96 protein-coding genes, 2 pseudogenes and 1 riboswitch (2 of these 99 cut by a window edge) are annotated in these 114399 nt (G+C 74.4%); of the genes and pseudogenes, 51 read left to right on the top strand and 47 right to left on the bottom strand.

Features of this window, described 5'->3' with window-relative positions:
• The 6 genes from BLU95_RS06430 to BLU95_RS06405 all read left to right on the top strand — a co-directional run.
• Positions 1-478, top strand: partial view of an amino acid permease gene (locus tag BLU95_RS06430; protein ID WP_093859119.1) — the 3' portion only. 914 nt of this gene lie to the left of the window's left edge; the window shows 478 of its 1392 coding nt (coding positions 915-1392); its start codon lies off the left edge, out of view; it ends in the stop codon at positions 476-478.
• A gap of 86 nt (positions 479-564) precedes the next feature.
• Positions 565-1266, top strand: a complete 702-nt coding sequence (locus BLU95_RS06425; RefSeq protein WP_231978348.1) for a Crp/Fnr family transcriptional regulator — start codon at positions 565-567, stop codon at positions 1264-1266.
• Positions 1267-1392: 126 nt separating this feature from the next.
• Entirely contained in the window at positions 1393-2397 is a 1005-nt protein-coding gene (locus BLU95_RS06420) for a hypothetical protein (RefSeq protein ID WP_093859118.1), read from the top strand.
• Positions 2394-4538 carry a hypothetical protein gene (locus BLU95_RS06415; protein ID WP_093859117.1) on the top strand — a complete coding sequence of 715 codons (2145 nt, stop codon included), beginning with the start codon at positions 2394-2396 and terminating at the stop codon, positions 4536-4538. The genes BLU95_RS06420 and BLU95_RS06415 overlap by 4 nt, the downstream gene beginning before the upstream one ends.
• On the top strand, positions 4535-5485 hold the full coding sequence (locus BLU95_RS06410; RefSeq protein WP_197698723.1) for a hypothetical protein: 951 nt from the start codon (positions 4535-4537) through the stop codon (positions 5483-5485). Before BLU95_RS06415 ends, BLU95_RS06410 begins: the two co-directional genes overlap by 4 nt.
• A 101-nt stretch (positions 5486-5586) precedes the next feature.
• Entirely contained in the window at positions 5587-6111 is a 525-nt protein-coding gene (locus BLU95_RS06405) for a Pycsar system effector family protein (protein ID WP_159424804.1), read from the top strand.
• A gap of 54 nt (positions 6112-6165) precedes the next feature.
• Here the strand turns inward: BLU95_RS06405 and BLU95_RS06400 are convergent, their stop codons facing one another.
• On the bottom strand, positions 6166-6813 hold the full coding sequence (locus tag BLU95_RS06400; RefSeq protein WP_173862010.1) for a cysteine hydrolase family protein: 648 nt from the start codon (positions 6811-6813) through the stop codon (positions 6166-6168).
• Between the two features lie 105 nt (positions 6814-6918).
• Positions 6919-7911, bottom strand: a complete 993-nt coding sequence (locus BLU95_RS06395; RefSeq protein ID WP_093859114.1) for a GlxA family transcriptional regulator — start codon at positions 7909-7911, stop codon at positions 6919-6921.
• Between the two features lie 251 nt (positions 7912-8162).
• Between BLU95_RS06395 and BLU95_RS06390 the strand changes: the two genes are divergently transcribed.
• Positions 8163-9437, top strand: coding sequence for a M23 family metallopeptidase (locus BLU95_RS06390; protein WP_093859113.1), 1275 nt, complete (start codon positions 8163-8165; stop codon positions 9435-9437).
• Positions 9438-9547: 110 nt separating this feature from the next.
• On the opposite strand, the gene BLU95_RS06385 is transcribed toward BLU95_RS06390, so the two are convergent.
• Genes BLU95_RS06385 through BLU95_RS06375 form a run of 3 tightly spaced genes read right to left on the bottom strand, consistent with a single transcriptional unit; the run spans position 9548 to position 11293 of the window.
• Positions 9548-10216, bottom strand: a complete 669-nt coding sequence (locus BLU95_RS06385; protein WP_093859112.1) for a rhomboid-like protein — start codon at positions 10214-10216, stop codon at positions 9548-9550.
• A gap of 26 nt (positions 10217-10242) precedes the next feature.
• The gene (locus BLU95_RS06380) at positions 10243-10611 is read right to left on the bottom strand and encodes a hypothetical protein (RefSeq protein WP_093859111.1); all 369 of its coding nucleotides are present in this window, start codon (positions 10609-10611) and stop codon (positions 10243-10245) included.
• A gap of 58 nt (positions 10612-10669) precedes the next feature.
• Positions 10670-11293 (bottom strand): DUF4291 domain-containing protein, encoded by a 624-nt coding sequence (locus BLU95_RS06375; RefSeq protein WP_093859110.1) that lies wholly within the window; start codon positions 11291-11293, stop codon positions 10670-10672.
• Between the two features lie 192 nt (positions 11294-11485).
• Here BLU95_RS06375 and BLU95_RS06370 point away from each other — a divergent pair, with 192 nt between their 5' ends.
• The gene (locus BLU95_RS06370) at positions 11486-12016 is read left to right on the top strand and encodes a universal stress protein (RefSeq protein WP_093859109.1); all 531 of its coding nucleotides are present in this window, start codon (positions 11486-11488) and stop codon (positions 12014-12016) included.
• Between the two features lie 115 nt (positions 12017-12131).
• Here the strand turns inward: BLU95_RS06370 and BLU95_RS06365 are convergent, their stop codons facing one another.
• On the bottom strand, positions 12132-12752 hold the full coding sequence (locus BLU95_RS06365; protein WP_093859108.1) for an L-threonylcarbamoyladenylate synthase: 621 nt from the start codon (positions 12750-12752) through the stop codon (positions 12132-12134).
• A 188-nt stretch (positions 12753-12940) separates the two neighbouring features.
• Between BLU95_RS06365 and BLU95_RS06360 the strand changes: the two genes are divergently transcribed.
• Entirely contained in the window at positions 12941-14239 is a 1299-nt protein-coding gene (locus BLU95_RS06360; protein WP_093859107.1) for a cytochrome P450, read from the top strand.
• A 226-nt stretch (positions 14240-14465) separates the two neighbouring features.
• A complete protein-coding gene (locus BLU95_RS06355) occupies positions 14466-15419 on the top strand; it encodes an agmatine deiminase family protein (protein WP_231978346.1) in 954 nt (317 codons plus the stop codon).
• Between the two features lie 22 nt (positions 15420-15441).
• Here the strand turns inward: BLU95_RS06355 and tatA are convergent, their stop codons facing one another.
• A complete protein-coding gene (tatA, locus tag BLU95_RS06350) occupies positions 15442-15753 on the bottom strand; it encodes a Sec-independent protein translocase subunit TatA (protein ID WP_093859105.1) in 312 nt (103 codons plus the stop codon).
• 431 nt (positions 15754-16184) lie between these two features.
• On the opposite strand from tatA, the gene BLU95_RS06345 reads away from it, so the two are divergent.
• On the top strand, positions 16185-17456 hold the full coding sequence (locus BLU95_RS06345) for an ATP-binding protein (RefSeq protein WP_093859104.1): 1272 nt from the start codon (positions 16185-16187) through the stop codon (positions 17454-17456).
• 64 nt (positions 17457-17520) lie between these two features.
• On the opposite strand, the gene BLU95_RS06340 is transcribed toward BLU95_RS06345, so the two are convergent.
• The 4 genes from BLU95_RS06340 to BLU95_RS06325 all read right to left on the bottom strand — a co-directional run bounded on the left by BLU95_RS06340 (position 17521) and on the right by BLU95_RS06325 (position 23189).
• The gene (locus BLU95_RS06340; protein WP_093859103.1) at positions 17521-18138 is read right to left on the bottom strand and encodes a DUF6058 family natural product biosynthesis protein; all 618 of its coding nucleotides are present in this window, start codon (positions 18136-18138) and stop codon (positions 17521-17523) included.
• Positions 18135-19469 (bottom strand): MFS transporter, encoded by a 1335-nt coding sequence (locus tag BLU95_RS06335; protein WP_159424803.1) that lies wholly within the window; start codon positions 19467-19469, stop codon positions 18135-18137. The genes BLU95_RS06340 and BLU95_RS06335 overlap by 4 nt, the downstream gene beginning before the upstream one ends.
• 146 nt (positions 19470-19615) lie before the next feature.
• Positions 19616-20776, bottom strand: a complete 1161-nt coding sequence (locus BLU95_RS06330) for a HesA/MoeB/ThiF family protein (protein ID WP_093859101.1) — start codon at positions 20774-20776, stop codon at positions 19616-19618.
• Positions 20777-21047: 271 nt separating this feature from the next.
• Positions 21048-23189 (bottom strand): prolyl oligopeptidase family serine peptidase, encoded by a 2142-nt coding sequence (locus BLU95_RS06325; RefSeq protein WP_093859100.1) that lies wholly within the window; start codon positions 23187-23189, stop codon positions 21048-21050.
• Between the two features lie 408 nt (positions 23190-23597).
• Here BLU95_RS06325 and BLU95_RS06320 point away from each other — a divergent pair, with 408 nt between their 5' ends.
• On the top strand, positions 23598-24299 hold the full coding sequence (locus BLU95_RS06320; RefSeq protein WP_093859099.1) for a VC0807 family protein: 702 nt from the start codon (positions 23598-23600) through the stop codon (positions 24297-24299).
• Positions 24300-24437: 138 nt separating this feature from the next.
• Here BLU95_RS06320 and BLU95_RS06315 read toward each other — a convergent pair whose 3' ends face one another.
• Together BLU95_RS06315 and BLU95_RS06310 are read right to left on the bottom strand one after the other, a co-directional pair.
• A complete protein-coding gene (locus BLU95_RS06315) occupies positions 24438-25289 on the bottom strand; it encodes a CbtA family protein (protein ID WP_093864684.1) in 852 nt (283 codons plus the stop codon).
• A 37-nt stretch (positions 25290-25326) separates the two neighbouring features.
• A complete protein-coding gene (locus BLU95_RS06310; protein ID WP_030394041.1) occupies positions 25327-25551 on the bottom strand; it encodes a CbtB domain-containing protein in 225 nt (74 codons plus the stop codon).
• A gap of 324 nt (positions 25552-25875) precedes the next feature.
• Here BLU95_RS06310 and BLU95_RS06305 point away from each other — a divergent pair, with 324 nt between their 5' ends.
• The gene (locus BLU95_RS06305; protein WP_093859098.1) at positions 25876-26487 is read left to right on the top strand and encodes a histidine phosphatase family protein; all 612 of its coding nucleotides are present in this window, start codon (positions 25876-25878) and stop codon (positions 26485-26487) included.
• A gap of 7 nt (positions 26488-26494) precedes the next feature.
• Here BLU95_RS06305 and BLU95_RS06300 read toward each other — a convergent pair whose 3' ends face one another.
• On the bottom strand, positions 26495-27013 hold the full coding sequence (locus BLU95_RS06300; protein ID WP_093859097.1) for a GNAT family N-acetyltransferase: 519 nt from the start codon (positions 27011-27013) through the stop codon (positions 26495-26497).
• 94 nt (positions 27014-27107) lie between these two features.
• Complete coding sequence (locus tag BLU95_RS06295; protein ID WP_093859096.1) at positions 27108-28346, bottom strand: cytochrome P450 family protein; 1239 nt, start codon at positions 28344-28346, stop codon at positions 27108-27110.
• Between the two features lie 324 nt (positions 28347-28670).
• On the opposite strand from BLU95_RS06295, the gene BLU95_RS06290 reads away from it, so the two are divergent.
• The 7 genes from BLU95_RS06290 (at position 28671) to BLU95_RS06260 (ending at position 37675) form a co-directional block, all read left to right on the top strand.
• A complete protein-coding gene (locus tag BLU95_RS06290; RefSeq protein ID WP_093859095.1) occupies positions 28671-30089 on the top strand; it encodes an APC family permease in 1419 nt (472 codons plus the stop codon).
• 61 nt (positions 30090-30150) lie between these two features.
• Positions 30151-31788 carry an amidohydrolase gene (locus BLU95_RS06285; protein WP_093859094.1) on the top strand — a complete coding sequence of 546 codons (1638 nt, stop codon included), beginning with the start codon at positions 30151-30153 and terminating at the stop codon, positions 31786-31788.
• 108 nt (positions 31789-31896) lie between these two features.
• Positions 31897-32087: riboswitch (cobalamin riboswitch) on the top strand.
• 204 nt (positions 32088-32291) lie between these two features.
• Entirely contained in the window at positions 32292-33806 is a 1515-nt protein-coding gene (locus tag BLU95_RS06280) for a CoA-acylating methylmalonate-semialdehyde dehydrogenase (protein ID WP_093859093.1), read from the top strand.
• Positions 33803-34951, top strand: a complete 1149-nt coding sequence (locus BLU95_RS06275; RefSeq protein ID WP_093859092.1) for an acyl-CoA dehydrogenase family protein — start codon at positions 33803-33805, stop codon at positions 34949-34951. Before BLU95_RS06280 ends, BLU95_RS06275 begins: the two co-directional genes overlap by 4 nt.
• Positions 34951-36024, top strand: coding sequence for an enoyl-CoA hydratase/isomerase family protein (locus tag BLU95_RS06270; protein WP_093859091.1), 1074 nt, complete (start codon positions 34951-34953; stop codon positions 36022-36024). Before BLU95_RS06275 ends, BLU95_RS06270 begins: the two co-directional genes overlap by 1 nt.
• The gene (gene mmsB, locus BLU95_RS06265; protein WP_093859090.1) at positions 36021-36905 is read left to right on the top strand and encodes a 3-hydroxyisobutyrate dehydrogenase; all 885 of its coding nucleotides are present in this window, start codon (positions 36021-36023) and stop codon (positions 36903-36905) included. The genes BLU95_RS06270 and mmsB overlap by 4 nt, the downstream gene beginning before the upstream one ends.
• Positions 36902-37675 carry an enoyl-CoA hydratase gene (locus BLU95_RS06260; RefSeq protein ID WP_093859089.1) on the top strand — a complete coding sequence of 258 codons (774 nt, stop codon included), beginning with the start codon at positions 36902-36904 and terminating at the stop codon, positions 37673-37675. The genes mmsB and BLU95_RS06260 overlap by 4 nt, the downstream gene beginning before the upstream one ends.
• Positions 37676-37806: 131 nt before the next feature.
• Here the strand turns inward: BLU95_RS06260 and BLU95_RS06255 are convergent, their stop codons facing one another.
• Positions 37807-38487: a TetR/AcrR family transcriptional regulator gene (locus BLU95_RS06255; RefSeq protein WP_093859088.1), complete on the bottom strand. Its 681-nt coding sequence runs from the start codon at positions 38485-38487 to the stop codon at positions 37807-37809.
• Positions 38488-38580: 93 nt separating this feature from the next.
• Here BLU95_RS06255 and BLU95_RS06250 point away from each other — a divergent pair, with 93 nt between their 5' ends.
• On the top strand, positions 38581-39690 hold the full coding sequence (locus tag BLU95_RS06250) for an FAD-dependent oxidoreductase (RefSeq protein ID WP_093859087.1): 1110 nt from the start codon (positions 38581-38583) through the stop codon (positions 39688-39690).
• Between the two features lie 109 nt (positions 39691-39799).
• Here the strand turns inward: BLU95_RS06250 and cobF are convergent, their stop codons facing one another.
• The 4 genes from cobF to aceA form a co-directional block, all read right to left on the bottom strand.
• Entirely contained in the window at positions 39800-40561 is a 762-nt protein-coding gene (gene cobF / locus BLU95_RS06245) for a precorrin-6A synthase (deacetylating) (protein WP_093859086.1), read from the bottom strand.
• 272 nt (positions 40562-40833) lie between these two features.
• Entirely contained in the window at positions 40834-41700 is an 867-nt protein-coding gene (locus tag BLU95_RS06240; protein ID WP_093859085.1) for a 3-hydroxybutyryl-CoA dehydrogenase, read from the bottom strand.
• Positions 41701-41742: 42 nt separating this feature from the next.
• Positions 41743-43365, bottom strand: coding sequence for a malate synthase A (gene aceB / locus BLU95_RS06235; protein WP_093859084.1), 1623 nt, complete (start codon positions 43363-43365; stop codon positions 41743-41745).
• 210 nt (positions 43366-43575) lie between these two features.
• The gene (aceA, locus tag BLU95_RS06230) at positions 43576-44871 is read right to left on the bottom strand and encodes an isocitrate lyase (RefSeq protein WP_093859083.1); all 1296 of its coding nucleotides are present in this window, start codon (positions 44869-44871) and stop codon (positions 43576-43578) included.
• A 441-nt stretch (positions 44872-45312) separates the two neighbouring features.
• Here aceA and BLU95_RS06225 point away from each other — a divergent pair, with 441 nt between their 5' ends.
• Positions 45313-46737 (top strand): short-chain fatty acyl-CoA regulator family protein, encoded by a 1425-nt coding sequence (locus tag BLU95_RS06225; RefSeq protein ID WP_093859082.1) that lies wholly within the window; start codon positions 45313-45315, stop codon positions 46735-46737.
• Positions 46738-46790: 53 nt separating this feature from the next.
• Positions 46791-47393 (top strand): hypothetical protein, encoded by a 603-nt coding sequence (locus tag BLU95_RS06220; protein WP_093859081.1) that lies wholly within the window; start codon positions 46791-46793, stop codon positions 47391-47393.
• 6 nt (positions 47394-47399) lie between these two features.
• Here BLU95_RS06220 and BLU95_RS06215 read toward each other — a convergent pair whose 3' ends face one another.
• The 10 genes and pseudogenes from BLU95_RS06215 to BLU95_RS06175 form a co-directional block, all read right to left on the bottom strand.
• A complete protein-coding gene (locus tag BLU95_RS06215) occupies positions 47400-49028 on the bottom strand; it encodes an amidohydrolase (protein ID WP_093859080.1) in 1629 nt (542 codons plus the stop codon).
• Positions 49028-49933, bottom strand: coding sequence for a PaaX family transcriptional regulator (locus BLU95_RS06210; protein ID WP_093864683.1), 906 nt, complete (start codon positions 49931-49933; stop codon positions 49028-49030). Before BLU95_RS06210 ends, BLU95_RS06215 begins: the two co-directional genes overlap by 1 nt.
• An 85-nt stretch (positions 49934-50018) precedes the next feature.
• On the bottom strand, positions 50019-50780 hold the full coding sequence (locus BLU95_RS06205) for a maleate cis-trans isomerase family protein (protein ID WP_093859079.1): 762 nt from the start codon (positions 50778-50780) through the stop codon (positions 50019-50021).
• Between the two features lie 34 nt (positions 50781-50814).
• Positions 50815-51714: a fumarylacetoacetate hydrolase family protein gene (locus BLU95_RS06200; RefSeq protein ID WP_093859078.1), complete on the bottom strand. Its 900-nt coding sequence runs from the start codon at positions 51712-51714 to the stop codon at positions 50815-50817.
• Positions 51715-51730: 16 nt separating this feature from the next.
• A complete protein-coding gene (locus tag BLU95_RS06195; RefSeq protein ID WP_093859077.1) occupies positions 51731-52846 on the bottom strand; it encodes a cupin domain-containing protein in 1116 nt (371 codons plus the stop codon).
• Complete coding sequence (locus tag BLU95_RS06190; RefSeq protein WP_093859076.1) at positions 52843-53847, bottom strand: carbon-nitrogen hydrolase family protein; 1005 nt, start codon at positions 53845-53847, stop codon at positions 52843-52845. Before BLU95_RS06190 ends, BLU95_RS06195 begins: the two co-directional genes overlap by 4 nt.
• Positions 53844-56336: an oxidoreductase gene (locus BLU95_RS06185; RefSeq protein ID WP_173862009.1), complete on the bottom strand. Its 2493-nt coding sequence runs from the start codon at positions 56334-56336 to the stop codon at positions 53844-53846. The genes BLU95_RS06190 and BLU95_RS06185 overlap by 4 nt, the downstream gene beginning before the upstream one ends.
• Positions 56333-56677 (bottom strand): annotated as a pseudogene (locus BLU95_RS43805) (acyl-CoA thioesterase); the annotation flags it as partial. The gene BLU95_RS06185 and the pseudogene BLU95_RS43805, both read right to left, overlap by 4 nt.
• 96 nt (positions 56678-56773) lie before the next feature.
• Positions 56774-58384, bottom strand: a pseudogene (locus BLU95_RS06180) (AMP-binding protein); the annotation flags it as partial.
• Positions 58385-58523: 139 nt separating this feature from the next.
• Positions 58524-59177: an MBL fold metallo-hydrolase gene (locus BLU95_RS06175; RefSeq protein ID WP_093859075.1), complete on the bottom strand. Its 654-nt coding sequence runs from the start codon at positions 59175-59177 to the stop codon at positions 58524-58526.
• Positions 59178-59281: 104 nt separating this feature from the next.
• Here BLU95_RS06175 and BLU95_RS06170 point away from each other — a divergent pair, with 104 nt between their 5' ends.
• A complete protein-coding gene (locus BLU95_RS06170) occupies positions 59282-60259 on the top strand; it encodes a GlxA family transcriptional regulator (protein ID WP_173862008.1) in 978 nt (325 codons plus the stop codon).
• A 173-nt stretch (positions 60260-60432) separates the two neighbouring features.
• On the opposite strand, the gene BLU95_RS44975 is transcribed toward BLU95_RS06170, so the two are convergent.
• The 3 genes from BLU95_RS44975 to BLU95_RS42165 form a co-directional block, all read right to left on the bottom strand.
• Entirely contained in the window at positions 60433-63786 is a 3354-nt protein-coding gene (locus BLU95_RS44975; protein WP_093859074.1) for a carbohydrate-binding protein, read from the bottom strand.
• A 195-nt stretch (positions 63787-63981) separates the two neighbouring features.
• On the bottom strand, positions 63982-64686 hold the full coding sequence (locus BLU95_RS06160) for a GntR family transcriptional regulator (protein ID WP_093859073.1): 705 nt from the start codon (positions 64684-64686) through the stop codon (positions 63982-63984).
• 93 nt (positions 64687-64779) lie between these two features.
• Positions 64780-65460 (bottom strand): GntR family transcriptional regulator, encoded by a 681-nt coding sequence (locus BLU95_RS42165; RefSeq protein WP_159424801.1) that lies wholly within the window; start codon positions 65458-65460, stop codon positions 64780-64782.
• A gap of 66 nt (positions 65461-65526) precedes the next feature.
• On the opposite strand from BLU95_RS42165, the gene BLU95_RS06145 reads away from it, so the two are divergent.
• From BLU95_RS06145 to BLU95_RS06110, 8 genes are all read left to right on the top strand, one after another.
• A complete protein-coding gene (locus BLU95_RS06145; RefSeq protein ID WP_093859072.1) occupies positions 65527-66909 on the top strand; it encodes an ABC transporter substrate-binding protein in 1383 nt (460 codons plus the stop codon).
• Positions 66896-67885 carry a carbohydrate ABC transporter permease gene (locus tag BLU95_RS06140; RefSeq protein ID WP_093859071.1) on the top strand — a complete coding sequence of 330 codons (990 nt, stop codon included), beginning with the start codon at positions 66896-66898 and terminating at the stop codon, positions 67883-67885. The genes BLU95_RS06145 and BLU95_RS06140 overlap by 14 nt, the downstream gene beginning before the upstream one ends.
• Complete coding sequence (locus BLU95_RS06135; protein ID WP_093859070.1) at positions 67885-68802, top strand: carbohydrate ABC transporter permease; 918 nt, start codon at positions 67885-67887, stop codon at positions 68800-68802. The genes BLU95_RS06140 and BLU95_RS06135 overlap by 1 nt, the downstream gene beginning before the upstream one ends.
• Before the next feature lie 60 nt (positions 68803-68862).
• Positions 68863-69948 (top strand): enolase C-terminal domain-like protein, encoded by a 1086-nt coding sequence (locus BLU95_RS06130; RefSeq protein WP_093859069.1) that lies wholly within the window; start codon positions 68863-68865, stop codon positions 69946-69948.
• A gap of 53 nt (positions 69949-70001) precedes the next feature.
• On the top strand, positions 70002-71186 hold the full coding sequence (locus BLU95_RS06125; RefSeq protein ID WP_093859068.1) for a hypothetical protein: 1185 nt from the start codon (positions 70002-70004) through the stop codon (positions 71184-71186).
• A gap of 61 nt (positions 71187-71247) precedes the next feature.
• Positions 71248-71559, top strand: coding sequence for an L-rhamnose mutarotase (locus tag BLU95_RS06120; RefSeq protein ID WP_093859067.1), 312 nt, complete (start codon positions 71248-71250; stop codon positions 71557-71559).
• Positions 71556-72416, top strand: coding sequence for an amidohydrolase family protein (locus BLU95_RS06115; RefSeq protein ID WP_093859066.1), 861 nt, complete (start codon positions 71556-71558; stop codon positions 72414-72416). Before BLU95_RS06120 ends, BLU95_RS06115 begins: the two co-directional genes overlap by 4 nt.
• Before the next feature lie 194 nt (positions 72417-72610).
• A complete protein-coding gene (locus tag BLU95_RS06110; RefSeq protein ID WP_093859065.1) occupies positions 72611-75112 on the top strand; it encodes a SpoIIE family protein phosphatase in 2502 nt (833 codons plus the stop codon).
• Here BLU95_RS06110 and BLU95_RS06105 read toward each other — a convergent pair.
• Positions 75109-76143, bottom strand: a complete 1035-nt coding sequence (locus BLU95_RS06105) for a sugar ABC transporter substrate-binding protein (protein WP_231978344.1) — start codon at positions 76141-76143, stop codon at positions 75109-75111. The genes BLU95_RS06110 and BLU95_RS06105 overlap by 4 nt on opposite strands.
• Positions 76144-76238: 95 nt before the next feature.
• Between BLU95_RS06105 and BLU95_RS06100 the strand changes: the two genes are divergently transcribed.
• From BLU95_RS06100 to BLU95_RS06075, 6 genes are all read left to right on the top strand, one after another.
• On the top strand, positions 76239-76910 hold the full coding sequence (locus tag BLU95_RS06100) for a FadR/GntR family transcriptional regulator (protein ID WP_093859063.1): 672 nt from the start codon (positions 76239-76241) through the stop codon (positions 76908-76910).
• 398 nt (positions 76911-77308) lie between these two features.
• Positions 77309-78163, top strand: a complete 855-nt coding sequence (locus tag BLU95_RS06095; RefSeq protein WP_093859062.1) for a fumarylacetoacetate hydrolase family protein — start codon at positions 77309-77311, stop codon at positions 78161-78163.
• An 84-nt stretch (positions 78164-78247) separates the two neighbouring features.
• The gene (locus BLU95_RS06090) at positions 78248-79582 is read left to right on the top strand and encodes an L-fuconate dehydratase (protein ID WP_093859061.1); all 1335 of its coding nucleotides are present in this window, start codon (positions 78248-78250) and stop codon (positions 79580-79582) included.
• A complete protein-coding gene (locus BLU95_RS06085; protein ID WP_093859060.1) occupies positions 79579-80337 on the top strand; it encodes an SDR family NAD(P)-dependent oxidoreductase in 759 nt (252 codons plus the stop codon). The genes BLU95_RS06090 and BLU95_RS06085 overlap by 4 nt, the downstream gene beginning before the upstream one ends.
• Before the next feature lie 59 nt (positions 80338-80396).
• The gene (locus BLU95_RS06080; protein ID WP_093864679.1) at positions 80397-81401 is read left to right on the top strand and encodes an aldo/keto reductase; all 1005 of its coding nucleotides are present in this window, start codon (positions 80397-80399) and stop codon (positions 81399-81401) included.
• A gap of 4 nt (positions 81402-81405) precedes the next feature.
• Positions 81406-82146 carry a (Fe-S)-binding protein gene (locus BLU95_RS06075; RefSeq protein ID WP_093859059.1) on the top strand — a complete coding sequence of 247 codons (741 nt, stop codon included), beginning with the start codon at positions 81406-81408 and terminating at the stop codon, positions 82144-82146.
• 119 nt (positions 82147-82265) lie between these two features.
• On the opposite strand, the gene BLU95_RS06070 is transcribed toward BLU95_RS06075, so the two are convergent.
• Complete coding sequence (locus tag BLU95_RS06070) at positions 82266-83735, bottom strand: phytoene desaturase family protein (RefSeq protein WP_093859058.1); 1470 nt, start codon at positions 83733-83735, stop codon at positions 82266-82268.
• Between the two features lie 43 nt (positions 83736-83778).
• Positions 83779-84498 (bottom strand): DsbA family oxidoreductase, encoded by a 720-nt coding sequence (locus BLU95_RS06065; protein WP_093859057.1) that lies wholly within the window; start codon positions 84496-84498, stop codon positions 83779-83781.
• A 343-nt stretch (positions 84499-84841) separates the two neighbouring features.
• On the opposite strand from BLU95_RS06065, the gene BLU95_RS06060 reads away from it, so the two are divergent.
• Entirely contained in the window at positions 84842-85555 is a 714-nt protein-coding gene (locus BLU95_RS06060; RefSeq protein WP_093859056.1) for a TNT domain-containing protein, read from the top strand.
• Between the two features lie 49 nt (positions 85556-85604).
• On the opposite strand, the gene BLU95_RS06055 is transcribed toward BLU95_RS06060, so the two are convergent.
• From BLU95_RS06055 to BLU95_RS06030, 7 genes are all read right to left on the bottom strand, one after another.
• Positions 85605-90293 carry an ATP-binding protein gene (locus tag BLU95_RS06055; protein ID WP_093859055.1) on the bottom strand — a complete coding sequence of 1563 codons (4689 nt, stop codon included), beginning with the start codon at positions 90291-90293 and terminating at the stop codon, positions 85605-85607.
• A gap of 6 nt (positions 90294-90299) precedes the next feature.
• The gene (locus tag BLU95_RS06050) at positions 90300-91403 is read right to left on the bottom strand and encodes an AAA family ATPase (RefSeq protein ID WP_093859054.1); all 1104 of its coding nucleotides are present in this window, start codon (positions 91401-91403) and stop codon (positions 90300-90302) included.
• A gap of 41 nt (positions 91404-91444) precedes the next feature.
• On the bottom strand, positions 91445-92878 hold the full coding sequence (locus BLU95_RS06045; protein WP_093859053.1) for a VMAP-C domain-containing protein: 1434 nt from the start codon (positions 92876-92878) through the stop codon (positions 91445-91447).
• 76 nt (positions 92879-92954) lie between these two features.
• A complete protein-coding gene (locus BLU95_RS06040) occupies positions 92955-93944 on the bottom strand; it encodes a trypsin-like peptidase domain-containing protein (RefSeq protein ID WP_159424800.1) in 990 nt (329 codons plus the stop codon).
• A complete protein-coding gene (locus tag BLU95_RS42160) occupies positions 93941-94444 on the bottom strand; it encodes a CU044_2847 family protein (protein ID WP_159424799.1) in 504 nt (167 codons plus the stop codon). The genes BLU95_RS06040 and BLU95_RS42160 overlap by 4 nt, the downstream gene beginning before the upstream one ends.
• A gap of 124 nt (positions 94445-94568) precedes the next feature.
• On the bottom strand, positions 94569-95402 hold the full coding sequence (locus BLU95_RS06035) for an alpha/beta hydrolase (RefSeq protein WP_353653541.1): 834 nt from the start codon (positions 95400-95402) through the stop codon (positions 94569-94571).
• Between the two features lie 166 nt (positions 95403-95568).
• Positions 95569-95943, bottom strand: coding sequence for a DUF6401 family natural product biosynthesis protein (locus BLU95_RS06030; protein WP_231978343.1), 375 nt, complete (start codon positions 95941-95943; stop codon positions 95569-95571).
• Between the two features lie 173 nt (positions 95944-96116).
• Between BLU95_RS06030 and BLU95_RS06025 the strand changes: the two genes are divergently transcribed.
• The 5 genes from BLU95_RS06025 to BLU95_RS06005 all read left to right on the top strand — a co-directional run bounded on the left by BLU95_RS06025 (position 96117) and on the right by BLU95_RS06005 (position 101054).
• Entirely contained in the window at positions 96117-97043 is a 927-nt protein-coding gene (locus BLU95_RS06025; RefSeq protein ID WP_093864676.1) for an LLM class F420-dependent oxidoreductase, read from the top strand.
• 317 nt (positions 97044-97360) lie between these two features.
• Positions 97361-98137, top strand: coding sequence for an AAA family ATPase (locus BLU95_RS06020; RefSeq protein WP_107452481.1), 777 nt, complete (start codon positions 97361-97363; stop codon positions 98135-98137).
• 308 nt (positions 98138-98445) lie between these two features.
• A complete protein-coding gene (locus BLU95_RS06015; protein WP_093859051.1) occupies positions 98446-99459 on the top strand; it encodes a zinc metalloprotease in 1014 nt (337 codons plus the stop codon).
• A 203-nt stretch (positions 99460-99662) separates the two neighbouring features.
• The gene (locus BLU95_RS06010; RefSeq protein WP_093859050.1) at positions 99663-100133 is read left to right on the top strand and encodes a universal stress protein; all 471 of its coding nucleotides are present in this window, start codon (positions 99663-99665) and stop codon (positions 100131-100133) included.
• A 48-nt stretch (positions 100134-100181) separates the two neighbouring features.
• A complete protein-coding gene (locus BLU95_RS06005) occupies positions 100182-101054 on the top strand; it encodes a DNA-formamidopyrimidine glycosylase family protein (RefSeq protein WP_093859049.1) in 873 nt (290 codons plus the stop codon).
• A 96-nt stretch (positions 101055-101150) separates the two neighbouring features.
• Here BLU95_RS06005 and BLU95_RS06000 read toward each other — a convergent pair whose 3' ends face one another.
• The 3 genes from BLU95_RS06000 to BLU95_RS05990 all read right to left on the bottom strand — a co-directional run bounded on the left by BLU95_RS06000 (position 101151) and on the right by BLU95_RS05990 (position 103588).
• On the bottom strand, positions 101151-101786 hold the full coding sequence (locus BLU95_RS06000) for a nucleoside/nucleotide kinase family protein (protein ID WP_093859048.1): 636 nt from the start codon (positions 101784-101786) through the stop codon (positions 101151-101153).
• Positions 101787-101856: 70 nt separating this feature from the next.
• On the bottom strand, positions 101857-103149 hold the full coding sequence (locus BLU95_RS05995; protein WP_093859047.1) for an outer membrane protein assembly factor BamB family protein: 1293 nt from the start codon (positions 103147-103149) through the stop codon (positions 101857-101859).
• A gap of 64 nt (positions 103150-103213) precedes the next feature.
• The gene (locus BLU95_RS05990; protein WP_093864675.1) at positions 103214-103588 is read right to left on the bottom strand and encodes a DUF4326 domain-containing protein; all 375 of its coding nucleotides are present in this window, start codon (positions 103586-103588) and stop codon (positions 103214-103216) included.
• Positions 103589-103798: 210 nt separating this feature from the next.
• Here BLU95_RS05990 and BLU95_RS05985 point away from each other — a divergent pair, with 210 nt between their 5' ends.
• The 6 genes from BLU95_RS05985 to BLU95_RS05960 all read left to right on the top strand — a co-directional run bounded on the left by BLU95_RS05985 (position 103799) and on the right by BLU95_RS05960 (position 112310).
• Entirely contained in the window at positions 103799-106285 is a 2487-nt protein-coding gene (locus BLU95_RS05985) for a SpoIIE family protein phosphatase (protein WP_231978341.1), read from the top strand.
• A gap of 225 nt (positions 106286-106510) precedes the next feature.
• Positions 106511-108232, top strand: a complete 1722-nt coding sequence (locus BLU95_RS05980; RefSeq protein ID WP_093864674.1) for a sensor histidine kinase — start codon at positions 106511-106513, stop codon at positions 108230-108232.
• A 99-nt stretch (positions 108233-108331) separates the two neighbouring features.
• Positions 108332-109000, top strand: a complete 669-nt coding sequence (locus BLU95_RS05975) for a response regulator transcription factor (protein WP_093859045.1) — start codon at positions 108332-108334, stop codon at positions 108998-109000.
• A 673-nt stretch (positions 109001-109673) separates the two neighbouring features.
• Entirely contained in the window at positions 109674-110438 is a 765-nt protein-coding gene (locus BLU95_RS44970) for a LysM peptidoglycan-binding domain-containing protein (protein ID WP_093859044.1), read from the top strand.
• A gap of 253 nt (positions 110439-110691) precedes the next feature.
• A complete protein-coding gene (locus BLU95_RS05965; RefSeq protein ID WP_093859043.1) occupies positions 110692-111450 on the top strand; it encodes an SDR family NAD(P)-dependent oxidoreductase in 759 nt (252 codons plus the stop codon).
• Positions 111451-111710: 260 nt separating this feature from the next.
• Entirely contained in the window at positions 111711-112310 is a 600-nt protein-coding gene (locus BLU95_RS05960) for a TIGR03086 family metal-binding protein (RefSeq protein ID WP_093859042.1), read from the top strand.
• A 62-nt stretch (positions 112311-112372) separates the two neighbouring features.
• On the opposite strand, the gene BLU95_RS05955 is transcribed toward BLU95_RS05960, so the two are convergent.
• Positions 112373-113560 (bottom strand): alpha/beta hydrolase, encoded by a 1188-nt coding sequence (locus BLU95_RS05955; protein WP_093859041.1) that lies wholly within the window; start codon positions 113558-113560, stop codon positions 112373-112375.
• A gap of 184 nt (positions 113561-113744) precedes the next feature.
• On the opposite strand from BLU95_RS05955, the gene BLU95_RS05950 reads away from it, so the two are divergent.
• Positions 113745-114399, top strand: partial view of a polyprenyl synthetase family protein gene (locus tag BLU95_RS05950; RefSeq protein ID WP_093859040.1) — the 5' portion only. It continues 410 nt past the right edge of the window; only the first 655 of its 1065 coding nucleotides appear in the window; its start codon is at positions 113745-113747; its stop codon lies off the right edge, out of view.

Here is a 114399-nt window from a genome sequence, read left to right as displayed (position 1 = left end):
CGCCGTCGCCGCCCTCGTCTCGATGACCGGCGCGCTCAACGGCTGGACCCTGCTCTCCGCCCAGGCCCCCTGCGCCGCCGCCAGGGACGGCCTCTTCCCGGCCGTCTTCACCGTGGAACGCCGCGGCGTCCCGGTCGTCGGCGTCCTGGTCGGCGTCACCCTCGCCTCGCTGCTCACCGTCCTGAACTTCGCCTCCGGCGCGAAGTCGGCCTTCGACACCCTGGTGCTGGTCACCACCTTCACCGCCACCGTCCCCTACCTCCTCTCCACCGCCGCCCAGCTCCGCTGGCTGCTGCGCGGCGATCGCGCCCGCGTCGCCCCGGCGCGCCTGGCCCGCGACCTGACCCTCGCCCTCGGCGCCTTCGCCTTCTCCGCCTGGCTCGCCGTCGGCTCCGGCTGGGCCGCCGTCTGCCAGGGCACCCTCTTCCTCCTCGCCGGCGTCCTCGTCCACGTCGTCCGCACCGCCCGCCGCCGCTGACGGCGACCCGGCCGCCCGGCCGCCCGGGCCGGTGCGGGTTCTCCGGGAGGTCCGCGCACGGCCGTGGACGGTCCTATCGTCGTTGCATGGATTCCCGCGCCGGCCGAACGCCGGACCCGTCGGAGCAGACGCTGCGTCACCTCATGGGGGAGGCGCGCTGGTCGGCGATGCTGACCGGCGCGCACGTCCGCCGTCACCCGATCGGCAGCACGCTGCTGCGGCAGGGAGAACCGGGCACCCATGTCCTCGCGCTGCTCGACGGTGTGGCCAAGGTGGTCCGCCGGAAGCCGGACGGTGGCCTCACCCTGCTGGCTTTCCGGGGCCCCGGCGAGGTGCTCGGCGAAGTGGCGGTGCTGGACGGCATCGTGCGGATGGCTGACGTCGAGGCGATAGGGCAGTGCACGGTGGCCGTGGTGAGCAGCGCGGCCTTCCTGAGGTTCGTCGCGGACCAGCAGCTGTACCCGGTCATGGTCCGGTACGCCCTCGGCCGGCTTCGGGAGTCGGACGTCGCCCGTGACGGCGGGGATGTCGGGGCCCGGCTGGCGGCGGCACTGGTGTTCCTGGCCGAGCTCTCCGGTGGTGCGCCCGGTGCCGGAGGGTCGGCGGAGGTCGCTCTCGCACTGACCCGTGACGAGCTGGCCCAGTACCTCGGCGTTTCCCGGAATACGATCAGCGCGGGCCTCGCCGAGCTGGGGCCGGCGGGTGTCGAGTGCGGGCGCCGCCGCATTGTCGTGGGCGACCTGCCGGCCCTTCGGAACGCGGCCGCTCCGGCGGCGATCCGGGACTGACCGGTCATCAGTTCGTGTGGCGGCTGTCACTGGTGTTCCGCACCGAGCGGGCACACGGCGCCGTACGTCCTCGGGAAGCTGGTGTCCCGAACCCGCGCACCGAACGTCACATCCCGAGGAGTCCCCGTGTCCGACTTCGGAAACCCCCAGTCCGGCGCCGGCCGCCTGCCCGAGGCGACCGCGCAGCCCTTCAGTCGCAGCCGGCGGCTCCCCCCGTACCGGGGGATCGTCGCCGTCGACGCCAAGGGGTTCACCGGTTACCCCGCCATCGAGCACGGCGAGATCAGCCGGGCGATTCCCGAACTCCTGGAGGAGTCCTTCGTCCGGGCCGGCCTGGCGGAGGTCTGGGCCGAGCGGCGGTTTCCCGCCTCCACCGGGGACGGCTATGTCTTCGGCTGCGACCCGGAGTGGATGCCGTTCGTGATCCACCCCTGGCTGCACACCCTTCAGGAGATGCTGGAGGAGTTCAAGCTGCACGCGTCGGGGACGGTGGGCATGCGGCTGCGGGTCGGCCTCAACATCGGGCCGCTGGCGGACCGCGGCCGCGACTTCGACGGCAACGGTACGGCGCGGAACGACACCCACCGCCTGCTCGACTCGCGTCCCGTCAAGGACGCGCTCGCGAACTCCAGGGCGAGTGTCACCCATGTCGCCGCGATCCTCTCCGACCGTTGCTTCCAGGACGCCGTGGCCGGCGGCTACACGGGACGGCACCCTGATCGCTTCCTGGAGGTGTCGGCCACCGTCGAGGGCAAGCCGTTCGAGCAGCGGGCCTGGCTGTTCGTGCCTTCGCCCTCGGGGGACCTCCTCGGGAACCGTACGGCCGGGGACGAGCGGGCGGAACCGGCGTCCACCGGCGTCGCCCAGGAAACGGCCGCGGCGTCCCCGGCGCGGCCGGAGAGGCCGGAGAGGCCGATGGTCCGGGCGGACCGGAGCAACGTGAACAGCGGCACGGTACACGGCGGACAGAACGTCACCAATGTCCTGAGCGGCACGGTCTCCGGCGGCGTCGTACAGAGCGGCGGCGTACAGGGCGGATCCGTGCGGGGGATCGGCTCCGTCGGCGGCGACTACATCGAGGGCAACAAGGGCGACACGGTCCACGGTGACAAGAACGAGTACCGCCGGTGAGTACCGCCGACCCCAGTGAGGACCTGGCCGACCGGGGTGAGGACCTCGCCGACGAGGTCGGACTCGGACTGCGCGACCGGGCGATGACCGGTGTTCCGTACAGCCTCATCATCGCTCCCCAGGCGAACATCAACACCGGCTCGGTCCGCGGTGGCCAGCACGTCGCGAACAGCGGTGTCCTGGCGCACGGCCGGCCGGAGGCCCACGAAGGTCCGATCTCCGCACCGGAGGTCCAGGGGGCCTGTGCGGGCTTCGCCGAGCCGGCCTGGTTCGGTACCGCGCTCGCCGAGCTGGACGGAGGCATCCTCTTCCTCCACGGGGAAGCCGGCACGGGGCGCCGGACGGCCGCGCTGAACCTGCTGCACCGGCACAGCGGCAGCAGTACGGACCTCTGCGCGCTCGACGGCGATGTGGACCTGTCGGCCTGGCGCCCGGCGGGGACCGGGGTGCGCGGCTATCTGGTGCACGGCCTGCTCCCCCAGCACCTGCCCGGACCGGCGGGCCTGGCGAACCTCCGCCGGCTGCTCCGGGACGCGGACGCCCGGATGGTCGTCATGCTGCCGAACGAGCCGGACCGGGTCCGGGCCCTTGTCCGGGACCTGCACGTCGTTCCGGTGCGGTGCGATCCGCCGCCGCCCCCGGCGGTCTTCGAGGCCCGCCTCCGTGCCGCGGTGCCCGACCCGGACCGCCGCGGCGAACTGCTCGGACGACTGGAGCCGGGGCTCCTCGACTCGCTACTCGCCCCCGAACTCCTCCCTTTCCAGGTGGCCGAACTCGTCACCGCGACGGCCGCGTCCGGCGGCGACGGACCGGATCCCGCCGAACTGAGGGAACACCTGGACTCCCTCGCGAGGACCGACGTACCCGAGCTGCTGGACCCACTCCTCCGTGACCCCGAGGGCCTCGCGTTCCTCCTGGCGATCTGCGTCTTCGAAGGTTTCGACCACCAGGTGGTCAGGGACGAGGCGGACCGGCTGCTCGCCCTGGCCGACGGGCGACTGGGCGACGTCCTGCCGAACGGCGGGGGAGCGGAGCGGGAGGACGCGTCGGGCGGAGGGGACCGGAGGCAGCCGAACCCGGACTTCGTGTTCCGCCGGTCGCTGGACGAACTCCTGGACGCCGTCCGAGCCCGGTGCGGACCCCGGGAGATCCGCCGGCACAACCGCATCACCTATTCCGTCGAGCCGGTGCGCTTCACCCGGCACCGCCAGGCCGAGACGGTCCTTCAGCATGTCTGGCGCCAGTACGGGAAGCTGCCCGGCCTGCTGACCGAGTGGCTCAAGGCCGCTCTCCTCGGCGACGCCGGACTGGCCGGCCCGGTCGGGCAGGTGATGGGCCTGGCCGCAGGCTGGGGCGGAGGCCGCCGCGCGCTGCGCCACATCGAGGATCTGGCCCTTACGGACCACGCCTCCGGTCGGACCGCGGCCGCGTACGCTCTCGGCGTCGCGGCCCGCGACACCGTGCTGGTCGTCGAGGTCAAATCCCTGCTCCGCAAGTGGAGCGAAAGAAAGGACTGGCGGCTGCGGATCACGGCTGCCCGCGCCTGCGGCACGGAGTTCGGCCTCTCCAGGCCCGGGGTGGCGCTGACGCTGCTGCGCAGCGCCTACCGAGGAGCAAAGGGCGAGGAGGAGAAGGTCGCGAAGACGGTGAGACTCTCGCTGCGTTCCCTGTCCGCCGCGGGTAATCAGTCGACCGTTCTCCGCAGGATCGCCGAATGGGCCGAAAGTTCCGGGGACGCGGCACAGTTGGCTCTGGACGTCCTTCCCGAGGTGCTGGACGACGACCCGGAGTGGTTCCTCGCCGAGCTGAGAGCCGGCGGTGAGGACGCTGAGCTTCTCACCGCGCTCGTCCGCCGGATCCTCGACGACGACGGTTGCTTCGACGCGGCCTGCCGAGTCCTGATCGACTGGTGCCGGGTCGCCGGGTGGGGGACGGTACTGCGGTCGGCCGTCGAGACGCTGCTCACCGATCTCGCCAGGGACCTGGGGCGAGGAGCTCTGCGCCTGTTCGTCGAGATCGACAGCGACAAGGACCCGGACATCGTCGGACGGTCCATTGCCCAGCACGCCCTGACCGCCTGGCGCCGTGGTTACCAGCAGTACCACCACGCTGCCGCCCACCCGAACGGAGGGATCTCATGACCGCCGACCTCGATCCGCCCGCCTACGTCCGGGCCGCCCACGCGCCCTGGCGCGAGATCCTGGGCCACCGCTGGTCCGGACGGCGCGACCGGGCGCTCGTCCTGTGCGACCGTGACGGTCACCTCCGCCGGGCGGGGAGGACCCGGCACCGCTTCGGAGCCGAGGACGATGCCCCGGTGGAAGGCCGCGCGGGCCTGTGGGGGTACGAGAGCGCGTACCTGGTCCAGCTCGACGAACGGCCCGCCCTCCGGGCGGTGGGCTTCCCGACCCCGTACGGCACGGAGCCCTTCGACGTGCACGTGCTGTGGTGGGTCCACGATCCGGTCCAGGTGGTGCGGACCCGGACCGTGCGCGGCTGGTTCCCGGTGCGCAAGGACCTCGAACAGCGGCTGCGCCGCCTCTACGAGCAGCACGCCGCAGCCGGGCAGTCGCTCGGCGCTCCCGGGGTGATGCAGTACATGGCCGCACCCCACCTCATGGTCGACTGCGGCCTCGGATACCGCGTCACCGAGGTGTCCGCGCGGGAGAACACGGCGGAGCTGCAGTTGGGGAACGCCGGCGGGGCCGCCGGTCCGCCCCGGGGCTGGCACGAGTGGAGCCGTGAGGAGTACGAGTTCTGTCGGCGCCAGGTCCAGGACGGCCCGGTCTCCCTCGCGGCTCTTTGGCTGGCCCGCAAGCCGGAGGAGGTCCGGCAGGTACTGGACTGGACGGTCGACCACGCCGACCTGTTGCGTGGTGCGACCGACTGGCAGGACGGCGTGGCAGGTCTGCTCGGCAAGCTGACCGTCCAGGAGCAGCAGGAACTGTCCCGGTTGCTGCGCGACCGGCTGCTTGCCCTCGGCCGCCCGGTGCCCGGGCCCCAGCCTCCGCCCTCGGCGGGATACGGGACGGGGCACCGGGTGGCCGAGGGGTGGGCGAACGGTGCGACGAACGGACGGCCGGTGTGATGCGGTCGACCGGCGGTGATGCTTCGGGGCGGCGGGCGCGGCGCGTACGGCGGAGCACGGCTGGGCGGGGGTCTCGGCCGGGTGTGTACCGTCGCAGGGTCGTGCCGCCCGCCGTGCGGGCCGAGCCGACCCCGCAGGCTGTGATGGCCATGGAGCGTCTGCTGGCGGCCAACAGCGCGGAGTTGATCAGGGCCGACACCAAGGCTGCCGTCCTCCTGGGCTTCACCGGTGCGGCTCTCGGCGCCTTCGTCCCGTTGACCAGGAAGGACGGCGCCGGGATCGCGGCCCACGGCTGGGACACCCGCTTCCTCTGGTGGACCGCGGTGCTCAGTGCCCTGTTCGCGGTGGGTTGCTTCGTGTCCGCCATCGCCCCCCGTCACCGGAAGGGGCGGGGGGACGACGCACAGGGTCCCGCTTACTTCGAGCACATCGGGGCGGGGGTCGGCCGGGGGCGGCTCGGCCGGGCCTTCGAACAGGCCGGGCGCGACCCGGCCGGACCGCTGTTGGCTTCTCTCACGGCGACCAGCGCGATCCTCCGGGTCAAGTACCGGTGGATCGAGGCGGGGGCGGTCCTCCTGCTCCTGGCACTGCCCCAGTTCGCCGCAGTGCTCCGGCCCGGGGTGTGAGTCCGGGCCGGGAGCGGGTGCGGGGAGTCGGGCCTCAGGGTGCGCCCCGGGCGGTCAGGCGGGGAGGGCGGCCGGGGTGGGGGCGACGAGGCCGAAGAGGTCGGTCACGGTGGTGAGGGCGGCGGACTGGAGGGTGGCGGCGGGGACGACGGTGCCGTCGGGGGCGGTGAGCGGGCGGGTGGCGGTGGCGGAGGCGACGACGGTGGGGCGGTAGCCGAGGCGGAAGGCGCCCTGGGCGGTGAAGGTGACGCACATGTGGGTCATGAAGCCGGCCAGGACGAGGTCCTTGCCGCTGTCCGGCGCGAAGCCGAGGGCGGTGAGGGCCGCGGTGAGTTCGGTGGCGTGGAAGGCGTCGGGGAAGGTCTTGACGACGACGGGCTCGCCGGCGTCGGGCGCGACCTCGGCGCTGATCGCGCCGATCTCGGTGCGGATGTCGTACGGGGTGCCCGGGCCGCCGTCGTTGACGACGTGGATCACCGGGGTGCCCGCGGCGCGGGCGCGCCGCAGGAGGTCGGCGGCGGAGGCGAGGGCCTCCTCGGCGCCGTCCAGGGCCATCACGCCGGTGCGGTAGGTGTGCTGGAAGTCGATCAGGAGCAGAACGGAGTCGGCCAGCCGGGGAAGCCGGTCGTCCAGGCCGATCACGGTGCGCAGGGGAGCGGACGGGGTGGTGTGCGTGGTCACAAGAGTGCCTTTCCAGGACATTTTGCTTGTTTCAGGGCAGGAGGGAGGGCTTGTTTCAGGGCAGGAGGGAGGGCTTGTTCCGGGGCAGGAGGGAGGAAGGGAAGGGCCGGGCGGTGGGGCGAGGTGTCAGACGGACGGTGTGCGGAAGCGGCGGCGGTAGGCGCCGGGGGTGGTGGCGAGCCGGCGGCGGAAGGCCCGGTGGAGGGTCTCCGCCGAGCCGAGCCCGGCCGCCGCCGCGACCTGCTCGAGCGGCCGGTCGGTGGTCTCCAGCAGGCGCCGGGCCGCCTCCACCCGGGCCGCCTCGACGTACCCGGCCGGGCCGGTGCCGGTCTCCTGGGTGAAGACGCGGGCGAAGTGCCGCTCGCTGAGGCACATCCGGGCGGCCAGGGCCGGGGTGGAGAGGTCGCCGTCGAGGTGCCCGGCGATCCACCGCAGCAGCTCGTCGATGTCGCGCCGCTCGGTGGCCGGGTGGCTCAGCGGGACGGAGAACTGGCTCTGCCCGCCCTGCCGCTTGAGGTACATCACCAGCTGCCGGGCCACCGCCAGCGCGGTCCGTTCGCCCTGGTCCTCGGCCACCAGGGCGAGCGCGAGGTCCAGGCAGGCGCTGATGCCGGCCCCGGTCCACAGCCGGCCCCGGTCGGTCCGGACGAAGATCGGGTCGGGGTCGACCGTCACCTCGGGGTGCTCGGCGGCGAGCTGCGCGGCCGTCGACCAGTGGGTGGTCGCGGTCCGCCCGTCCAGCAGTCCGGCGGCCGCCAGGACGTGGGCGCCCACGCACACCGAGGCCACCCGGCGGGCGTGCGGCGCGGTCTCCCGCACCCAGTCGACGACGGTGGTGTCGACCTTGGCCACCGGCCCGTTCCCCGTCAGCTCGACCGCGCCCGGCACCAGCAGGGTGTCCACGTCCGCGCCGACCTCGGCGAAGGAGAGGTCGGCGAGCAGCCGCACCCCCGCCGAGGTCCGGACCGCCCCGCCGACCGGACCGGCGAGCCGGACCCGGTAGCCCGCCCGGCCGCCGGTCTCCCGGTTGGCCAGCGCGAACACCTCGGCGGGGCCGGTGACGTCGAGGAGGTCGACGTCGGGGAAGACCGCGACGACGACCCGGTGCGGAGTGGGCATGGGTCCATCCTCGGCCGGAGGGCCCGACGGCGGCAATGACGATTCGCTGTCACATTCGGACACGGGGCCGGCCGGGCCGGACGCCGACGGCGGACGCGCCCCGGATGCGGCTGGACGGGTGCAGTTCGCCGCCCGGCCGCGGCGGCCTCGGCCCGAAGCCGCGCGCCGCCGGGTTACATGGGCCTGCGCCTCGTCGGGCGGGGCGTACCGGTGTCCTGCGCGGCCCCGGACCCGACGAACGGAAGAGCACCATGGCAGAGCGCGATCCCCGCCACCGCACGTGCCGCAGACCCCTGGTGCGCGGGCTGGCCGCCGCCGCGCTCGCGACCGTCACGCTGCTGGCCCCGGCGGGCCCCGGGTACGCGACCGGCAGCGCCCGGCTGGCGCCCGGCACGCAGTTCACGCCGCTGACGGCGGCCGTGCTGACCGAGCCGACGCCGTTCGAGGCCACGGACGGCAGGACGCACCTCTCCTACGAACTGCTCGCCACCAGCGCGCTGTCCAGCGCCACGCCGCTGCGCCTCGACCGGGTCGAGGTCCGGGAGGCCGGCACCGAGCGGGTCGTCGGCTCGCTGAGCGGCCAGGCGCTGGCCGAGGCCGCCAATCCGGTGGGCGACCCGCTGCCGGGTGCGGACGGCTACACCCCGCCGCCCCCGGCGCCGACGCCGACCGTCGTCCAGGGTTCCCAGCAGTGGATCATCTGGATCGACCTGGTCCTCGACCCCGGCCGGCCCGCGCCGGAGGTCCTCGAGCACCACCTCGTGGGCGCCGTCCTCACTCCCTCCGGGCCCTCCGCCTTCGAGGAGACGGTGCAGACCACCCCGACCGGCCGTACCGCGCCGTTGGACCTGGCCCCGCCGGTGCGGCCCGGCGCCTGGTACGCCAGCGAGTCGTGCTGCGGCAACACCCACCACCGGCGCGGCCTCGGCCCGGTCAACGGCCGCTTCGGCGTGCCGCAGCGCTTCGCGATCGACTGGTACAAGGTCGGTGAGCAGGGGCAGACCTGGGAGGGCGACCCCGCACGGCTCACCGACTACCTGAGCTACCGGCAGCCGGTCGTGGCCGCGCTCGGCGGCCGGGTGGTGGAGGTGCAGGACGGTGTCCCGGACAACCCGCCGCCGGTCACGCCGCCGGTGCCGCCGATCGAGGACACCGTCGGCAACCACGTCACGGTGGAGGTCGCGCCGGGCCGGTACCTGCTCTACGCCCACCTGGAACCCGGCTCGTTGGCCGTCCGGGAGGGCGACTGCGTCGAACCGGGACAGACGCTCGGGCTGATCGGGAACAGCGGCAACTCCACCACGCCGCACCTGCACTTCCAGGTGATGACCACGGCCGAGTTCTTCCCGACCGACAGCCCGCCGTTCACCTTCCGGTCGTTCCGCGTCGTCGGGCAGGTCGAACCCCGGATCTGGGACGACAACCTGGGCCTGCAGCCGACCGGTGTCCTGCCGATCACGCCCTCGCCGTACGAGGGGCCGCACCGTTCGAAGTACCCGCTCGACCGCGAGGTGCTGGAGTTCTGACCTGACCCGACCTGACCGGTCCGGTCCGGAGCGGTCCGGAGCGGTCGGACGGCGGAGGGGCCGCGCGATGTCGCGCGGCCCCTCCGCCGTCCGGGTGCACTCCTACCGCGTCACGCGGGCCGCCCGGCGACCTGCGGCGCGCTCCGTCCCACCAGCGGGCGCAGGCCGAGGCGGTGCGCGGCGGCGAGGGCGAGCCCGCCGAGCAGTGAGGCCAGGTGGCCGACGGCGGCCGTCTCGCCGTCCGGGAGGCCGGCCAGCAGCGCGGGCGCCGCCACCGCCAGCATCAGCAGCCAGACCGCCCGCGACCACGCCGGGCGGGCCCGGGCCGCGGCCAGCGTCAGGGCGGTGACCACGACGTAGGAGGGGCCGGTGTCCATCGCGTGCGCGGCCTCGGCCGGCAGCGAGCCGTGCTGGATCCGCCACCACACCAGGCCCTCGGTGAGGGCGGTCGCCGCGAGGTGGACGAGGGCCACCGAGGCCACCGCCCGCCGGGCGCCGAGCGCGCCGACCACCGCGAACAGGGAGAGTGCGAACACCGGCCAGACCCAGATGGTGTCCTGCGGCACGAAGACCGAGACGGTCAGCGACTCGATCGGGTGGCCGTCCGGCCACAGGCGCAGATTGCCGAGGTCGGTGGACGCCCAGGTGCGCAGCGCGTGCACCCGCTCGGGCGGGAGCAGGTGCAGCACCGGCCACATCGCGGCCAGCACGGCCACGTACCAGAACGCCGGATTGCGCGGCAGGCGCCGTATCCACGGGCCGAGCGGGGGGAGCTCCATCGGGAGCTTCGTCGCCATGCCGGGGGCTACCGGTGGCGACGGGGGGATGCCGACCCGCCCGCGAAGGCCGCTCCCGCGACGAGCGCGACTGTGCCCGCCACCATCAGACCCCGCCGGGAGCGCCAGGACAGCACCGACCACCGCGAGTTGGCGGAGAGCAGCGAGCCGACGCTCAGCCACGAGCCGATCGAGAGCGCGGACGCCGCCGAACCGGCCGAGCCGATCGACAGGAAGCTGCCGACGGAGCCGACCGACAGCACCGAGCCGACCGAGCCGATGGACAGCACCGACCCGACCGAGCCGATGGACAGGACGGAGTCCCCGGACGGCAGCGCCCACCCGTGCGAGAACACCGTCGCCGGGGAGGGCGACGAGGAATCACTACGCTTGCTCATCCGCTGATCGTATGCCGCCGCGGGGACGCCCGGACGCCGCCCCGCTCCTTCGGGCGGCTCACCCGCCCAGGTGGGGCGGCAGGCCGCCGGCCACCGGGTAGGGCCGCTCCTCGGGCAGCAGTCGGCGGGCCGCCTCCGGTTCGCCGTCCCGCAGGTGTCCGTGGATCCGCCGCACGAGCGGGGTGAGGTCGGTGATCGACACCGTCCATTCGTCGGCGTAGCGCCGCGCGGCCTCCCCGTTCAGGCCCAGTTGCAGCGAGCGGTAAGGCAGGGGCCGCAGCTGGAGGTCGCGCTCCGGGTCCCACTGGACCCGGGCGGGCGAGTGCTTCAGCAGCCGTTGCCAGCTCGCCCGGTCCGGATGGAGGCCGCGCTCGTAATGGGCGAGGCAGGCGTGCTCCAGGGCCCATTCGAAGCCGGCCCGGTCGATCTCGACGGCGAGCACGGTCTCCTGCCCCTCCTTGGTGGCCCAGCCGCAGCGGTACATCATCCAGAGGAACGACGGTTTGATCCAGGTCGTCCGGTCGCGCTTCCAGTGCGCCGGGAACCGGCCGTCGCGGGCGGCCGGCAGGCCGATCCCGGGGGAGTAGGCCTGGTACACGGTCACGGTGGCGGCGGTGTGGACGGCGCGGATGCGGCGCTTCGGCTCGGGGGCGGTCGGTTCCGGGGTGTTCGGCGGGGGCACGTCGATCAGGGTGGCGAGGGTGGTGGGCAGGCTGCCAGCGAATTTTCGGGGGCGGGGGTTCCGCGGGGGTTCCGCATGCCTGCATGATGCAAGGCCACATTCAGTTTAAGCCTTTGATTTGCAGGCTGAGATCCCTTGTGGAACCATAATCGCCAAGCACAGGGACGATCGAACACCGGAAAGTGAAGGATCATGTCGGACGGCGCACGCGTCATCGTCGGAGTCAGTGGCTCGCTGGGGAGCCTGACCGCTCTGCACCGGGCGGTGGGCGAGGCGCGTGACCGGGGTGCGGTGCTGGTGCCGGTGCTGGCGTGGACGCCGGCGGGCGGGGAGCACAACTACCGGCTGCGGCCCTGCCCGCCGCTGCTGCGGGCCTGGGAGGACATGGCCGCCGCCCGGCTTGAGCGGGCGCTGGACGAGGCGTTCGGCGGGCTCCCGGCCGGGATCCGGGTCGAGCCGCAGGCCGTCCGCGGCCCGGCGGGCCCGGTCCTGACCGGGCTGGCCGACCGGCCGGGGGACCTGCTGGTGGTGGGCGCGGGCCGGCACGGCACCGTCCGCGGTGCGGTGCGGCGGATGCTCGGGGGCGGCTCGGTGGGCCACTACTGCCTGGCCCACGCCCGCTGCACCGTCCTCGCCGTGCCGCCGTCGGACCTCCAGGACGACCTGCGCGCACTGCGCCGAGGTGTCGACCTGCGCGAACTCGCGGCCCTCGCCGCCGCCTGATCCGCCGCTGCCTGAGCCACCGCCGCCCGATCCGCCGCTGCCTGACTCGCTGCCGCCTGACGCGCCGCCGTCCTGTTCGCCCGGGCCCGGGGCCGGAAGCCCCGGGCCCCGGGGGTCACTCGAAGCGGCTGGGGTCGCCGGCCCCCCGCCGGACGATCTCCGGCTCGCCCTCGGAGAAGTCGACCACCGTGGTGGGCACGGTGCCGCAGTCGCCGGAGTCCACCACGGCGTCCAGCACGTGGTCCAGCCGCTCCTTGATCTCCCACCCCTGGGTCATCGGCTCCTCCTCGCCGGGGAGGAGCAGGGTGCTGGAGACCAGCGGCTCGCCCAGTTCGGCGAGCAGTGCCCGGGTGACGGCGTGGTCGGGGATCCTGACGCCCACCGTCTTCTTCTTCGGGTGCATCAGGCGGCGGGGCACCTCCTTGGTGGCCGGGAGGATGAAGGTGTAGCTGCCCGGCGTCGCGGCCTTGATCGCGCGGAAGACGTTGTTGTCGAGCTGGACGAACTGCCCCAGCTGCGCGAAGTCCTCGCACATCAGGGTGAAGTGGTGGCGCTCGTCGAGCCGCCGGATCGACCGGATCCGGTCGAGGCCGTCACGGTTGTCCAGCTGGCAGCCCAGCGCGAAACAGGAGTCGGTCGGGTACGCGATCAGGGCCCCGGACCGGAGACTGGCCGCCACCGTGGTGATGGTGCGCGGTTGGGGGGACTCTGGATGCACGTCGAAGTACTTCGCCATTGGCCGACCCTACGGGATCCCGGCGACCGGCGGGCGCAGCCGCGACGGCCGGCGGTCCACTGGCGCGGCGTCCCGCGGGTGCGGCGTCCCGCCGGTGCGGCATCCCGCGGGTGCGGCATCCCGCCGGGGCCGGCCGGACCGGTCGGCGTGCTGGTCGTCGGCCGGGGTGCGGCGTACGGTCCCTCGGTATGGGCATCGATCAGGCGCGGGCGAACCGGATCTTCCTCCCGGAGACCTACGCCGAGGGCGTTCCGTACGAGCTGTTCCGCGAGCTGCGCGCCGAGGCGCCGGTCTGCTGGGTGGAGGAGCCCGCGGTGGGGCCGTGGCCGGCCGGACCCGGCTACTGGGCGGTGCTGCGGCACGCCGACGTCAAGTACGTGCTGCGCACACCGGAGTTGTTCTCCTCGCACCTCGGCGCGACCCAGATCCGCGACCCCGGCACAACGGCCGATCTGGACTTCGCCCGCACCATGATGCTCAACCAGGACCCGCCGGACCACTCCCGGCTGCGCCGCGCCGTCGCCGCCGCCTTCACCCCGCGCGCGCTGCGCGAGCTGACCGTGGACATCGAGCGGCGGGCGGCCGAACTCGTCGCCGGTATCGCCCCGTCCGGCGAGGTCGACATCGTGCCGCTCGCCGCCGATCTGCCGGTCTGGACGCTGGCGCGGATCCTGGGTGTGCCCGAGCAGGACCGGCAGCTGCTGGTCGACTGGTCGAACCGGGTGATCGGCTACCAGGACCCGGACCACGCCCGGTCCAGCACGGCGGACCCGTCCCGGCTCACCGCCATGGGGCGGGACGCGCTCGGCCACCGCCCCGCGGACCTCACCGCCCCCGACGGCCGCCCGCTCGATCCGCGCTCCCGCGCGGCCCTCGCCGACATGTTCGCCTACGCCCACGCGCTCGCCGAACAGCCGCCGCCGGGCAGCATGGTGGCCCGGATGCGGGAGGCCGGGCTGAGTGCCGCCGAGTTCGAGACGATGTTCTTCCTGTTCGCCGTGGCCGGGAACGAGACGCTGCGCAACGGACTGCCCGGCGCCCTGTACTCCCTGCTGACCCACCCCGAGCAGTACCGACTGCTGCGCCGCCGGCCGGAGTTGACCGGATCGGCGGTGGACGAGCTGCTCCGGTTCTGGCCGCCGGTGATCGAGTTCCGGCGCACCGCCACCCGGGACCTCGTCCTGGCCGGGCGGCCGATCGCGGGCGGGGACAAGGTGGTCGTCTACCACGCCTCCGCCAACCGCGACGGGACGGTCTTCCCGGACCCGGACCGCCTCGATCTCACCCGCACGCCCAACGACCACGTCAGTTTCGGTCACGGCCCGCACTTCTGCGTCGGGGCGCAGCTCGCCCGGATCCAGATGGCGGCGATGCTGCGCCGCATCGTCGCCGCCTGGCCCGAGCCGGAGCCGGCGCCGGGCCCGCCTCCGCCGCGGCTGGTCTCGAACTTCCAGAACGGGCTGAAGGAGCTGCGCGTGCGCCGGTGACGGGGATCCCGGGGTGGGGGTGCTGCCTCCGAAGCGCGATATTGACTGAATTTTCAGTCCAAGGCAGGATGTGGGCGCCCCCACCGGCCTGCCCCGGGTGCGCCGACGGGACGCGCCCATTCGCCCGTGCCTCGGTGCCCGGGGCGGTCCGCCCGCACCCACCGGAGGTACCGATGGACAAGCCCGATCTCTCCCGACGCCGGCTCCTCCGCCTCGGCGCCGCGCGGTGCAGCGGGACGTCGCCAACCTCGCCAAGGAGATCTCCCGCTTCGAGCCGGTCGTGATGGTGATCGGTCCCGAGCTGGTGGCCTCCGCCGCCCCGCTCTGCGACACCGGCGCGGTGCCCGGCTCCCGAGGCATCACCTTCCTGCCGGTCTCCAACGACGACCTGTGGATCCGGGACTTCGGCCCGACCTTCCTGGTCGGTCAGGGGACGGTCGCCGGCCTCGACACCAACTTCAACGGCTGGGGCAAGACCGGGACGAGCTACGAGCGAAACTTCGCCAGGGACGCCAGGGCCGCCGCCGCGCTGCTCGCCCACTACGGAATCGCGCGGGTCCGGGCCCCGTTCACCGGGGAGGGCGGCTCGCTGGAGACCGACGGGCAGGGCACGATGCTCGCCACCGTCAGCTCCCTGGTGAACCCCAACCGCAACCCCGGGCTGAGCCGGGCCGAGGTCGAGCGGCGGCTCAAGTCCTCGCTCGGCGCGGAGAAGGTGATCTGGCTGGCCGGCCTGGCGGGCCAGGACATCACGGACGGCCACATCGACTGCGTGGCCCGGTTCAGCGCGCCCGGACGGGTGATCCTGGGGCGTCCGGGGCCGGGCTCCGCCCCGATGTGGCTCGACGTCTGCACCGAGGCCGAGCGAGTCCTGCAGACCGCCACCGACGCCAGGGGCCGGGCGCTGACGATCGTCGAGCTGCCCGGGCCGGACCACAGCAGGATCCGGGGGACCGGGCCCGCGTTCCTGTCGAGCTGCACCAACCACTGCACCGTGAACGGTGCCGTCCTCGTACCGCAGTTCGGGCACGCGGAGGCCGACGAGGCGGCCCGGGCGATCCTCGCGGCCGAGTACCCGGGGCGCACCGTCGTACCGGTCGTCGTCGACGCCGTCGCGGCGGGCGGCGGAGGCATCCACTGCGCCACCCAGTCCCAGCCCGTCGCCCCCGCGGCGGGCTGACCCGCGGGCCCGGCCAACCGGCTCAGGCCGGTCGGCCGGGCCGCGCGCGGCCCTCGGGTCCGGCGGTCGTCGCCGTCGCCGGTGCGACCGGCGGTACGGGGGCGACCGGCGGCCCGGCGGCGCCCGGTGTCACCGGTGCGACCGGAGTGACCGGTTCGGGCGCCTGCTCGGCCGCCGGGCCGTCCTCGCGCATTGCCGCCGTCTCGGCCTTGAGGATGCGCATCGACTTCCCGAGTCCGCGTGCCATCTCGGGCAGCTTCTTCGAGCCGAACAGCAGGATCACGACCGCCAGCACCACCAGCAGGTGCCAGGGCTCCAGACCGTTGCGCAGCATGTCCACTCACCGGGCCTTTCCGTATCGCCGTCGAACCGGGTGTCCCGCCAGCGTAAATGTGACTGATTTTTCAGTCAATATGTCGGGATTCGACCCGCCGCGGGGATCCGGCGGTTCGAGCGCGGTCCCGGCCGGCGCCCCCGGGTCGGGGTCACGCCGTAACCGCCGAAGGTGATGCTCTGCGGCTCCGTGAGCCGGCCGATTCCGTCCGTCGTGCGGCGATCCTGCCGCACCGTACCGACACGCCCCGCTCCGGCCGGTCGGGCGGGTGCGCCCCGGGGCGGGAGAGGTCCGGCGGGACGCGGGGAAGTCGCTGCCGCGTACGGTTCGTCCACGCCGCTTTGGCCCGAACGGCGCGCGACGGCCCCACCGCGCCGGACCTAGGTTCACCGGAACCCGCAGGCAACCGGCGCACCCGAGGAGCGACGCACGTGAACTGGCTGATCCACGACTACCGCGAGGACGACCTCGCCGCCGTCGTCCATCTGATCGACAGCACCGCCGGGCTCGGGCAGGAGTCGGTGTTCTCGCTCGCGGAGTGCATCGGCGCCCTCACCGCCCGCCAGCCCGCCGTCGTCGCGGTGCACGACGGCCTGCCGATCGGGGCCGCCCTCGCCCAGGTGGCGGGTGCGGGCGAGCGGGCCTGGGTGATGCGGGTGGCGATCGCCCCGGCCTGGCGCGGGCGCGGTCTGGCCAGCGCGCTGCTGCGGGAGCTGGAACGGCGGCTGGTCGAGGCCCGGGTGCGCCGGATCGCCTATGTGCTGCCGGCGGAGGAACTGCTCGGTGAGGGGCTGCGCAACGCCGGCTACGAACGGCGGCCCGCCGCCGCGTACTTCGAGAAGACCGAGCCCGCCGCGGGCCCCGCCGCCGGGACCCTGGACGAACTCGGCGGGCGGGTGCTGAGCGGGGACCTGTGGGACCAGGTCGCCGGGATGACGGCCGAGAAGGAGCTGATCGAGCGGCGGGTCGTGCTGCCGCTCGCCGAACCCGAGCGCGCCGCCCGGCACGGTGTGCGGCCGCCGCGGGCGATCACCCTGTTCGGGCCGCCCGGCACCGGGAAGACGACCTTCGCCCGGGCCATCGCCTCTCGCCTGGGCTGGCCGTTCGTCGAGCTGCTGCCGTCCCGCCTCGCCGACGAGGGCAACCTCGCCGCCGCGCTGCGCGGCGCGTTCACCCGGATCGGGGAGCTGGAGCGGGTGCTGGTCTTCATCGACGAGGTGGAGGAGATCGCTCCCGTGCGGGGCGAGCCCGGCCGGACGGGAGCCACCCACGGGGTGACCAACGAGCTGCTCAAGCTGATCCCCGGTTTCCGGGAGCGGGACGGCCGGCTGCTGGTGTGCGCCACCAACTCGGTCCGCTCGCTCGACCCGGCGTTCCTGCGCACCGGCCGGTTCGACTACGTCATTCCGATCGGCACCCCCGACCCGGACGCCCGGGCCGCGATCTGGGCGCGCTACGCGCTCGGCACCGACCGGGTGGACGTGGACGTCCCCGCCCTGGTGGCCGCCAGCGAGCACTTCTCGCCCGCCGACATCGAGCACGCCGCGCGCCTCGCCGCCCAGACGGCCTTCGAGCGCGACGACGCGGTGCCGGGCGCGACCACCGCGGACCACCTCGCCGCGATCGGCGCGTGCCGTCCGACGGTGACGGCCGCGATGGTGGCGGCGTTCCGGGCCGACATCGGGGCGCACGCCCGGCTGTGACCGTGCCGCCGACCGCGACCGCCTCCCGTCGACCGCCTCCCGTCGACCGCCGGACGGCGGGGGATCAGCCGAGCGGGTGGTCGCGGCGGACGGCGTCGATACAGGTGTCCCGGGAGACCGGGCCGCCGAAGCGGAGGCGGTCGTAGGCGGTGAACTCCGGCTCCAGGGCGTCCAGTTCGTCGACCAGCGCGTGCAGGGCGGGCAGCCGGGCGGGGTTGTCGCGGGAGGGGTCGCCGAGGGCCTCGGTGATGTCCCGGACCAGTTCGCCCTTGCGGCGCATGGTGACCGGGTGGAGGCGGTGCAGGCAGACGTTCTGGCCGCTGAGGTACGACTCGTACTCCTCCTCGCCCTCCGCCGGGTCCGCCCAGTGGCCCCGGAACCAGTCCGGCAGCTTCGCCAGCCCGCCCGCCTCGTCGACCAGTTCGAGGAGGTCGGGGGCGACCATCTCGGTGCCGTCGGAACGCAGGTAACCGGGCAGCGGGAGGCGCCCGGCGAGCATGTGGCCGCGCACCTCGTCCGGGTCCGCGCCGCGGCGGGCGCAGAGCACCTCCAGGGCCGCGAACTGCCGGTCGACGTAGGCGTCGTCGGCCTCGGTCATCGGGTGCTCGCCGTTGACCTCGAGGTAGCGCCGGGCGAGCCGCTCCCTCGGTGTTCCGGTCTCCGTGCTGCCGGTCTCCGTCATGCCGGGCCCTCCTTCGGGTGTCCGCCGGCCTCGACCGCGTCGGCCTCGGCCGCCCCGTCGCCGGTGCCGGTGGCGGAATCGGAGCCGCGCGGGTCGGCCCCGGGGCCGGGATCGATGCGCACCACGGGGGAGAATGCGGTGCCGAGGAACACTACCGCCTGCACCACGGCCGCGCACACGAAGAGCGTCCGGGTGGGGGAGGCGCCGGAGACCAGTCGGCCGCCGAGCACCGCGCCGAGCGGGATGGTCGCGTAGGCGGCGGCCCGGCTGACCGACACCACCCGGCCGATCACCTCGGAGGGCACCACCTTCTGCCGGGCGGTGAACCAGCTGACGATCACCAGCGAGGTGGCGACGCCCTCCACGCCCCAGGCGATCAGCACCGCCCACCAGGTGGGCACCAGGGCGGGCAGGACCATGGTCGCCCCGGACAGTCCCATGCCGAACGCCAGCAGCGGCCCCAGCCGGTAGCGGTCCGTCAGACGTGGCGCGAGCACTCCGCCCACCACGGCGCCGAGGCCCTGGGCGCCGAGGACGAGGCCGAGCACGACCTTCGGCTTCTCCTCGACCTCCAGCACGAGGTAGAAGAGGCTGCCCTCCACCGTCCACGCGGCGAGATTGGACAGCGCCATCAGCACGGTGCCCCAGAGCACCGCCCGCATGGTTCGCAGGGCGCGCAGGCCGTCGGCGAAGTCCTTGGCGATCCGGGCGGCCGTGGTGGGCCCCGCGGCGGGCGCGCGGGTGCCGGAGATGGCGGCGATCAGCAGCGCGGAGGCCCCGAAGGAGAGTGCGTTGACCAGCGCGGAGACCGGGACGCCCAGCGCCGCGACGGCGGTGATGCCGGCCACCGGCCCGATGAAGCCGAGCGCGCTGTCGACCGTCTGGGTCCAGGAGTTCACCCGGGCGAGCCGCCGCTCCGGCACCACGTCGACCAGGAAGCCCTGGAACGCCGGGAAGTAGAACGGGCGGACGCAGGCGAGCAGGAACGCGCAGAGGTAGATCGCGGCCAGCGGCGGACGGTCGAGGGTGGCCAGCGCGGTGACGGCGAGTGCCAGCACGGCGGAGGAGAGGTCGCACAGGATCATCACCCGGCGGCGGTCGAACCGGTCCGCGATGACGCCGGCGAAGAGTCCGAGCACAATGTAAGGAATGAACTCGATCGCGTAGGCGAGAGCGGTCGAGGTGGCCGATCCGGTGATTTTCAGGACAAGGACCGGAATGGCCAGCCGGTAGATCCAGTCGCCGATTCCGGAGACCAGGAATGCGGCGCGCAGGCGGATGTCCGCCGGGCCCGGGGTCGGACGTTCCTCGATCGGCTTCGCGGTGGGCACCGGCGTTCTCCTATGCACTTTTTCGATGGTGGGTCGGTGGGAGGTGAAAACACGTCCGGAATGCTTCCGGTGGAGCGCCGGAATCCCGGCGGGCGCCGTCGGTACGGCGCTCCCGCCGGGTTCCCGGCCGTTCGCGGGCCGTGGGATCAGAAGGGGAGCTCCTCCCGGTCGACCCGGGTCAGCCACTCGGCCCCGGCCGCGGGCCGGGCGTCGCGGCAGACCGCGCAGTCGGGGTCGCGGGTCCAGGCCTCGGCCTGGCGCACCCGGGGGTTGTGGAAGGTCTGCTCCAGCAGCCGGCCCACGGCGAGCGGCGGGCAGACCCGGGAGGCCAGCCGGACCATCTCGGAGACCATGTGGGCGGCGGCGACCACCACCAGTCCGTTGAAGGCGGCGGTGTCCTCGCCGTAGGCGCTGCCCTCGCGGTCGATGTCGTCGAGGACGTCCAGCACCATCCGCGAGGTCGGGTCGTCCCGGCGGACCTGGCCGTACCAGCACTCCACGCAGCCGCTGACGCCGGGCACCATCGTGTAGTGGATGGCCCGCTGGGTGTCGACGCCGCCGCCGATCAGGGTGGTGCCGGCCCGGACGCAGCCCTCGTTGAGCCAGTGCGCGACGTGCACCTTGGGGCGGTCGACCACGGCGATCACGATGTCCCGGTCGTGCACCACCGCGTAGACGTCGTCGGCGGACATCAGCTTGGCCTCGACCGCGTCGACCCGCACCCGGCTGTTGAGCCGGCGGGCCCGCTCGGCGGCGACATGGACCTTGGTGCGCCCCACGTCCGGCTCGCCGTAGATGATCTGGCGGTTGAAGTTGGAGACCTCGATCTTGTCGAAGTCGACGATCCGGATGTCCGTGAAGCCGATCGCGACCAGGTCGATCAGGGTGTGCGAGCCGATGCCGCCGACGCCGAGCACGGCCACCCGGGCGTCCCGGATGCGGCGCTGGAACTCGTACTTGGAGGTCCCCAGGGAGGCGTAGGTCTCGAAGAAGCCCAGGTTGTTGGACCAGCGCTCACGGGCCGCGGCGTCGAAGTCCTCGCCCAGGTCGGCGGTGTCCTGCACCAGGCCGCTCGCGTCCAGGTCGTCGACGGCCTCGCGCACGTCCTCGGCGGTGAGGTCGGGGTAGTCGGCGCTGAGGTCGCGGTGGACGGCGTCCAGGTCGCGGCTGCCGTCCAGGAGCTGGAGCAGCCTCAGCACGCGGCCGTCGGTGTCCTCCAACGAGGTCAGCTCACCACCGAGGCGGAAGTGGACCGAGCCGTCGGAAACGAAGTAGGGGATGCTCGTCTTGAGCGCGGGACGTGCCACGAATACCCCTCGGGGACTGAGCGACGGAAATCATGGGAATACCGGGTCCGGGAATATGCGGAGAGTTCCGGCCGGGTGCGGCGGGGCGTCGTTTCGAAGGAAGCCCCGCCGCATTTTCAGGCTCAGCCCTTGGCGGTGCTGGCGGCGCTGCTGTAGCGCTTGGTGGACTTCTTGATCATTGGAATCACCTCCCCCCTCCGATCGGACTCCATGCTATTCACCGCGCAACTTCCCGGACAAGATGTAAGAACACCTTTTCGCGGGGGGATCTTCAGGTTCCGGCGGAACGGACGGAAAGTCCCAGGTATTCGGCCTGGAAAGCCAGGACATCGGCGAAATAGGCGAGCCGTCCGGTGCGGGCACGGGCGCCGTGCCCGACCCCGGCCTCCTGGCGGAGCAGCACCGGGCGGGTGGAGGAGGTGGCCCGCTGGAGCGCGGCGCACATCTTCCGGGAGTGCAGCGGGTCGACCCTGGCGTCGTCCTCGAACGCGGTCAGCAGCACGGCCGGGTAGGCGGTGCCCGCCGTCACGTGGTGGTACGGCGAGTAGCCGAGCAGCCAGCCGAGCTCCTCCGGGTCCTCCCGGGTGCCGAACTCGTCGGTCCAGTAGGGGCCGTAGCCGCTCAGCTCGTAGCGGGCCAGGTCGAGCGGGGCCGCGGTGGCCGCCACCGCGGCGAACAGCCCGGGGCACTGGGTCGCCGCCGCACCGACCAGGAGGCCGCCGGCGCTCTGGCCGAACGCGCCGAGCCCCTCGGGCGGACACAGGCCCCGGTCGTGCAGCGCGCGGGCGACGGCGAGGAAGTCGTCGATGCCGTTCTGCTTGTGCTCGCGCATCCCGGCGCGGTGCCAGCCCTCGCCGTGCTCGCCGCCGCCGCGCACCCGGGCCACCGCGAACTGGCCTCCCCGGGCGGCCCAGGCGAGCGCCGCGGCGTAGTAGTCGGCGACCAGGGGTTCGCCGAAGGCGCCGTAGCCCTGGAGGACGGTCGGCAGTGGGCCGGTGGGGCGGTCGGCGGGCCGGGTGAGCAGCACCGTCACCTCGGTGCCGTCCGCGGAGGCGCAGCGCAGTTCGGAGACCAGGACGGCGGGGACGTCCGGGGTGCCCGGTGCCCGCCACACCTCGGTCGTGCCGCGGAGGGCGTCGTAGTGGTGCACGGTCTCAGGGGTGGTGGGGTCCGAGTAGCCGAACCACGCCTCGTGACCTCCCTGGCGGAAGGTCAGATCGGTGAGGACGCCGGTGCCGGGCAGGGGGAGCGCGCCGAGCGGTTCGCCGGTGCGGAGGTCGTGCCGGGTGATCCGGCCGTGTCCGCCGGCCGAGCGGAGCACCAGCAGCAGCGGGACCGGCAGTGCGGGGTCGTCGAGGACGGCGAAGGACTCCAGGACCTCGTGCTCGTGCTCGGGGACGAGGGTGCGCGGCCGTTCCGGCGCGGCCGGGTCCAGGACCAGGATCCGGCCCCGGTCGGCGTCGAGGTCGGTGAGCACGTAGAGCAGGCCGTCGGCGGCCGGCCAGGGGGAGCTCCAGCCGCCGTCCAGGGCGGTCAGCGGGCGCCAGTCGGGCTTCTCCGGGGTGCCGAGGGCCAGGTCGGCGACCCGGACGCGGTTGCCGCTGGAGAGTCCGTCGGCGGTGGCGGCCACCAGCAGGCGGCCGTCCGGGCCGAGCAGGACGTCCAGTTCGGAGCCCGGGCCGTCGGCCGTGTCGGTGTCGGTGCCGAGGTCGTGGCCGGTGTCGAGGCCGTGGCCGGGTCCGTCGGCGGGCGACGCCGCGCCGGGGACTTCGGTGTCGTCGGCCGGGTGCACGCCGATCCGGTGCAGGTACAGCCGGGCGCCGCCGGTGCCGCCGCGTACGTGGTAGAAGGCCTCCGGCCCGCCCGACCAGGCGACTTCGCCGTACGGGCAGCCGGTGATCGGCTCGTCCACGGTCCGGCCGGTGGCCACGTCCAGCACCCGCAGGGTGTACTCCTCGTCGCCGCCCTCGGCGGTCTGCACGGCGACCAGCGCCCCGGTCGGGTCCGGTGTCCAACCGCCCAGCACGGTACCGCCGGTGGGGTCGTGGCGGTGCGGGTCGAACAGGATCCTGCGGGCGCCCGAGGGGTCGGTGACCGCCAGCGCGGGGTGCTCGTCCGCGGGCCCGCGGACCGTGAAGAAGGCCAGACCGCCCGCGGGTCGGGGCGAGGTCAGGTGTTCGAACGCGGTCAGCCGGGTCATCGCGGCCCGGAAGGCGTCCACCGCCGGCCAGTCGTCGCGCAGCCGGTCGAACAGCCGCCGCTGGGCGGCCGACCACTCCCGGGTCGCGGGGGCGTCGGCGTCCTCCAGGGCGCGGTACGGGTCCGGGACGTCGCGCCCGCCCAGTCGGTCCACGGTGTCGCCCGGTGCGCAGGGCGGGTACTCCGGCCGTCCGGCCGGGTCGATCGGCAGCATGGCCCCCTCCAGCCGGCGTGCGGACGGAACGGAGATCGCCACTCGGGGGCGACCTGCGGGACGGCCGCCGTCGAGAGCGCCGACATCCTAGCGACGGTTTCCGCGTACTCGTCAATGGCTCTGCGGGGAAAGGCATTTCGGTCGAAGGGCGGGCCGGGACGGGCTCCGTCGGGAGGTGCACACGCACCAAGGGTGCCGGCCTGCGGTCTTCGGCGGGCGGGCGGCGGGGCCCGGGCAGCCGGGTGCCGGATGAGAATTCGCGGCGAACGCGTGTCCGTGCTCCCGCTGTTGCCGGGGCCGGTGACAGGTCGTCGACGACCTGTCGGACGGGGTGCCGCGCGCCGTGGCGGGCCTGCCGGGGATCCGCTAGAGTCCCTCCGCCCATCGTCAAGATCATCGGGGGAAACCTTGCCGTCCGAGGCAACGAAGCAGCGCGGCGGTGCGAACGCACTCGGCTGGGCGCTCACCATCGGCCTGAACGTCGTCGCGCCGATCATCACCTACGGCCGGCTCGCCGACCACGGTTACGGTGAGTTCACCGCGCTGGTGATGGCGGCCGTCTGGCCCGCCGTCGACCTGGGGATCCACCTGGCGTGGAAGCGGCGGGTGGACGAGTTCGCGGCGGTGTCGCTGCTGTTCCTGGGGCTGACCGTCGCGGTCGCCCTGGCCGGGCCGGCCGACGCGCACTTCCTGCTGGTCAAGGACTCGGTGATCACGGGCCTGTTCGGAGTGATCTGCCTGGCCAGTCTGGCGGCGCCCCGGCCGCTGATGTTCTACTTCGGCCGCAAGTTCGCCACCGACGGCTCGGCCGGATCGCTGGAGCGCTGGGAGGGGCTCTGGGTGCTGCCCGGTTTCCGCCGGGTCCAGCGGAACCTGACCGTCGGCTGGGGCGTGGTCTACCTGCTGGAGGCCGGGGTGCGGGTCGGGCTCTCGTACGCCCTCGACACCGAGGCGATGCAAGCGCTGAACACGGTGCTGTCGTTGGCGGTGACCGCGCTGCTGATCACCTGGACGATCGCCTACGCCAAGCGGGCCCGGGCCCGGGGCGCAGCCGCCGGGGCGGAGCCGGAGCCGGAGGCGACGGTGCGGGCCGGGACGGCGACGGTCTGACCCGGCGGCCGGCGGCCCCGCCGCACCACGACTCGACCCCGCCGCGGCACCGCTCGACCCCGCCGGCGCGCCTTCGGCGGGGTCGAGTCGTGGTGCTGAGTGCTGCTGAGTGCTGCTGAGCGGTCCGGTGAGGGCCGGTCAGACCGCCGGGGCGGCGACCGGGGCACGCTCGGCGGCCGGTGCCGCCGGGGCGAGGGCCCGGTCGGCCAGGGTGCCGAAGAGCAGGGCGAACCCCGTCCACAGCACCACCTGGAGGCCGATCGAGGCGAGCCGGAAGTCCCACAGCAGCGCGGCCGGGAAGCCCTCCGGGATCGCGTCGTCGTTGGGCGGCAGGACGAAGGCCAGCACGGCCATCACCACGGCGTAGCCGAGGCCGGCCGCGACGGTGGCGTTCCAGGTGCCCAGGCGCGGGGCCAGGCGCTTGCCGAGGATCACCGCGGCGACGCCGATCAGCACGCTGAGCGCGATCATCAGGAAGAACAGCGCGGTGCGCTTCCCGATGGTGTCCGGATTGCCGACCGCCGGCGGGTTCGCCGGGTACTTGAGGAACGGCACGAAGTAGACGGTGACGAAGGCCGCGCCCGCGACCAGCGCGGCGGTGGCCCGGGGGCCGAAGCGGCCGACCCGGCCGAGGGCGAAGCAGAACGCCAGCGCGGCGATCCCGCCGACCGCGACGCCGTACACCAGCACGCCGGTGGCGAGACCGGCGGTGGACTGGAGGTCCCGGCTGACCAGTTCCTCCTCCTCGTCCCCGCCGTCGGCGGCCGCGTGCTCGTGCGCGGCCGCGTCCTCGGTGCCGCCGGCCGCGGCCGCGGAGCCGCCGCCGTGGTCGTGGTGCCCGGCCGGGGCCGAGTGGGCCTGCTCCTGTGCGATGGAGTCCGAGACGGGGCCCTCGCCGACGGTGTAGGCGAAGACGAAGGCCACCAGCCCGGCTATCAGACCGGCCAGCAGGCCGCGCAGCAGGAGTCTGCCGACGGTGCCGGACGGCATGGTTGCGGAGTTGTTCATCGGTGCGTGTTCTCCGGAATCAGTGGCAGGGGAAGCCGAGCAGGTGCCGACCGTCGTGCACCCATTCGTGCACCGTCGCACCGGAGAAGACCGAGGTGGCGCCCTGCTCGGCGCCGACGAAGTAGAGCAGGACCAGCATCAGGGTGCCGAGGAACAGCGCCCACGGCAGGATCGCGCGGATTGGCAGCGACGCGGGGGCGGAGCCGGCCGAGGGCAGGCTGGGGGACAAGACGGACTGGGCCATGGCAGGACCTCCTGGGGGAAACACGCGTCCCGTTCGGTGGAGCTCGGACGACGGCCATCGGGTCTGACTTGCCGGGCCCCGCCGTTGCGTGAGGTGGCCTGGTCCGGCATACAGTGGCGCGACCGTGCCGGATTCGCACCGGACTTCCGTCTCGCCGTCGTCTTCGGTTGTCGGGGGAGACCGTAGCGCCCGGTGCCCTCGGCGCCAAGGGCGCCCGTGGAATCGTTGTCGTGGCGCGACCTGCGGATTCACGCGCCGGGCGGGCCCGGAGCAGGGCGCTCCGGGAGCCCCCAAGGGTGACAGGTGTACGAAGGGGGAAAACGCATGACGGTACGGGTGATCTTCGTCTCCCCGGCGATCGGACCCGAACTGCGGCAAGCACGGTTCGCCGACGAAGCCTCCGCGTACGGGGGCGGTGCGGCGGACGGCGGCCCGGCGGACGACGGCGGCGTGCTGGACGAGGCCGGGGTGCGCGCGGCCCGCGCCCTCCGGCCGGACCTCCCGGCGGCCTCCCAGCGCTTCGCCTCGCCCTCCGCCCGCTGCCGCCGCACGGCCGAGGAGCTCGGCCTCGCCGACGCGTCCGTCGAGCCCGCGCTGAGCGGCTGCGCGACCGGGCGCTGGCGCGGGCGGACCCTCGACGAGGTGGCCGCCGAGGAGCCGGAGGCGGTGATGGCCTGGCTCGCCGACCCGGCCGCCGCCCCGCACGGCGGCGAGTCGGTCCGGCAGCTGTGCGCCCGGGTCGCCGGGTGGCTGGACGGCACGGCGGCCGGGCTCACCGGCCGGGTCCTGGTGGTGGCCGAGCCGGACGTCGTCCGGGCCGCGGCCGTGCACGCGCTCGGCGTGCCGGACCAGGTCTTCCGGCGCCTGGACGTGCCTCCGCTGGCGGTGGTCGAGCTGACCGGCCGCGCGGGCCGCTGGAACCTCCGGCTCGGCTGAGCGCCCGCTACAGCTCGAGGCGCCAGTCGTTGCAGCGGATCGGGTGGCCCGGCGGGTACTCGAAGTCCCGCGGCCCGAGGAGTTCGAAGCCGGCCCCCCGGCAGACCGCGTTCGACGCCGGATGGTCCACCGAGGGGAAGGCGTGCAGGTGGCGGCGCAGGCCCGCGGCCCGGGCCCGCTCCGCCACCGCGCGGGCCGCGGCGGTGGCCACGCCCCGGCCCTGGAAGGCCGGCAGGACGGCCCAGCCCGTCTCGTACACCCGCTCGCCGGCCCACTCGCGGTCCCAGAAGCCGATGCTCCCGGCCGTCTCCCCGGTCGGGGGCAGCACGATCCGGAACATCCGCCCCGCGCCGGTGCGGTCGGCGCTCAGCGCGACGTACCGGCGGTGGCGGCGGGCGAGCGCCTCCTCGGACTCGGGGCCGCCGAGGTGGGTCGTCAGCTCCGGCGCGTTGAGGGCGCGCAGCAGCCCGGCGTCGCCCTCGGACCAGGGCTCCAGGCGTACGGCGGGGGCGCGGTCGTCGTCCATGGCCGTACCGTAGCGGCCGCCTCCGACAGTCGGCGGCGGCCGGCGTCCGTGGCGGGCACCCGGCCGGGCGCCCGCCACGGACGCCGGTGCTCGGTCAGGCGGCGGGGGAGAGGCGGACCGGGAGGCTCTGCAGGGCGTTCACGACGAAGGACTCCTGGTGCCGCAGTTCCGCCGCCGGCACCGCGAGCCCGACCTCGGGGAACGTGCCGAACAGCGCGGTCAGCGCCTCCTCGGCCTCCAGCACCGCGAGCGCGGCGCCCAGGCAGTAGTGGCGTCCGAAGCCGAACGCCAGGTGCGTCCGGTCGGGCCGGGTGAGGTCGAAGACGTCGGGCCGGTCGGGGTGCAGTTCCGGGTCGCGCCCGCCCGCCCCGTAGGCGATCAGGACCGGTTCGCCGGTGCGGATCAGCACGCCCTCGCCGAGATCGATGTCCTCGGCGGCGAAGTGCAGCGGCAGGTGCATCACCGGCGCTTCGAGGCGCAGCGCCTCCTCGATGGCGTCCCGCCAGGTCGCCGAGCCGTCCCGGACCAGCGCCAGCTGCTCGGGGTGGGTGAGCAGCAGGGCCGCGGTGTGGTCGATCAGGTTGACGGTGGTCTCGGAGCCGGCGCCGATCATCAGGATCAGGGTGGACACCAGCTCCTGTTCGCTCAGCCGGGTGCCGGCGGCGTCCCGGGTCGCGATCAGCTCGCTGGTCATGTCGTCGCCGGGTGTCTCCCGTTTGGTGGCCACCAGGTGCGCCATCGCCGCGAACAGGTCGTCGAGTACGGCCTTGGCCCGTTCGGGGGCGGCCCCGGTCTCCAGGACGCCGTCGACCACCCGCCGCACCTCGGGGCGCTGCTCCTCGGGGACACCGAAGAGGTCGCAGATCAGGGTGGTCGGCAGCGGGTAGGAGAGCCGGGCGTGCAGGTCGACCGCCTCGCCGGGCGCGGTGGCGCGCAGTTCGTCCAGCAGCGCGGCGACGATCGCGCGCACCCGGGGCCGCAGGGCCTCCACCCGGCGGGGGCCGAAGGCGGGCGCGGTCAGGGTGCGCAGTCGGTGGTGGTCCTCGCCGTCGCTGGTGAACATGCTCTCCACCGCGACCCAGCTGGCCAGCGGCCAGTCCGGGCCGACCCGGCCGTCGATCCACTCGGGCCAGTGCCGGCGGGCGTTCTTGGCGAGCCGGTTCCCGGCGAGGAGCCGGCGGGCGACCTCGGCGCGGGTCACCGACCAGGCGAGGACCTCGCCGGGGAGTTCGACCCGGACCGCCGGGCCGTGGGTGCGCAGGTGTGCGGCTTCGGCGTGCAGGTCGGCGGCGTGGGGGTCGAGGACGTGGGTGAACGGGCAACGGGGTTCCACGGGCCCTCCTCGGTCGGGGAGCGGCGGGCCGGTCGACCGGCCGGTTGTGACCGTACGGCGGGGGCGGCGACCGGGGGAAGGGCGCCCGTCGGTGTTCCGGATGCCCCGGCGGCGCGCCCGCGCACGGTGCGGAGCGTCCGGTGGACCCGGTCCCGCACCCCGTCCTTATGACAACAGCATTGACGTGTCGCGGGGCCGCCGGTTTCATGGCTCGCACTTCACCCCCACCCCACCCCCCACCAGCAAGGCGGTGATCCCTTGGCATCGACGGCGAAGGCCACGGGCAGCGGTCCGAGAACGGACCGCAACGCCCCCCAGGACTCCATGCCCCGCTCCCTCGGCCTGATCGACGGGGCGGCGATCGCCGCCTCCAGTACCGCCGCGACCAGCAGCATCGGCATCGGCCTCGGCCTGATGGCCGGCGTCGTCGGCCTCCACCTGCCCGCGATCATGCTGCTCGCCTTCCTCCCCGTGCTGGCCATCGCCGGCGGCTACGGACGACTCAACCGCTCGGAGCCCGACGCCGGCAGCAGCTACCGCTGGGTCGGGCGCACCCTCAACCCCTGGCTCGGCTTCCTCACCGGCTGGGTCAACACCGTCGGCACCGTCGTCTTCATGGCCTACACCACCACCGTCACCGGCTCCTCCATCGTCCAGCTGCTCGACGAGGCACACCTGCGCAGCGTCGCCGGACTGCGGCTGGACGCCGACTCCACCGTGCAGTGCACCCTGATCGGCCTCGCCGTCCTGGTCGCCGCCGCACTGGTCGCGGTGCGCGGTCTCGGCCTGGCCGCGCGGCTGCAGAAGGCGCTGCTGGTGTTCGAGTACGCCGTCCTGCTCGGCTTCTGCGGCTACGGGCTGTTCGCCGGCGACCAGCCGTTCTCCCTCGACTGGTTCAACCCGCTGACGATCCCCTCCTTCGACGCCCTCGCCCAGGGCATGGTCCTCGCCGTGTTCTGCTACTGGGGCTTCGAGTCGGTGTTCAGCGTCGGCGAGGAGGTCCACGACCCCCGTGACGCCTCCCGCGCCGGCACCCTCGCCCTGGTCGTCATGCTGCTGATGTTCCTGCTCGCCGGCACCGCCTTCCAGCGCGTCCTGCCACTGGACGAACTCGCGGACAACGGCGCCCACGGCCTCACCTACTTCGGCGCCCGCCTCGCCGACCAGCCGCTGGCGGCACTCCCGCTGATCGCGCTGATGTTCTCCGCCGTCGCCTCCCTGCAGTCCTCGGTGATCCCCACCGCCCGCGGGCTGTTCGCGATGGGCCGCGACGGCGTGCTCGGCCCCGTCTGGACCAGGCTGCACCCCAAGCACCGCACACCCGCCCTCGGCACCCTGCTGATCACCGGGGTCGCGGTCGCGCTCGCGCTGTGCTCGATCGTCATCCCGACCGTCAACGACCTGATCTCCGCCGCCGTCAACGCGATCGGCATCATCGTCGCCCTCTACTACGCCCTCACCGCCGTCGCCGCCGCCGTCCGCTTCCGCCACCTGCTGCGCACCGACCTGCCGGAAGGGCTGCGCGCGGTGGTCGGCCCGCTGCTCGGCGCGGCCGTCCTGCTGGTGGTCGGCGGCTACCTCACCTGGACCTTCTACGACTCCACCGACCACTTCGAACTCGCCGCCGACAACGGCTGGTTCGAACTCACCGTCGTGGTACTCATGATCGTCACCGGACTCCCCGCCGCCGCCTGGGCCCGCTGGCGCCGCCGCTCGCCCTACTTCCTCGGCGACACCCGCTGACCCGTACCGGCGGGCCACGCCACCCGAACCACCCGCACCACCCGAGAACGGAGCACCACCCATGACCAAGGCCGATCTGGTCTTCACCCGCGGCCCCGTGCACACCGGCGACGCCGCCCGTACCCGGGCGACCGGACTGGCCGTCACCGGCGACCGGATCACCGCCGTCGGCCACGACGAGGTCCGGGACCTGATCGGTCCGGACACCGAGGTGGTCGACCTCACCGGCAAGCTGTTGCTGCCGGGTTTCCAGGACGCGCACATCCACGCCGTCTTCGGCGGCACCGAGCTGGCCGTCTGCGACCTCACCGGCACCGTCGGCGTGGCCGACTACCTGGAGCGGATCCGCGGCTACGCCGACACCCACCCCGACCAGGAGTGGATCACCGGCAGCGGCTGGTCGATGGAGAGCTTCGAGGGCGGCCTGCCGACCCGGCAGCTGCTCGACTCCGTCGTCCCGGACCGCCCGGTCTACCTCACCAACCGCGACCACCACGGCGCCTGGGCCAACACCCGGGCGCTGGAACTCGCCGGCGTCGACCGCGACACCCCCGACCCGGCGGACGGCCGGATCGAGCGCGAGGCCGACGGCACCCCGAGCGGAGTGCTCCAGGAGGGCGCCACCGGCCTGGTGGCCCGGCTGGTCCCGCCGATCACCGCCGCCGACCGGCTCGACGGACTGCTGCGGGCCCAGCGGCTGCTGCACTCGCTCGGCATCACCGGCTGGCAGGACGCGCTGCTCGGCGAGTTCAACGGCCAGCCGGACCCGTCCGACGCCTACCTCGCGGCCGCGCGCTCCGGCGCACTGACCGCCCGGGTGAACGGCGCGCTCTGGTGGGAGCGCGAGCGGGGCGCCGAGCAGATCGCCGGACTGGTCGAGCGCCGCGCCGCCGCCGCGCACGGCAGGTTCCGGGCCGGCTCGGTGAAGATCATGCAGGACGGCATCGCGGAGAACTTCACCGCCGCGATGACCAGCCCCTACCTGGACGGCTGCGGCTGCGCCACCGCCAACTCCGGCCTCAGCTTCGTCGACCCCACCGCCCTGCGCGAGTACGTCACCGCCCTCGACGCGCTGGACTTCCAGGTGCACTTCCACGCCCTCGGCGACCGGGCCGTGCGCGAGGCGCTGGACGCGGTCGAGGCGGCCCGCGCCGCCAACGGCCGGCGCGCCACCCGCCACCACCTCGCCCACCTCCAGGTGGTCCACCCGGACGACCTGCCCCGGTTCGCCCGGCTCGGGGCCGTCGCCAACATCCAGCCGCTGTGGGCGGCGCACGAGCCGCAGATGGACGAACTGACCATCCCCTTCCTCGGCCCGGAGCGCGCCTCCTGGCAGTACCCGTTCGGCTCGCTGCTCCGGGCCGGGGCGACCCTGGCGGCGGGCAGCGACTGGCCGGTGAGCAGCCCGGACCCGCTCGCCGGTCTGCACGTCGCGGTCAACCGGAGGGAGCCGGAGGCGGAGGACGACCGGGTGTTCCTGCCCGAGCAGCGGCTGGACCTGGCCTCCGCGATCGCCGCCTACACGGCCGGCACCGCCCATGTGAACGGGCACGACGACGCCGGGGTGCTCGCGCCCGGCATGCTGGCCGACCTGGTCGTCCTGGACCGCGACATCCTCACCGGTCCGCCCGAGGAGATCGCGTCGGCCCGGGTGCTGCGCACCTACGTCGGGGGCGAGCCGGTTCACGTCACCGACTGATCACGCGTCAACTGCCGTTCGGGCCCCGGGGGTGCTTCCCCCGGGGCCCGTCGCGTTCCGGCGGCGGGGGTTCCGACGCGCCCGGCCGGAAAGGGGCTCTGGACTTACTAGGACGTCCAACTATATGGTCGGAACAGGTCCGCGGTGTCAGGGAAGCCGGTGTGAGTCCGGCACGGTCCCGCCACTGTGACCGGGGAGTTCGTCCTCGCAGGAGTTCGGCCACTGGCAGCCAGCCGGGAAGGCCCGGGGGCGCGCGTCGATCCGGGAGTCAGGATACCGGCCGCGGATGGTCCGTGTTTTCCACGAGGATGGAGACGACACGCATGAATCCGGGCTGCTTCCGCTCCACCGCCCCCGGCTGTGCCGTGCCGACGAGCCCCGGGGCGCACCCGCGCTGACGGTTCGTCCGCCGACGCCGTCATGCGCCGCGCGCACCACCGTGCGCCCGCGCACCGGCGCGGCCTCCACTCCTCCTCTCCCCATCCTGTCGAGAGAAGGAACCGATGGTCCCTGACCTGATCGTCCCCGAACTGACCCATTTCGTCGGCGGAAAGCGCACCGCCGGGACGTCCGGCCGCTTCGGCGACGTCCACGACCCCAACACCGGGCGCGTCCAGGCCCGGGTGCCGCTGGCGAGCCGCGCCGAGGTCGAGGCCGTGATCGCCGACGCGGCGCAGGCCCAGCCCGCGTGGGCGGCCTGGAACCCGCAGCGCCGGGCCCGGGTGCTGCTGCGCTTCCTCCAGCTCGTCGAGCAGGAGCGGGACGCGCTCGCCCGGCTGCTCTCCGCCGAGCACGGCAAGACCGTCGCCGACGCCCACGGCGACCTGCAGCGCGGCCTCGAGGTGGTCGAGTTCGCGGCCGGCATCCCGCACCTGCTCAAGGGCGAGTTCACCGACAACGCCGGCACCGGCATCGACGTCTACTCGATGCGCCAGCCGCTCGGCGTGGTCGCCGGCATCACCCCCTTCAACTTCCCGGCGATGATCCCGCTCTGGAAGGCCGCGCCCGCGCTGGCCTGCGGCAACGCCTTCGTGCTCAAGCCCTCCGAGCGCGACCCCTCGGTGCCGCTGCGGCTCGCCGAGCTGTTCCTCGAGGCCGGACTGCCGCCCGGCGTGCTGAACGTGGTGAACGGCGACAAGGAGGCCGTGGACACCCTGCTGGAGGACCCCCGGGTGCAGGCGGTCGGCTTCGTCGGCTCCACCCCGATCGCCCAGTACGTCTACGCCACCGCGGCCGCCCACGGAAAGCGCGCCCAGTGCTTCGGCGGCGCCAAGAACCACATGATCGTGATGCCCGACGCCGACCTCGACCAGGCGGCGGACGCGCTGGTCGGCGCCGGCTACGGCTCGGCGGGCGAGCGCTGCATGGCGATCTCGGTGGCCGTCCCGGTCGGCGAGGAGACCGCCGACGCGCTGGTGGCCAAACTGGTCGAGCGGATCGCCGCGCTGAAGGTCGGCCGCTCGGACGACCCGGCGGCGGACTTCGGCCCGCTGGTCGGCCGGGACGCGCTGGAGCGGGTCCGCGGCTACCTGGACCTCGGGGTCGAGGAGGGCGCCGAACTCGTCGTCGACGGGCGCGACTTCCGGCTGGAGGGCCACGAGGAGGGCTTCTTCCTCGGCCCCTCGCTGTTCGACCGGGTGACGCCGGAGATGCGGATCCACCGGGAGGAGATCTTCGGGCCGGTGCTCAGCGTGGTCCGCGCCGCCGACTACGAGGAGGCCCTGCGCCTGCCCAGCGAGCACGAGTTCGGCAACGGCGTGGCCATCTTCACCCGCGACGGGGACACCGCCCGCGACTTCACCCGCCGGGTGAACACCGGCATGGTCGGCGTCAACGTGCCGATCCCGGTGCCGATCGCCTACCACACCTTCGGCGGCTGGAAGCGCTCCGGCTTCGGCGACCTCAACCAGCACGGGCCGGACTCGATCCGCTTCTACACCCGCACCCGCACGGTGACCTCGCGCTGGCCCTCCGGGGTCAAGGAGGGCGCCAGCTTCACCATGCCGACGATGGGATGAGCGCCGTGCACGATCTCACCGACGACCAGCGTGCGATCGCGGAGACCACCAGGGCCTTCGCCGACGAGCACCTCGCCCCGAACGCGGTGGAGTGGGACCTCGCCAAGCACTTCCCGGTCGACGTGCTGCGCAAGGCCGGCGAGCTCGGCCTGGCCGGCGTCTACGTCCGGGAGGAGTCCGGCGGTTCCGGCCTCACCCGCCGGGACGGCGCGGTGGCCTTCGAGGCCCTCGCCACCGGCTGCCCGTCCATCGCGGCCTACCTCTCCATCCACAACATGGTCGCCTGGATGGTCGACCGCCACGGCGACGACGCCCAGCGCGCCCGCTGGCTGCCCCGGCTCTGCACCGCCGAGCACCTGGGCGGCTACTGCCTGACCGAACCCGGCGCCGGATCCGACGCCGCCGCCCTCGCCACCCGGGCCGTCCGCGACGGCGACCACTGGGTGCTCGACGGCGTCAAGCAGTTCATCTCCGGCGCCGGCAGTGCCCAGGTCTACCTGGTCATGGCGCGCACCGGCGGCCCCGGGGCGAAGGGCGTCTCGGCCTTCCTGGTCGACCGGGACGACCCGGGCGTGTCCTTCGGCGCCAACGAGCGCAAGATGGGCTGGAACGCCCAGCCGACCCGGCAGGTGCTCCTGGACGGGGTGCGGCTGCCCGCCGACCGACTGCTCGGCGGCGAGGGCGAGGGCTTCCGGATCGCCATGCGCGGTCTGGACGGCGGCCGCCTCGGCATCGCCGCCTGCTCGCTCGGTGGCGCCCAGAGCGCGCTCGAGCGCACCGTCTCCTACCTCGCCGAACGCGAGGCCTTCGGCGCCCGGCTGCTGCACGCCCAGGCACTGCAGTTCCGGCTCGCCGACATGGCCACCGAACTGGAGGCCGCCCGGGCCCTGTTGTGGCGGGCCGCCGACGCCCTGGACCGGGGCGACGCCCGGGCCCCGCAGCTGTGCGCGATGGCCAAGCGGCACGCCACCGACACCGGCTTCGAGGTGGCCAACCAGGCGCTCCAACTGCACGGCGGCTACGGCTACCTGGCCGAGTACGGCATCGAGAAGATCGTCCGCGACCTGCGGGTGCACCAGATCCTGGAAGGGACCAACGAGATCATGCGCGTCATCGTGGCCCGCGGCCTGACCGGGGCCGCGTGATGGGCGACGGCACCACCGATGAGGTCCTGGTCCAGCGCGAGGGCCGCACCGGCCTGATCGTCCTCAACCGCCCGAAGGCCCTCAACGCCCTTACCCACACCATGGTGCGCCGGATCACCGCGGTCCTCGACGACTGGGAGCGGGACCCGCGGGTCGCGACCGTCGTCGTCACCGGGGCCGGCGACCGGGCCTTCTGCGCGGGCGGCGACATCGTCGCCATCCACCGCGCCGCGACCGGCGGCGATCCGCGCGAGGTCGAGGAGTTCTGGCGCGACGAGTACCGCCTCAACGCCAGGATCGCCCGCTACCCCAAGCCCTACGTCGCGGTGATGGACGGCATCGTGATGGGCGGCGGGGTCGGGGTCTCCGCCCACGGCAGCGTCCGGATCGTGACCGAGCGCACCAGGATCGCCATGCCCGAGGCGGGCATCGGTTTCGTGCCCGACGTCGGCGGCACCTATCTGCTCGCCCTGGCGCCCGGCGAGCTGGGCACCCACCTCGCCCTCACCGCCGGCTCGGCCGGCGCGGCGGACGCGCTGCTCTGCGGCCTCGCCGACCACTTCGTGCCGGCCGGGCGGCTGCCCGCCCTGCTCGACGACCTGGCCGAGTCGACCGTGCACGACGCCCTCGCCCGGCACGTCGGGCAACCGCCGGCCGGCCGGCTGGAGCGGCAGCGGGAGTGGATCGACACCTGCTACGCGGCCGACAGCGTCGAGGAGATCCTCGAACGGCTCGCCGCGAGCGGCGAACCGGAGGCGAAGGAGGCGGCCGACCGGATCACCGCCAACGCGCCGACGGCCGTCAAGGCGACGCTGGCCGCGCTCCGCCGGGCCCGGGAGCTGGGCCCCCTGGAGGCGGTGCTCGACCAGGAGTACCGGAGCTCCTGCGCGGCCCTGGCCACCCCGGACCTCGCCGAGGGCATCCGGGCCCAGGTGATCGACAAGGACCGCGCACCGCACTGGAGTCCGGCCACGCTGGACGCCGTCGACCCCGCCGCCGTGGCCCGCTGGTTCGCCCCGCTGGGCGAGCGGGAACTCGGCCTCGCCGACCTCACCCCCCTGGAGCGCTGGTGACCCACCGGATCGGATTCGTCGGACTCGGAAACATGGGCGGCCCGATGGCCGCGAACCTGGTCAGGGCCGGTCACACCGTCACCGGCCACGACCTGGTGCCGGAGGCCCGGGAGCGGGCGGCCGGCCAGGGCGTACGGATCGCCGCCTCGGCCGCCGACGCGGTCGCGGACGCCGAGCTGGTGCTCACCATGCTGCCGACCGGACGCCATGTGCTGGAGGTCTACCGGGAGTTGACCGCCGCGGCGACGGACGCGCTGTTCGTCGACTGCTCCACGATCGCGGTCGGGGACGCCCGGACCGCCCGGGACCTCGCCCGCTCGTCCGGCCACCGGGCCCTGGACGCCCCGGTCTCCGGCGGGGTCCCGGGCGCCGAGGCGGCGAGCCTGACCTTCATGGTCGGCGGCGCGGCGGAGGACTTCGCCGCCGCCGAACCGGTGCTGGCGGCGATGGGCCGCAAGGTGGTGCACTGCGGCGACTCCGGCACCGGGCAGGCCGCGAAGATCTGCAACAACATGATCCTCGGTGTGTCGATGATCGCGGTCGCCGAGGCCTTCGTCCTCGGCGAGAGCCTCGGTCTGAGCCACCAGGCCCTGTTCGACGTCGCCTCCACGGCCTCCGGCCAGTGCTGGGCGCTCACCAGCAACTGTCCCGTCCCCGGCCCCGTCCCGGCCAGCCCCGCCAACCGGGGCTACCCGGCGGGCTTCGCGGCCGCCCTGATGGCCAAGGACCTGGGCCTGGCCGCCGACGCCGCCGACGCCTCCGAGGTGCCCGCCGAACTCGGCCGTCGCGCAGCCGAGTTGTTCACCGCTTTCGCCCAGGGCGACGGCGCCGGGCGGGACTTCTCGGCCATCATCACCACCCTTCGGGAGGACGCCGTATGAGCTACGAGACGATCCGGGTCGAGCGCCACGACCGGGTGGGCCTGATCACCCTGGACCGGCCGAAGGCCCTGAACGCCCTCAACACCCGGCTGATGAACGAAGTCGTCGAGGCGGCACGGGAGTTCGACCGGGACCGGACGGTGGGCGCGGTGGTCGTCACCGGCTCCGACCGGGCCTTCGCCGCCGGGGCCGACATCAAGGAGATGCAGTCCCTGGAGTTCGTCGACGCCTACCTCGGCGACTGGTTCGCCGCCTGGGACGGTTTCGGCGCCCTGCGCAAGCCCGTCGTCGCCGCCGTGGCCGGCTACGCGCTCGGCGGGGGCTGCGAGCTGGCGATGCTGTGCGACGTGCTGATCGCCGCCGACACCGCGAAGTTCGGCCAGCCGGAGATCAAGCTCGGCGTGATCCCGGGCATCGGCGGCTCGCAGCGGCTGACCAGGGCGATCGGCAAGGCCAAGGCGATGGAACTGTGCCTGACCGGCCGCACGATGGACGCCGAGGAGGCCGAGCGGGCCGGTCTGGTCTCCCGGATCGTCCCCGCCGACCGGCTGCTCGACGAGGCCCTCGCCACCGCCGCGGCGATCGCCGCGATGTCCGCCCCGGCCGCGATCATGATGAAGGAGTCGGTCAACCGGGCCTTCGAGACCACCCTCGCCGAGGGTGTCCGCTTCGAACGCCGGCTCTTCCACGCCACCTTCGCCACCGCCGACCAGAAAGAGGGCATGACCGCCTTCGCCGAGAAGCGCCCCGCGGAGTTCGGGCACCGCTGACACGCTGACACCGCTGGCAGCACTGACACTGCCGACACTGCTGACACCGCGGCGCCGGTGCCCGGGGCCCTCTTCGCCGAAGGGGTCCGGGCACCGGCGCGCTCCGCCCCGCGCCCCCGCCGGGCGTCACGTCATCGGGAGATGTGCGCCTCGATGCCGTCGAGCACGAAGTCGAGGCCCGTCCGGAAGGTGCGGTCGGCGTCGAGGTGGGCGGCGTCGCGCACCACCGTGGCCAGGGCGGGGAACCGGCCGGTGGCGAACGCGCGTTCCAGGTACGGCCCGAGCGAGCGCTGCCACTGCTTCTCGTCCATTCCGGTGGCCCGCTCGGCCCGCCGCTCGGCGATCTCCCGGCGCACCGCGCCGATCACGTACGCCTTGACCGCGGCGACCACCGGCATGACGGCGTCCACGTGGATGTCACCCAGCGCGGCCACCAGGGTCTCCCCGCCGGCCAGCGCCTCCGGTCCGAGCTGGGGCCGGCCGCCCAGCAGATCGGCGAGCCATTCGTGCTCGTGGACGGCGCTCCGGGTGGCTTCGGCATGGGACCGGAGCACCTCCCGCCAGTGGTCGCCGACCGGCCGGATCCCGGCGTGCACGGCGTCCACCATCAGGTCGAGCAGCTCCTCCTTGCTCGCGATGTAGCCGTACAGCCGCATCGGACGGACGTCCAGCTCGGTCGCGACCTTGCGCAGCGACACCGCGTCCAGGCCGTCCGCGTCGGCGAGACGGATCGCCGTTCGCACGATCCGGTCCCGGCTCAGCGGGGCCGGAACGGGTCGATCCGGCGGCTCCGGCCTTTCCCACACCAACATGACGCTCACCATACAACGCATCGGGCGATACAGTGTATCGACCAGTACGGTGTATCGAGGTGCGCCGGGGGTGTACCGAAGGGGGAGGCACATATGACCATCGCCATCGTCGGAGCGGGTCTCGGCGGACTGACACTCGCCCGGGTGCTGCACATGAACGGCCTGGAGTGCGTCGTCCACGAACGCGAGTCCTCGCGCCACGCGCGCGGCCAGGGCGGCATGCTCGACATCCACTCAGGTCAGCGCGCCCTGCGCGAGGCGGGTCTGCTCGACCGGTTCTTCGCGATCGCCCGCGGCGAGGGCCAGGACATGCGGCTGCTCGAGCCGGACGGCACTCTGCTGCTCCAGGAGGACACGCCCGACGACGCCCCGCTCGCACGGCCCGAGGTCGACCGCGCCGACCTGCGCGGCCTGCTGCTGGACTCCCTGCCCGAGGGCGTGGTGCGCTGGGGGCACGCGTACGAGTCCGCCGACGGCGGCCGGCTGCGCTTCGCCGACGGCAGCAGCGCGACGTACGAGCTGCTGGTCGGCGCGGACGGCGCGAACTCCCGGGTCCGCGCGCTGCTCACCGACGCCCGCCCGGAGCACACCGGCCACAACGTGGTCGAGGTCGGCATCCCCGACATCGACCGCACCCACCCCGGCCTCGCGGCGATGGTCGGGCGCGGCACCTACTGGGTGCTCGGCGACGGACTGTCCCTGGCGGCGCAGCGCAACGGCGACGGCCGGGTCCGGATCGGCCTCGGCTTCCACGACACCGCCGCGGACTGGTTCGCCGGCAGCGGGATCCCGTTCGACGACCCGGCGGCCGCCCGCGCGCGGCTGATCGACCTGCTCCCGGGCTGGGACCCGCGCTTCACCGCGTTGATCGCGGCCTGCGACGACACGATCGTGCCGAGGTCGATCACCACGCTCCCGGTCGGCCTGACCTGGCCGTCGAAGCCGGACGTCACACTGGTCGGCGATGCCGCGCACCTGATGCCGCCGGTGGGACAGGGCGCCAACATGGCGCTGCTCGACGGCGCCCTGCTCGGCCTCGCGCTCGCCGCGCACCCGGACGACTTCCCGGCCGCCGTGGCGGAGTACGAACGCGAGATGTTCGAACGCTCCGCCGCTGCCGCCCGGATGTCCACGGAGATCCAGGCGATGCTCCGGGCGCCGGACGCCGCCCGGAAGATGCTCGCGTTCTTCCGGCCCGACTGACGGTGGCCGGGTGCGGCCGGACGGGCCCCGGTCACCCCGGTCCGGTCCCGTCCGGTCCGGTGCGCCCCGCCGAGGCCGTCGCGGGCAGTGGCGGGGCGGCGGAACGCGGTCAGTCCTCCGTGCGGCGGAGCAGATAGGTGTCCATGATCCACCCCTTGCGCTCACGGGCCTCCGCGCGCAGCCGGGCGATCTCCGGCGCCGCCTCGCCGAGCGGACCGGAGACCAGGATCTCGTCCTCGCCGCCCAGGTAGGCGCCGTAGTGGATGTGCACGCCCTCGGGGTCGATCCGGCCGAAGGCGGCCTGGCCGTCGAGCATCACCACCGTGTCCTCGGCGCCCGGCGGGAAGCCCTCGGCGGCCAGTCGGCGCGCGGTGGTGATCCGCACCGGGCGGCCGACCCGGGTCAGGGTGGTGCGGTGCTGGGCCGCGAGCACCGAGACGCTGCTGATGCCCGGCACCACCTCGTAGCCGAACGCGCCGGGGTCGGCCGCCAGCACCTCGTCCAGTACAGCGGTCACACTGTCGTACAGGCTGGGGTCGCCCCACACCAGGAGTGCGCCGGTACCGTCCGGCCCCAGCTCCTCGGCGATGAGCCGGCCGACCAGTTCGGCCCGGCGGCGGCGCCAGTCCTGGACGGCCTCGGTGTAGGCCGGTGTGGTCCGGTCGCGCTCGGCGTCCGGCACCTCGACCACCCGGTGGCCGGGGAGGGCGTGCTCCTCGATCATCCGCCGGCGCAGCCGCATGAGGTCCTGGCGCTGCTCGTTCTTGTCGAGGAGGAGGAAGACGTCGGTGCGGGCGATGGCCTTGACCGCCTGCAGGGTGAGGTGGTCCGGGTCGCCCGCACCGATGCCGATGACGTAGATGTGCCGCATGCCCACGATTCTGCCCGGTCGGGCGAAGACGGGCCCGACCGGGCCCGCCTCCGCCCGACCGTGACACCTTCGGCCGCGGCGGGCGGCGCCGCGGCCGGGGGGCGGAACGGTCTTCGGCATGCCTGCGCTCTTCGTCGGCAGGAGGCGCGGTTTGCACCCGGACTCCGGCGGCGGGCACCGCGCTGAGCGGGCAGCCGGTGACGGTCGGGGCCGTCAAGTTCGGCGAGGTCTGTCCGTAGCGCGGGCGCCGGCCCGTCGGGGGCGAGGAGTCGTCAGCCCGCCCGGTGGGTGTGGAAGCCCCGGCCGGTCTTGCGGCCGAGCAGGCCCGCTTCGACCATGCGGGTGAGCAGGGGCGGGGGTGCGTACAGAGGCTCCTTGTACTCGTCGTACATGGACCCGGCGATGGCCTGGACGGTGTCGAGGCCGATCAGGTCGGCGAGTTGGAGCAGGCCCATCGGGTGGGCACAGCCGTGGACCATGCCGGCGTCGATGTCCTCGGCACTGGCGTGCCCGGCCTCGGCCATCCGGATCGCGGACAGCAGGTAGGGGATCAGCAGGCCGTTGACGACGAAGCCGGCGCGGTCGCGGGAGCGGATGACGTGCTTGCCGAGCACCTGCTCGGCGAAGGTGTGCACCCGGTCGAGGACGGTCGGGTCGGTGTGCAGGGAGGAGACGAGCTCGACCAGCGGCATCACCGGGGCGGGGTTGAAGAAGTGCAGGCCGAGGACTTGGGACGCCCGGCCGGTGGCGATGCCGAGACGGGTGACCGGGATGGCGGAGGTGTTGGTGGCGAGGACGGCGTCGTCGGCGGCGAGCACCTTGTCCAGGGCGCCGAGCACCTCGGTCTTGACGCGCTCGTCCTCGACCACGGCCTCGACCACGAGCTGGCGGTCCGCGAGGGCCTCGAGGTCGTCGGCGAACAGCAGGTGCGCCCAGGTGTCGGTGCGCTGCTGCTCGCCGAGGCGGCCGCGGTCGACGGCGCGGTGCAGGGAGCGGTCGATGCGGGTACGGGCGGCGCGCAGGGCGGCCGAGCCGCGTTCGCAGACGACGGTGTCCAGGCCGGCCCGGGCGAAGACCTCGGCGATGCCGGCGCCCATCTGGCCGGCGCCGACGACGGCGACCCGTCGGATGTCGTTCATGGCGTCCTACCTTTCAAGGGTGGTGCCTTTCCGGGAGCGGCGTCAGGCGGCCGTGGCAGCGGTGGCGGTGGTGCGGACGAGGTGGCGTGCGTACGCCTCGGTGGTGAGGAAGGCGGGCAGCTCGGCGCCGAGGGCGGTGTCGACGAGGATCCGGGTCGCGTCGTCCAGCAGTTCCGGGTCGGTGCCCTCGGCGAGCAGGGCGGCGCGCTCCCGGTCGATCAGCCGTCGCACGAGGTCCGGGGTGGCGAGCGAGCCGCCGGTGAGCCGGGTGCAGTGGTGCTGCCACTGCCAGAGCTGGCAGCGGGCGATCTCGGCCGTGGCGACGTCCTCCATCAGGCCGAACACGGCGACCGCGCCGGTGCCGCCCAGCCAGGCGGTGAGGTAGCGCAGGGCGACCGCGACATTGGCGCGCAGCCCCTGCTCGGTGGGCAGGCCGACGGAGAGCCGGTGGACGCCGAGCAGGTCCGCGGCGGTGACCTCGACGTCCTCGCGGGAGCGGTCGAGCTGGTGCGGCCGGTCGCCGAGGACGGCGTCGAAGGCGGTGCGGCAGGTGCCGACCAGTCCCGGGTGCGCCACCCAGGAGCCGTCGAAGCCGTCCCCGGCCTCGCGCTCCTTGTCGGCGCGGACCCGGGTGAGGGCCGCTTCGTTGGCGGCGGGGTCGCGCTGCGGGATCGCCGCCGCCATGCCGCCGATGGCGTGGGCGCCGCGCCGGTGGCAGGTGCGCACCAGCAGGTCGGTGTAGGCGCGCATGAACGGCTGGGTCATGGTGAGGGAGGAGCGGTCCGGGAGGACGAACCTCGGCCCGTGCTGGGCGAAGTTCTTGATCAGGCTGAACAGGTAGTCCCAACGGCCGGCGTTGAGGCCGGCGGCGTGCTCGCGCAGCTCGTGGAGGATCTCGTCCATCTCGAACGCGGCGGTGATGGTCTCGATCAGGACGGTGGCGCGGATCGTGCCGTGCGGGATGCCCAACTCGGCCTGGGCGACGGTGAAGACGTCGTTCCACAGCCGCGCCTCGAGGTGGTTCTCCAGCTTGGGCAGGTAGAAATAGGGGCCGGAACCGGCCTCGATCTGCGGCCGTCCGCAGTGGAACAGGTAGAGGCCGAAGTCGACCAGGGCGCCGATCGCGGGGCTGCCGTCGATCAGCAGATGGTGCTCGTCGAGGTGCCAGCCGCGGGGGCGGACCACGATGGTGGCCGGGTCGTTCCCGACGAAGTACCGCTTGCCCTCGGGCGTGGTGTCGTCGATCCGGCGCTCGATCGCGTCGATCAGGTTGAGCTGGCCGGTGACGAGGTTGTGCCAGGTGGGGGAGGTGGCGTCCTCGAAGTCGGCGAGCCACACCCTGGCACCGGAGTTGAGCGCGTTGACGGCCATCCGGCGCTCCGGGGGGCCGGTGATCTCCACCCGGCGGTCGTGCAGGCCCGGCCCGGCCCCGGCCACCCGCCAGCTGTCGTCCTCCCGGACGGCGCGGGTCTCCGGCAGGAAGTCCAGGGTGCCGCCGGCGGCGAGGGCGTCGGCCCGGCGGCGCCGCTCGGCGAGCAGTGCGGTGCGGCGGGCCGCGAACGGGAGGTGCAGGCGGGCGACGAACTCGAGGGCCTCGGGTGTGAGGACCTCCTCGAAACGGTCCTCGGGGGCGCCGAGGACCTCGATACGGGTGGGCAGGCTCATCCGGTTCTCCTGGGGGCGGTCGGGGGGCCGCCCGGGGCCCCGTCCCTCAACGGGGGCTCCGGGCGGCGCGGCGGAAGGCGGCTCGTCCCCGACGAGGCCGCCGGGAGGGCTCGGTGGAACGGGACCGGCGGGGCGGTCCGGGGGCGGTCCGGTCCGGCGGGGCGGGCCGACGGAACGGGGCCGGTGGAACGGTGGGGTAACCGTCCGGCCTCAGTGGAACTGCTCGGCCTCGGTGGAGCCGGTGAGCGCCAGCGTCTCCGCGTTCGGGTTGAGCGCCGTGCTCACCTGGTCGAAGTAGCCGGTACCGACCTCGCGCTGGTGCTTGACGGCGGTGTAGCCGTCCGGCACGGCCGCGAACTCGGCCTCCTGGAGGTCGACGTAGGCGGTCATGCCGTGCTCGGCGTAGCCGCGCGCCAGCTGGAACATCGAGTGGTTGAGCGCGTGGAAGCCGGCCAGGGTGATGAACTGGAACCGGTAGCCCATCGCGCCCAGCTCCCGCTGGAACTTGGCGATCCGGTCGTCGTCCAGGGCGGCCTTCCAGTTGAAGGAGGGCGAGCAGTTGTAGGCGAGCATCTTGTCCGGGTGCTCGGCCTTGATCGCCTCGGCGAACTCCCGGGCCTGGGCGAGGTCCGGGGTGCCGGTCTCCACCCAGATCAGGTCCGCGTACGGGGCGAAGGCCAGGCCCCGGGAGATCACCGGGGCCATGCCCGGCTCGACCCGGTAGAAGCCCTCGGCGGTGCGCTCGCCGGTGCAGAAGCGGGCGTCGCGCTCGTCCACGTCGGTGGTGAGCAGGTTGGCCGCGAGCGCGTCGGTGCGGGCGACGATCAGGGTCGGCACGTCGGCGATGTCGGCCGCGAGCCGGGCGGAGTTGAGGGTGCGGATGTGCTGCGCGGTCGGGACCAGCACCTTGCCGCCCAGGTGGCCGCACTTCTTCTCGGAGGCCAGCTGGTCCTCGTAGTGGATGCCGGCCGCACCGGCCGCGATCATGCCCTTGGTCAGCTCGAAGGCGTTCAGCGGCCCGCCGAAGCCCGCCTCCGCGTCGGCGACGATCGGCACCAGCCAGTCCGGGCCGCCGTCGGTGCCCTCGACGGCGTCGATCTGGTCGGCGCGCAGCAGCGCGTTGTTGATCCGGCGCACCACCTGCGGCACCGAGTCGGCGGGGTAGAGGCTCTGGTCGGGGTAGGTCTGCCCGGCCTGGTTGGCGTCGGCCGCGACCTGCCAGCCGGACAGGTAGATCGCCCGCAGCCCGGCCTTCACCATCTGGACGGCCTGGCCGCCGGTGAGCGCGCCGAGGGCGTGGACGTAGTCCTGCTCGTGCAGCTGCTGCCACAGCCGCTCGGCGCCGCGCCGGGCGAGGGTGTGCTCCTCGCGGACCGAGCCGGCCAGGCGGACCACGTCCGCCGCCGTGTAGCTGCGCTCGATGCCCGCCCAGCGCGGGTCGGACGCCCACCGGGCGGCCAGTTCCGCCGCGCGCCGCTCCTGCTGCTGCCGTACCGACTCGGTCATGGTGATCCGCTCCCGGGCTCGTTGCCGTGTGCTGTCAGAGGTGTGCTGTGAAACGTGTGCTGTGAAGTGATGTGCTGCGAAGGATGTGATGCCCGCCACCAGGAGGGCGGGTGCGGCCGGGGTACCGGGCGGGCGGTACTGCACCGCGGGACGTGGATCCGCCGGGGACGGCCACCAACACCCGGCTCGTGGCCGGTGGTTGGTGCCGTCCGGGTTCGGGACCCGGCCGCAGAACGACTCTGGCAGGCCGGCGGGGGTGCCGTCACCGCTGGACCGGTGCCAAGTTCTGCGAAGCCGGAACGGCGAATCGGCGAAGTCTGCGAAGACCGGGGCGGGCCCGAACGGGATAGGGTCCGTGCTCGGCCCCGCCGGTGGTGCCCCACGGGCGGGGCCGGGACGGACCCCAGGGCGGGCGCCCGTCGACCAGGGAGGCCGGGACACATGGGCAGAACCTTCGCCGGGGCGCGGCTGCGCCGGCTGCGCGAGGAGCGCGGCCTCAGCCAGGCCGCACTCGCCCGGCTCCTCGACCTCTCGCCCAGCTACCTCAACCAGTTGGAGCACGACGCCCGCCCGCTGACCGTCCCGGTCCTGCTGCGGCTCACCGAGGCGTTCGGCGTGGAGGCCGGCTACTTCGCCCCGCCCGACACCGCCCGGCTCACCGCCGAACTGCGCGACTCCCTGGGCGAGGAGGTCGCCGCCGGGCGGATCACCGCCGGTGACCTCGCCGAGCTGGCGCAGCGCCTGCCCGCCGTGGCCGCCCTGCTGCTCGACGTGGACCGCCGCCGCCGCAGCGCCGCCGAGCAGCTCTCCCTGCTGGCCGAGGACCGCGGCCCGGCCGCTGGCCTCACCGAGGCCCGCACTCCGCACGAGCAGGTCCGCGAGTTCTTCTACCGGCGGGCCAACTACGTCGACGAACTCGACCGGGCGGCGGAGGAGCTGGCGACGCGCATCGGGATCCGCCGGGGCCGGGTGCGGACCGCGCTGACCGACCGGCTGGCCGAGGCGCACTCCGTCCGGGTGAGCACCGGGGCGGGCGGGAAGGACGACCGGCTGCACCACTTCGACCCGGTCGGCCGCACCCTCCACCTCTCGCCCCGGCTGCGGCCCGGCCAGCAGGCGTTCCGGCTCGCCACCCAGCTCGGCTACCTCGAGCACGACGCGCTGCTCACCGAACTCGCCGCGCAGGACGGCCCCGAGGGCACCCCGGCGCACGCGCTCACCCGGATCGGGCTGGCGAACTACTTCGCCGCCGCGCTGGTGCTGCCCTACCGGGTGTTCCACGACGAGGCGGAGACGTCCCGCTACGACCTGGAGCACCTGGCCGACCACTTCTCGGTCGGCCACGAGACGGTGTGCCACCGGCTCAGCACCCTGCAGCGGCCCGGTCTGCGCGGGGTGCCGTTCTCCTTCGTCCGGGTCGACCGGGCGGGCAACGTCTCCAAGCGGCAGTCCGCCACGGACTTCCACTTCTCCCGCACCGGCGGCACCTGCCCGCTGTGGAACGTCTACGAGACCTTCGCCGCCCCGGGCCGGGTGCACGTCCAGGTGGCCGCGATGCCGGACGGCCGCCGCTATCTGTGGACCGCCCGCGCCGTCACCCGGTCGCCGGGCGGTTGGGGTCGCCCCGGCAAGACCTTCGCCCTGGGGCTGGGCTGCGAACTGCGGCACGCCGCGCGGCTGGTGTACTCGGCCGGTCTCGATCTGACCGACGAGGCCGCGGCCACGCCGATCGGCCTCGGCTGCAAGGTCTGCGAACGGACGGCCTGCCCGCAGCGCTCGGCCCCGCCGATCGGCCGCCCGCTCGCCGTGGACGAGCACAGCAGCACCTTCGCGCCCTACCCGACCGGCGCCGGCGACACCGGCTGAGCGACGCCCCCGTCCGTCCGGCCGGGGGCGGCCCGTCCGGGTAGCCTGCCGGGGTGCACGGGTTCGGGGTGACGGAGTTCCAGTTGGTCCTGCTGCGACGGATGGCGGACTTCCGGCCGGAGCTGGTCGAGGACGCGGTCCGCCGGCTGGGGGAGACCCGGGCGGGGATGCGGGAGGCGAACAAGCGCTGGCAGGCGATGCTCAGGGCGCCTGGGTTCCCGGGCGGCGGGCGTCGGTACACCGCCGTGCTCGGGCCGCCGGAGGCGGTGGTGACGCGGCGGATCGGGGATCTCGCGTGCTCCGCCCGGCAGTGGGCGCTGCCGCTCTGGCCCGGGTTGCGGTTCGAGGTGCTGTCCGGTCCCGCCGAGGCGGGCGCGCCGGTGCTGAACGCCTGGCTGGTGCGGGCCGCGGACACCCCGCCGCCGGTGCTGCGCACGCTCGCCGACCTGGAGCCGTGGAGCTGTGTGGTGGCCGATCTGGGCGCGGCCTTCCCGCCCGCGGTGCCGCGCGAGGGCAGCGCGCCGAACCGGTTCCGGCTGGACTTCACGGCCCCGGACGCCGAGGGCCGGCCGCACGCCCGTACGGCGGACTTCACCTGGGGCCTGCTCCAGGAGGTGCGGCCGGCCGGCGACCCCGCGCGTCCGGCCGCGGACTGACCCGCCTCAGCGCCGGTGGACCGTGCGCCCGCCGACCACCGTGCGGTCGGGCAGCAGCGTCCGCAGCTCCTCGACCGGGCAGCTCAGCGGGTCCGTCGGCCACAGGGTCAGATCGGCGAGGGCACCGGGCCGCAGGGCGCCCCGGTCGGCGCTCTCCCCGGTCAGCCGGGCGGCCGCCGAGGTGTGCAGCGCGATCGCCTCGGACCGCTCGATCGCGTGCTCCGCCCCGACCACCCCGGCCACGGTGCGGCGGGTGGTCATGCCCCAGACGGACAGCATCGCGCCGTACGGCCCGACCGGGAAGTCCGAACCGGCCGCCAGCATCGCGCCCTCGTCCAGCCATTCGCGCAGCGGGAACAGCGCGCGGGTGCGCTCCTCGCCCCAGGCCCGCTGCTGGGTGGGGGCGCCGTCGTGCAGCAGCGGGTGCTGCACGGTCACCGGGATCCGGAGGGCGACGGCCCGGGCCCGCTGCTCGGCGCGGGCGAGCCCGCCGTGCTCCACCACCAGGGTGCCGGCGGGCAGGCCGGGGCGGCGCGCGAGCACCTCCTCGAAGACGTCGAGCAGGGTGCGCAGTCCCCGGTCGCCCCAGGCGTGCACGCCGACCCGCAGTCCGCGCCCGACCACCCGGTCCACGGCGTCGGCCAGCTCCTTCGGCTCCCACAGCAGCCGGCCGTGGTAGCAGGGCTGCCCCTGGTAGGGCTCCTCGAGGGCGCCCGCCTCGAAGCCGCCGTCGATGCCGAACTTGACTCCCCAGACCGAGAGCCGGTCGTCCTCGTGGCCGGCGGCCCGCCAGGCGTCGACGCGGTCGAGCAGGGCGTCCACCTCCTCGGGGGTGCGGACGGCGAAGCCCGAGACCAGCGCCCGGACCCGGACGGCGAGGGCGTTCGCGTCGCGGGCGGTGCGCAGCACGTCGAGGTCCTCGACCGGGACCAGGCAGTCGCGGACGGTGCCGATCCCGGTGGCGGCGTACGCGGCGGAGGCGGCGCGCAGTCCGTCGATCCGCTCGGTGGGGCCGGGCCGGGGCAGGACGCGTTCGGCGAGCTCGATCGCTTTGTTGATCAGGCGACCGGTGAGCCGGCCGTCGGCGTCGCGCTCGATCACGCCGCCGGGTGGTTCGGGGGTGGCGGCGGTGATGCCGGCGAGCCGCAGCGCGGCCGAGTTGAGCACCATGTTGTAGGCGCCGCGGCGGACCAGGACCGGGTGGCGGTCGGTGGCGCTGTCCAGCTCCTCGGTGGTCGGCATCCGCTGCTCGGCGAGGTTCATCTCCTGCCAGTTGACGGTGGTGGTGATCCACTCGCCGGCGGGGGTGGTGGCGGCCCGTTCGCGGACCAGGGCGAGGAACCCGGCCAGGTCGGTGGCGCGGTGGACGGGGACGCCGTGCACGCTGTGTCCGGCGAGGACCAGATGGGTGTGGGTGTCGTCGAAGGCGGGCAGCACGGTCGCGCCGGGCGCGTCGACGACCTCGGTGGCGGGGCCGATCAGCCCGTCCAGGCCGTGCGGGTCGGCGGCCAGCGCGGTGATCCGGTCACCGGTGACGGCGACGGCGCGCCGCGGCGGCTCGCCGGGGACGAGGGTGTGCACGGCGGCCGCGCGCACCAGCAGGTCGGCGGGGGGCCGGTGGGGCTGCGGGGTCATCACTGCTCCTGGCGGTGGTGGGCGGCGGTCACCAGCCCGGTGACCTCTTCGACGTGACGCAGGCTCGGCCCGGCGAGCAGGGTGTGGAGTCCGGTGAAGACGGCCCGGGCGGCGACGGCGTTCCAGTCGGGCGGCAGCAGCGGGGCGGGCAGCCCGGGGTCGAGGTAGGGCAGCCGCCGCCACTGGGTGAGCATCGGGACGTAGTCGCGGAACGCCTCGGCGGGCGCGAGGCCGGGGCCGTCGGAGCCGCGGTCGCTGCCGGAGCCGTCCGAGCCCCGGCCGGTCCCGGCTTCGCGCGCGTCGAGGACGGGCCGCCAGGTGTCGGTGAACGCGGCGTACTGGCCCTCGATGGCCGGGAAGTCCCACCAGGCGGCGACGGCGGTGCGCAGCTCGGTGAATCCGGCGTACTCGGCGGAGAGGAAGAGGTGGACGTACGCGTCCAGACCGAGGCGTTCGAGCAGGCGCCGGGCGTCGGGCAGGACCCGGGCGGGTGCCAGCCAGACGCCGGGGGCGGCGTTGCCGAACCCGAGCCAGCTGAGCCGGGAGCGCAGGGTGTGGCGGTGGGCGCGTTCGGACTCGGGGACGGAGAAGACGGCCACCACCCAGCCGTCGGCGAGTTCGGCGGGCTCCAGGCTGCGGAAGATCCGGCGGTCCCCCTCGTCGAACACCGGGCCCATCGCGGGGGAGAGACGGTAGCCGGTGCCGGACCCGCCGCCGCGCTCCTGGAGCAGGGTGCCGGCCTTCTTGAGACGGGAGATGGCCGAGCGGACGGCGGGTGCGTCGACGTCCAGCTCGGCCATCAGGGCGATCAGGTCGGCGATGGATATCCAGCCGCCGAGCCGGCGGACGAACTCGCCGTAGACGGTGTGGATCAGCGAGCTCGGCCGGGGCGTGCTCTCGGTCATCCGGATCTCCTCCCGACGGCTCGTGGTGATCATAGCGGTGGCTCCCGGCGGGGCGGGGCGGGTGCCCGCCCCGCCGCGGGCCGGTTCAGGACTCCGCGAACGCGCCGGAGAGCAGGTGGCCGGCGCCGGGGGCGAAGGCCGGCAGGCCGAGGGCGCGCAGCAGCTGGTGGGTGGTGCAGACGGCCGCCGAGACGACCGGTTTGCCGAGCCGCTGCTCGGCCTCCTCGATCGCCGACAGCGAGGGCATCTGCACACAGGCGGACAGCACCACCGCGTCGGCCCGGCTGTGCGCGAGGCCGGCCGCGATGGCGGGGAGCTTCGCCGGGTCGTGGGCGGCGACGTCGAGGTTGTCGGCGATCTCCAGGGCCGCGAAGTCCACCACCTCGATGCCCTCGTGGCCGAGGTAGTCGACCACGGTGCGGGCCAGCGGGCGCAGGTAGGGGGTGACGACGGCGACCTTCCGGGCGCCGAGCGTGTGCAGCCCGGTCACCAGCGCGCCGGCACTGGTGACCACGGGCGCGGCCGCGCCGTTCTCGGCGGTGCGCCGGTGCAGCCGCTGCTCGGCCTCCCGGTGGTAGCCGGGACCGGTGGCCATCACGGCGACCAGGCAGGCGTAGCCGAGCACGTCGACCCGGGCGTCCGCGAGTTCGGCGGCGCACCGGTCGGACTCGGCGTCCATGGCGCGCAGTTGCTCGGGGGTGACCCGGGTCATCCGCATCCGGCTGGAGTGGAAGGTGAAGCGCTCGGGCGCGACCCGCTCGCGGGCCCGCAGCAGGGCGGGGACCTCGGTCTCCATGGTGACGTTGGAGCTCGGGACGATCTGGCCTATCCGGTAGCTGGTGGTCATCGGGGCGGGCTCCTCTGCGGGGGCGGGCGGCGGGTCAGCGGGCGTCGATCACGGGGTTGGCGAGCGTGCCGATCCCCTCGACGGTGGCCTCGACCAGGTCGCCGGGCCGGAGGAACCGCGGGGGCACCATCCCGGCGCCGACGCCGGACGGCGAGCCGGTGGCGATGACGTCGCCGGGTTCCAGGGTGACGCCGGAGGAGATGTCGGAGATCAGCCGGGCGATGCCGAACAGCATGTGGCGGGTGTTGGAGTCCTGCCGCAGTTCGCCGTTGACCCGCAGGGACAGGTCGAGCCGCTGCGGGTCGGGGATCTCGTCGGCGGTGACCACGACCGGGCCGAACGGCGCGTAGCTGTCCTGGCCCTTGGAGAAGAACCACTGGCCGGAGCGGCGCTGGTCGCGGGCGCTGATGTCGTTGACGATGCTGTAGCCGAAGACGTGCCGCAGCGCGTCGGCCTCGGCCACCCGGAGGGCGGGAGTGCCGATGACGACGGCGAGTTCGCACTCCCAGTCGAGCTGCTCGGTGAGTTCGGCGTTGTGCAGGATCGGCTGGCCGGGGCCGGTGACGGCGGTCGAGGGCTTGCTGAACAGCACCGGACGGTCGGGCAGTTCGCGCTCGGTGTCGAGGGTGCGGTGCGACTCGGCGACGTGCTCGACGTAGTTGAGCCCGACCCCGACGATCTTGCCGGGCCGCAGCGGGGCGCGCAGCGCCACCTCGGCGAGCGGGCGGAGGTGGGCGGGACCGGCGCCGTCGAGCAGGTCGCGGACGGCGGCCAGGGCCGGTTCGCCGGCCGCGACCAGTCCCAGCAGGTCGGGGGGCAGCCGGACGCCTGCGGCGGCGGCCAGGGCGGACAGGTCGGCGACCCGGTCCCCGGCGAGCAGGGCGCCGGGGCGGGGGGTGTCGTCGCCGGGGAGGCAGTAGGTCAACAGCCGCATGGGTGTGCGCTCCTGGTCACGGGGTGGTGGTGGGCTGGTGCCCGTCGTGCTCCGGGTAGGGCTCCTCGCGGTACAGGCCGAGCGAGTGCATCACCGGGAAGTCGTTGAAGGAGAACAGGCAGGCGTCCTCGCCGGGGTCGAGGTTCGCGTGCTCGTGCCAGGCCCAGGACGGCACCACGAAGATGTCGCCCTGCTGCCAGGTGAAGCGGTGGCCGGCGACCACCGAGACGCCCCGTCCCTTGGCGGCGGTGTAGACCACCGAACCGGTGTGCCGGTGGGCCCGGGTGGCCTGGCCGGGGCGCAGCAGCTGGAGGTGGGCGCCCATGGTGGGCATCACCGAGCCGCCGGTGACGGGGTTGGTGTACTCCATGATCACCCCGTCCCAGGGCGAGCCCTCGGTGGCGCGGGCGAGCCGGGTGAGCGCGTGGTAGCTGGGCTCCCAGGGCCAGCCGAGCAGCGGCGAGTACGGCCGGGTCCACTTCTCGACGCCGTACGGCAGCAGGTTGCCGCCGTAGCTGAGCAGGGAGGAGTTGGCCACCGGCCCGGGCCGCTGGTACAGCTCGGGGTGCACCTCGTAGAAGTTGGCGTCGAGCATGTTGACCAGCGGGATGTCGAGGCCGTCCTGCCAGATCACCGGGGCGTCCTCGGACTCGTTGCCGTGCTCGTGCCAGGCGCCGTTGGGCGTGATCGCGAAGTCCCGCGGGCCGACCTCGAGCTTCTGGCCGTCGACGATCGTCCAGGCGCCGGTGCCCTCGTGCACGAAGCGCAGCGCGGAGGCCTGGTGGCGGTGCGCGGTCATCGCCTCGCCGGGGCCCATGATCTGCAGGCCGGTGTACAGCAGGCCGACGGCGGCGCTGAGTTCGCGGCGGCCCGGGTTGACCAGCATGACCACCCGGCGGCCGGCGTCGTCGGCCCGGACCAGCGGCAGCGCCTTGCGGACCAGCGGCCGCAGGTCGGCGTAGCGCCAGAGCACCGGCACCGACTTCGGCTGCGGGTACCAGGGCTCGATCTCGTTCGCCACGGTCCACAGCGCGCCCGCGTCGACCTTGGCCAGCTCTTCGTAGTAGGTGGCGAGTTCGGCGTTCTCGGCGACCCGGGCGCGGCCGATCCGGTCGTCGTCGTAGTCGGTCATTCCTCCTCCTTCGGGGGCGGTTCGGGAAGGGTCAGCGGCCGCAGCGGGCGGTTGTCCACGTGCAGCCGGAAGACGTCGAAGCGGTTGTAGTGGCCGACGATGTCGTGCATCTGCTTGGGCCGGACGCAGTCGCCGAGGTCGATCTCGGCGTACACGATCCCCTCCTCGTCCACCAGCGGCTCGGTCACCGCCCGTCCGTCGGGCCCGAAGATTCCGGACAACGCGCTGCGCGGGCGGGCGAGTTGTTTGCGGAGCTGCTGGTCCTCGCCGGCGACGGCGTCGACGATCTCCGGCGAGATGGTGGAACAGGACACCACGGTGAAGACCTTGCCCTCGAAGCAGTGCGCGGCGGCGCGCAGTGCGATCGCCTCCGCCATGTCGTAGTCCTCGGGGGCGACCGGGAGCGCGATGTAGCAGGCGGCGTGGACGAGTTCGCCCTGCGCGAGGAGGGTGAACCGGGCCAGTGGGTTGGTGTTCTCGCCGCAGGCCAGCGCGCCGAGCGGGCCGACGGCGGTGTCGTGGACCCGCAGCGTGCTGCCGTCGCCCGGGGTCCAGGTCAGTTTCTCGGCCCAGGTGGGGACCAGTTTGCGGTGCACGCTCAGCAGTTCGCCGTCGGCGTCGACGACCAGCACGGTGTTGTACAGCACCCCGAGACTGTGCCGCCCGCGCTCGTTGACGCCGATCACCAGCACCACGCCGGCCCGGCGGGCGGCGGCGCGCAGCGCGTCCACGTACGGGCCCGGCACGTCCACCGAGGCGCGGTAGAGGCGCTCGTACCAGGGCGAGCCCTGGACCGGGTTCATGGTCCAGTTCCAGTACGGGTAACCAGGGACGAACACCTCGGGGAAGACCACCAGGGTGGCCCCGTGCTCGGCCGCCTCGTGGATCAGCGCGACCGCCTTGGCCACGGTGGCGGCGGGGTCCAGGAAGACGGGCGAGGCCTGTACGGCGGCGGCGGTGAAGCGCGGGCGCCGCAGCGCGGCGGCGATCGGCTCGGTCATCGTTCCTCCTCGGTGCGGTCGGGGTACCGGGTCGGGTCGGCGCCGCCGGGCCGCCAGCGACGGTGCACCGGGGGCCCGGGCTCGCGCACCAGCCGCAGCCTCGGCGCCACCCGGTCGGAGCCCGGCCCGGGCGGGCGCCGGCTGCCCGCGGCCCACGGGCCGGGCCAGCGGGCGCCGGGGCCGTTGTACCCCTGCTCGGCGGCGGCATGCAGGGTCCACAGCGGGTCGTGCAGGTGGGCCCGGCCGACCGCGACCAGGTCGGCCCGACCGGCCAGCAGTACCGAGTTGGCGTCGTCGTGCCCGGAGATCGCGCCCACCGCGACGGTGGGCAGGCCGGTGGCCGCGCGCACCAGCTCGGCGAACGGCGTCTGGTAACCGCGCCCGTACGGCGGCCGCTGGTGCGCCACCACCTCGCCGGTGGAGACGTCCACCGCGTCGGCCCCGCCGTCCCCGAGGGCCCGGCAGATGGCGACGGCCTCCGGCTCGCCGGTGCCGCCCGGCGCCCAGTCGCTCGCCGAGATCCGCACCAGCAGCGGCCGCCCGGCCGGCCAGACCGCGCGGACCGCCGCCAGTACCTCCAGCGGCAGCCGCAACCGCTGGGCGAGCGGGCCGCCGTAGCGGTCGGTGCGCCGGTTGGTGAGCGGCGACAGGAAGCCGGAGAGCAGGTGGCCGTGGCCGAACTGGAGCTCCAGCACGTCGAAGCCGATCCGCGCCGCCCGCTCGGCTGCGGCCGCGAAGTCCGCTGCCACGGCGGCGAGTTCGATCTGATTGGCCTCGTGCGGCCGGAGGCTGTCGGCGTCCCACGGCAGCGGCGAGGCGGCCAGCAGCGGCCAGCCGTCCGCGCCCAGGGGGCGGCCGATCCCGTCCGGTCCCGGTACCGAGGTGGCGGCCCGCCGCCCGGCGTGGGTGAGCTGGATCCCGAGCGGTGTGTCGCTCACGGCCCCGACGCCGGTGACGAGTTCGCGCCAGGCCGCCTCCTGCCGGTCGTTCCACAGGCCCGGGCAGTGGTCGGTGGCCCGGCCCTCCGGCGTGACCGCCGCCATCCCCGCGATCACCAGCCCGGCGCCGCCGAGCGCGTGCGCCGTCAGCTGGGCCCGGTCGAAGGCACTGGGCAGCGTGTCGGGCGAGGTGAAGGTGGCCAGCGGCGGCACCACCACCCGGTTGCGCAGCTCCAGCGCGGCCAGCTCGAGCGGCCGGAACATCGGCGGCACCGCCGTCCCGGCCGGATCGGCACCGCCCGCGAACGCCGCCTCCACCGCCGTGACGAACCCGGGGTCGCGGGCCCGGAGGTTGCCGTAGGTGACCCGGCGGCTGCGGGTGAGGAGGTTGAACGCGAACCCGTCGGCGTCCTGCCCGGTCCGCCGGTCGATCGTCTCGAACCACTCCAGGCTGGCCTGCGCCGCCCGCTGGGTGGACTCCACCACCGGCCGCCGCTCCGCCTCGTAGGCCGCCAACGCCTGCTCCACCGTGGGCTGTTCGCCGAGGCTCGCGGCCAGGGCGAGGGCGTCCTCCAGGGCCAGCTTGGTGCCCGAGCCGATCGAGAAGTGCGCCGAGTGCGCGGCATCGCCGAGCAGCACCACGTTCCGGTGCCGCCAGGTGGCGTTGCGCACCGTGGTGAAGCGGATCCAGCGGGAGGCGTTCGGGATCAGCCGGTGCCCCTCCAGGTGCGGGGCGAGCAGCTCTGCGCAGCGCCGCACGCTCTCGTCGTCGCTCTCGCCGCGTGCGAACTCCCGGTCGGCCAGGGCCTCGAAGCCGCCCCGGCGCCAGGCGTCCTCGGCGATCTCGACGATGAACGTCGACCGTTTCGCGCTGTACGGGTAGGCGTGCACCTGGAGCACCCCGAAGTCGAAGCGCTCGACGAGGAAGGTGAAGGCGTCGAAGACCTTGTCGGTGGCGAGCCACATGTAGCGGGCGTGCCGCTCGTCCAGCTCGGGCCGGAAGGTCCCGGCGTACGCCGTGCGGGTCGCCGAGTGGATGCCGTCGGCGGCGACCACCAGGTCGTACTCCTCGGCGAGCCGCCCGACCGGGGGAGCCGGGGTGCGGTAGCGGACGTCCACCGCCAGCTCGTCGCAGCGCCGTTGCAGGATCGCGCGCAGCCGGTTGCGGTCCAGCGCCGCGAACCCGTGGCCGCCGCTGGTGCGCACCTGCCCGGCGTACCGGACGTCGATGTCGCTCCAGCGCGCGAACTCGGCGCCCAGCGCGGCGAACACGGCCGGGTCGGCCTGCGCGATGCCGTCCAGCGTCTCGTCGGAGAACACCACCCCGAAGCCGAACTCGTCCTCGCGGCCGTCCCGTTCGAAGACGGTGATCTCCCGCTCCGGGGCCAGCTGCCGGGCCAGCGCGGCGAAGTAGAGCCCGCCCGGACCGCCGCCGATCACCGCCACCCGGCGGGCGGTCGCGGTCGCGGGGTTGCCGCCGGCCGCGGGGTGGCCTCCGCTCGCCGGTCCGCCTTCGGCCCCGGTCGAGGGACCGCCTCCGGCCCCGGTCACCGGACCACCTCCGGCTCCTGCCGCCCGGCCCCGGTGAGCGCCCGGCGCACCGGCTCCGGCCAGGGCTCGGTGCCCTTGGCGTGCGGTGCGGCGTGCACCACCGACATCCGCCCGCCGGCGGCCGGGCCGTTCGGGCCGTGCACCTCGAAGGCGTAGTGCAGGGAGGAGCCGCCGATCCGCTCGACCCGCAGTTCGACCCGGACCAGGTCGCCGAACCACAGCCGTTCGCGGTAGTCGGCCTCGAAGTGCACCCGGGGGATCCGTCCGAACAGCCCGTCCAGGCCCAGCCGGCGCAGCAGTGTCGCCTCCGCGGCCTCGGCCCAGCGCTGGACGGCCGAGAAGTGGTAGTGCCCGGCGGCGTCGGTGTCGGACCACTCGACCCGCCGCTCGACGGTGACACTGGCCGGTTGCGGCCCGGCCGCGGCCTCCGTGGCGGGCGCCGCCCGGCGGCGCAGCTCGGCCCGGGCCAGCTTCCCCGTCGCGGTGCGCGGCAGCGCTTCGACGAACTCGACCGAGCGCGGGTACTTGTAGGGCGCGATGGCCCCCTTGACGTGCTCCTGGAGCGCCCGGACGGTGTCCGGCCCGGGGACGACACCCGCGCGCAGCACCACATAGGCCTTGACCACGGTGCCGCGCCGCTCGTCGGGCGCCCCGACCACCGCGCAGTCGGCGACGTCGGGGTGGTCGGCGAGCACCTGCTCCACCTCGGGCCCGGCGATGTTGTAGCCGGAGGAGACGATCATGTCGTCGTTGCGCGCCCGGTACCAGAAGTACCCGTCCGGGTCGCGCACATAGGTGTCCCCGGTGAGGTTCCAGCCGTCGCGCACGTACTCGTGCTGACGCTCGTCGCGCAGGTAGCGGCAGCCGGTGGGGCCCTTGACCGCGAGCCGCCCCGGCTGTCCGTCCGGCACCGGCCGTCCCGACTCGTCGAGTACCGCCGCCCGGTAGCCCGGGACCGGGCGGCCGGTCGAGCCGGGGCGGATGTCCCCGTCGGCGGCGGAGATGAAGACGTGCAGCAGCTCGGTGGCACCGATGCCGTCGATCAGCCGCTGCCCGGTGGCCTCGCGGAACGCCTCCCAGACGGCGGCCGGCAGGTGCTCGCCGGCCGAGACGCACCGCCGCACCCCGGCCAGCCGGTCGGCGAGCCCGGCGGCGAGGATCGCCCGGTAGGCCGTCGGCGCGGTGAACAGCACGTCGACCCCGTGCCGGTGGACGTGCCCGGCCAGCTGCTCGGGCGTGGCCTGCTCCAGTAACAGGGTGGCCGCGCCGGCCCGCAGCGGGAAGACCACCAGACCGCCCAGCCCGAAGGTGAAGGCGAGCGGCGGGGTGCCGGCGAACAGGTCCTCGGAGGTGGGCCGCAGCAGGTGGCGCGAGAAGGTGTCGGCGTTGGCGAGCACGTCGCGGTGGAAATGCAGGGTGGCCTTGGGTCGTCCGGTGGTGCCGGAGGTGAAAGCTATCAGCGCGACGTCGTCGGCGGCGGTCGGGACGGCGGTGAAGGGACCGGCCGCCGCGGCGCAGCGGGCGGTGAGGTCCTCGGGCCCGGGGCCGCCGTACGGCAGCACGGTCAGCCCGGGGGTGGTGGCCTGCTCCAGCTCGGCGAGGAAGCGGTGGTCGCAGAGGGCCAGTACGGGCGCGGCGACCTCGTGCAGGGCGGTCAGTTCGGCCGCCCGCAGCAGCGGCATGGTGGTCACCACCACCCCGCCGGCCTTCAGGACGCCGAGCCAGCAGGCCACCAGCCAGGGCGCGTTGGGCCCCCGTAGCAGGACCCTGTTGCCGGGTACCAGGCCCAGCGGTCCGGTCAGCAGCCGGGCCACCGCGTCGGCGTGCCCGCGCAGTTCGCCGTACGTCCACGTGCCGTCCGGCGTGACCAGGCAGCGCCGGTCCGGGCCGTACCGCTCGATCGTCGCGTCGAGCAGCTCGTGTGCGCAGTTCAATCGGTCCGGATAGGCCAACTCCGGTAGGTCGAAGAGGAATTCGGGCCACTCATCGAAGGGTGGCAGGTTGTCGCGACAGAACGTGTCCACGTGCGCGGAGGGCGAGAGCTCCATGGGTGGGCCACCTCATCGGGCGAGCGGGAGTGAGGCAAGTATCGCGCTTCGATGACGCCAGTCAAGAGAGCGATACACGCATTCGGCCCAGCTCGCGCCTCCGGCCCCCGCCGCTGCCGCCCCCGCTCCGCTGCTACCGCTACCTGGGAGTGGATCCGTCGCCGCGGAAGGGAGCGCCGTGACCGGGCACGATCAGGTCCGCGGCGGCCAGCACCCGCAGCCGCGAGGCCCGCAGGACCTCGCGGTCCGGAGCCACCGGGTCGTCCGCCGGTCCGGCCGCGTGCCACCACAGGTCGCCGGCGAACGCGACCACGCCCTGCGCCGTCCCGGCCAGCAGCGTGATGTCCTCGGCGCTGTGCCCGGGCGTGCGGATCAGCCGGAGGGACGGTGTGAGCTCGTACCCCTCGGCGTCCCGGTTGGTCCACTCGTGCCCCCGGTACTCGACCCGGTGGTCGTGCACCCGGGCGCGGCCGAAGAGGCCCACGTTCATGGTGTTGTCGGGGTGGTGGTGGCTGAGCACCACGTCGGTGATGTCCTCGGGGCCGAGCCCGAGCGCGGCCAGCGGGCCGAGGATGTCGTCCTGGCTCGCGACCATGCCCGGGTCGAAGATCACATGCCGTCCGGCGTCCGTGACGTAGGAGACGGTGGCGGCGACGCCGGGGCCGGTGGAGCCCACGTAGCCGGTGGTCAGGACGTGGAAGGCGGCGCTGCGGCCGAGCGGGGCGTCGGCCGGGAGTGCTGCTGCGGTCGGAGCGTTTGCGAGCGGGGCGTTTTCGAGCGGTGCGTTCGTCATGCGTCGATCCTGTCGAACGCCCATGCCCCCGACGAGTGGCACAGATGCCAGTGATCGCAGGAAAGATGCCAGCCTCCCGCCGCCCGCTGTGCCACACTCCGCGGATGGCCCCCTTCACCACCGTCGCCGCCTACGTGCCACCCGGTGCCGGCATGCTCGCCGTCGGCATCGTCGCCGAGGTCTTCGGCCCGCACGGGGCGGAGCTGCCGGGCTTCGACTTCACCCTCTGCGCCGACCGCCCCGGCAGCGTCGACACCGACCTGGGCGTGCCGCTGGCGATCACGCACGGCCTGGACCGGCTCGCCGCCGCCGACCTCGTGCTCGCCCTCCCCGGCGCCGGCTTCCGCACCCCGCCCCCGCCCGCCGTCGTGGACGCCCTGGTGGCCGCCCACGACCGCGGCGCCCTGGTCGCCGCCCACTGCGTCGGCGCCTTCGCGCTCGCCGCCGCCGGACTGCTCGATGGCCGCCGCGCCACCACCCACTGGCGCTTCGCCGGACTGCTGGCCCGCAGCCACCCGGAGGTCACCGTCGAACCCGAGGCGCTCTACCTGGACGACGGCCGGATCACCACCGGCGCCGGCGCCGCCGCTGGCTTCGACCTCTGCCTGCACCTGGTCCGGCGCGAACACGGCGCGGCCGTCGCCAACCACATCGCCCGGGACATGGTGCTGCCCTCCCACCGCGACGGCGGCCAGGCCCAGTACCTCGCCGCCCCGGTGCCCGAGGACGGCGAGGACGAGCGACTGGCCGAACTGCTCGCCTGGGCCCGCGCCAACCTCCACCGGCCGCTGCCGGTCGACGAACTGGCCCGCCGCGCCGTGATGAGCAAGCGCTCCTTCCTGCGCCGCTTCACCGCCGCCACCGGCACCACCCCGCACGCCTGGCTCGGCGAGCTGAGGCTGACCGCCGCCGAGGAACTCCTGGAGACCACCGACCTGCCGGTCGAGGAGATCGCCCGCCGGGTCGGCTACGGCAGTGCGGCCGTCCTGCGGGAGCGCTTCGTCCGCCGCCGAGGCGTCCCGCCCCGGGTCTACCGCCGCTCCTTCTCCCGGGTGGGCCGGGTGCCCCCGCCCGTGCCGTGACCGAGGGGGAACGGCCGGGTGGCCCGGAGCACGAGCTGCTCCGGGCCACCCGGGTGGTCCGATCGGTTCAGGTGGTTCAGGTGGTTCAGGTCGGTTCCGACCGCCGTCCGTCCGCCGTCCGCCGTCCGCCGTCCGTCCGCCGTCCGCCGTCCGTCCGCCGTTCGACCGGTGGATCAGGCGAAGCGGAACCAGTTGACGTTCATGATGCCGCCACTGCTGCCCCGGAAGACCAGGTACACGTCGTGCCTACCGGTGACGGGGGAGACGTCCCGGGAGACGGTGGTGTACGTCTGCCAGGCTCCGGTGCTGTCGACCGCGACGGTCGCGAGCAGCGGGCCGGTCGGTCCGTCGGTGCGGACCTCGACCCGGCCCGAACCCGTCGGGGTGGCGGCGCGGAGGTCTATCCGGCCGATGCCGGCGCCGAAGTCGAGACCGCCGTACCGGACCCAGTCCCCGTCCGCGACGTAGCCGAGGTTCTGGCCTCCCTCGGCACAGGGTTCGGCCCGCACCGAGCCGTTGCCGCCGTCGAAGGCCTCGGCCTCGACGGTGGCGCGGGCATCCCGGACGGGGCCGGACTCGTCGGCGTAGAGCTCGAACTCGTTGACGTTGACGACGCCGCTCATCCCGGTGACGTTCAGCCGGACGTAGCGGGAGGTGACCGGGGCGAACCGCAGCGGCACGGTGTTCAGCACCGAGCCGACCGGGCCGATCCCGCCGCCGGCGGTGCCGGGGACGTCGGTGAAGGTGACACCGTCGTCGGAGCGCTGGAGCACGATGCCGGTGGCGTTGCCGGCGGAGGTCTTCGCCTTGAGGACGGCGCCGACGTAGGTGCGGGGCGCGCCCAGGTCGACCTGGAGCCAGGCCGTGCCGTTGACGGTGTTGGGTGCCCAGAGGGTGCCGGTGTCACCGTCGAAGGCCTTGGCCGCGCCGTTGTCGGCACCCCAGGCGGAGGAGGCGCTGTACGCCTTGCCCCGGGCCAGGTTGTCGGTGCCGGGGACCGGCGGTGGAGCCGGAACGGTGACGGTGCCGGTCCCGGCGGCGGACTGGTTCCCCGCGGCGTCGACGGCCTTGACGGCCAGCTGGTAGGCGGCCTGGCCGGTGAGGTCGGTCCGGCTGTAGGAGGTGCTGGTGACCGGCGTCCAGTCGGTGACCACGGTGGTGCCCTTGGTCAGCCGGACCAGGTAGGACGAGGCGCCGCCGCCCGCCGGCCAGCTCCACTGGGCGGGCTGGTACCAGGCCGGCGCGTTGCCGGTGACGGTCGGGGCGGTCGGCGGGGTGGTGTCGACGGTGACGGTGGAGCTGCCGGAGGCGGTCCAGGCGCCGTTGACGAAGGACTGCACGGACAGGGTGTGGGCGCCGTCCGGCAGCGGGGTCGCCGGGGTGAACTGCCGTTGGGTGGTCTCGGTCCAGGTGTTCGGCGGGCCGTCCAGCAGGTAACGGTCTCTGGTGGCTCCGGTGGCGCTCTGCCAGGCCCAGGTGGGGGTGGTGTCGCCGGTGACTCCGCCGCCGGTGACCACGGGCAGCGGCCGCCGGAATTCCCCGGGGTCGACCAGCGGGTCGTCCGTGGCGTAGAGGTAGGCGTAGTCGGCGGACGGGCCGGCCGCGTCGATCAGGCCGGTGACGGCGGCGGGCGGGGCGGCGACGGAGTAGGTCTGACCGGGGACGTAGGACGGGCCGCCGTAGTCGGCGGTGGGCCGGTAGCGGTTGTCGTACCAGTTGGTGCCCCAGGTCGCGGCACTCATGCTGACTCCGGCGCCGGCGTTGAAGTGCAGCGGGATGAACGGCACGGCGGCGGTGACGTTGTCGGCGACGGTCCAGGGGCCGCCGGAGCCCTCGTCGAAGTAGACGCCGTTGGCGAGCCACCCCTTGGCGTAGTGGTCCATGCTGATGTCGTGGAAGTAGTTGCCGGTGAGCCGGGCGCCGGGCTGGTTCCCGAGGAGGTAGACGCCGCCGCCGTCGGTGAGGGTGCGCATGACGTGGTGGACGTCGTTGGCCTCGATCCGGGTGTTCCTCGCGCTGGTCGTCCCGCTGGAGCGCCAGTTCCAGCCCGCGCTGATCCCGGTGTAGGGGCCGCCGGCGATCTCGTTGTGCGAGAGCGTGGTGCTGTCGGTCAGGCCGACCCAGATCCCCACGCCGCCGACGTACATCGCGCCGACGTCGTGCAGGTAGTTGTGGGACACGGTGTTGCCGGTCGGGGCGTCGGCGCTGGACGCCCAGTCGACGCCGGGGGAGTGTTTGGCGGTGTCGCCCCACCAGCCGACGCTGATGCCGGTCCCGCCGATGTCGAAGAGCTCGCTGCCGGTGAGACCGGTGGTGCGGGTTCCGGCGCCGAGCGCGATGCCCCCGCCGCCGGTGTGGGCGACCTTGAGGTTGCTCAGCGAGAGACCGGCGGTGTTGGTGAACTGGAGTGCGTGGCCCATCGCGTAGACGGCCCAGTTGTCGTTGCCGAGGGTGCCGTCCTCGGCGTAGTGGGTGGCCTGCATCTCGTTGTAACCGGAGGCGGGCAGCTTCCATTCGGTGAACCCGAAGTCGATGCCGCTGAAGGCGAGGCCGGTGACGGGGTGGGCGGCGTCCGCGCCCTGGACCACGACCAGCTTCTCGGTGACGGGCGCGACGGCGTTGGCGTCGTTCGGGTCGACGCCGGAGGGCAGGACCACGTGCAGGCGGTCGGCCGCGGTGTCGAGGTACCACTCCTGCTTGGCGTCGAGGAAGGCGTAGGCGTTCTCCAGGTAGGAGTTGTACGGCCAGAACTTCTTGCCGTTGAAGACGACGCCTTCGTCCTGCACCCGCAGGTACATGCTGTCCAGGCCGACGGCCATGCCGCCCGGCTTGGGCGCGAAGTTCAGGTTGTGGGCGTCGGAGGAGACCACCCGGTTGCGGAACTCGCTCCAGACGGCGTGGATCACGAACTCCGCCCCGGTGCCGGCCAGGTCGGCCACCGGGAGGGTCTCGGCGACGGTGATCCGGCTCTTGTCGGTGTTGGTGCCGGTCATGGTCAGGTACGGGTCGGTGGCCGCCTGGCCGAGGTCGCCGGCCGCGCGCGGGTCGTTGGGATAACGGGCCCTGGTCATCCGCTGGTTGTTGAGCCAGAGTTCCCGGAAGTTCCAGGCGGCGGCGCCCGGCACCGGGACGGACCAGTGGACGCCGTTGCCCAGCGTGCCCTGGTTGCTCCAGGTCCCGGTGATGCTGCGGCCGCCGCTGAGCAGGACCTTCTCGCCCTGGTAGGCGCGGTAGGCGGTGCCCGAGTCCCGGTTGTCGAGGGTCAGCGGAGCGGCCAGCTGGTAGGTGCCGCCGCGCACGTACACCGTCCCGCCGCCGGAGGCCCGGGCCGCGTCCCGGGCCCTGGTGAGGGTGGCGAACGGGTCGGCCAGAGTGCCCGGTCCGCTGTCGTTGCCGGTGGTGGCGACGTAGTAGGACCCGGCGGCCCAGGCGTTGGGCGGGGCGAGAGCGGCCAGGGCGGCCAGCAGCAGGGCGAGGATCAGGGTCAGGGGCAGGACGCGCCTGACGGTGGATCGGCCGGTGGACAACCGATTCTCCTTCGGTGGAAGGGGCGTGGGCACACCCGTGCCGGAGCCGGTCCGGGCGGCGGACGGCCGGCGGACCCGCTGCGGGGCGGTGGGGTGTGACGGCCATGCTGCGGCGGTGTGTCGGGCCGGTCAACGGCGGCGACGGCCGCAACACGATCGGCGCGGTGGCGGGCGCCGGGCGTGTTTCGCCCTCCATCAGGATTGTGGAGCGGGGGAACTGAGCGAGCGTCGGTCGAGGGCCGTGCGCAGCCGTCGCAGCGCACTGCTCAGGTGCGCGTGCATCGCCGTGCGGGCCCGGTCCGGTTCGCCGGCGATCACGGCCTCGGCGACCAGGCGGTGTTCCTCGGCCGTCCGGGCGACCGCCTCGGCGTTCCCGTAGAGGTGGTACTCGCAGCCGCGGCCGAGCACGTGGGCGAGTGCGTCGGCCACCACGCGGTTGCCGGCGCCCCGGGCCAGGGCCAGGTGGAAGCCGACGTCGCGGTGCGTGGGACCGGTGTCCGGACCCGGCGGGGACGGATCGGCGAGGGCCAGCAGTCCCCCGTCGCGGTGCGGGCCGGGTTGCCGGGCGGCCCCGGCCGCGGTGGGCGGTTCCACCAGCAGCCGGTACTCGTAGAGCTCCTCGATGACGCGGCCGTCCAGCAGCGGCGAGGCGCGGTAGCCGCGATTGGGCAGCCGGACGGTGAGGCCCTCGGCGGTCAGGGCGGCGAGCGCCTGGCGGACCGGGGTGTTGGAGACGTGCAGCCGGCGGGCCAGGGCGTCGAGGTTGAGCCGCTCGCCCGGGGGGACACGGCCGGTGAGCAGGTCCTCCCTGAGGGTGCCGTAGACGTAGCCGGCCACGAAGCTGCGAGGCGCTCCGGCGCGGGCGGGCGACGGGTTGTCGGGGCCGTCGGGGTCGGCCATGGCGCGCCTCCGGGGCGGTGCGGGCCGGGGGCTCCGCGGGTGGGAGCGGGCGGTGGACCGGGGCGGCGGGTGCCGGTACGCCGCCCCGGACGGTCAGGCCAGTGAGCCGAGCATCCGCTCGGCGGCGGCCTCCAGGTGCGCGGTCATCGCCGCCGCGGCGCCGGGTCCGTCGCCCCGGGAGATCGCCAGCACCACAGCCTCGTGCTCGAGCCGGGTGATGTGGACGGCGCCCTCCCGGGTGTAGAAGGACCGGAACGAGCGGGACCGGACGAAGAGCCGCTCCAGGGTGTCCGCCACCACGGTGTTGCCGGCCATGGTGGCGAGCCGCCCGTGCAGCAGCTCGTCCGCCCGCACCAGCGCGTCCAGCTCCCCGCTGTCGTGCGGCGGGGCGTCGGCGCCGACGTGGGCGCGCAGGAAGGCGAGGTCCTCCGAGCGGACGGCCGCCGCCGCGCGCGCGGCCGTGGGCGGCTCCAGCAGGAGCCGGCACTCGTACATGTCGGCGATGGTCTTCCGGTCCGGGAGGCTGGCGGCCACGAAGCCCCGGTAGGGCTGTTTGTGCACCAGCCCGTCTGCCTCCAGCCGGCCCAGCGCCTGGCGGATCGGCGTGTTCGATATGGCCAGCCGGGCGGCCAGGGTGTCGATCTTCACCCGGCTCCCCGGCTCGATGTGACCGCTCTGCAGCCAGTCCTTGAGTACGTCGTACACGTCGTCCGCGAGCACCTGGCGGCGTGGCAGAACGGGCTCGGCGGCAGAGGAATCACTCGTCGCGGTCATTCGAACCTCCTGTTCGGTCGTCGCCCAATCTTGCTGGTTCCGGGGGTTGACGTCCAAGAAACATCCATGGAACATCAGACATCCAACATCGTACATGATTTTTCCCTGGAGTCGACGATGCGCAGCCCTGTTCCCACCTCCCGGCCGGCCGCCTTCAGACGTGCGCTGACCTGCGCCGCAGCCGCCCTCACCGTGCTCGTCGCCGGGTGCTCCAGTGGCGCCGGGGCGACGAAGAGCGACGGCTCGATCACGAGTGATGCCAACGAGACCCTGCTGGTGTGGACCGATCCCACCCGGCAGGCCGGGTTCGAGCAGTTCCAGAAGGCACACCCGGACATCAAGATGAAGATCGAGACCTACGACGGCAATGCCCTGCTGACCAAGATGAAGCTGTTCAACCGCACCGGTAAGGGCTGGCCGGACATCCTGTTCGACGGCCGGACCACCCGGATCGCCCAGTGGACCGACCCCTCCATGGACTACGCGCAGCCGCTCGACGCCCTCGTCCCGCAGGACGTGCGCGCCCAGTTCGGCAGCAGCAACGACCCCTGTACCGCCGACGGCAAGCTCTACTGCCTGCGCAACGACCTCGCCCAGACCGTGCTCTGGTACGACAAGACGCTGATGGACCAGTTCGGCTACCAGGTGCCGAAGACCTGGGACGAGTACCGGACGCTGGGGGAGCGCGTCGCCAAGGAGCATCCCGGCTACATCATCGGCAGCGCCGGCAGCCAGTTCAGCTACTACGACTACTTCTGGGCCAGCGGCTGTCCGATCCAGCAGGTCACCGGGCCGAAGAAGGTCCACATCGACCTCAAGGACCCCCGCTGCACCCGGGTCGCCGAACTGCTCGACCCGCTGGTCAAGGCCGGCTCGGTCACCGGGGTCGGCCTGTTCGACCCGGAGATGGCCCAGCTCGGCAAGCAGGGCAAGGTGCTGATGCTGCCCGGCGCCTCCTGGCTCGGCGACTTCCTGTTCAAGCCGGAGAACCTGTTCGCCACGCCGAACGGCCGGATCGCCGCCGCGCCCTACCCGAGCTGGCAGGGTGAGACCACCAACTGGTCCGGCAGCGTCGGCGGTGGCATCTACGTGGTCTCCCGGCACTCCAAGAACATGAAGGGGGCGGCCGAGGTCGTCCAGTGGATGACCACCAGCACCGACTACCAGAAGACCGCGCCGACCTACCCGGCCTACGGGCCGGCGGCCAAGGCCTGGGCCGAACGGCTGGCGGGCGACAAGTTCTACGCGGCCGACCCGTTCCCGGTGATGGAGCAGCAGAGCGCGAAGGTCAACCCGGTGGAATCCCCGACCAGCTACGACGTCGAGGGTGCCTTCACCGAGGTGCTGGTCCCCAGCGTCCGCTCCGGCGCCGGCATCGCCGCCGCCCTGGACGCGCTGCAGACCCGGCTGGTGAACCTCGCGAAGGCGGACGGCTATGTCGTCGAGTAGCGGCTCCACCGACACCCGGCCCAGAACCGGCTCACCCCCGGCGGCGTCCACCGCCGCCCCGAACCCTGGACTCCCCGGCACCGTGACCACCCACCGCAAGGCCCGCCCGCAGCGCCGACCGCACTGGTTCGGCTGGCTCTGCCTGGCCCCCTACCTCGTCCTGCTGGTCGCCTTCGGCCTCGGCCCGGCCGGTTACGCCGTCTACGAGTCGCTGGCCGACCCCGAACACATCGGCCCGGCGGGAGGCGCGGCCTACGTCCGGGTGTTCTCGGACTTCCGTTTCCTGCCCGCGCTCGGCAACGTCTCGCTGTTCATGGCGCTCTACCTGCCGGTCATGGTGGTCGGCGTCCTGCTGCTGGCCCTGGTGGTCCAGGAGCAGCGGGCGTCCTACGGCGCCGGTCTGCGGCTGGTCTACATGCTGCCCGGGGCGGTCACCGGCTCCGCCAGCGTCCTGCTCTGGTACGTCATGCTGCAGCCCTCGCTCAGCCCGTTCGGCCCGGCGCTGCGGGCCATGGGCCAGGAGACCGGCACCGACGTCTTCCAGCAGTCCCACCTGGTCGTGATCTTCGCCCTGATGGCCTTCACCACCGGCTTCGGCCAGTGGGTGGTGATCATGTACGGCGCGCTCCAGGGCGTCCCCCGGGACCTCCTGGAGGCCGCCCGGATGGACGGGGCCTCCTGGTGGCAGACCGCCTGGCGGGTGAAGCTGCCGCTGATCTCCAAGTACGTCGTCTACATGCTGATCCTGGCCTTCACGGCGGGGCTGCAGATCTTCATCGAGCCGCAACTCCTCTACGGAATCGCCTTCGTGGGCTCCAAGTCGTGGTCGCTCAACCAGCTGGGCCTGCTGTTCGCCTTCGACAACGGGGACTTCGCGGCCGCCGCCGCGCTCTGCCTGATGATGCTGGCGGTCTGCGCCACCGGCGCCGTCCTGCTGGTGACCCGTGCCAAGTTCTTCGACACGGAGGTGGAGTGATGTCCGCACCCGCACCCGCATCCCTCTCCGTGCCCGCACCCGCCCGCCGGCGTCCGTCGCCCGGACGTGCCACCGGCTCGGTCCTGCTCGGCCTGCTGGCCGTGGCCTGCGCGGTCCCGATGCTCTGGCTGCTGCTGGCCCCCAGCAAGACCGACGCCCAGTTGGCGGACGGGCAGCCGCTCTCCTTCGGCTCGTTCGGCGGCTACGCCGACGCCTGGCACAACCTCACCACCTACAACGACGGCGTGGTCTACCGCTGGATCGTCAACTCGGTGCTCTACACCGGTGGCGCGGTGCTGATCTCGGTGGCGACCTCGCTGCTGGCCGGGTACGCGCTGGCCGCCACCAGGATCGCCGGCCGGCGGACGGTTCTGGTGGCCACCCTGCTCGCGATGATCGTGCCGCCCGCCGCGCTTGTCCTGCCGCTCTTCCTGGAGGTCAACGCCGTCGGACTGACCGGGACCGCCTGGTCGGTGGTCCTTCCGGCCAGCCTCTACCCGTTCGGCGTCTACCTCGCCTTCATCCACTTCTCCACGGTGCTGCCGCGGGAGGTACTGGAGGCGGCCCGGATCGACGGCTGCTCGGAACGGCAGCTGTTCACGAAGATCGCCCTGCCACTGGCCCGTCCGCTGATCGGCCTGCTGACCTTCTTCGCCTTCGTCGGCAACTGGAACAACTACTTCCTGCCCTACGTGATGCTCGGCGACGACGCCACCTTCAACCTCCCGGTCGGCCTCGGCGCGCTGATCTCCGGTACCCCGGCTCTCAACCCCGCGCTCGGCGGCAGCTTCCTGCCGATCCACCGGCCGGAGGCCGCGATCGCCGGCGTGCTGACCGTCGTCCCGGTGGCGGTGGTGTTCCTGTTCGCCCAGCGGTTCCTGGTCCGCGGCCTGCTCGAAGGCTCCGTCAAGAGCTGACCGGCCGCGCCCGCCCCCCTTCCCCGACTCCGACCTCCGACCTCCGACCCAGGAGAACCAGTGAAGATCACCACCGTCGACGTCGTCCTCCAGGACCGACCCGCCGTCACCCCCGCGTTCCGCTGGCGCGACGGACTGCCCGGCTCCGAAGGCGCGCACACCGGCGGCTGGCTCGTCCTCGGCACGGACGAGGGCCACACCGGCTTCGCGTACTGCCACCGCGGCCCGATCCTCGCCGACATCGTCGACCGCCGGCTGCGCGCCGAACTCCTCGGTGCCGACCCGCTCCAGCGCGAATGGCTCTGGCACCGGATGTGGGAGATCGACCGGATAGAGGAGCTCCCGCTCTACCTGCTCGGGCTCGTCGACGTCGCCCTCTGGGACATCGGCGGCAAGGCCGCGGTCCTGCCCGTGCACCAGCTCCTCGGCGGTTTCCGCACCGCGCTGCCCGCCTACGCCTCCACCGCCACCTTCGGCAGCGTCGAGCAGTACCTGGACATCGCCGACCAGTGCCTCGAACTCGGCTACCCCGCCATCAAGCTGCACGCCTGGGGCGACGTCCGGCGCGACATCGAACTCTGCACCCGGCTGCGCGAGCACGTCGGCGACCGGGTCCCGCTGATGTACGACGGTTCGGCCGGCTTCGACCTCCTGGACGCGATCCGGCTCGGCCGGGTGCTCTCCGAGGCGGACTACCTCTGGTACGAGGAGCCGATGCGCGAGTTCAGCACCACGGCCTACCGCCGGCTCGCCGAGAAGGTCGACGTCCCGCTGATCGTCGCCGAGACCAGCGACGGCGCGCACATGAACACCGCCGACTTCATCGCCAACGGCTCCGCGACCGCCGTGCGCACCAGCGCCGGCCTGCGCGGCGGCATCACCGGGGCGATGCGCACCGCCCATCTCGCCGACGCGTACCTGATGCGGGCCGAGGTGCACGGCGGCGGGGTGGTCCACACCCACCTGTGCATGGCCATCTCCAACACCACCTACTACGAGTCGTTCGTTCCGGCCGACCCCGTGCGGCGGGAGCCGGCCGTCGACGCCTCGGGCCTCGTCCACGCCGGCACCGCGCCCGGCATCGGCTACGAGGCCGAATGGGAGCGCGAAAGCGCCCCCGAGGGCCTGCGGCGCTTCCTCGCCTGACCCGCCCGTTCCCCTTCCCAGCCCCTTCCTCCCCACCCCCGAGGAGTCGAGCCGTGCACCTCCCCACCCCCCGTCACAGACCCGTCCGGCCCAGCCGCCGCGCCGTGCTCGCGGTGGCCGCCGCGACCGTGGCCGCCACCCTGGTCCCGGCGGTCGCCACCGCCCCGCCGGCCGCCGCCACCACCGGCTGGACCTGGCAGGCGTTCACCTACAACGGTGACTTCTGGCAGCGCAGTTCGTACAACGGCGTGGCCCAGTTCGACTACCGCCTGGGCGCCGGCGGCAGCATCGCCGAGATGCGGTACTGCCCGGCCGGGTACCGCGCCCTGCTCTCCCCGAGTTACGCCGGGGAGGAGACCGACCGGGTCGTCCAGTCCGTGCTGTGGGGCATGGACACCGCACCCAAGGAGCGCTACTACGACCGCTGGAACATCGACCAGGCCGGCAACATGGCCGGGGCGTTCACCCGCACGATCGCGGTCGAGCAGCCGAACGCCACCACCACCGACGTCTGGACCGTCGCCGACCTCCAGTGGATCTCCGGTCTGACCGGGCGTTTCGCCGGCTCCGACACCGTCCCCCAGCTCACCCGCTACACCCGGCTCGACAACGGGGCGCTCCAGATCCGCCGGGTGCTGCGGATCCCGAAGATCGTCGACAACGGGGCCACCCTCACCAACCAGGCGTTCTACCTGGAGAACTGGGTGCCGTTCATGCGCTCCTCGGACACCTTCGACGCGCTGGCCACCAGCCTCAACGCCGACGGCAGCCCGGGCACGTGGTACCCGGCCGCGTCCGTCCCCGACTACCCGGAGACCCCGGTCGCCGGCACCACCGGCTACTCGGTGGTGTTCAAGCAGGGCGCCACCACCGCCGGCCCCAACGTCGCCGTCGTCCAGTCCACCGGCGCCGGCCAGAAGTTCGGCACCGCCGCCGCCCTCACCCCCGTCCGCAACTCGTTGCCCTGGTCGAACGGCATCGGGGCCCTGCCCGGCGTCCACATCACCAACAGCCAGACCGACAGCATCATCGACTTCACCGTCCGGATCGTGCCCAACGGCACCCTCAACGCCGCCGTCGCCGCCGGCCTCGCCGACCAGGTGAACCAGGTGCCCGCCCCCACCCTGTACGGGCCCGGCTACACCCTGCCCGGTGAACTGGCCGGCATCGCTACCCGGCTCCGCGGCTACCTCGCCTCCCCGGCCGGGACCCGCACCAGCCACCTCGGCGGCCTGTAACCCCACCGCCCACCGGGGCCGGCCCGCCCGCGGGCCGGCCCCCGATCCCGCCGGAGCCCCGATGAGAATCGCCCTGCACACCCGCGTCCGCCCCGACCGCGTCGCCGAGTACGAGGACGCCCACCGCGCCGTCCCGGTCGAACTGACCGAGGCCATGCGGGCAGCCGGAGCCACCGGGTGGACGATCTGGCGCAGCGGCGCCGAGCTCTTCCACGTCCTCGACTGCGAGGACTACGCCGCCCTGATCGCCGCCCTGGAACGTCTCCCCGTCAACACCGCCTGGCAGGTCCGGATGGCCGAGCTCCTCGACGTCGCCCACGACTACTCGGCCGGCGGCGCCGCCGCCGCGCTGCCGGTGGTGTGGCAGCTGTGACCGTCGACGCCCACCACCACGTCTGGGACCCGCTCGCCCGCCGCCACGCCTGGCTCGACGCGCCGGAGCTCGCGCCGCTGCGCCGGGTCTTCGGCGCCGACCGGCTGCGCCCGCTCGCCCGCGCCGCCGGGGTGCGGGCGACGGTCGTGGTGCAGACCGTGACCGAGGAGTGGGAGACCCCGGAACTGCTCCGGCTCGCCGCCGGGGACCCGCTGGTCGCCGGTGTGGTCGGCTGGACCGACCTGACCCGCCCGGACGTGGCCGAGCGGCTCGCCGAGCTGGCGGCCGGGCCGGGCGGTGACCGGCTGGTCGGCATCCGTCACCAGGTCCAGCTCGAACCGGACCCGGAGTGGATGCTGCGGCCGGAGGTGCTGCGCGGGCTCGCGGCGGTGGCGGACGCCGGCCTCGCCTACGACCTGGTGATCACCCCGGACCAGTTCCCGGCGGCGACCGCCGCCGCCGCCGCGCTCCCCGGGCTGCGATTCGTCCTGGACCACCTGGGCAAGCCACCGGTCGCCCGGGGCGGGACGGAGCCGTGGGCCGGGCGGCTGCGGGAGTTCGCCCGGCTGCCGAACACCTCTGGCAAGCTCTCCGGCCTGGTCACCGAGGCCGACCGGCGGCACTGGACGGTCGACGGGCTGCGGCCCTGGGCGGACGTCGCGCTCGACTCCTTCGGCCCGGAGCGCGTCATGTTCGGCTCCGACTGGCCGGTCTGCACGCTGGCGGCCGGATACGCCGAAGTGGTGGCGACCGCCGAGCGGCTGGCGGACCGGCTCACCGCCGCCGAGCGCGCCGAGGTGTTCGCCGGTACCGCGACCCGGGTCTACCGGCTCCGGGCGGCGCTCGGGGAGGGCTGAGCGCGGTCCGGGGACTGCGGACCACCGCGCGCGGGCCCGGCGCCCCGCGCGTCCGGCCCGGCGCGTCCCGCTCCGCGCGTCCCGCCCCGCGCGTCCGGCCCGGCCCTTCCGGCGGGACAGCGGAATCCATGGGCGAAATCTATAATCGGGGGGACCGACCGACAGGCGGGGGGACGGCGAGGGGACGGACTCGCATGAACACCCCCGGCAGCGACGGACCGCCCGCCCCGGGCGACTCCCCGGTCGACCTGCCCGACGTCGTCGCCCTCGCGGTCGACGGGAGCGGGCGGATCACCTGGTGGGGTCCGCGCGCCGAGCGGCTGCTCGGCCGGACCGCGGCGGAGTCCCTCGGCCGCCCGCTCGCGGACTTCCTGGACCTGCCGGCGGGGCACGCCGCCGCCTGGACCGGCCACGCCGGGGGCCGCCACCGGGACGGGCACCGGATTCCGCTCGGCGTCCGGGTCACCCCGCTCGACGGAACCGGCGGCACCCGGTCCTCGATCGTCTCCGCGATCGACCTGACCGGCTCGCCCTGGTGGTCCGTCAGCAGCGCCGTGCTGGACCGCTTCCTCACCGAACTGCCCTACGGGATCGCCGTCCTGGACACCGAACTGCGTTACGTCTGGCTCAACCGGACCCTGGAGCGGATGGCCGGGGTACCGTTGGCGCATCGCGTCGGCCGGCGGGTCGCGGACGTTCTGCCCGGACTCCAGCCCGAGGCCATGGAGGAGCAGCTCCGGCACGCCCTGGAGACCGGCGAGCCGGTGCTCGGCTTCGAGTACCGGGGTCACACCCCGGCCGACACCGAACGGGAACGGGTCTACGCGACCTCCTTCTTCCGGCTCGACGACCGGGACGGCCGGACCCTGGGCGTCTGCTACATGGGCACCGACGTGACGGAGCGCCAGCGCGCCCAGGACCGGCTCTCGCTGCTCACCGCCTCCGGCTCCCGGATCGGGCGCAGCCTCGACATCGGCCGCACCGCCGAGGAGCTGACGGTCTGCGGTGTGCCGGCGCTCGCCGACTTCATCGCCGTCGACCTCTTCCCGGAGGTCCTGCGGGGCGACGAGCCCGCCGCTCCCGGGGGCGGTGCCCCCCGGCTGGTCCGGGTCGCCCACCGTTCGGTGCGCGAGGGCACGCCCGAGGCCGCGGTCGCGGTGGGGGAGCCGTCCGGGTACACCGAGGACTCGCCCGCGGCGCGGAGCATCACCGAGGGCGCGCCGGTGCTTCGGGCGGTCGTCGACCCGGACGGGGACGGCTGGCCGTCCGGCGAGCTGGTCCGGGTCGAGCGCGTCCGGGAGTTCGGCCTGAGGTCGGCGATGGCGGTCCCGATCCGGGCCCGCGGGGCCTGTCTGGGCGTGGTGCTGCTGCTGCGCGGCCGGGGGAGTGAGCGCTTCGAACCCGCGGACCTGCCGCTGGCCGCGGAGTTCGTCTCCCGGGCGGCCCTCGCGCTGGACAACGCCCGCCGGTACACCCGGGAGCGGCTGGCCTCGGTGACCCTGCAGCGCAGCCTGCTGCCCAAGCTGACCAGGGGCGGCACCACGATGGACGTCGCGGCACGGTACCGACCGGCTCGGGGACCGGCCGGGGCGGGCGGCGACTGGTTCGACGCCATCCCGCTCTCCGGTGCCCGGGTGGCGCTGGTGGCCGGGGACGTGGTCGGCCACGGCCTCGCCGCGGCCGCCGCCATGGGCCGGCTGCGGATGGCGGTCCGCACCCTGGCGGGCACCGACCTGCCGCCGGAGGAGCTGCTCGCCCACCTCGACGACCTGGTCCTGCGCCTGATCGACGAGGAGGCCGAGGCCCGGACCGGCGGCGCGGCCGGCGTGGTGGGCGAGGTGGTGGGCGGGACAGCGGACAGGGCGGGGTACGGGCCGTCGGACGACACCTCCGCCGCCGCGGCCGTGCTCGGGGCGAGCTGTCTGTACGTCGTCTACGACCCCGTGGACCGCAGCTGTGTGATGGCGAGGGCCGGCCACCCGGCACCCGCCCTGGTCGCTCCCGACGGGACGGTCACCTTCGCGGACCTGCCCGGTGGCCCGCCGCTGGGTCTCGGCTCGCTGCCGTTCGAGGCACACCGCACCACGCTGCCCGAGGGTACGGTGATCGCCCTGTACACGGACGGCCTGCTGACCGGGCCCGACCGGGACCCGGGGGCGGGTCAGGAGGCTCTGCGCGCGGTGCTCGGCGAGCACCCGGGAAGTCCGCTCGACGACCTGTGCGAGCGCACCCTGGCGGCTCTTCCGCCGGGCCCCGCGGCGGACGACGCGGCCCTGCTGCTCGCCCGCACGCACGTCCTGGGGCAGGACCGGGTGGCCTCCTGGGACCTGCTGTCCGATCCCGCGGTGGTGCGGGAGGCCCGGGCGATGGCTGTGCGGACGCTGCGCGCGTGGGGTCTGGAGGAGCTGGAGCTGACCACCGAGCTGGTGGTCAGCGAGCTGGTCACCAACGCCGTCCGCTACGGCGGGGAGCCGATCCGGCTGCGGCTGCTCCACGACACCTTCCTGGTGTGCGAGGTGGCGGACGGCAGCAGCACCTCGCCGAGGCTGCGGCACGCCCGGATCACCGACGAGGGCGGCCGCGGGTTGTTCATGGTGGCCCAGATGACCCGTCGCTGGGGCACCCGCTACACCGACCGCGGCAAGGTGATCTGGGCGGAACAGCAGCCCGGCGCCGTTCCGGACTGGGGGCTCTAGCGGGTCCTCCGGTTGCCCCACAGGGTCGGGTCGTCGGCGTTCTGGCGGGTGACCAGGGTGGCGGGGAGCTGGTCCTCCAGGCCGTTGGGAAGGGTGACGACGGTCGAGCCGTGGTCCGTCGGTCCCGGAGCGAAGTGCTGACCGGCCGCGGCGGCCCGGGCGTAGACGAGCGCGTAGTGGGCGTACAGGTCGACGGGCTGCGAGACGGTGGCGTCGATCAGCCCGCTCCGGATGGCCGCCAGCTCCGCCGGCGTGCCGTCGTTGGAGACGACGGTGAGATGGCCCGGGCGTCCGGCGGGGACGAGTCGGCCGCGTGCCTGGAGGGTCTCCAGTACCGGCTCCAGGAAGACGCTGCCGCCCTGGAGGTAGATCCCGCCCAGCCCGGGGTCGGTGGCCAGCAGCTGGGCGAGGCCCTCGGCGGCCTTCTTCGGGCTGCCGCCGGTGTCGACGCGGTGGACCGTCGTCCCGGGGTAGGAGGTCTGCAGGCAGCGGCCGAAGGCCTGCGAGCGCTCGTAGCTGTTCACCGAGTCCAGCGAGTCCTGGAGCACCACCAGGCTGCCCCGGCCGCCGAGCCGGCCGCCGAGGAACTCGCAGGCCCTGGTGCCGTGGGCCCGGTTGTCGGCCCGCACCACCATGTAGACCGATCCGGCCTCCGGGCGGGTGTCCACGCTGATCACCCCGATGCCCGCCGCGGTGAGGCGGTCGAGGTCGGCCGCGGCGGCCCGGGTGTCCTGCGGGGCGACCACCACCGCGCGGGCACCCGCCCGTCGGAACTCCCCGAGGTGGTCCACCAGCCGGTGGACGTCGCCGTCGGAGAAGGTGACGGGCAGCAACTCGGTGTCCGGTCCGCCGCGGTCCTCGGCCAGCCGTGCGCCGAAGCTGTTCCAGAAGTCGGAGTCGCTCCGAGGAATGTCCACGGCGATCCTCGGTGGACCGGCCGCGGCCGGCCCGCCGCCGCTCCCGGTACAGGAGGTCAGCAGCAGCGCGGTGGCCAGCACCGGGACGGGCAGGGAGCGACGGACGTTGCGCACGGGAGCCTCCGGGGACGGGGATGCGCCGGGCCCCTGCCACGGGCGCGGGCACGGCATACTGGGGCAGACATCGGATCTGTCGAGGGGTGTGTCGGGTGGCCGTCACGGACGAGGCAATCGGGAAGATCAAGGAGATGATCGTCTCCGGTGCGCTGCGGCCGGGGGACCGGCTGCCCAGGGAGGCCGACCTGGCGGCCGAACTCGGGCTCTCCCGGAACTCGCTGCGCGAGGCGGTCAAGGCCCTGTCGTTGCTGAACATCCTGGACGTCCGCCAGGGCGACGGCACGTACGTGAGCAGTCTGGAGCCGCAGGAACTGCTGGAGGCGGTCTCCTTCGTCCTGGACTTCCACCGCGACGACACCGCGCTCCAGGCCTTCCAGGTGCGCGGCATCCTGGAGCCCGCCGCCACGGCGATGGCCGCCCAGCGGATCACGCCGGAGCAGCTCGACGGCCTGCGGCAGCTGTTGGCCGGGCTCGGTGAACAGCCGGGGGTGGAGGAACTGGTCGCCTCCGACCTGGAGTTCCACCGGCGGATCGCCGAGGCGGCGGGCATCCCGTTGCTCTGCTCGCTGCTGGACACCGTCTCGGCGCCGACCGTCCGGGCCCGGCTCTGGCGGGGGATCACCCAGCAGGACGCGGTCGCCCGGACCCTGGCCGAGCACACCGCCATCGTGGACGCGCTGGAGCAGCGCGATGCGGAGACGGCCCGGGCCTGGTCCACCGTGCACGTCGCGAGCATCACCCGCTGGCTGCGCACTGCGCTCTGAGCCGGTCCGCCGGTCCGCCGGTCCGCCGGTCCTGCCGGGCTGCGCACCGCGCTCCGGGCCGGTCCGCCGGGTCGCGCACCGGGTCGAAGGTGGGGTGCCGGCCGTCGTCGGGGGCCCTCGTTGCCGACGACGGCCGGCACCCGCGGCGCGGCCCCGGTCCCCGTGATCGTCCGAGGACCTGGTGCGGGGCCGCTGCGAGCAGGCTAGGCCGGGCGTACAGCGGTGACAAGGGTCCGGCCGGACTTTCATCGGATCTTATGGTCGTCTCCTCGCGTAGTTGGGGTCATTTGACGTTATTTATTCCTACTCTTCCGCTCAGACATCGGATGAATGCTTGCTGTGGAACCCGATCGATGCATAGGGTTCGAGCTGTCAGACATCCGATGAAAGGGGATGCCGTGAAACTGTTGAGGATCGGCCCGGCCGGGCAGGAACGGCCCGCCCTCCGGACGGACGACGGCCGGACCGTCGACCTCTCGTCCGTCACCGCCGACATCGACGGCGCCTTCCTCGCGGACGGCGGGATCGCCCGGGTCCGGGCCGCGCTGGCCGCCGGCCTGCTGCCGGAGCTCGCCGTCGGGGCGGGCGCCCGGATCGGCCCGCCGGTGGCCCGGCCCGGCAAGGTGGTCTGTGTCGGCCTCAACTACCGCGACCACGCCGAGGAGACCGGGGCCCCGATCCCCGCCCGCCCGGTGGTCTTCATGAAGGACCCCGCCACCGTGGTCGGCCCGCACGACCAGGTGCTGATCCCCCGCGGCTCGGTCAAGACCGACTGGGAGGTCGAGCTGGCCGTGGTCATCGGCCGGCCGGCCCACTACCTGGCCTCTCCCGAGGCCGCGACGGAGGTCGTCGCCGGCTTCGCCGTCAGCAACGACGTCTCCGAGCGCGAGTTCCAGCTGGAGCACTCCTCGCAGTGGGACCTCGGCAAGTCCTGCCCGACCTTCAATCCGCTCGGGCCCTGGCTGGTCACCCCGGACGAGGTCGGCGACCCGCAGTCGCTCGGCCTCAGGCTGTCCGTCAACGGCGTTCCCCGGCAGGACGGCTCGACCAAGGACATGATCTTCGGAGTGGCCCACGTCGTCCACTACCTGAGCCAGTACATGGCTCTCGAGCCGGGGGACGTGATCAACACCGGTACTCCCGCCGGCGTCGCCCTCGGCCTGCCCGGCACGCCGTACCTGCGCCCCGGCGACACCGTGGAACTCACGGTGGACGGCCTGGGCACCCAGCGCCAGACCTTCGGCCGGGCCTGACCCGCTCCCCGGCCTGACCCTCCCCCGGCCCGGCCCTCCCCCGGCCCGGCCCGCCCCCCTCCCGTGCACCCCGGAGAGAGCACCATGAACGCGCGGATCACCGCCGTCGACACCTTCGACATCCGCTTCCCGACCTCCCGCTCCCTGGACGGCTCGGACGCGATGAACCCCGACCCGGACTACTCCGCGGCCTACCTGGTACTGCGTACCGACACCGCCGACGCCCCGGAGGGGCACGGCTTCACCTTCACCATCGGCCGGGGCAACGACGTCCAGGTGGCCGCCCTCGACGCACTGCGCCCGTACGTGCTCGGCCGCTCGGTGGACGAGCTGTGCGCCGACCCCGGCGGCCTCCACCGCGAACTCGTCGGTGACAGCCAACTGCGCTGGCTCGGACCGGAGAAGGGGGTGATGCACATGGCGATCGGCGCGGTGACCAACGCGGTCTGGGACCTCGCCGCCAAGCGGGCCGGCCTCCCGCTCTGGAAGCTGCTGGCCGACGCCGAGCCGGAATGGCTGGTCTCCCAGGTCGACTTCCGCTACCTGTCCGACGAGCTCACCCCGGCCGACGCCCTGGACCTGCTGCGGCGCGGCCGCGTCGGCCGGGCGGACCGCGAGGCCCGGTTGCGCGCCGACGGCTACCCCGCCTACACCACCTCGCCCGGCTGGCTCGGCTACTCCGACGAGAAGCTGACCCGGCTCGCGAAGCAGGCCGTCGCGGACGGCTTCACCCAGATCAAGCTGAAGGTCGGCGCGGACCTGGCCGACGACGTCCGGCGGTGCCGTACCGCCCGCGCGGCCGTCGGTCCGGACGTCCGGATCGCGCTCGACGCCAATCAGCGCTGGGACGTGCCCGAGGCGATCGAGTGGACCAGGGCGCTGGCCGCGTTCGACCCGTACTGGATCGAGGAGCCGACCAGCCCCGACGACGTCCTCGGCCACGCCGCCGTCCGGCGCGGCGTCGCTCCGGTCAGGGTCGCGACCGGCGAGCACGTCCAGAACCGCATCGTCTTCAAGCAACTGCTGCAGGCCGGCGCGATCGACGTGCTGCAACTGGACGCCGCCCGGGTCGGAGGCGTCAACGAGAACCTCGCGATCCTGCTGCTCGCCGCCAAGTACGGCGTGCCGGTCTGCCCGCACGCCGGTGGCGTGGGCCTGTGCGAACTCGTCCAGCACCTCTCGATGTTCGACTGGGTCGCACTCTCCGGCAGCACCGAGGACCGGGCGATCGAGTACGTCGACCACCTGCACGAGCACTTCCGTACCCCGACCGTGATCCGTGACGGCCGCTACCTGGCCCCCACCGCCCCGGGCTTCTCCGCCGAGCTGTACCCCGCGGCGATCGCCGCCTACACCTACCCCGACGGCACCTTCTGGGCCGCCGACCGGGCCGTCAGCACCGGGAGGACCCCCGCATGAGCTCCGACTTCGACGGCCTCACCGCCGTGGTCACCGGCGGCGCCTCCGGAATCGGACTGGCCACCGCCCAACTGTTCAGCGAACTCGGCGCCAACGTCGCGGTGCTGGACCTCGATCCGGCCGAGGTGCCGCGCCCGCTGCTCGGCCTGCGGGCCGATGTCGCCGACGACCGGTCCGTGCGAGCCGCGGTCGACACCGCCGCCGAGATCTTCGGCGGCATCGACATCCTGGTCAACAACGCGGGCATCGGCGCCGCCGGCACCGTCGAGGACAACGACGACGACCACTGGCACCGGGTCCTGGACATCAACGTCGTCGGCGTCGTCCGTGCCACCCGGGCCGCCCTGCCCCACCTGCGCCGCTCCGCGTACGCCGGGATCGTCAACACCTGCTCCATCGCCGCCACCGCCGGGCTCCCGCAGCGCGCCCTGTACTCGGCCAGCAAGGGCGCCGTGCTCGCACTGACCCTCGCGATGGCCGCCGATCACGTGCACGAGGGCATCCGGGTCAACTGCGTCAACCCCGGCACGGTGGACACCCCCTGGGTCGACCGGCTGCTGGGCTCCGCCCCCGACCCGGCGGCGGAGCGGGCGGCGCTCAACGCCCGCCAGCCGACCGGGCGGCTGGTCAGCGCACGGGAGGTCGCCGCCGCCATCGTCTACCTGGCCGGCCCCGGCGCGGGGTCGGTCACCGGAACGGCCCTGGCGGTCGACGGCGGCATGGCAGGTCTGCGCCTGCGCCCGGAGCGGCAGTGACCCCACCGAAGCAACCGCACCGAACCGACCGTACCGCCGGGACCACGAGGACCACCATGATCAGCACCCACGCCCTGGGCCACAGCCCCGTCCGGGTCGGCGAACTCTCGTTCGGCGCGGCCGGCATCGGCAACCTGTCCACCCCGGTCGGTGACGACGAGGCGGCCGAGACCCTCGCGGCCGCCTGGGCGGGCGGCATCCGCACCTACGACACCGCCCCGCACTACGGCCTGGGTCTCTCCGAACGGCGCCTGGGTGCCGCGCTCCGCGAGCGGCCCCGCGCCGAGTACACCGTCTCCACCAAGGTCGGGCGTCTCCTCGAACCCGTGCCCGACCCGGTCGGCGACGACCTCGCCAACGGCTTCGCTGTCCCCGCCACCCACCACCGGGTCTGGGACTTCAGCGCCGACGGCGTCCGCCGCAGCCTGGCGGCCAGCCTGGACCGCCTCGGCCTGGACCGGGTCGACATCGTCTACCTCCACGACCCCGACGACCACGCCGAACAGGCGCTGGACGAGGCGTACCCCGCGCTGGAACAGCTGCGTGCCGAGGGCGTGGTCGGCGCGATCGGCGTCGGGATGAACCAGACGGCGGTACCCGCCCGCTTCGTCCGCGAGACCGACATCGACGCCGTCCTGCTGGCCGGCCGCTGCACCCTGCTCGACCGCAGCGGGTTCGACGACCTGCTTCCCGAGGCGGCGCGGCGCGGCGTCTCGATCGTCGCCGGCGGCGTCTTCAACTCCGGCCTGCTCGCCGACCCCCGGCCCGGCGCCAGCTACGACTACCGGACCGCCCCCGAGGACGTCCTGCACCGGGCACTGCGCCTGAAGGAGGTCTGCGAACGGCACGGCGTGCCCCTGCGGGCCGCCGCCGCCCGCTTCCCGTTGGGTCATCCCGCCGTCGCGTCCGTCCTGCTCGGGCTGCGGACCGCCCCGCAGGTCCGCGACGCCATCGAACAGTTCGACCGGGACATCCCCCTCGCGCTCTGGGCCGCGCTCCGCGCCGAGGGCCTGCTCGACCCGGCCGTCCCCACTCCCACCGATCCGAGCCGGCGCGCGAGTTGACAGTATGCGGATAGCTCTGTTCCCCACCTGCTTCGACGACACGCTCCTCCCCGGCACCGGCCGCGCCGTGGTCGACGTCCTCGAACGGCTGGGCCACACCGTCGACCTCCCGCTCGCCCGGACCTGCTGCGGTCAGATGCACTTCACCACCGGTTACCGCCCCGACGCCGTCCCGCTGGTGCGCCGCTTCGCCGACACCTTCACCGGCTACGAGGCCGTGGTGACCCTCTCCGCCTCCTGCGTCGGCATGGTCCGGGACCACCACCCCGACCTCGCCGCCCGGTACGCTCCGGCCGAGCTGCAGGAGAAGGTGGCCCGACTCGTCCCCCGAATCCACGAGTTCACCGAGTTCCTGACCGACGCGCTCGGCGTGGTGGACGTCGGCGCGGTCTTCCCCCACCGGGTCACCTACCACCCGACCTGCCACTCGCCGGGCGGCCTGCGACCGGGGGAGCGGCCGTTGCGGCTGCTCCGGGCCGTCCGGGGCATCGAGCTGGTCGACCTCCCGGCCTCGGACTCCTGTTGCGGCTTCGGCGGCAGCTCCGCACTCGAGGACGCCGCCGCCTCCCCGGCGAGGCTCGCCGACAGGATGCGCGGATTCCTCGACACCGGCGCCGAGGTGGTGTGCGCCGCCGACAACTCCTGCCTGACGCACATCGGTGGGGGCCTCGCGCGGCTCGACTCCGGTGTCCGCGCCCTGCACCTGGCGGAGATCCTGGCCGGCGCCGAAGGAGGCCCGCGATGAAGGAGAGCAATGGTCCGGCCTGACGACCCCGGCCGACGACCACCACCCGCGTGTGGCGCGGACCGGCCGCGGTGCTCCGGGCGTTAGGTGCCGTCGGGCGCGGGCGGTGCCGGCCGGGGTCACTGGCCCGCGGTCTCCGCCGGCGTCGCCCCGGCCGGCCGGCGGGGCCCGGCACGGCGCAGTCGGCGGAGGGCCGCGTCCGCGGCATTGGCCCCGCACATGCCGTGGACGCCGGGCCCGGGTGGGGTCGCCGCGGAGCAGAGGTAGTGGCCGGGCAGCCCGGTGGCGTAGGGGTGGAGGGTGGCCCGCGGGCCGAGGACCAGCTGACGGACGTCCTTGGCGCCGGTCATGATGTCGCCGCCGACGAAGTTGGGGTTGTCGGCCTCGAAGTCGGCCGGGCGGCGGACGCTCAGACCGAGGACGCGCTCGCGGAAGCCGGGGGCGAAGCTCTCGATCCGGGCGATCACCGCCTCGGTGGCGTCCCCGGTCCAGCCGTGCGGCACATGGGCGTACGTCCAGAGCGGGTGGACGTCCCCCGCCGAGCGGCTCGGGTCGGCCAGGTACTGCTGGCCGACCAGCACGAACGGGCGCTCCGGCATCCGTCCGGCGGTGACCTCGCGCTCGGCGGCGGCGGTCTCGGCGAAGCTGCCGCCGAGGTGGACCGTCCCGGCACGGCGGGCGGGTTCGGCCGTCCACGGCACCCCGCCCGCCACCGCGAAGTCCACCTTGAACGCGCCCGGGCCGTGCCGGAACCGGCGGTAGGCGCGGGCGGTCCGGGGCGGCAGGAGGTCGCCCAGGATGTCGGCGACGGCGCCGGGCGCGAGGTCGTACAGGACGAGGTCGGCGGGCGGCAGCTGTGCCGCCGAGCGGACCGGGACGCCGGTCTCGACGACCCCGCCCAGTTCGGTGAGCAGTGCGGCCAGTGCCCGGGTGATCGCCCCCGAGCCGCCGACGGCCACGGCCCAGCCGTACCGGTGCCCGGCGGTCAGCAGCCCGAGACCCACGGCGGCGCTGAGCGGCCGGTCCAGCGGCCGGAAGGCGTGGGCGGCGGCCCCGCCGAACAGCGCCCGGGCCCGCTCCCCGCCGAAGGACCGGGCGACGGCGGTGGCCGGCAGCAGGGCCGGCCCGCCGAACCGGGCGAGCCGCAACGGGTGGCGGGGGAGGCGCAGCAGCGGGCCCATCAGGTCGTCGGCCAGCCGGTCGTACCCCGCGACCGGCCCCTCGAACAGCTGCCGCCAGCGCCGGCCGTCGGCACCACCGAGCCCGGCGGCCGTCGCGGCGACCGAGCGGTGCAGCACCCCGGCCGTGCCGTCCGCCAGCGGGTGCGCGCAGTCGATCTCCGGCAAGCGGAACTCCAGCCCGAAGCGCTCCAGGCCGAGGCCGCGCAGGAACGGCGAGCCGACGGTCATCGGGTGGACGGCGGAGCAGTGGTCGTGCAGCAGCCCGGGCACGATCGCCTCCCCGCTGCGCGCCCCGCCGCCGATCTCCCCGGCGGCCTCCAGCACGGTCACCCGCACACCCGCCTGCGCCAGCCGGACGGCGGCGGCGAGCCCGTTGGGCCCGCCGCCCACCACTACCGCGGTAGTCATGCGGCCAGCATGCCGCATCCGCCGCCGGTCGGCGTCACCGCCGTCAGTGCCGCGGCACCTCGCAGCCGTCCGGCCCGCAGACCTCGCCGGTCTCCGCCCCGCCGGCGAGGCCGACCAGGGGGAGCACCGGGCGGCTGTCCCAGGCCTGCTGCAGGGCGGCGGCGAAGGTGTCGGCCGGCTGCGCGCCCGAGACGCCGAGCCGCCGGTCGAGCACGAAGAACGGCACCCCGGTGGCGCCCATCGCGCTCGCCGTCGCCTCGTCCTCGCGCACCGCCTGCGCGTAGGCGTCCGGATCGGCCAGCACCCGGGCCGCCTCCGCCCCGTCCAGACCGGCCTCGACCGACAGCTCGGCCAGCCGCCCGGGCGCGAACGCGGACCGCTCGTCGGCGAAGTTGGCCCGGTAGAGGGCGTCCAGCAGCTCCGCCTGCCGCCCGTGCTCGGCGGCGAAGTGGAGCAACCGGTGCATGTCGAAGGAGTTCGCGGCGTCGCGCCCCGAGCGCAGGTACGCCAGCCCCTCGGCCTCGGCGTTGTCGGCGATCCGCTGCTCCGCCGCCTCGGCCTGCTCCAGCCCGAGCCCGTACTTGGCGGCGATCAGCGGCACCACCGGCCGGGCCTCCTGCGGTGCCCTGGGGTCGAGCTCGAACGACCGGTGGACGACCTCCACGGCGTCCCGGTGCGGGAAGCGCTCCAGGGCCCGCTCGAACCGCGCCTTGCCGATGTAGCACCACGGGCAGTTGATGTCGCTCCAGATCTCGACGCGCACGGGTCGCTCCTGTCCTCGCCTGGTGGCGGGCCCTTCCCGCGCACTTCCCGGCTCAACACGCATGAGCACCTGAATATTTCTCCTCATGAAGTATTTGTCGGCGGCGGTCCCGGCCTCGGCCCGGGGGCCGGGTCAATCGCCCCGTCCGTCGGCCGAATTGGCGCGCGCCCCCGCCGCCCCCGCTGTTCGGGTGAACGGGGCCGGGGTGGGTGTTTTGTCCACGAATCGACGGGTCCGGTCCGTGTAGCTTCCGGTGCCGATCAGTCCCTTCCACGCCGCCGGGCGTCCCTGCGCGCCCGGCGGCGCACCTCGCCTCTCCGACCTCCCCGGAGGACACACCCCGATGCGTTCCCGCCGTCTCGCCGCCCTGTCCCTGGCGGCCGCCCTGCTGCTGACCGGCGCCGCCGCCACCCAGAGCGCCGCCGCCGCCACGACCCGGCCCGCCGACGTCCAGGCCGACCCGACCGACTGCCCCAGCGAGCAGTACCGGCCGACCCCCGAGGACAAGAAGAACTTCTACTGCGGCTTCAAGGAGCTCGGCCCCCGGCACCTGCCCGCCGGGGTCGCGAAGCTGCTGAAGAACTACGACCGCTTCGGCGGTCTGACGCCGCAGCAGTTCCTCTCCTGGTACCGCGACGGCCTCGACTGGAAGTACCCCGCCCAGGACGGTTTCCGCGACGTCAACGGCACCATCGACCGGACCACCGTCGAGATCCCCACCGGCACCAAGCTCGACCGCTTCGGGCTCTACTACGGCCGCTACCTCTCCCGGACCGGTACGTCCTTCCCCGAGCGCGCGCTCCCGCCGGACAGCCTCAACCCGGTGGTGGAGGACGGCAAGGAGGTCGACAGCTACCACTGCTACGGCGTGAAGCTGCCCTTCAAGGTCGAACAGGGCGGCATCGCCTCCGGCTTCGCCCAGCCCGGCAGGGGCATCCAGCAGTACCTGAACGAGAAGCTGAAGCCCGTCGAGTTCGGCACCGACGCGTACAACGTGAAGAGCCTGCTGGACCGGAAGTACCTGGAGGCGCTGCCCGACTCCGTCTGCCTCGCCTGACACCCGCGCGACCACGGGCCCGCCCCCACCACCACCGGTGGGGGCGGGCTCACGACTCGATGGTCCGGCCCGCCGTCGGATGGGAGAGGATCAGACCGAGGAGCTGGGGATCACCGTTGTACAGATAGGCGGCCTTCTCGGCCGGCGGCTCCGCACCGTCGACCAGCATCAGGTCGAATCGCATGGTGATGTCCGTGCCGAACTGCTCGGTGAGCATGTCGAACACCGGCCGGGAGACGGCGACGGCCGCGACGGGCCGGTGGCGGTCGTAGCGGTCCCCGGTGATCCTGAGCCTCAACTGTTCGGCTCCGGGCAGGTGTTCGGGGTGGTCGCCGTGCAGGACGGACGCGGCGATCGGGGTTCGCGGCCGGTCGTCGGGGGCGAGCCGCTTGATCCGGTCCCAGAGGTCGAGGAAGGCGCGCCCGGCCGTGGCCAGGGGATCGCCCGGTTCGAAGAACGTGAGCAGCAGCTCGGCCCCGAACCCGGGCGAGGGCCGGGAGAGCGCGCTCTCGATGGTCGAGGCGCGCTGGACCTCGCCGAGGATCCGCTCCAGGAGGAGGACCGACGCCTCGTCGGCGTCCGGGAGCTGAACGGCCAGGTAGAGCTGGTTGGTCCGGGTCTCCTCCCTGGAGAAGATCCGGAAGACCCGGTCGAGTTCTGCCCGACCCTCGGCGGGCAGGTCCGAGGGCCGGATCCGGGCCTCGTCCAGGGCCTGGACGAGGGCGCGCAGGAACCGGTCGGCAATCGTGCTGCCGCCCGGGCGGTGGTCGATCGCCCGCATGCTCTCGGCGATGGCGGTCAGGTCGCCGAACCGCCGGTCGCCGATGAGGATCCGCAGCAGGGGACGGGTGAACGCGAAGGCTGCGTCGAGGTCGCCGTGCTCCGCCGCGTACGCGGCCAGCGCGACCAGGATCGGCCGCTCGGCCTCCAGCCAGGCCCGGGCCTGCTCGGGACGGCGGAAGCGGACGGTGTCCCGGCGGTCCCCGGACGCCGCGGCCTCCGCCTCCACCCGGTAGCGGACCAGCAGCCGGTCGAACGCGCCCGCCCGGTCGTCGGCGTCGGCGTTGGCCTCGCCCCGGCTGAGGGAGTAGAGCCGGAGCAGCGGGGGGAACCGCCAGTGGTCCTGGGTGGGGCCGGGTTCCGCCAGGTGGGCCCGGGCCAGCGCCGCCATCAGCTGCTCCGCCGCCGAGAGGTCGAGATTCGCCACGCCTGCGGCGACGTCGGTGGACAACTCGGGGTACGGGTACACGGAGAGCAGGCGGAACAACCGGCCCTCGCTGCTCGACAAATTCAGGTACGACTCGGTGAAGGCGACCCGCAGGCTCCGCTCGCCGTGACCGAGCCCGTCGAGCCGGAGGCCGGGGTCACTCAGCTCCTGGACCAGGGCGGCCACCGGCAGGGCCGGCCGATCGGCCAGCCGGTCGACGCAGATCGTCAGCGCCAGCGGCAGGCCGTCGCACAGCTCGGCCAGGGCCAGCCACGGACCGCGCGGGCCGGAGACGCGCCCGTCACCGAGCAGGGATGCCTGTACCCCGTTCTGCAGGAGCTGGACGGAATCCTCCGGGGGCATCGCCCGCAGTTCGAGCCGGACGGCGTCGATCGGCTGCGAATGGCGGGAAGTGACGAGGACGGTGACCGGAGCGTCGGGCGGGAGGTACGGCGCGGGGTCGACGTGCGGAGGCGCATTGTCGAGCACCAGCAGGAGTGGTCCGGCCTCCGTGCCCAGTTGTGTGAGAACGGTCCGGAGGAGGGCGAACCGGTCGTGCGGGTCCGGCGGTACGATCTCACCCGGAACGCACAGGGCGCGCAGCAGGACACCCGGAGACAGCGCGGAGCCGTTCGGATGCCCGCGCAGGTCGAAGTAGAGCGCTCCACCGGGGTACCAGCCGTTCTCCAGGGCGGTGCCGGCGGCTTGGCGGACGAGCTCGGACTTCCCCGTGCCGGGGGCACCGGTGACGACAGCGGTGCGGGTCGGGAGCACACCGGGTTCGACGGGTGTCAGGAACGACAGCAGCTCGGCGAGGGCCTCGGCGCGGCCGGTGAACGCGGGGGACGGCACGGGGGGGACCCCGGAGGCTGCCCTGGTGCCCGGAAGCGGCAGGCGCAACGTCACGAGCAGGCCCTGGACCGTGGCGTGGACGACGACCCGGTTGCTGCTCGTCCGGGTCGGCGGCGGCGGATCGGTCGCGGCGGTCAGGGCGCGCGCCAGTTCCGAGTCGAGGTCCGTCTCGGCGAGAACGTTCGGCAGGTGTGGCAGACGCTGCGCCAACCCGCGCAGGGCCGTGGCCTGAGCGGAGTCGTCGGGGTCGTACGTGGGGCCCAGCCGTGCGACCAGCTCCTCCAGCACCTCGTCGGTGTCGAGGCGTCCGAGTTCGACGACAGGGACGTCCGGGCCCGGCCAGACGTCGGCGCTGTCGGTGGTGACGAGCACGCAGCCCCGCCCGAGGGGAGGGAACATATTGAGCGGGTGCTCGGAGCCGCCGGTCCATTCGTCGTGGTAGTTGTCGAGGACGACGAGCCAGTCCCGGTGCCGTGCCAGCAGTTCCCGCAGCTGAACGGAGGCGTCCAGAGGCTCGTCGACGTGGGCGAGGGCGGTCCGGAGCTGGACGAGCCCGCGCTCCAGCGAGCCGCGCGAGGTCGCGTCGATCCAGTGGGTGAAGCTGTGGCGCCCGCCGTATGCCCGGACGTACTCCTGGACCAGTCGGCGGCGTCCCGTGCCGACGTCGCCGACGACCACCACCACGGCAGGCCGCTCGGGCGTTCCGGACGCCGGCCGGTCGGGGTCGAAGGCGGCTGCCAGGGCGGCGAGTTCGCGCTTCCGTCCGATCATCCTCGGCGGTTCCGGCGGGCTCAGTGGCGGGCGGACCGGGTTCAGCTTCTCGGTCCGCAGCGGTGGCGGCACCGGCCCTGACTCGGCCGGCCGGCTGTGGGCTGTCAGTGTCACCGCCTCCGCCAGTCGCGCGGCCAGTGCGGCGTGCTGGCCGCCCGCGCTTGCGAGGACCGTCACCGCCACCTCGGCGAACGGCAGGCTCCGTGCCGACAGCCGCACCTCGCCGTCGTCCTGCCCGCCGTCGTCGACCGCGCCGACCAGGCGGGCGACGGCGCGGAAGTCGCGGGTGCCGCCGAAGGTCGCCGCGACCCGGCCGGACACCTTGGTGAGCACGTGCTTCAGTACGTCGACGGCCTCGGTGCGGGTCAGTTCGGCGAGCAGTTCCTCCCGCACGCCGTCCCGGAAGTCGTAGACCTGCTCGTCCGGGTCGGTGGCCGTTCCGTCCAGGGGTGCGATCAGCCCCGAGAGGAACAGCTCGGCCAGATCGGTCTGCCCGGACTCCGGCACGGTGGCCCGTTGGACCAGCCGCATCACCGGCAGGCTGAGCGGCGCCGCCGCCAGGTGGCAGGCCAGCCGGTAGGCGTTCGGCGAGCTGCCCGCCCGGAACCGGGCGACGCGTTCGGCGGGCGTGGCCGGGTCGTTGGCGGGGCCGGTCGGGCGCTGCGGGCGCGGCACGCCGGCGATCGGCGCGGCGAGCATCGGCGTCCACCCGGAGGTGCGGCCGGCGGTCAGGTCGGCCCACGGGGTGATCCAGTCGGCGTCGACCTCCATCACCGGCAGCCAGCGGACGGCCGCCCTGAGTTCGGCGCCGGGGCTGCCGGGCGGGATGCCGGGCAGGGCGGCGTCCGAGCGGAAGGCCGGGACGGGCCGGCTCGCCACGGAGGCGCGTGCGGCGACGAGGGCGGTGCGCAGCGCCGTCCGGTGCCAGAGCCGCCGGGGCAGCACCTGGAGCGCCGCCGCGGGCCGGGCGGCGGCGACACCGGCGAGGAACTTCGGCAGTTCCGTCCCGTACCAGGCCGGGCCGACGCCGTCGGTGAGGACGAGCAGGATCCGCCGGTCGGTGGGGTCGTTGAGCGGCCGGGACCAGTCGGTCCTGGCGGCGGCGGGCGCCCCCGGGCGGCGGCGGTGGAACGGTGTCAGGGTGGGGACCGGCCGGTCGGTGTCGAGCGCCCAGCACCGCACGTCGGCGAAGGCGCCGTGCCGCTCCAGCAGGGTGCTCAGCTCGCCGGCCAACCGGTGCCAGACGGCCATCGTGGCGCCGGTGTCCACCAGCAGGTCGACCGAGAAGCGCGGTTGCTGTGCGGGCCGCCAGACCGGGAGCAGGATGCCGGTCTCGGCGGTGGCCTCGGCCGTCGCCTCCTCGTCGAGGGTGGCCCGGCCGGGGGCGTCGACCGCGCGGCGCAGCGGGCGCAGGGCCCGGGCCAGCGCGAGGCCGCCGTCCAGGGCGGCGGGCTGGGTGACCTGGACGACATGGCCGCCGGACCGGTCGGTGCCGGCGGGCTCGTCGGTCTCGGGGGTCCCGGAGCGGTGGTGCAGCGCGGCGTGCGGTCGCAGGGGCGGTGGGACGGCGGTGTCCGGTCCTGGTCGGTCGGCGCTCGGCGGGTACGGCGGCGGAGGCGGTACGGCGACTGCGGGTGTTCGGTCGGTCGGGGTCGGTACGGCGTGCCGGGGCGGCGAGGACTGCCACGGCACGCCGGTCGACGTCGGCCGGGCACCGGCGGGCCGTGGTGCCGTGGAGGGTCGCGGCACGGAGGGCGTCGTCGGCGGGTCCAGCAGTCCGGCAAGTCCCGCGATCCACAGGACGTCCGCGAGGTCCTGCGGCAGCGGGCCGCCGTCCTCCGGCCGGAGCAGCCCGGCGAGCGCCTCCGTCAGCCCCTCGGCCGGCCCGCCCGGCGACGCCGAAGCCATCTCCGCTCAGCTCTCGTTGAGCGGACGGAGCAGGACGTCCCGCACGGCTTCCCGACCCTGCTGGTCGGCCCTGAGCACGCGTCCGGCCATCAGCAGGGCGTTCAGGAGCTGGTCGTTGGCCAGCTCCGCCCCGTCCTGTCGCTGCCGGCGGAGGAACTCGGCGATCAGATCCGTGGTCTCCGCTGCTGCCGCTGCCTCCTCGCCCAGGTGGGCGGCGACCATCGCGGCCAGCCGTTGCTCGTCCGGCGCCCGGATCTCCAGCCGGACGCAGCGCCGGAGCAGCGCGCTCGGGAAGTCCCGCTCGCCGTTGCTGGTGAGCACGACCAGCGGGAACTGCGCGCAGCGCACCACACCGCCGCGCACCACCGCCGTCCGGCCGTGGTCGGCCGTCCCGACCTCCTGCGGGCCCGGGCCGAGTCGCAGCAGCTCGGGGATCTCGAACTCGCCCTCCTCGAAGACGTTCAGCAGGTCGTTGGGCAGGTCGATGTCGCTCTTGTCGATCTCGTCGATCAGCAGCACCCGCGGTGTCCGCCACGGCAGCAGGGCCGTCCCGAGCGGGCCCAGCCGCAGGAACCTGCCGATGGCGGGTGACCGGCGCTCGTCCGGTTCGGCCGCCTCCTGCCGCCCGATCCGCGGGTCGTGCTGCAGCTCGTACCCGGGGTCGTCGCGCCGGTCGCGCTCCCGCGACAGCCCGGCCTCGTGCAGCCGCCCGATCGCGTCGTAGCTGTACAGCCCGTCGCGCAGGCTGGTTCGGCTGCTGATCGACCAGCGCAGCACCGGGCCCAGGCGCAGTTCGTGGGCGACGGCATAGGCGAGGGTCGACTTGCCGACACCCGGTTTGCCGGTGATCAGGAGCGGGCGGCGCAGGTGCAGGGCGAGGTTGACCAGCCGGACCTCCTGCTCGTCCGCCTGGTACGCGGCCGCCTGCCGGATCCGGCCGAGCCGACGGGCGGTGGAAGCCGCCGCGGAGTCCTCCGGGGGCGGTCCCGGCAGGAGCGCGGGATCGGCGTCGGGGGCGCCGAAGGCACGCCAGGGGGGTGCCGGCGGGAGCCCGGCGATCCCGCCGTGGGGGACGCCGGTGCCCCGGTAGATCCACCAGTCCTCGGCCATGAATGCTCCTGACTCGTCGCTTGTCGCCGTGGGGTTCGCGGTCATCCGACGATCCCGGGGAAGGAGTAGTCCTGATCGGGGTCCACGCAGTCCGGGTCGTCCCAGAGCAGCGTGACGGTGTGTTCCGGGTCCGGGTCCGGGCCGCCGACCTCCTGCCGGTACTGGTGGACGACATCGGGCAGTTCGGCCAGCCGGGTGCTCTTGTGCTCGCTGAGGGCCGCGACCAGCGGGTCCGGGTCGCCGGAGACCCGGCGCCAGATCAGGACGGGGATCCCGCCGTAGTACATCGCGTTGTCCACCGCGTACTGGACCTCGGGGTCGAGCTGCTCGTACGGGACCGTCAGGCCCAGACAGGCCAGGCTCCTTCTGCCGGCCAGCCAGCTGAGCAGCCCTCTGGCGCTCGTCCGGTCGAGCGAAGGCCATTCGATCCGTTTGAGGACCTCGTTCGAGTCGGCGCCGTGGGTCTGGAGGTTGGCCCAGCGCTGCCGCCAGAGCGCGAGGCCGAGGTGGGGCTCGCAGTACCGTTCGAGTTGCCGGACCACCACCGGGTGGAACTCGCCCAGGGGCCTGCGGGTCACGCCGGTGGACCAGAGCTCGGCGGTGTAGCCGAGGATGGAGCGCGGCAGCAGGAACTCGATCCGGACCGGGTCGGGGGTGCGGAGCGCCAGATTCAGCTCCTTCCAGGCGACCAGCCGTGCGCCACCCGCCCTGAGCAGCTCGCTCCTGGTGAACGCCTGGTCGTCCTGGTGGCTGCCGACCCGCCGGAAAGGTCCGCCCGTCAGGGGCTGGCGGTAGTAGGAGACGTGCAGCCGGTACTGGGTGTCGCCGGTGTGGACGGGGCCCTCCTCGTCCAGCCGGACCTGGACGATCAGCCGTTCGCCGGGGACCGCCGTCGCCGCGGCGGGCGCCCGGTCGGCGTGGGCGGCGAGGAACCGGCGCAGGGCCGGGAGCGGGTGCTGTCGGGTGACCTCGGGGTTGTCGCCGAGCGAGCGGAGGAAAGCGACCAGCGGCCCGAGCGGGTCGTCGTCGATCCGGTTGACGAGGAGGTCCAGGATCGCCGGCAGGGTCATCGACGCCGTGTCGCGCTCCCGTAGCCCCGGGATGTCCTCCGGCAGGTGGTGGGCCGGCCTGGCCGGTGCCGTGATCGCGTGCAACTCGCCGATCACCGTCAGCAGTTCACCGCTGGGAAGCTCGTCGCCGCGGTGCAGGAGCCGCCGGGTGAGCTCCAGCCAGTCCCGTGCGCCGTCGTTCCGCGCCAGCTCCTCCAGCGCCTCGGCGAGGGCGTCCAGCGCGGCCCACGGATCCCGGAAGGCGCGGATCGCCCGGAGTATCTCGCGGACGTGCGGTCGCGGGGTGTAGTCCTCGCGGATGTCGCCCTGGATGCCGCGGGCCTTCGCCGACGCGCCCATGGTTGCCAGGACGTCCTGGCGGAAGGTGAGTTGGAGCATCGTCCGGAAGCCGAGGAGGATCTCCACGAGAACGTCCTCCGCCCCCTCCGGCCATGGCCCCCGGTCGCCGGCCGGGGGCACGAAGGGTGTCACGTGCATCCGGCTAGCCGTCCTCCCGCTCGCCGAGGGCGCGCCCGACCACGGCGCGGAGTCCGTCGAGCGCGCCGTCGTCCGGGGCGAGTTCGGCCATCGCGGTCCGCAGGGCCCGCAGGGCCGCCCGGCCGTCGCGGAAGCTGCGGCAGGCGCGCACGATCTGGTGCAGATGGGTGCGGCGGTCGGGGCGTTCCTCGGCCTCGAAGGAGTGTGTCAGGCCGAGGTGCACGCCCATGGTGTCGAGCAGGTCGTAGCGGCCGTCGGCGCGGCGCAGCAGCTCGAAGGCCATCAGGGCGTCGACCAGCTCGCCGTTCCCGGGCGGCGCGGGCGGCGCCGGCGGCGGGCCGGGCAGGACGACGCCCGCTGTACCCAGCAGCGCGGTCAGCGCGCCCACCGGGGTGTACCAGCCGCCCGCGTCCAGCTGGAAGGCGCGGCTGCCTTTGAGTACACCTCGCACCAGGCCGTCACCGTCGACCAGCATGCTGCCGCTGTGGCCCTCGCGGATGCCGTCGCCGCGCACCCCGAGGTACCGGTCCGCGAGGCCGACGACCCGCAGTCGCAGGGTGTCCGGCCGGACGCCGGGGCTCGGGGTGTGGGTGGAGTACCCGAGCGCGGTCAGGACGGTGTCCGGTTCGGCCTCGGCGGCCGCGAGCCGGGCCACCGGGTGGTCGGTCCAGTCGGGGACGCCGAGCAGGGCGAGGTCGGGGAAGGGGTGGTGACCCTTGCCGTGGCCCCTGTTGTCGCCCCTGTCGTCGCCCCCGTCGGCCTCGGGGGCCAGCCGGATCCGGTCGGCGGGGACGGCGCGCTCGCCGGACGAGTGGCGGACGCCCACCGGTGCCGCCGCGCGCACCGCCCGAGCCACCACGTGCGCGGAGGTGACGGCGAGACCCGGTGCCACCAGGAAGCCGCTGCCGCCGAAGTCGCCCGCGACGGTGATCACGACGGTGCTGCGGCGCAGCGCCTCGGTCGTGGCGAGGCCGGGCCGTGCGGGTACGGTCACTCGGCGTCGGCCGCTCTGGGGGCCGGGGCGCTCGGGTTGTCGGAGGCGTTCTGTGCGGCCGGGGTCACTGCGGCCGGGGTCACTGCGGCCGCCGCGGCCGCCTGCTGCCGACGGCGCTCGGCGAGGTCCCAGGAGAGGCGGACGGTGAGTCCGGCCTCGCTGCCGGCCTCGGCGATGACACCGAGCAACTGGCCAGACTTGACCGCCAGTTTGAGGCCGAACTCGACCTCGAAGGTGTCGGGGGAGCCGGCGTCCCCCTGCGCGATGCTCTCCGCCGCCCAGCGGCCGACGCCCTGGACGGTGCTGCGCACCTGGTCCAGCGTCAGTGCCACGGCCGAACCGAGCTGCCCGGCGGCCCGTCGACCCCCGCCCCAACCGGCGTCGCCGGAGTCCGCCCAGACGTCCGAAGGCGTTTCCGGCTGCTGGAAGTTCACCTCACCGATCACCTCGGCCCGGACGGTCGTGCCGTCCCCGAGATCGATCGTCACCGTTTCGGCCATGCGCGTCCGCCCCCTTGGAGATCCGCCCCCCGACGGTCCCTCACCATACCGGCGTCCTCGCACCGTGTGGCTCGGACGACCAAGTAGGTTCTGCGGTGGGGGAGTCCGGGGTGGGCGGGGGTGGTCAGGCGTCCGTGGGGAGGGGGCTGGCCGGGTGGCCGGCCGGTGCGGCGGTGCGGGGTTGGGCGGGGAGGGGGAGGTCGAGGGCGTCGGTGGAACGGGACGGGAGGGTCAGCGCGGCCGCGGCCTCGGGCGGGAGGTCGCGCAGGCCGAGGAGGCCGGCGGACAGGCGGGCGGTGGCGCGGTGCCAGTCGTTGATCCGCCGCATCAGGGTGTGGCCGGTGCCGAGGACGGTGTAGCCGCAGACCCGGGCCCCGGCGGCGCGGCTCCGGGCGGCGAAGGCGCGGGTGGCGGCGGGGGAGGTGATCCGGTCGAGGTCGCCGTGCAGCATCAGGACGTCGCGGTCGGCGAGCTGCTCGCAGGGGTCGTCGGCGGGGCACCACGGGGCGAGGGCGACGACGCCGGTGACGACGGGGTGTCCGGCGGTCCGGAGCGCGGCGCGGCCGCCCATGGAGTGACCGACCAGGACGGTGGGGACGGGGCCCAGTTCCTCGGCGAGGTCGTCGAGGGCGGCGATCGCGTCCTTGGCGGCGTCGGCCCGCTCGCCGTTCCAGCCCCGGTGGCGGTAGCGGACGGTGCCGACGGCGACCCCGGCGCCCTCGGTCTCCCGGCGCAGCGCGTGCACGAACCCGGCCATCCGCAGGCCGGCCAGGTTGACCGGGCCCGGACGGGAGAGGCCGTGCTCCTGGCCGCCGTGCAGGACCAGCACCGCGGCGCCGGGCCGCTCGGGCAGCGCACGCCAGACCAGCGCCCGGTGCCCGCCGGCGCCGGTGCTGTTGCCGGAGCCGTCGCCGGGGGTACCGATGCCGCCCTTGCCGCCCGTCCTGATCCCGCTCACGCTGTCCCGTTCCCGCCCGCCGTCCGGGCCGTGCCGCGGACGGCCGTCGTGCCGTGTGGACCGCCACTGTACGCACGGGGCGCCGGGGTGTTCCTAGCCGTTCTCCATATTCCTCCCCGGCCGGCGGGCGCCGGCGGTCCTGCGGGGCGGGGCCGGAGCCGGCCGCTCAGGCCGGGAGCAGGCCGTTCTGCCGGACCAGCCAGCAGATCGCGGTGAGCCGGTGCACCGCGAAGTCGTACCCGACCGGCTCGCGCCAGCCGATCTCCGCGAGCCGGTCCAGGAAGCCGCGCGCGTAGTCGGACAGTTCCGCACGGTTCAGCCGCCGCGGCTGCAGCGTCGGCCCCTGCGCGTACAGCAGCTCGCGCAGCTCGGCGGCGTGCTGGTCGATCGCCGCGACGAGGCAGGGCTCGAAGGCCAGCTCGGCCAGCCGGGGGCCGAAGGCGGCGACGATTCCGGGCAGCGGACAGTCCTCCGGCCGGGAGTACGGGGCGGCGGAGTCGGCGGGGAGGCGCCGGGGCGGCTCGTCGGGCGTGGCGGACATCCGTCCACGGTAGGCGAGCGCGGCGCCGGGGCAGGAGGCCCGGGGAGGAGACCTTGGCCACCCCGGGCGCTCCGCCCGGCCGACCGCCGCCCGGCCCGCCGGGCACCGGGCCGACGCCGCCGCTTCCCCGGTTCCGGCGTGGGGGCGGGGCGGTCTGCACCAGAATGGCCGGTATGGATCTTCGAATCTTCACCGAACCCCAGCAGGGCGCGAGCTACGACACCCTGCTCCGGGTGGCCAGGACCGCCGAGGAGCTGGGGGTCTTCAGCGCCTTCTTCCGCTCCGACCACTACCTGAGGATGGGGGGCGTCAGCGGCCTGCCCGGTCCGACCGACGCCTGGATCACCCTGGCCGGCCTGGCCCGCGAGACCAGCACGATCCGCCTCGGCACCCTGATGACCGCCGCCACCTTCCGGCTGCCCGGTGTGCTGGCGATCCAGGTCGCCCAGGTCGACGCGATGAGCGGCGGCCGGGTCGAGTTCGGCCTCGGCGCGGGCTGGTACGAGGAGGAGCACAGCGCCTACGGGATCCCGTTCCCGAAGGAGAAGTTCGGCCGGCTGGAGGAGCAGCTGGAGATCATCACCGGTCTCTGGAGCACCGCCGTGGGCGAGACCTTCGACTTCGCCGGCACCTACTACGAGCTGAGCGAATCGCCCGCGCTGCCCAAGCCGGCGCAGGCGAGGATCCCGGTCCTGGTCGGCGGCAAGGGGCCGACCCGCACCCCGGCGCTGGCCGCCCGGTTCGCGGACGAGTTCAATCTGCCGTTCGTGTCCGTGGCGGAGTCGCAGGCGCAGTTCGGCCGGGTCCGGACGGCCGTCGAGCGGGCCGGCCGCCGGGCCGACGACCTGGTGTACTCCAACGCCCTGGTCGCCTGCGTCGGGCGGGACGACGCCGAGGTGGCCCGCCGGGCCGCCGTGCTCGGCCGCGACGTCGACGAGCTGAAGGCCAAAGGCCTCGCCGGCACCCCGGACGAGGTGGTGGAGCGGATCGGGCGCTACGCCGCCGTCGGCAGCGAGCGGATCTACCTGCAGATCCTGGACCTGGACGACCTCGACCACCTGGAGCTGATCGCCTCCCGGATCGCCCCGCAGCTCGGCTGAGGCGGCTCCGGCCGGGACCCGGGCGGCCCGCCCGTTCCCGCGCGCGTTCCCGTTCCGCACCCGTCCCCGCGCGCGTTCCCGCACCCGTCCCCGCGCGCGTTCCCGCTCGCGCCCCCGGCCCCGCTCCCGCTCGCGCCCCCGGCCCCGTGCTCGCCGCTGTGACGCTCCCGGAGCGCTTCTGTGACGATCCTGGAGCGATAAGGGCTCGGCCCGGACCCGGTCTGACCATTAGTCTTTACTCTCTCTTGAAGGGGGAAAACTCCTCGGGAGGAGGGGCCGGGACCACCCGGACCGGTGGGGAAGCAGGGGGAGTGCCGATGTCGGACGTACAGGTCTTCGGGGCGGCCCGTGACCGGGCGGCGGCTCGCGACCGGGCCGCGGCCCGTGACCGGGCGACGCGCGACCGGGCGACGCGTGACCTGCCGGCCCGCGACCGGGCGGCCCGCACGGTGCCGCGCCCGGGCTGCCGGGAGCTCGCGGCGGAGCCGCCGGCCGGTGTGCTGCGCCCGCGCGGCCTCCAGGACCTGCGGTCCGGTCGGCGGCCGGGGGCCGCGCCGAGCGCCCTGCACTATCCGGCGGGCGACCTGCTGGTGGTCTCCGGACTGCCGGGCAGCGGCAAGAGCACGCTCATGCGCCGCTGCGTGCGCACGCCGATCGTGGACTCGCAGCTGGTCCGCGAGGAGTACGCGTCCCGGCTGCCGTCCTGGCTGCCGTACGCCCTGTACCGCCCGCTGGTGCGCCTGGCGCACTACCGGCGGCTGCGGCGCGCGGTGCTGGCCGGCGGGCCGCTCACCGTGCACGACTGCGGGGCGGTGCCGTACGTGCGGCAGTGGCTGGCGCGGACCGCCGAGCGGCAGGGGCGCCGGGTGCACCTGGTCCTGCTGGACGCCAGTGCCGAGGAGGCCCGCGACGGTCAGCGCGCGCGGGGCCAGGCCGTCTCCGCGTACGCGTTCGCCCGGCACCGGGACGCCGCGCACCGGCTGCGCCGGCGCCTCGCCGGGACGGGCCGGCCGCCGGCCGGCTGTGCGTCGGCCGTGGTACTCGACCGGGCCGGTGCGCGTGCCCTGCGGGAGATCGTCTTCGCGGCGTCGTAGTCTCGCCGGAGGCGGTCAGGGGCGCCCGGTTCATCCCGTTCGTCCCGTTCCGCCGGTGGCGCGCCGCGCCGCGGGGCAGACGGGGTGTCACGTTTCGGACAGACCGGGGCCGGTACTGTGCGCATGCGCGCGACGGGAAATGCTCCATGTGCGGTGCCGTTCGACCGCTCAAACTTCCGGTTTATGTCCGATTTGCCGTCAGAAGTTCCAGGCCGGAACATGTCTGACGCGTACACGCGGCTCTGCGTAGCCTGTGGCTCGGCGGCCCCCCTCAACCGCCGTCCCCCACCACCCCCTCAGGAGCGCAGATGCGTCGTTCCGCCCGTGTTCCCTCGCGTGCCACCGGCAGATTCCTCGGCGCGGCCGCCGTCGCCGCCGCCCTCGGGCTCACCCAGTTCGCGGCCCCCGCCGCGTTCAGCACCGCCAGCGCGGCCGCCAAGGCCCCGACCTCCACCGAGTGCAGCACCGGCGAGGCGGCCCAGGACGCCGCGGCCCGCAAGCCCGCCGGACACCCCGCCGGCCAGGAGCCCAACGCCGTCACCGAGGCCCAGGCCAAGGCGATGGACAGCGACCTCCAGGGCCGGCTGGCCCAGCTCGCGCACTCCGCGCAGGGCAACACCCTGCTCGCGCCCGGCGAACTGGCCGCCACCACGACCATTCCGGTGTACGTGCACGTCGTCCACTCGGGCACCACCGGCAAGCTGTCGGCGGCCACCGTCACCAAGCAGATCGACGTCCTCAACGCCGCCTACAGCGGTCAGGGCACGGGCAACACCGCGAGCCAGTTCCGGTTCCAGCTGGTGGCCACCGACTACACCGACAACTCCAGCTGGTACAACGGCGTCAGCCCGGGCTCCAGCGCCGAGAAGGCGATGAAGACCAAGCTGCGCAAGGGCGCGGCCAACGCCCTCAACCTCTACACCGCCAAGCTCGGCCAGTCGCTGCTCGGCTGGGCGACGTTCCCCAGCTCCTACCGCTCCAACCCGACCGACGACGGTGTGGTCATCCTCGACTCCTCGTTCCCCGGCGGCTCCGCCACCAACTACAACGAGGGCGACACCGCCACCCACGAGGTCGGCCACTGGCTCGGGCTCTACCACACGTTCCAGGGCGGCTGCTCCGGCCAGGGCGACTACGTGGCCGACACCCCGGCCGAGCAGAGCGCGGCCTACCAGTGCCCGGCCGGCCGGGACACCTGCACGGCGACCGGTGTCGACCCGATCCACAACTTCATGGACTACACCTACGACTCCTGCATGACCCAGTTCACTCCGGGACAGGTTGCCCGGATGGCCAACTCCTGGGCTGCATACCGGGCCTGACGGCCCATCGGTCCGTATGGGCGGGCCGCACCCGAGACGCTGGCGGGTGCGTGGCGACGACGCCGCGCACCCGCCAGTACCAGTTCGGGGGCACGACACGGGTCTCGCGGGCCCCGGCGCGGCCATGAGCGGCCGAATGTTCCGGTTGATCTAAGTTTGACGGCATATCAGCAGGTCGAATCCGTCGAGCAAGGAGCAGCGGCATGGCCAACAGCGCCAACCCCAGGATCGTCGTCGGCGTGGACGGTTCGCCCGCCTCGGAGCAGGCCCTGCGCTGGGCGGTCGACTACGCCCGGATGGCCGGCGGCACCGTCCACGCCGTGGCCGCCTGGGAGTACCCGGCGTTCTACGGCTTCGGCGGGGCGAGCGTGCCCTCGCCCGAGTTCAACCCCGAGGAACTCGCCGGCCGGATCCTCTCCGAGACCGTGACCGGGATCGCCGGAGCGCGGCCCGAGGTGCCCGTCGTCGAATCGGTCCTGCCGGGCAACGCCGCCCAGGCCCTGCTGGAGGCCTCCGGCGCCGCCGCGCTGCTGGTGGTCGGCAGCCGCGGCCGGGGCGGATTCGCCGGTGCCCTGCTCGGCTCGGTCAGCCGGCACGTCACCGAGCACGCCACCTGCCCGGTGGTCGTGGTCCGTCACGGCGTGGCCGGCGGCACGGGCGGCGACGCCGGGTGACCGGAGGGCGGTGGCGCGGCCGGCCGTCCCACCGGGGAGGATGGACCCGTGCCCGAAGGTGACTCCGTCTTCCGCGTGGCGGCCCGGCTGCGCGCCGTCCTCGCCGGCCAGGTGCTGACCGCCGCCGAACTGCGGGTGCCCGCCCACGCCACCGCGGTGCTCGTCGGGCGCCGGGTGCTGGAGGTCGTCCCCCGCGGCAAGCACCTGCTCATCCGCACGGCGGACGTCGCGGTTCCCGACGGCGTCACCCGCCCCGGAAGCGGCCTCACCCTCCACACCCACCTGCGGATGGACGGCCGCTGGACGGTGTTCGCGCCCGGCGAGCGCTGGACCGGCGGTCCGGCCGCCCAGATCCGCGTCGTCCTCGGCACCGCCCTCGGCACCGCCGTCGGCTACCGGCTGCCCGTCGTCGAACTGCTGCGCACCGCCGACGAACAGCGGGTGGTCGGCCACCTCGGACCCGACCTGCTCGGGCCGGACTGGGACCGGGCCGAGGCGGTCCGCCGACTCGGCGCGGATCCCGGCCGGCCGCTCGGCGAGGCCCTGCTCGACCAGCGGAACCTCGCCGGTATCGGCAATGTGTACGCCAACGAGCTCTGCTACCTGGCCGGGGTCACCCCGTGGACACCGGTCGGCGAGCTCCCGGACCTCGACCGGCTGGCGGCCCGCGCCCACCTGCTGCTGGACGCCAACCGGCTGCGCCCGGGCCACATCACCACGGGGGACACCCGGCACGGCCGGGGGCACTGGGTCTACGGCCGGGCGGGCCGCCCCTGTGCCCGCTGCGGTACTCAGGTCCTGACGGCCCAGCACGGCGCCCCGCCGCAGGACCGCCCGGCGTACTGGTGCCCGTACTGCCAGCGCGGCCCTGCCCCGCCGGGCCGGGGCCCGGCCCCGCGCGGTCGGGGCACCCGCCGCTGAGGCCCCGGCCACCGGCGACCCGGCCACCGGCGACCCGGGGACAGGAGGCGGGGGACGGGAGTCGGGGGACGAGGGGCAGCGGACAGGGGACCGGCCTCAGGGCAGCTCGACCAGGGCGGGGTGGCGGGGGTCGTCGACGCGGACGGTCAGGTCGGCGGCCTCGGTCGGGACCGTCTCCGTCGCGTAGCGCGCGAAGGCGGGCAGGGTCCAGCGTTCCTCCGGCGCGGTCCGGCGTTCCAGGGCGGCGGGGGAGAGGGCCAGGTGCACCGTCAGCTCCAGCGGGAGCCAGCGGCCGAGCAGCAGCGCGCCGTCCAGCAGCAGGACGCCGCCGGGCGGCAGCTCGGTGTAGGGGGCGCGGGTGGCGCGGTCGGTCACCGGGTCCCGCAGCGACGGGAGCACCCGGCCGCTGCCGCCCGGCTCCAGCGGGTCCAGGACCTCGCGCAGCAGTGCCCCGTCGTCGAGCCACAGGTCGTGGTAGGCGTCCGCGTCCTGCTTGCCGTACTCCAGCCGGACCGAGGCCGGGCGGAGGAAGCCGGCCGCCGGCACCCGCAGCGTCGGCAGGCCGCGCAGCCGCAGCGGTTCGACCAGCGCGTCCGCGAGTTCCCCGGGCCGGGCGGCCGGGGCGCCGTCCACGGCCACCCGGAGGCGGCGGTCGCCGGCCCCCGGCAGGGCGGCGATCCGGTCGGCGAGCAGTTCGACGAGGCGGTCGGGCGAGATCGGTCGAATCGGCACGGCGTCATCCTGCGGTCGGGGAGCCGGAGGGCCCGCGGGGTCGGCGTTCGTCGTCGAAGGGCACGGTCGTTCAGGGGACGGGCAGCTCGCCCAGGCAGTACAGGGTGGTGTCGTGGCCCGCGTAGAGCCGGGTGCCGTCGCTGGCGACCGACCAGACGTCGACGCCCGGACCGGTGTCGGCGAAGATCGTGGACTGCCGGCCGTTCTCGGCCTCGACGACGAGGACGCCGGAGGCGGCCGGGCCCGGTACGAGCAGACCGGAGCTGAGCAGCAGCGGCCGGCAGCGGCGGTCCAGCCGGAACGGCAGCTGGCACTGCCAGGCCTGCTCGCCGCTCCCCGCCTCGTGCGCGGTGATCAGCCCGTTGTCGCGCGGCACGTACACCCGGTAGTCGTCGCTGAGCGGCGGCAGCGCGCGCCACTGCTCGCCCGGGGCCGGGCTCACCGACCAGCTCCGGCTGCCGTCCGCCAGGTGCAGGGCCCGCACCCCGCCGTCGGAGCCCGGGAGGAAGAGGTGCCGCTGGTCCAGAGCGGTCCAGGAGGGACCGGACCCGGCCGCGGACCAGATCCGCTGCCCGGTGGTGCCGTCCAGCAGCGAGATCCCGGCGGCCGGGTCGGCGTCCCAGGTGAGGAGCCGACCGGCGCCGGTGTCCAGCACGGCGAGAGCGCTCTCGCCGCGCTCGGCGGCCGGGCGGGACCAGCGCAGGCCGCGACCCGTGGCGTCCAGGCCGAACAGGGAACCGCGGAGGTCGGTCCGGGAGCCGACCCTGCCGTACACCAGCTCCCCGTCGCAGCCGTAGAGGTCGATCCGCTCGCCCAGCTCGGGCGGCAGCGGCTGGCTCCAGCCGGCCGCCGGGCCGGTCAGCGCGCGGGCGTCCACATGGCCGGGCGAGGTGGTGAACAGCCGGCCGCCGCCGACGACCAGCGGCGCGTCGTCGGGCTGTCCCTGGGGGGCCGGCGCCTCCACCGTCCCGGTCACGGCGCCGGTCGCCGGGTCGAGCAGGCGCAGGCCGGTCCGGCTGACGTACGCGGGGGTGAACAGCCGGCCGCGCAGGCGCGCCGGGGTCATCGGCTCGGACCCCCGGTACACCCAGAGCGGTTCGGAACCGTACAGCTTGCTGGGCAGCGGCTGCGGCTTCGGTGTCTCGGTCGCGGAACCGCCCGCCCGCCGGGACACCCCCCAGACGGCGGCGCCCGCCGCCAGCACCCCGGCGCCGATCAGCAGCCGCCGCCGGCTTGGCCGGGGCCCGCCGCCGTCGTCACCGCCGCTCACCACGTCGGCCGGCGCGGTCGTCCCGCCCTCGTCCTCGCCGTCCCACCGCCAGGACGCCTCGCCCGCCGATCGGTCGGCCGGTGTGCTCCCCATACGTCGCCACTCGTCTTCCCCCGGGGCAGCCGTCGCGCTGCACTGTCCACGGAGAATACCCAAGTCACGGGCCCGGGCCGTCCCCGCGGGCGGCCCCGGCCCGGCCGGGGAGGCCGTGGTCGGCGAAGTCGGCCAGGACGTCCGCGTGGCAGGGCAGCGGGGCGCACCAGCAGGCGAGGCGGTGCCCGCGCAGCTCGGGGACGAGGGCGAGCAGGTCGGGGCGCGACAGCAGGTACGCCCGGTACTTCCGCAGCATCTCCTCGCGGGTCAGCCCTGGGCCCGGGCGGAACGGGCAGTGCAGCGGGGATTCGGCGAGGTGCCAGCCGCCGCGGTGCATCGCCCGGCCGACGTAGCGCACGTCGGCGAAGTCCGGGTCGTCGCGGTGGCCCTTCAGATTGACCACGGTGGTCGGGCCGGGGTCCGGGGTACGGGGTGCCATGGGCACGATGGTGGTGCCATCGGGGCCGACGGGCACCCCGGGGCCGGTCGGCACGCCGATGCCGACGGGAACCCCGGGGCCGGTGCGTGCGCCGGGGCCGGTGGGGTTCGTCTTGACAGCCCCTGGGGCCCGGCGTAGCAAGAGAGGATGCGCCAGGGTGTTCCGGCGGACCCGCCCGGTCCGCCTCCTCGCGACGGGGATGCCCGGGCGGTGCGCCCCGACCCGCACCGTCCAGTGGTCGGCGCTGCCCAGGACCCGCTGGGCCCGGAGCGCCGGGACCCCGCGCGGGAGCGGGAGGCCCTGCTGACCGCCGCCGTCCGGACGGTGCTCGGCGGTACCGACGCGCACGGCGCGACCGTCTACCTGCGGTCCCGCGACCGCCGCTCGCTGGTGCTGTGCGCGGTCGCGGGCGTGCCGCTGTCCGTGCTCGGCCCGTTCCGGCGGATCGCCGCCGCCGGCCCGCTGCCGACCGCGGTCAGCTACCGCACCGGCCGCACGGTCCTGCTCGCCGACACCGAGGACACCATGCGGCGCTTCCCGCAGCTCGCCGTCGGCCTGCCCTACGACTTCGCCTCCGCCAGCGTCCCGGTCCGGGCGGGCGAGGAGGTCTTCGGGGTGCTCGGCGTGCTCTGGGCCGCCTCGGACGACGGCGTGCCCGAGGGCGCGCGCCGGCACGTGCGCGCGGTCGCCGCCCGGCTGGCCGCGGGACTGGCCGGGCTGGAGGAGGCCGGCCACCCGGTCGAGCCGAACGGCGAGACCACGGTCGTCGAACTCACCCCGCCCTCCGCGCCGACCACCCGGGTCGGCCTCTTCGACTGGGACGTGGTGCTCGGCGAGGTCGCCGCCGACGACCAGTTCTGCGAGATCTTCGGGCTCGCCCCGGGCGACTTCGACGGCCGCGCCGAGAGCCTGGCCGCCCGGATCGCCCCCGGCGACCTGCCGGAGTTCCGGGCCGCGGTGCGCGGAGCCCTCGACCGGGGGCGGGTGCTCGCCGCGCGGCTGCGGGTGCTGGACCGGGACGGCCACCCCTATCCCGTCGAACTCTGGGCCCGGGTGCCCCGCGACGGCCCCCGGGCCCGCGGGCGCCTGGTCGGCGCCGTGCTCGACACCCGCACCGGCACCGCCGCGGCCGCCGCCGTGGAGCGGCTGCGCGAGGGCGTCTTCTCGCTCGACCCGGACGGCCGGATCACCTACGCCAACCACAGCGTCGAGCTGCTGCTCCAGGCCCGCCGCGAGGACCTGGTCGGCCACCACCCGTGGCAGGTGCTGTCCTGGCTGTCCGACCCGGTGTACGAGAACCGCTACCGGGCCGCCCTGCTCTCCCAGCAGCCCACCGCCTTCCTCGCCCGCCGGCCGCCGGACCACTGGCTGGCCTTCTCGCTGTATCCCGACGCGCACGGCGTCACCGGCCGGGTGGTCGCCGCCGACCCGCCGCCCGACGCCGCCGCCCCGGCCGCCGAACCCGCCGCGCCCGGCACCTGGACCGGCCTCGGCGTCATGTACCACCTGCTCCAGCTGGCCAGCGCGCTGAGCGAGGCGGTCACCGTCCGCGAGGTCTGCCGGGCGGTGGCCGACGAGATCCTCCCCGCTCTCGGCGGACAGGAGCTCGCCATCTACACGATCCGCGAGAAGCACCTGCACCTGGTCTCGCAGAGCGGCTACCCCGACGGCTTCCTCGACCGCTTCGAGGGCACCCCGGTCGGCGCCCGGGTGCCCGGGGCCGAAACGCTCAGCACCGGCACCCCGATCTTCTTCGAGAACGTCGGGCAGCTCGCCGCCGCCTACCCCGGACTGGCGCTGGACGACATGGGCGCCTGGGCGTTCCTGCCGCTGATCGCCTCCGGACACCCGGTCGGCAGCTGCATCCTCGGCTTCGACCGGCCCCGTCCCTTCACCCTGGAGGAGCGCGGCCTGCTCACCGCGCTGGCCGGCTTCATCGCCCAGGCCCTGGAGCGCGCCCGGCTGTACGACGCCGAGTTCACCCTCGCCCGGGGCCTCCAGCAGGCGCTGCTCCCGCACCGGCTGCCGCGCCTGGACGGGATCCGGATCGCGGCCCGCTACCTGCCCGGCACCCAGGGCATGGAGATCGGCGGCGACTGGTACGACGCCATCGTCACCGGGCGGGACCTCTGCCTGGTCATCGGCGACGTCGAGGGCCACAGCGTCGGTGCCGCCGCCACCATGGGCCAGCTGCGCAGCGCCGTGCGGGCCTTCGCCACCGGCGGCATTCCGCCGGACGAGGTGCTCGCCCGGACCAATCAGCTGCTGCTCGACCTCGATCCCGGACTGCTCGCCAGCTGCTGCCTGGTCCGCCTCACCCCGGGAGAGGGCACCGCCCTGCTCGCCCGGGCCGGCCACCTGCCGCCGGTGCTGCGCCACCCGGACGGGCGGGCCGAGGCGCTGGAGGTGCCCGGCGGGCCGCTGCTCGGTGTCGACCAGCACGCCGTGTACCCGGTCAGCGACCTGCGGCTGGAGCCGGGCTCGGTGCTCGCCCTGTACACCGACGGCCTGGTCGAGGACCCGGCGGTGGAGATCGACGCGGGGGTGGACCGGCTGCGGGCGGCGCTGGCGGGCCCGGAGGTCGGCCGGCTGATCGCGACCGCCGGGTTGGACGGCCTGGCCGACCGGGTGCTGCGGGAGGTCGGCTCCACGCACCGGGTCGACGACGTGGCGCTGATGCTCACCGGGTACCGCTGACTCCCGGCGCGGGTGCGCGGGTGCGCGGGTGCGTCGGTGTGCGGGGCCGGGCCGGGCCGTTCCGGTGCGGGTCGGGGCGGGGCGGGGTGGGCACCGTCCAGGCAGGGGTGTGCGGGGCCGGGGCGGACCGTTCCGGTGGCGGGAGCGACTTTCGTCGGTGCCGGCCGCGACGAACGGTGACGGCGGTGACCAGGAGCGATTCGTTAGCCTCGACGGGTGGACGTCATGACGAGGGCCTGGTCGAAGGCGGTTCGAACGGCACTTCCCGGGCCCTGGCGGTTCCGGCTGGTGATGCGCGAGCTGGTGGGCGCGCTGCTGATCGCCGGGCTCGCCGCGCCGATCGAGGTGCTCAGCCGCACCGGGCTGGCGGTGCCGACGGCGCTGGTCTCCGCGGCCCTGTTCCTGCTGCGCCGGGGCCTGCCCGCGACCGCCCTGGTGCTCACCGCCGTGGCCAGCGGCTTCGGTGGCGGCACGCTGCCGCTGCTGGTCTGCGTCGGCTGGTCCGCCGGCGCCCGGATCCGCAGGGTCGGGGTGCTGGCCGGCTCGTTCGCCGCGGGCTGGGTGCTGATGACCCTGTTCGGGCTGGTGAAGGACGCCGGGCAGATCCCCGCCAAGCTCATCGTCGGATTCTCCTTGGGCGGCTATCTGCTGCTCGCGGTGCTGCCCGCGCTCTGGGGCCGGTACCGGGCGCAGCGCCGGGCGCTGACCGACGCGCTGCGCGAGCGCAACGAGCAGCTGGTGCGCGAGCACGCGATGATCGCGCACCAGGCGCGGCTGCGTGAGCGGCACCGGATCGCCCAGGACATGCACGACAGCCTGGGCCACCAGCTGGCCCTGATCTCGGTGCACACGGGGGCGCTGGAGGTCGACCGGACGCTCACCGACCGGCAGCGCGAGGCGGTCGGGGTGCTGCGGCTGGCCGCGGTCGCGGCGATGCGGGAGCTGCGCGAGGTGGTCGGCGTGCTGCACGACGAGTCGACGGCGCTCCCGCCGGGTCAGGGGCCGGGGGCGGCACCGGTGGCCGGGCCCGGGCCCGGGGGCGGCGGCGGGGGAGTGGACGGGATCGAGGGGCTGGTCGCCTCCTCCCGCGCGGCCGGCACGCCGGTCTCGCTGGTCCGGGACGGCGAGCGCCGTCCGCTGGCCGCGTCCGCCGGGCACGCGGCGTACCGGGTGGTGCAGGAGGCGCTGACCAACGCGCACAAGCACGCTCCCGGGGCGCCGATCACGGTGGCGCTGCGCTACGAGCCGGACGCGCTGGTGGTGGAGGTGGTGAATCCGGCGGCGCCCGAACCGGTGGGGGTGCGCGCCGGTGGCGCCGCCCCGGCGGTGGTGAGCGGGGGCCAGGGGCTGACCGGGTTGCGCGAGCGGGCGCGGCTGGTCGGTGGGATGGTGCACGCCGGTCCGACCCCGGGGGCCGGGTTCCGGCTGGCCGCCGTGCTGCCCTACCGGGGGGTGGACGGCGCCGGCGCCCAGGGCGTCGACACCGGGTCGGCGGCCGGTCCGGAGATCGCGGCCGCGTATCCGGAGGCGGATGCCTGGCCGGGCGGGCTGCCCGGGGCGGCGGCCGGGCCGCCGAAGCGGCGCAGCCCGGCGATCGGCTGCGCGGTCGGCGGGGTGACGGTGCTGGCGGCCGTGCTCGGACTGCTGATCTGGGGCGTGGTCGGTTTCGTCCGGGGCGCGGAGGATTCCACGGTGAGGCGGTCGGTCTACGACAGCGCGGAGCTCGGCATGCCGGAGGCGGAGGTGCGCGAGCAGCTGCCGCGGGGCAGCGACTTCTTCCTGCGGAACCTGGAGGGCACCGGCCCCACCCCGCCGGAGGGGTCGGTCTGCGTCCGCTACCTCTTCGACGACAACGGGGGGACGGCCTTCGGCGAGGACGCCGTCGTCCGGTTCTGCTTCAAGGACGGGGTGCTGGTCGAGAAGCAGCACTACCGGGTGAAGCAGTGAGCGACGGGGATGCCAGGATGGTCCGCGGGGCACCGGCCGGTCCGCCGCCGCACCGTCGGGAGCCGTCCGCCAGGACCAGTACCAAGGGGATGACCAGCAGTGATCCGAGTCCTCGTCGCCGATGACGAGCCGCTCATCCGGGCCGGGATCAGGATGATCCTGTCCTCCGCCGAGGACATCGACGTGGTGGCCGAGGCCGCCGACGGCCGGCAGGCGCTGGACCTCGCCCGCGCGCACCGGGTGGACGTCGTCCTGCTGGACATCCAGATGCCGGTGCTGGACGGCCTGTCGGCGCTCGCCGAGCTGCCGAGGGTCGCGCCCGGCGCGCGGGCGCTGATCCTCACCACCTTCGGGGAGCGCGACAACGTGCTGCGCGCCGTGAGCGACGGTGGTGCCGGCTTCCTCCTGAAGGACACCGCGCCGGCCGAGCTGATCCAGGCCGTCCGGGCGGCCGCCACGGGGCACGCCTTCCTGTCGCCCGCCGCGACCCGGCACATCGTCGACTCGCTGGCCGACGGTGGGGCGGGGCCGGCGGCGGCGCGCGGAGCCCGGGCCCGGCGGCGGCTGGAGGTGCTGACCGAGCGCGAGCTGGAGGTGCTGGCGCTGCTGGGCGAGGGGCTGTCCAACGCGGACGCCGGGGCCCGGATCCACATGAGCGAGGCGACGGTGAAGACGTACGTCAGCCGGATCCTGGCCAAGCTGGGGTGCGAGAACCGGGTGCAGGCGGCGCTGCTGGCCCGGGACGCGGGGTTGGGCGGCATCGGCTGAGCCGTGCTGACGGCCCGTTCGGGCACCGCCGACGGGCCGTCCGGTCGGCGGTTGACGGTCCGTCCGGGCGGTGGCCGGCCGCCCGTTCGGTGCGTGCAAGGACGGATGGTGTGCCATGCGTTGGGCAACCATTTGCTCACGCTCGGTAGTCGTAGTGGCGAACGCCACCTCGACGGGCCGTGGAACCGGGAACTCCGGTCCCCGACATGACGGTGCGTCAGTCATCGGTGACGGTAAGTCGACAAAGCGCCCGGACTTTCGGCCGACCCGATGTGAGCGAGCGCACGGAAATCGACCGTTTGGGCCGGGGAATCCGGTCAAAGCCGGTCGTTTCCGGGTCGGTTTCATGATCGATACCGCCGGTAACAGTCGACTGACCTGGGACGACCAAGAATTGCTTGATGCGGCCCGGTAGCGGCCGTAGCTTCTTTGGCGGTGCAACGAGCACCACCCGGGTTCACCCCCGACCCACGGCCCGCCGACCGACCATCGGCACCAGGGCGGTGGCCGTCGACGCGACCGGCCCCAACGGGCAGTCGGCGAGCGGAGGGTGGCCGGGGCGGCAGGGCACGTCGGACACGTGCGAGGCCGCCCAGCGAGTGAGGGAGCGACAACCGGCCCCGGCAGGGGCCTGGTTCCGCATGCCTGCCCGGGGTCTGCCGAAAGGACTTCCATGAACCCCCGTCACGAGACCGCCGCTGCCACCATCACCGCCGCCACCAAGCGCAACCGCGTTCGGATGGCCGTGGTGGCGGGAGCCGCTGTCGCGGCCCTGCCGGTGGCCGGCCTCGTCACGGCCACCTCGGCCGCTGCCGCCCCCGCCTCCGCCTGGGACGCCGTCGCCCAGTGCGAGAGCGGCGGCAACTGGAGCATCAGCACCGGCAACGGCTTCTCCGGCGGACTGCAGTTCACCCCCTCGACCTGGCGGGCGTACGGCGGCGCCGCCTACGCCCCGCAGGCCCACCAGGCGAGCCGGGCGCAGCAGATCGCCGTCGCCGAGAAGGTCCTCGCCTCGCAGGGCCCCGGCGCCTGGCCGGTCTGCTCGGCCAAGGCGGGCCTGAGCCGCGGCGGCGCGCCCGCCGTCGTCGCCGACACGCCCGACCCGGAGCCCAAGGCCCCGCAGCCGGTCAAGCAGCAGCCGGTCAAGCAGCAGCCGGCCAAGGCCGACCAGGCCCCCGCGCAGAGCCAGAAGTCGCCCGCGCGCAAGGCCCCGGCGCAGACCCCGCCGCAGGGCGCCGCGAAGCCCGCCGCGCCCGCCGGGTCCGCCGCGCCCGAGAAGGGCTTCGCCGCCGGCGGCTACGTCGTCAAGAGCGGCGACACGCTGAGCGGCATCGCCGCCAAGTTCGGCCTCGACACGGCCGGCCTGCACGCCCGGAACGTCAAGGCGATCGGTGCCAACCCGAACCTCATCTTCCCGGGTCAGACCCTGTCCTTCTGACCCCGCCCCATCGGGTCCCGCACCCCGGTGGACCGAACGGCCGCCCTGCCCCCGGGGCGGCCGTTCGGCGTGTCGGGGGCAGTGGTGGGGCGCGCGGGGCGCGTCCCGCGCGCGGCGTGTGCGGAGGCGCGCGGTCGGGGCGCGCCGATGGTAGTTGAACGTTGAACGCGACGTCCGAATACCGCCGGACTCCCGGGGCGCCACGGCCGAGGATCGAGTCATGTCCACGAACGACACGAGGAGTTCTGACAACATGACGATCACGACCGGTATAGCGGCGCTCGACGGCAAGGTGGCTCTGGTGACCGGCGGCAGCCGGGGGATCGGGGAGGCGGTGGCCCTGCGGCTCGCCGAGGACGGCGCCGACGTGGTGGTGACCTACCTGGGCAGCGCCGAGCGGGCCGAGGCCGTCGCTGCCAAGATCACCGCGATGGGCCGGCGCGGCTGGGCGGTCCGCGCGGACAGCGCCGACCCGGAGGAGGTCCGCGCCGTGGTCGAGGCGGTGGCCGAGCGCTTCGGCCGCCTCGACATCCTGGTCAACAATGCCGGGGTGGGCCACGTCGGCCCGATCGAGGAGACCGCCCTCGCCGACGTCGACCGGGTGCTGGAGGTCAACGTCCGCGCGCCGTACCTGTTCGCCCAGGCGGCCGCGGCCCACCTGGGCGAGGGCGGGCGGATCGTCACCATCGGCAGCTGCATGGCCAAGCGGGCCGCCTTCGCGGGCGGCAGCCTCTACGCCACCAGCAAGGCCGCGATGATCGGGCTCACCAAGACGCTGGCCCGAGAGCTGGGCCCGCGCGGGATCACCGTCAATGTGATCCACCCCGGCCCGATCGACACCGACATGAACCCGGCGGACGGTCCCGGGGCCGACTTCCAGTCCGGCTTCACCGCGGTCGGCGGCTTCGGGCGGGCCTCCGACGTCGCCGCCACGGTCGCGCACCTGGCCGGTGCGGAGGGCCGGTACATCACCGGCGCCGAGATCGCCGTGGACGGCGGCTTCGCGGGCTGACCGGCGGTCGGTCCGCCGCCCGGTCGGTCCGCCGCCCGGGCGGTCCGTCGTCCTGCCGGTCCGTCGCCCGGCCGGACCGGCCGGACCGGCCGGACACGCCGACGAGCGGCCCGGGGGGCGGCTCCGGGCCGGTTGTCGGTGCCCGCGTTTACGATCGGCCCGTCCGACCACGTGCTCGGGCGCGCGTCCGACCGGCCGCGCGCCCGAGCACGGGTCCCGCGCGAGGGGCCGGCACGGCCCCGCCGACGGAGAGGTGCGTCATGACCGGAGCTGAAGACCCGATCGAGCTGCTCGCCCGCGCGCTCGCGCAGACCGCCGGGCTGATCGACGGCGTCGGCACCGAACTCGCCGGCCACCCGACCCCCTGCCGCTCCTGGGACGTCGGACAGCTGATCAGTCACCTGCTGCACGACCTGCGGCAGTTCACCGTCCGGGCGGAGGGCGGCACGCCCGACTGGTCGGAGCCCTTCGAGCGGGTCGAGGAGGACTGGCTGCACCGCTTCGAGGCCGGCGCGGAGCGTCTGGTGGCCGCCTGGCGGGAGGCCGGCGACCTCGGCGGCGTCATCGAGATCCCCGGCGCCGGGGAACTGCCGGCCCGCTTCCCGGTGGACCAGCAGATCGCCGAGTTCGCCGTGCACGGCTGGGACCTCGCCCGGGCCACCGGCCAGTCCACGAGCGGGCTCGACCAGGAGGTCGGGCGGGCGGCGCTGGACTGGGCGCGCGGCGCGCTGCGGCCCGAGTACCGGGGGAGCGAGGAGGAGCAGCACGCCTTCGGCCCGGAGGTCCCGGTCGCCGAGGACGCGCCGGTGTACGACCGGCTCGCCGCGTTCTTCGGCCGCGAGCCCGAGGCCGCCGGGTAGCGGGCCCGAGGCCGTCGGGTGGCGGGCCGGAGCGCGCCCCGGGCGGCCGGGACGACCTCTCCTCAGCCGCGGCTCCAGACGAACGAGATCTCCGGGTGGCGCGGCGAGGGAGCGTTCAGCAGCGGCGTGGGGCGCCCGCGCAGGAAGCGGTCGAAGTACGCCCGCACGTACGTCCGCGCCAGCTCGGTCGCGCGCTCCGGCGCGATGGCGCCGAACAACTGGGCGCAGACCTCCGGCGGCAGGTGCTCGGCCACGCGTCCCGGGCCGGCCGCGTGCGGCAGGTCCGTGAAGCTCAGATGACCGGAGCCGCCCTGTCGCAGGTGTCGTCCCCAACCGCGCTGGTGCTCGCGCCAGCGCCGCCAGGTGTCGTGGTCGTCCAGCGCGGTGAGCAGCAGGAACGGCCGGTCCAGACCCTCGTCCGGCACCGGCGAGCCGAAGAGCCCGCCGTCCAGGTCCAGTCCGGCCGCGAACCGCCGGTCCTGCCGGACCGCCTCGGCGGCCGCGGCGCCGCCCATCGAGTGGCCGAGCACCCCGATCCGCGCCGGGTCGGCGCACGGCAGTCCGGCCTGCCGCCGGACCGTCCGGCCGGTGGTCAACTCCGTCGCCACGAAACGCAGATCGGCCGTCCGGACGGCGATCTCCCTGCGCTCGGCGGCGTCCCAGTCGGCGGGCTCGTCCTCCAGCGCGCTCAGCACCACCCGGCCGTCCGGGAACTCCACGGCCGCCGCGTCATAGGTGTGGTCGAGTGCCGCGACCAGGTAGCCGTGCGCGGCCAACTCCTCGGCCAGTGCCGTGCAGTTGCTGCGACCGCCCTTGCGGCCGTGCCCGAGCAGCAGCAGCGGGAGCGTCCCCGGGACGGGCGGCGCGGCCACCCGCGCGGTCGGGCGCAACCGGCCGAGCGTGCCCGGGTCGAGGAAGGCGCTCCGATCCAGCACGGCCGCGACCCGCGCCGTGGTGTACGCCGCGCGTGCCCGCCCGGCGGTCCCGGTTGCGGGGTACCAGAGCTGCACCATCAGCTCGCGCGGTCCCGGCACCGGGGCGAACGGGTCCCGCCGGTGCCGGTCGACCAGCCGCAGCGACAGCGTGCCGACCGGCCGTCGCACGGTCGGCCCCGGCAGGTCGACCGGACCGGGTCCCGCGCCGCCGGCGGCGGCGGGAGCGGGGGCGGCATGCGCGGCGGCGGCACCCGGCACTGTCAGCGCCGCACCTCCCGCACCCGCGAAGGTCAGCAGCGTTCGGCGCCGGATCATCCTCGACCACCCTTCGAGTAAGCGACTTGGACGCCGGCTCACCCTAGGCGGATCGCCCCGCCGCCACCAGATCGAGCACGGCCGGCCCCCGGCGGTGGCCTCGGTGCTCGGGGGAGCGCGGGGGCGGGGGAGGATCGTCGCAGCACGCCGGTGAAGGTGCGGGGAACGGACGAAGGGGCGGGGCGTGGCGGGAGAGGTGTCGGCGGAGCGGCTGCTGCGGGCGGCCGGGGAGGCCTGCGACGGTCAACTGCGTTCGTGGGTCGACCGTTTGGGCGGGAGCGCGGGGCGGGTGGCGGCCTACCAGTTCGGCTGGTCCGGGGAAGGCCCCGGACAGGGCGGGAAGTTCGTCCGCGCGGCGCTGACACTGGCCTGCGCCGGGGCGGCCGGCGGGGACCGCCGGCGGGCGGTACCGGCCGCCGCCGCGGTGGAGGTGGTGCACAACCTCTCGCTGCTGTACGACGACGTGCTGGACGGTGACACCGTGCGGCGGCACCGGGAGGCCGCCTGGCGGGTGTTCGGGCCCTCGGCGGCCGCGCGTTCGGCGGACGGGCTGCTGCTCACCGTCCTCGACGTGCTGGTGGACGGCGACGAGGACGGCGACGAGGACGGCGACGAGGACGGCGATCGGGGTCGGGACGGAGGCGGCGGCGTGGGCCGGGAAGCCTCGGCCGCGCTGCTGACGACGCTGGTCGACCTGGCCGTGGGGGAGAGCCTCGACCTAGTCTTCGAGGGGAGGGAACGGGTGGGCCCGGACGAGTGCCTGGAGATGGTGGCGGCCAAGACCGCCTCGCTGTTCTCCTGCGCCTGCCGCCTGGGCGCCCTGTACGGCGGGGCCGGGC

This window comes from Streptomyces sp. TLI_053 (genome assembly GCF_900105395.1).
Taxonomy (GTDB): domain Bacteria; phylum Actinomycetota; class Actinomycetes; order Streptomycetales; family Streptomycetaceae; genus Kitasatospora.
The sequence above is the reverse complement of the archived record's forward strand: the minus strand, read 5'-3'. Positions and strand labels throughout refer to the sequence as shown.

Bases quoted from the DNA above. Each gene is read 5' to 3' on its own strand.
- BLU95_RS06205 (WP_093859079.1), bottom strand. From the start codon at position 50,780: ATGACCACCAGCTACCGGATAGGCCAGATCGTCCCGAGCTCCAACGTC.
- BLU95_RS42165 (WP_159424801.1), bottom strand. From the start codon at position 65,460: ATGACCGCGACGAGTGATTCCTCTGCCGCCGAGCCCGTTCTGCCACGC.
- BLU95_RS06315 (WP_093864684.1), bottom strand. From the start codon at position 25,289: ATGCCGTCCGGCACCGTCGGCAGACTCCTGCTGCGCGGCCTGCTGGCC.
- aceB (WP_093859084.1), bottom strand. From the start codon at position 43,365: ATGAGCCTGCCCACCCGTATCGAGGTCCTCGGCGCCCCCGAGGACCGT.
- BLU95_RS06200 (WP_093859078.1), bottom strand. From the start codon at position 51,714: ATGCGGCTGTTGACCTACTGCCTCCCCGGCGACGACACCCCCCGCCCC.
- BLU95_RS06360 (WP_093859107.1), top strand. From the start codon at position 12,941: ATGGGCATCGATCAGGCGCGGGCGAACCGGATCTTCCTCCCGGAGACC.
- BLU95_RS06270 (WP_093859091.1), top strand. From the start codon at position 34,951: ATGGGCGACGGCACCACCGATGAGGTCCTGGTCCAGCGCGAGGGCCGC.
- BLU95_RS06160 (WP_093859073.1), bottom strand. From the start codon at position 64,686: ATGGCCGACCCCGACGGCCCCGACAACCCGTCGCCCGCCCGCGCCGGA.
- BLU95_RS06070 (WP_093859058.1), bottom strand. From the start codon at position 83,735: ATGACTACCGCGGTAGTGGTGGGCGGCGGGCCCAACGGGCTCGCCGCC.
- BLU95_RS06285 (WP_093859094.1), top strand. From the start codon at position 30,151: ATGACCAAGGCCGATCTGGTCTTCACCCGCGGCCCCGTGCACACCGGC.
- cobF (WP_093859086.1), bottom strand. From the start codon at position 40,561: ATGCGGCACATCTACGTCATCGGCATCGGTGCGGGCGACCCGGACCAC.
- BLU95_RS06085 (WP_093859060.1), top strand. From the start codon at position 79,579: ATGAGCTCCGACTTCGACGGCCTCACCGCCGTGGTCACCGGCGGCGCC.
- BLU95_RS06215 (WP_093859080.1), bottom strand. From the start codon at position 49,028: ATGACCCCGCAGCCCCACCGGCCCCCCGCCGACCTGCTGGTGCGCGCG.
- BLU95_RS06260 (WP_093859089.1), top strand. From the start codon at position 36,902: ATGAGCTACGAGACGATCCGGGTCGAGCGCCACGACCGGGTGGGCCTG.
- BLU95_RS06290 (WP_093859095.1), top strand. From the start codon at position 28,671: ATGCCCCGCTCCCTCGGCCTGATCGACGGGGCGGCGATCGCCGCCTCC.
- BLU95_RS06425 (WP_231978348.1), top strand. From the start codon at position 565: ATGGATTCCCGCGCCGGCCGAACGCCGGACCCGTCGGAGCAGACGCTG.
- BLU95_RS05960 (WP_093859042.1), top strand. From the start codon at position 111,711: ATGACCGGAGCTGAAGACCCGATCGAGCTGCTCGCCCGCGCGCTCGCG.
- BLU95_RS06390 (WP_093859113.1), top strand. From the start codon at position 8,163: ATGGCAGAGCGCGATCCCCGCCACCGCACGTGCCGCAGACCCCTGGTG.
- BLU95_RS06225 (WP_093859082.1), top strand. From the start codon at position 45,313: ATGGGCAGAACCTTCGCCGGGGCGCGGCTGCGCCGGCTGCGCGAGGAG.
- BLU95_RS06395 (WP_093859114.1), bottom strand. From the start codon at position 7,911: ATGCCCACTCCGCACCGGGTCGTCGTCGCGGTCTTCCCCGACGTCGAC.
- BLU95_RS06240 (WP_093859085.1), bottom strand. From the start codon at position 41,700: ATGAACGACATCCGACGGGTCGCCGTCGTCGGCGCCGGCCAGATGGGC.
- BLU95_RS06090 (WP_093859061.1), top strand. From the start codon at position 78,248: ATGAACGCGCGGATCACCGCCGTCGACACCTTCGACATCCGCTTCCCG.
- BLU95_RS42160 (WP_159424799.1), bottom strand. From the start codon at position 94,444: ATGGCCGAAACGGTGACGATCGATCTCGGGGACGGCACGACCGTCCGG.
- BLU95_RS06010 (WP_093859050.1), top strand. From the start codon at position 99,663: ATGGCCAACAGCGCCAACCCCAGGATCGTCGTCGGCGTGGACGGTTCG.
- BLU95_RS06300 (WP_093859097.1), bottom strand. From the start codon at position 27,013: ATGGACGACGACCGCGCCCCCGCCGTACGCCTGGAGCCCTGGTCCGAG.
- BLU95_RS06385 (WP_093859112.1), bottom strand. From the start codon at position 10,216: ATGGAGCTCCCCCCGCTCGGCCCGTGGATACGGCGCCTGCCGCGCAAT.
- BLU95_RS05995 (WP_093859047.1), bottom strand. From the start codon at position 103,149: ATGGGGAGCACACCGGCCGACCGATCGGCGGGCGAGGCGTCCTGGCGG.
- BLU95_RS06325 (WP_093859100.1), bottom strand. From the start codon at position 23,189: ATGCTGCCGATCGACCCGGCCGGACGGCCGGAGTACCCGCCCTGCGCA.
- BLU95_RS06120 (WP_093859067.1), top strand. From the start codon at position 71,248: ATGAGAATCGCCCTGCACACCCGCGTCCGCCCCGACCGCGTCGCCGAG.
- BLU95_RS05955 (WP_093859041.1), bottom strand. From the start codon at position 113,560: ATGATCCGGCGCCGAACGCTGCTGACCTTCGCGGGTGCGGGAGGTGCG.
- BLU95_RS06210 (WP_093864683.1), bottom strand. From the start codon at position 49,933: ATGACCGAGAGCACGCCCCGGCCGAGCTCGCTGATCCACACCGTCTAC.
- BLU95_RS06020 (WP_107452481.1), top strand. From the start codon at position 97,361: ATGTCGGACGTACAGGTCTTCGGGGCGGCCCGTGACCGGGCGGCGGCT.
- BLU95_RS06175 (WP_093859075.1), bottom strand. From the start codon at position 59,177: ATGACGAACGCACCGCTCGAAAACGCCCCGCTCGCAAACGCTCCGACC.
- BLU95_RS06110 (WP_093859065.1), top strand. From the start codon at position 72,611: ATGAACACCCCCGGCAGCGACGGACCGCCCGCCCCGGGCGACTCCCCG.
- BLU95_RS05965 (WP_093859043.1), top strand. From the start codon at position 110,692: ATGACGATCACGACCGGTATAGCGGCGCTCGACGGCAAGGTGGCTCTG.
- BLU95_RS06060 (WP_093859056.1), top strand. From the start codon at position 84,842: ATGCGTTCCCGCCGTCTCGCCGCCCTGTCCCTGGCGGCCGCCCTGCTG.
- BLU95_RS44970 (WP_093859044.1), top strand. From the start codon at position 109,674: ATGAACCCCCGTCACGAGACCGCCGCTGCCACCATCACCGCCGCCACC.
- BLU95_RS05980 (WP_093864674.1), top strand. From the start codon at position 106,511: ATGACGAGGGCCTGGTCGAAGGCGGTTCGAACGGCACTTCCCGGGCCC.
- BLU95_RS06250 (WP_093859087.1), top strand. From the start codon at position 38,581: ATGACCATCGCCATCGTCGGAGCGGGTCTCGGCGGACTGACACTCGCC.
- BLU95_RS06170 (WP_173862008.1), top strand. From the start codon at position 59,282: ATGGCCCCCTTCACCACCGTCGCCGCCTACGTGCCACCCGGTGCCGGC.
- BLU95_RS06030 (WP_231978343.1), bottom strand. From the start codon at position 95,943: ATGTCCGCCACGCCCGACGAGCCGCCCCGGCGCCTCCCCGCCGACTCC.
- BLU95_RS06410 (WP_197698723.1), top strand. From the start codon at position 4,535: ATGACCGCCGACCTCGATCCGCCCGCCTACGTCCGGGCCGCCCACGCG.
- BLU95_RS06340 (WP_093859103.1), bottom strand. From the start codon at position 18,138: ATGACGGAGACCGGCAGCACGGAGACCGGAACACCGAGGGAGCGGCTC.
- BLU95_RS06310 (WP_030394041.1), bottom strand. From the start codon at position 25,551: ATGGCCCAGTCCGTCTTGTCCCCCAGCCTGCCCTCGGCCGGCTCCGCC.
- BLU95_RS06075 (WP_093859059.1), top strand. From the start codon at position 81,406: ATGCGGATAGCTCTGTTCCCCACCTGCTTCGACGACACGCTCCTCCCC.
- aceA (WP_093859083.1), bottom strand. From the start codon at position 44,871: ATGACCGAGTCGGTACGGCAGCAGCAGGAGCGGCGCGCGGCGGAACTG.
- BLU95_RS06190 (WP_093859076.1), bottom strand. From the start codon at position 53,847: ATGACCGAGCCGATCGCCGCCGCGCTGCGGCGCCCGCGCTTCACCGCC.
- BLU95_RS06275 (WP_093859092.1), top strand. From the start codon at position 33,803: ATGAGCGCCGTGCACGATCTCACCGACGACCAGCGTGCGATCGCGGAG.
- BLU95_RS06400 (WP_173862010.1), bottom strand. From the start codon at position 6,813: ATGTCCTGGAAAGGCACTCTTGTGACCACGCACACCACCCCGTCCGCT.
- BLU95_RS06380 (WP_093859111.1), bottom strand. From the start codon at position 10,611: ATGAGCAAGCGTAGTGATTCCTCGTCGCCCTCCCCGGCGACGGTGTTC.
- BLU95_RS06145 (WP_093859072.1), top strand. From the start codon at position 65,527: ATGGAACATCAGACATCCAACATCGTACATGATTTTTCCCTGGAGTCG.
- tatA (WP_093859105.1), bottom strand. From the start codon at position 15,753: ATGCTGCGCAACGGTCTGGAGCCCTGGCACCTGCTGGTGGTGCTGGCG.
- BLU95_RS06025 (WP_093864676.1), top strand. From the start codon at position 96,117: ATGGATCTTCGAATCTTCACCGAACCCCAGCAGGGCGCGAGCTACGAC.
- BLU95_RS06055 (WP_093859055.1), bottom strand. From the start codon at position 90,293: ATGGCTTCGGCGTCGCCGGGCGGGCCGGCCGAGGGGCTGACGGAGGCG.
- BLU95_RS06280 (WP_093859093.1), top strand. From the start codon at position 32,292: ATGGTCCCTGACCTGATCGTCCCCGAACTGACCCATTTCGTCGGCGGA.
- BLU95_RS05990 (WP_093864675.1), bottom strand. From the start codon at position 103,588: ATGGCACCCCGTACCCCGGACCCCGGCCCGACCACCGTGGTCAATCTG.
- BLU95_RS06370 (WP_093859109.1), top strand. From the start codon at position 11,486: ATGTCGGACGGCGCACGCGTCATCGTCGGAGTCAGTGGCTCGCTGGGG.
- BLU95_RS06135 (WP_093859070.1), top strand. From the start codon at position 67,885: ATGTCCGCACCCGCACCCGCATCCCTCTCCGTGCCCGCACCCGCCCGC.
- BLU95_RS06195 (WP_093859077.1), bottom strand. From the start codon at position 52,846: ATGACCGACTACGACGACGACCGGATCGGCCGCGCCCGGGTCGCCGAG.
- BLU95_RS06050 (WP_093859054.1), bottom strand. From the start codon at position 91,403: ATGGCCGAGGACTGGTGGATCTACCGGGGCACCGGCGTCCCCCACGGC.
- BLU95_RS06305 (WP_093859098.1), top strand. From the start codon at position 25,876: ATGACGGTACGGGTGATCTTCGTCTCCCCGGCGATCGGACCCGAACTG.
- BLU95_RS06365 (WP_093859108.1), bottom strand. From the start codon at position 12,752: ATGGCGAAGTACTTCGACGTGCATCCAGAGTCCCCCCAACCGCGCACC.
- BLU95_RS06255 (WP_093859088.1), bottom strand. From the start codon at position 38,487: ATGTTGGTGTGGGAAAGGCCGGAGCCGCCGGATCGACCCGTTCCGGCC.
- BLU95_RS06015 (WP_093859051.1), top strand. From the start codon at position 98,446: ATGCGTCGTTCCGCCCGTGTTCCCTCGCGTGCCACCGGCAGATTCCTC.
- BLU95_RS06140 (WP_093859071.1), top strand. From the start codon at position 66,896: ATGTCGTCGAGTAGCGGCTCCACCGACACCCGGCCCAGAACCGGCTCA.